Origin of the sequence: Duganella sp. Dugasp56 (assembly GCF_047304105.1) — a bacterium.
Classification (GTDB): domain Bacteria; phylum Pseudomonadota; class Gammaproteobacteria; order Burkholderiales; family Burkholderiaceae_D; genus Rugamonas; species Rugamonas hordei.
The window spans coordinates 1-86,662 of the sequence record NZ_JBGLYQ010000034.1; the positions used below are offsets into that span (position 1 = coordinate 1).

At 66.2% G+C, this 86,662-nt stretch carries 68 protein-coding genes; 35 read left to right on the forward strand and 33 right to left on the reverse strand.

Annotated elements, in window-relative coordinates; genetic code table 11:
* The 3 genes from ACCD07_RS22270 to ACCD07_RS22280 form a co-directional block, all read right to left on the reverse strand.
* On the reverse strand, nucleotides 1–827 hold an 827-nt coding region (locus ACCD07_RS22270; protein ID WP_413448594.1), incomplete at its 3' end, for a protoglobin domain-containing protein.
* A gap of 29 nt (nucleotides 828–856) precedes the next feature.
* Nucleotides 857–1,705: a universal stress protein gene (locus ACCD07_RS22275; RefSeq protein WP_413448595.1), complete on the reverse strand. Its 849-nt coding sequence runs from the start codon at nucleotides 1,703–1,705 to the stop codon at nucleotides 857–859.
* A 29-nt stretch (nucleotides 1,706–1,734) separates the two neighbouring features.
* Complete coding sequence (locus ACCD07_RS22280) at nucleotides 1,735–2,577, reverse strand: universal stress protein (RefSeq protein ID WP_413448596.1); 843 nt, start codon at nucleotides 2,575–2,577, stop codon at nucleotides 1,735–1,737.
* A gap of 201 nt (nucleotides 2,578–2,778) precedes the next feature.
* Here ACCD07_RS22280 and ACCD07_RS22285 point away from each other — a divergent pair, with 201 nt between their 5' ends.
* Nucleotides 2,779–4,698, forward strand: a complete 1,920-nt coding sequence (locus tag ACCD07_RS22285; RefSeq protein ID WP_413448597.1) for a diguanylate cyclase domain-containing protein — start codon at nucleotides 2,779–2,781, stop codon at nucleotides 4,696–4,698.
* 25 nt (nucleotides 4,699–4,723) lie between these two features.
* On the opposite strand, the gene ACCD07_RS22290 is transcribed toward ACCD07_RS22285, so the two are convergent.
* Nucleotides 4,724–5,932: an acetate/propionate family kinase gene (locus ACCD07_RS22290; protein ID WP_413448598.1), complete on the reverse strand. Its 1,209-nt coding sequence runs from the start codon at nucleotides 5,930–5,932 to the stop codon at nucleotides 4,724–4,726.
* Nucleotides 5,929–7,332, reverse strand: a complete 1,404-nt coding sequence (locus ACCD07_RS22295; protein WP_413448599.1) for a bifunctional enoyl-CoA hydratase/phosphate acetyltransferase — start codon at nucleotides 7,330–7,332, stop codon at nucleotides 5,929–5,931. Before ACCD07_RS22295 ends, ACCD07_RS22290 begins: the two co-directional genes overlap by 4 nt.
* Before the next feature lie 158 nt (nucleotides 7,333–7,490).
* On the opposite strand from ACCD07_RS22295, the gene ACCD07_RS22300 reads away from it, so the two are divergent.
* The 8 genes from ACCD07_RS22300 to ACCD07_RS22335 all read left to right on the forward strand — a co-directional run bounded on the left by ACCD07_RS22300 (nucleotide 7,491) and on the right by ACCD07_RS22335 (nucleotide 17,897).
* Nucleotides 7,491–7,892 carry a bacteriohemerythrin gene (locus ACCD07_RS22300; protein WP_176651539.1) on the forward strand — a complete coding sequence of 134 codons (402 nt, stop codon included), beginning with the start codon at nucleotides 7,491–7,493 and terminating at the stop codon, nucleotides 7,890–7,892.
* 23 nt (nucleotides 7,893–7,915) lie between these two features.
* Nucleotides 7,916–8,743 carry a universal stress protein gene (locus ACCD07_RS22305; protein ID WP_413448600.1) on the forward strand — a complete coding sequence of 276 codons (828 nt, stop codon included), beginning with the start codon at nucleotides 7,916–7,918 and terminating at the stop codon, nucleotides 8,741–8,743.
* A 245-nt stretch (nucleotides 8,744–8,988) separates the two neighbouring features.
* Entirely contained in the window at nucleotides 8,989–11,487 is a 2,499-nt protein-coding gene (locus ACCD07_RS22310; RefSeq protein WP_413448601.1) for a PAS domain S-box protein, read from the forward strand.
* 157 nt (nucleotides 11,488–11,644) lie between these two features.
* Nucleotides 11,645–12,418 carry a hypothetical protein gene (locus ACCD07_RS22315; protein WP_413448602.1) on the forward strand — a complete coding sequence of 258 codons (774 nt, stop codon included), beginning with the start codon at nucleotides 11,645–11,647 and terminating at the stop codon, nucleotides 12,416–12,418.
* 30 nt (nucleotides 12,419–12,448) lie between these two features.
* Entirely contained in the window at nucleotides 12,449–13,111 is a 663-nt protein-coding gene (locus tag ACCD07_RS22320) for a response regulator (RefSeq protein ID WP_176652111.1), read from the forward strand.
* Nucleotides 13,108–14,424, forward strand: a complete 1,317-nt coding sequence (locus tag ACCD07_RS22325; RefSeq protein ID WP_413448603.1) for an ATP-binding protein — start codon at nucleotides 13,108–13,110, stop codon at nucleotides 14,422–14,424. Before ACCD07_RS22320 ends, ACCD07_RS22325 begins: the two co-directional genes overlap by 4 nt.
* 158 nt (nucleotides 14,425–14,582) lie before the next feature.
* Entirely contained in the window at nucleotides 14,583–16,790 is a 2,208-nt protein-coding gene (locus tag ACCD07_RS22330) for a TonB-dependent receptor (protein WP_413448604.1), read from the forward strand.
* A 9-nt stretch (nucleotides 16,791–16,799) separates the two neighbouring features.
* Nucleotides 16,800–17,897: a metallophosphoesterase family protein gene (locus ACCD07_RS22335; protein ID WP_413448605.1), complete on the forward strand. Its 1,098-nt coding sequence runs from the start codon at nucleotides 16,800–16,802 to the stop codon at nucleotides 17,895–17,897.
* A gap of 91 nt (nucleotides 17,898–17,988) precedes the next feature.
* Here ACCD07_RS22335 and ACCD07_RS22340 read toward each other — a convergent pair whose 3' ends face one another.
* Nucleotides 17,989–20,220, reverse strand: coding sequence for an NADP-dependent isocitrate dehydrogenase (locus ACCD07_RS22340; RefSeq protein ID WP_413448606.1), 2,232 nt, complete (start codon nucleotides 20,218–20,220; stop codon nucleotides 17,989–17,991).
* Nucleotides 20,221–20,454: 234 nt separating this feature from the next.
* Between ACCD07_RS22340 and ACCD07_RS22345 the strand changes: the two genes are divergently transcribed.
* Entirely contained in the window at nucleotides 20,455–20,787 is a 333-nt protein-coding gene (locus ACCD07_RS22345) for a hypothetical protein (RefSeq protein ID WP_413448607.1), read from the forward strand.
* Nucleotides 20,788–20,796: 9 nt separating this feature from the next.
* Here ACCD07_RS22345 and ACCD07_RS22350 read toward each other — a convergent pair whose 3' ends face one another.
* Entirely contained in the window at nucleotides 20,797–22,725 is a 1,929-nt protein-coding gene (locus ACCD07_RS22350) for a TonB-dependent receptor domain-containing protein (protein ID WP_176651528.1), read from the reverse strand.
* A 216-nt stretch (nucleotides 22,726–22,941) separates the two neighbouring features.
* On the opposite strand from ACCD07_RS22350, the gene ACCD07_RS22355 reads away from it, so the two are divergent.
* From ACCD07_RS22355 to ACCD07_RS22365, 3 genes are all read left to right on the forward strand, one after another.
* The gene (locus tag ACCD07_RS22355) at nucleotides 22,942–24,477 is read left to right on the forward strand and encodes a PAS domain S-box protein (RefSeq protein WP_413448608.1); all 1,536 of its coding nucleotides are present in this window, start codon (nucleotides 22,942–22,944) and stop codon (nucleotides 24,475–24,477) included.
* A 74-nt stretch (nucleotides 24,478–24,551) separates the two neighbouring features.
* Nucleotides 24,552–25,070 (forward strand): CPBP family intramembrane glutamic endopeptidase, encoded by a 519-nt coding sequence (locus ACCD07_RS22360; RefSeq protein WP_413448609.1) that lies wholly within the window; start codon nucleotides 24,552–24,554, stop codon nucleotides 25,068–25,070.
* A 125-nt stretch (nucleotides 25,071–25,195) separates the two neighbouring features.
* A complete protein-coding gene (locus ACCD07_RS22365; RefSeq protein WP_176651525.1) occupies nucleotides 25,196–27,544 on the forward strand; it encodes a TIM-barrel domain-containing protein in 2,349 nt (782 codons plus the stop codon).
* A 5-nt stretch (nucleotides 27,545–27,549) separates the two neighbouring features.
* Here ACCD07_RS22365 and ACCD07_RS22370 read toward each other — a convergent pair whose 3' ends face one another.
* A complete protein-coding gene (locus ACCD07_RS22370) occupies nucleotides 27,550–28,182 on the reverse strand; it encodes a response regulator (RefSeq protein ID WP_413448610.1) in 633 nt (210 codons plus the stop codon).
* 109 nt (nucleotides 28,183–28,291) lie between these two features.
* On the opposite strand from ACCD07_RS22370, the gene ACCD07_RS22375 reads away from it, so the two are divergent.
* Nucleotides 28,292–28,978, forward strand: coding sequence for a hydrolase (locus tag ACCD07_RS22375; RefSeq protein WP_176651523.1), 687 nt, complete (start codon nucleotides 28,292–28,294; stop codon nucleotides 28,976–28,978).
* Between the two features lie 5 nt (nucleotides 28,979–28,983).
* Here ACCD07_RS22375 and ACCD07_RS22380 read toward each other — a convergent pair whose 3' ends face one another.
* The 4 genes from ACCD07_RS22380 to ACCD07_RS22395 all read right to left on the reverse strand — a co-directional run bounded on the left by ACCD07_RS22380 (nucleotide 28,984) and on the right by ACCD07_RS22395 (nucleotide 32,174).
* Nucleotides 28,984–29,607: a response regulator transcription factor gene (locus ACCD07_RS22380; protein ID WP_176651522.1), complete on the reverse strand. Its 624-nt coding sequence runs from the start codon at nucleotides 29,605–29,607 to the stop codon at nucleotides 28,984–28,986.
* A complete protein-coding gene (locus ACCD07_RS22385; protein ID WP_413448611.1) occupies nucleotides 29,549–30,403 on the reverse strand; it encodes a sensor histidine kinase in 855 nt (284 codons plus the stop codon). Before ACCD07_RS22385 ends, ACCD07_RS22380 begins: the two co-directional genes overlap by 59 nt.
* A 118-nt stretch (nucleotides 30,404–30,521) precedes the next feature.
* On the reverse strand, nucleotides 30,522–31,385 hold the full coding sequence (locus ACCD07_RS22390) for an alpha/beta fold hydrolase (protein WP_218087772.1): 864 nt from the start codon (nucleotides 31,383–31,385) through the stop codon (nucleotides 30,522–30,524).
* Between the two features lie 72 nt (nucleotides 31,386–31,457).
* Nucleotides 31,458–32,174 carry an MBL fold metallo-hydrolase gene (locus ACCD07_RS22395; protein ID WP_413448612.1) on the reverse strand — a complete coding sequence of 239 codons (717 nt, stop codon included), beginning with the start codon at nucleotides 32,172–32,174 and terminating at the stop codon, nucleotides 31,458–31,460.
* 306 nt (nucleotides 32,175–32,480) lie between these two features.
* On the opposite strand from ACCD07_RS22395, the gene ACCD07_RS22400 reads away from it, so the two are divergent.
* The 5 genes from ACCD07_RS22400 to ACCD07_RS22420 all read left to right on the forward strand — a co-directional run bounded on the left by ACCD07_RS22400 (nucleotide 32,481) and on the right by ACCD07_RS22420 (nucleotide 41,412).
* Nucleotides 32,481–32,987, forward strand: coding sequence for a gluconokinase (locus ACCD07_RS22400; RefSeq protein WP_353404653.1), 507 nt, complete (start codon nucleotides 32,481–32,483; stop codon nucleotides 32,985–32,987).
* 120 nt (nucleotides 32,988–33,107) lie between these two features.
* A complete protein-coding gene (locus tag ACCD07_RS22405) occupies nucleotides 33,108–36,095 on the forward strand; it encodes a TonB-dependent receptor domain-containing protein (protein WP_413448613.1) in 2,988 nt (995 codons plus the stop codon).
* Nucleotides 36,096–36,107: 12 nt separating this feature from the next.
* Complete coding sequence (locus tag ACCD07_RS22410; RefSeq protein ID WP_353404651.1) at nucleotides 36,108–37,478, forward strand: gluconate:H+ symporter; 1,371 nt, start codon at nucleotides 36,108–36,110, stop codon at nucleotides 37,476–37,478.
* A gap of 3 nt (nucleotides 37,479–37,481) precedes the next feature.
* Nucleotides 37,482–40,544: a glycosyl hydrolase family 28-related protein gene (locus tag ACCD07_RS22415; RefSeq protein WP_413448614.1), complete on the forward strand. Its 3,063-nt coding sequence runs from the start codon at nucleotides 37,482–37,484 to the stop codon at nucleotides 40,542–40,544.
* On the forward strand, nucleotides 40,534–41,412 hold the full coding sequence (locus ACCD07_RS22420; protein ID WP_413448615.1) for an alpha/beta hydrolase: 879 nt from the start codon (nucleotides 40,534–40,536) through the stop codon (nucleotides 41,410–41,412). The genes ACCD07_RS22415 and ACCD07_RS22420 overlap by 11 nt, the downstream gene beginning before the upstream one ends.
* Here the strand turns inward: ACCD07_RS22420 and ACCD07_RS22425 are convergent, their stop codons facing one another.
* On the reverse strand, nucleotides 41,413–41,589 hold the full coding sequence (locus ACCD07_RS22425) for a DUF3606 domain-containing protein (protein WP_176651518.1): 177 nt from the start codon (nucleotides 41,587–41,589) through the stop codon (nucleotides 41,413–41,415). It lies immediately after the preceding gene.
* A 177-nt stretch (nucleotides 41,590–41,766) separates the two neighbouring features.
* Between ACCD07_RS22425 and ACCD07_RS22430 the strand changes: the two genes are divergently transcribed.
* Nucleotides 41,767–42,009 carry a hypothetical protein gene (locus tag ACCD07_RS22430; protein ID WP_176651517.1) on the forward strand — a complete coding sequence of 81 codons (243 nt, stop codon included), beginning with the start codon at nucleotides 41,767–41,769 and terminating at the stop codon, nucleotides 42,007–42,009.
* Here ACCD07_RS22430 and ACCD07_RS22435 read toward each other — a convergent pair.
* A complete protein-coding gene (locus ACCD07_RS22435) occupies nucleotides 41,999–42,886 on the reverse strand; it encodes an amidohydrolase family protein (RefSeq protein WP_413448616.1) in 888 nt (295 codons plus the stop codon). The genes ACCD07_RS22430 and ACCD07_RS22435 overlap by 11 nt on opposite strands.
* A 10-nt stretch (nucleotides 42,887–42,896) precedes the next feature.
* Nucleotides 42,897–44,129 (reverse strand): MFS transporter, encoded by a 1,233-nt coding sequence (locus ACCD07_RS22440; protein WP_413448617.1) that lies wholly within the window; start codon nucleotides 44,127–44,129, stop codon nucleotides 42,897–42,899.
* Between the two features lie 133 nt (nucleotides 44,130–44,262).
* Between ACCD07_RS22440 and ACCD07_RS22445 the strand changes: the two genes are divergently transcribed.
* Together ACCD07_RS22445 and ACCD07_RS22450 are read left to right on the forward strand one after the other, a co-directional pair.
* Entirely contained in the window at nucleotides 44,263–45,000 is a 738-nt protein-coding gene (locus ACCD07_RS22445) for a GntR family transcriptional regulator (protein WP_353404646.1), read from the forward strand.
* A 201-nt stretch (nucleotides 45,001–45,201) separates the two neighbouring features.
* Nucleotides 45,202–45,903: a Crp/Fnr family transcriptional regulator gene (locus tag ACCD07_RS22450; RefSeq protein WP_353404678.1), complete on the forward strand. Its 702-nt coding sequence runs from the start codon at nucleotides 45,202–45,204 to the stop codon at nucleotides 45,901–45,903.
* Here ACCD07_RS22450 and ACCD07_RS22455 read toward each other — a convergent pair.
* Both ACCD07_RS22455 and ACCD07_RS22460 read right to left on the reverse strand, forming a co-directional pair.
* The gene (locus ACCD07_RS22455; protein ID WP_176651513.1) at nucleotides 45,900–46,097 is read right to left on the reverse strand and encodes a hypothetical protein; all 198 of its coding nucleotides are present in this window, start codon (nucleotides 46,095–46,097) and stop codon (nucleotides 45,900–45,902) included. The two genes, ACCD07_RS22450 and ACCD07_RS22455, sit on opposite strands and share 4 nt — an antisense overlap.
* Before the next feature lie 81 nt (nucleotides 46,098–46,178).
* Entirely contained in the window at nucleotides 46,179–47,129 is a 951-nt protein-coding gene (locus ACCD07_RS22460; RefSeq protein ID WP_413448618.1) for an aliphatic sulfonate ABC transporter substrate-binding protein, read from the reverse strand.
* A 131-nt stretch (nucleotides 47,130–47,260) separates the two neighbouring features.
* Here ACCD07_RS22460 and ACCD07_RS22465 point away from each other — a divergent pair, with 131 nt between their 5' ends.
* The 3 genes from ACCD07_RS22465 (at nucleotide 47,261) to ACCD07_RS22475 (ending at nucleotide 51,869) form a co-directional block, all read left to right on the forward strand.
* On the forward strand, nucleotides 47,261–48,868 hold the full coding sequence (locus tag ACCD07_RS22465) for a rhodanese-like domain-containing protein (RefSeq protein ID WP_413448619.1): 1,608 nt from the start codon (nucleotides 47,261–47,263) through the stop codon (nucleotides 48,866–48,868).
* A 160-nt stretch (nucleotides 48,869–49,028) separates the two neighbouring features.
* Nucleotides 49,029–50,741, forward strand: coding sequence for a methyl-accepting chemotaxis protein (locus ACCD07_RS22470; RefSeq protein ID WP_413448620.1), 1,713 nt, complete (start codon nucleotides 49,029–49,031; stop codon nucleotides 50,739–50,741).
* 105 nt (nucleotides 50,742–50,846) lie between these two features.
* Complete coding sequence (locus tag ACCD07_RS22475) at nucleotides 50,847–51,869, forward strand: aldo/keto reductase (protein ID WP_413448621.1); 1,023 nt, start codon at nucleotides 50,847–50,849, stop codon at nucleotides 51,867–51,869.
* Here ACCD07_RS22475 and ACCD07_RS22480 read toward each other — a convergent pair.
* The 4 genes from ACCD07_RS22480 to ACCD07_RS22495 form a co-directional block, all read right to left on the reverse strand.
* Entirely contained in the window at nucleotides 51,866–53,956 is a 2,091-nt protein-coding gene (locus ACCD07_RS22480) for a TonB-dependent receptor (protein WP_413448622.1), read from the reverse strand. The genes ACCD07_RS22475 and ACCD07_RS22480 overlap by 4 nt on opposite strands.
* On the reverse strand, nucleotides 53,898–54,392 hold the full coding sequence (locus tag ACCD07_RS22485; RefSeq protein ID WP_176651507.1) for a DUF6702 family protein: 495 nt from the start codon (nucleotides 54,390–54,392) through the stop codon (nucleotides 53,898–53,900). The genes ACCD07_RS22480 and ACCD07_RS22485 overlap by 59 nt, the downstream gene beginning before the upstream one ends.
* Nucleotides 54,389–56,770 carry a M1 family metallopeptidase gene (locus tag ACCD07_RS22490; protein ID WP_176651506.1) on the reverse strand — a complete coding sequence of 794 codons (2,382 nt, stop codon included), beginning with the start codon at nucleotides 56,768–56,770 and terminating at the stop codon, nucleotides 54,389–54,391. Before ACCD07_RS22490 ends, ACCD07_RS22485 begins: the two co-directional genes overlap by 4 nt.
* Before the next feature lie 113 nt (nucleotides 56,771–56,883).
* Nucleotides 56,884–58,407, reverse strand: a complete 1,524-nt coding sequence (locus ACCD07_RS22495; protein ID WP_413448623.1) for a carboxylesterase/lipase family protein — start codon at nucleotides 58,405–58,407, stop codon at nucleotides 56,884–56,886.
* A 127-nt stretch (nucleotides 58,408–58,534) separates the two neighbouring features.
* Here ACCD07_RS22495 and ACCD07_RS22500 point away from each other — a divergent pair, with 127 nt between their 5' ends.
* Nucleotides 58,535–59,002 carry a cache domain-containing protein gene (locus ACCD07_RS22500; RefSeq protein ID WP_176651504.1) on the forward strand — a complete coding sequence of 156 codons (468 nt, stop codon included), beginning with the start codon at nucleotides 58,535–58,537 and terminating at the stop codon, nucleotides 59,000–59,002.
* Nucleotides 59,003–59,020: 18 nt separating this feature from the next.
* On the opposite strand, the gene ACCD07_RS22505 is transcribed toward ACCD07_RS22500, so the two are convergent.
* From ACCD07_RS22505 to ACCD07_RS22525, 5 genes are all read right to left on the reverse strand, one after another.
* Nucleotides 59,021–60,712, reverse strand: coding sequence for an alkaline phosphatase family protein (locus tag ACCD07_RS22505; protein WP_413448624.1), 1,692 nt, complete (start codon nucleotides 60,710–60,712; stop codon nucleotides 59,021–59,023).
* Between the two features lie 99 nt (nucleotides 60,713–60,811).
* Nucleotides 60,812–63,184: a hypothetical protein gene (locus tag ACCD07_RS22510; protein WP_413448625.1), complete on the reverse strand. Its 2,373-nt coding sequence runs from the start codon at nucleotides 63,182–63,184 to the stop codon at nucleotides 60,812–60,814.
* 18 nt (nucleotides 63,185–63,202) lie between these two features.
* Nucleotides 63,203–63,952, reverse strand: coding sequence for an ABC transporter permease (locus ACCD07_RS22515; protein ID WP_176651501.1), 750 nt, complete (start codon nucleotides 63,950–63,952; stop codon nucleotides 63,203–63,205).
* Nucleotides 63,953–64,963, reverse strand: coding sequence for an ABC transporter substrate-binding protein (locus ACCD07_RS22520; protein WP_413448626.1), 1,011 nt, complete (start codon nucleotides 64,961–64,963; stop codon nucleotides 63,953–63,955).
* Nucleotides 64,956–65,783 (reverse strand): ABC transporter ATP-binding protein, encoded by an 828-nt coding sequence (locus tag ACCD07_RS22525; protein ID WP_413448627.1) that lies wholly within the window; start codon nucleotides 65,781–65,783, stop codon nucleotides 64,956–64,958. Before ACCD07_RS22525 ends, ACCD07_RS22520 begins: the two co-directional genes overlap by 8 nt.
* A gap of 119 nt (nucleotides 65,784–65,902) precedes the next feature.
* Here ACCD07_RS22525 and ACCD07_RS22530 point away from each other — a divergent pair, with 119 nt between their 5' ends.
* Nucleotides 65,903–66,640 (forward strand): GntR family transcriptional regulator, encoded by a 738-nt coding sequence (locus ACCD07_RS22530; protein WP_413448628.1) that lies wholly within the window; start codon nucleotides 65,903–65,905, stop codon nucleotides 66,638–66,640.
* On the opposite strand, the gene mctP is transcribed toward ACCD07_RS22530, so the two are convergent.
* From mctP to ACCD07_RS22550, 4 genes are all read right to left on the reverse strand, one after another.
* Complete coding sequence (mctP, locus tag ACCD07_RS22535) at nucleotides 66,609–68,111, reverse strand: monocarboxylate uptake permease MctP (RefSeq protein WP_176652104.1); 1,503 nt, start codon at nucleotides 68,109–68,111, stop codon at nucleotides 66,609–66,611. The two genes, ACCD07_RS22530 and mctP, sit on opposite strands and share 32 nt — an antisense overlap.
* Nucleotides 68,111–68,290 carry a DUF3311 domain-containing protein gene (locus ACCD07_RS22540; protein WP_176651497.1) on the reverse strand — a complete coding sequence of 60 codons (180 nt, stop codon included), beginning with the start codon at nucleotides 68,288–68,290 and terminating at the stop codon, nucleotides 68,111–68,113. Before ACCD07_RS22540 ends, mctP begins: the two co-directional genes overlap by 1 nt.
* Before the next feature lie 128 nt (nucleotides 68,291–68,418).
* Nucleotides 68,419–71,985: a pectinesterase family protein gene (locus tag ACCD07_RS22545; protein WP_413448629.1), complete on the reverse strand. Its 3,567-nt coding sequence runs from the start codon at nucleotides 71,983–71,985 to the stop codon at nucleotides 68,419–68,421.
* A gap of 27 nt (nucleotides 71,986–72,012) precedes the next feature.
* A complete protein-coding gene (locus ACCD07_RS22550; protein WP_413448630.1) occupies nucleotides 72,013–72,594 on the reverse strand; it encodes a PEP-CTERM sorting domain-containing protein in 582 nt (193 codons plus the stop codon).
* 332 nt (nucleotides 72,595–72,926) lie between these two features.
* Between ACCD07_RS22550 and ACCD07_RS22555 the strand changes: the two genes are divergently transcribed.
* The 7 genes from ACCD07_RS22555 (at nucleotide 72,927) to ACCD07_RS22585 (ending at nucleotide 83,147) form a co-directional block, all read left to right on the forward strand.
* On the forward strand, nucleotides 72,927–73,631 hold the full coding sequence (locus ACCD07_RS22555) for a substrate-binding periplasmic protein (RefSeq protein WP_413448631.1): 705 nt from the start codon (nucleotides 72,927–72,929) through the stop codon (nucleotides 73,629–73,631).
* Nucleotides 73,632–73,733: 102 nt separating this feature from the next.
* On the forward strand, nucleotides 73,734–75,299 hold the full coding sequence (locus ACCD07_RS22560) for a protease pro-enzyme activation domain-containing protein (RefSeq protein ID WP_413448632.1): 1,566 nt from the start codon (nucleotides 73,734–73,736) through the stop codon (nucleotides 75,297–75,299).
* A 156-nt stretch (nucleotides 75,300–75,455) separates the two neighbouring features.
* Nucleotides 75,456–76,061: an EF-hand domain-containing protein gene (locus ACCD07_RS22565; protein ID WP_413448633.1), complete on the forward strand. Its 606-nt coding sequence runs from the start codon at nucleotides 75,456–75,458 to the stop codon at nucleotides 76,059–76,061.
* A gap of 196 nt (nucleotides 76,062–76,257) precedes the next feature.
* Complete coding sequence (locus ACCD07_RS22570; protein ID WP_413448634.1) at nucleotides 76,258–77,799, forward strand: efflux transporter outer membrane subunit; 1,542 nt, start codon at nucleotides 76,258–76,260, stop codon at nucleotides 77,797–77,799.
* A gap of 52 nt (nucleotides 77,800–77,851) precedes the next feature.
* Entirely contained in the window at nucleotides 77,852–78,991 is a 1,140-nt protein-coding gene (locus ACCD07_RS22575; RefSeq protein WP_176652102.1) for an efflux RND transporter periplasmic adaptor subunit, read from the forward strand.
* A 12-nt stretch (nucleotides 78,992–79,003) separates the two neighbouring features.
* A complete protein-coding gene (locus ACCD07_RS22580; RefSeq protein WP_176651492.1) occupies nucleotides 79,004–82,087 on the forward strand; it encodes an efflux RND transporter permease subunit in 3,084 nt (1,027 codons plus the stop codon).
* A 13-nt stretch (nucleotides 82,088–82,100) separates the two neighbouring features.
* On the forward strand, nucleotides 82,101–83,147 hold the full coding sequence (locus ACCD07_RS22585) for a GGDEF domain-containing protein (RefSeq protein WP_413448635.1): 1,047 nt from the start codon (nucleotides 82,101–82,103) through the stop codon (nucleotides 83,145–83,147).
* Here ACCD07_RS22585 and ACCD07_RS22590 read toward each other — a convergent pair.
* Nucleotides 83,124–84,653 (reverse strand): class I SAM-dependent methyltransferase, encoded by a 1,530-nt coding sequence (locus ACCD07_RS22590; RefSeq protein ID WP_413448636.1) that lies wholly within the window; start codon nucleotides 84,651–84,653, stop codon nucleotides 83,124–83,126. The two genes, ACCD07_RS22585 and ACCD07_RS22590, sit on opposite strands and share 24 nt — an antisense overlap.
* Before the next feature lie 84 nt (nucleotides 84,654–84,737).
* Between ACCD07_RS22590 and ACCD07_RS22595 the strand changes: the two genes are divergently transcribed.
* Nucleotides 84,738–85,103 carry a hypothetical protein gene (locus ACCD07_RS22595; RefSeq protein ID WP_176651489.1) on the forward strand — a complete coding sequence of 122 codons (366 nt, stop codon included), beginning with the start codon at nucleotides 84,738–84,740 and terminating at the stop codon, nucleotides 85,101–85,103.
* Between the two features lie 4 nt (nucleotides 85,104–85,107).
* Here ACCD07_RS22595 and ACCD07_RS22600 read toward each other — a convergent pair whose 3' ends face one another.
* Nucleotides 85,108–85,683, reverse strand: a complete 576-nt coding sequence (locus ACCD07_RS22600) for an NnrU family protein (RefSeq protein ID WP_413448637.1) — start codon at nucleotides 85,681–85,683, stop codon at nucleotides 85,108–85,110.
* Nucleotides 85,684–85,753: 70 nt separating this feature from the next.
* The coding region (locus ACCD07_RS22605) for a MaoC/PaaZ C-terminal domain-containing protein (protein ID WP_413448638.1) at nucleotides 85,754–86,662 on the reverse strand (909 nt) is incomplete at its 5' end.

Here is an 86,662-nt window from a genome sequence, read left to right on the forward strand (position 1 = left end):
GAGATGCCGCGGAACAGATAGTCGGACGCCAGCGTGATGTTGCCGGTATTGGTCCAGTCGGGCGCGGGCGCCGCCGGGGGGGGGGGGGGGGGGGGCCCCCCCCCCGGGGCCCGCCGGGCCCCCCGCGCCGAAGCGCCGACCAGTTCGTCGTAGCGCAGGCCGGCGCCGCCGCGCTGCCCGCCCAGTATGCCGAGCATGGCCTGGTTGACGGTGCGCACCGCGCCGCCGCCGTCGACCACCATCACGCCGGACGGCATGCTGCTGATGATCTGCTCCGAGTAGTTCTTCAGCCCCAGCAGTTTGCGGCGGCCGGCCTGGATATAGGTGTCGAGCGCCAGGCTCATGTCGAAGTTGACCACCTTGAACAGCGCGCCATAGGTGGGCAGGAAGGTGTCGGGGCTGTCGCGCAGCAGCTCGCGCAGCACCGGCGCCAGGTCGGTCAGGTATTTGCGGTAGCCGCCCAGGTACCACACCGGGGCCAGGCCGATGCGCTGGTGCACCAGCCCCACGCGCAGGCGGTTGCGCACGTAGTCGTCGCCGTAGTCGCCGGCGGTCAGCGAGCGGAAGTAGCCGGCCTGGACCCGGCGCAGCCGCGCCAGCGCCGCGCCGTCGCCCAGCAGCGGCCGCAGCACCGGCATGCTCAGCAGATGCGTGTAAAACGCTTCGATGACGGGCTCCAGGCGCGGCTGCAGCAGCGGATGGATGCGGCGCAGCAGCGCCAGGTCGTCGGCGCCCAATTCCAGATACCGCAGGCGCAGCGCGATCTCGCCGGGGGACGGCATCATGTCGCCGGCGCTGCGGTCCAGGTCATCGGTGGTTTCGGTCATGCACGCCTTTCGGGTCGTTGTTCATGAGGTTAATGGGCGATCAGCACCGGCAGCGTCATGTCGCGCAGTACGGTGCGGGTGGCGCCGCCCAGCAGCGTCTCGCGCGCGCGACGATGGCCGTAGCCGCCCATGACCAGCAGGTCGCAGCGCAGTTCGGCGGCCACGCACAGCAGCGCGTCGCCGATATCGGCGGTCGTGAATTCGCGCATCACCTCGGCGCGCACGCCGTGCCGCGCCAGGAACAGGGCCATGTCGGCGCCCGGTTCGGCGCCATGCCGGTCCGCTCGCGCTTCGGCGTTGAGCACCAGCAGTGTCGCCTTTTGCGCCAGTTTCAGCAGCGGCAGCGCGTCGCCGATGGCGCGCGCGGCTTGCCGGCTGCCGTCCCAGGCCAGCAGCGGATGGCGCAGGGGACCTTCGGCATCGCCGTCGTCCGCCGGCCTGCACGGCGCCAGCAGCAGGGGCCGGGCGCAGTTGAGCAGCAGCTCCTGCGGCAGGTCGCGGATGGCGCCGGGCGTGGCCGCCTGCGGGTCGGTCTGGCCGAGCACCAGCAGGTCGTGATAGGGCGCCTGCAGCAGCAGGGCATCCTCCGGGGCGTCATCGGCCAGCCGCGAGGTGGCCGCGTGCAGGCCGGCGCGGCGCGCGATGGTGTCGAACGCGGCCAGGCTGGTCTGCGCCTGGTCGCGCCAGCGCTGCAGCTGTTCGGGCACCAGCGGCCCTTGCCGCAGCGGGTCGCTCAAGGGCGTGAAGCGGGACAGGCCGGTGCAGGCCAGCGCCGTCAGGTGCGCGCCGCAGGCAAGCGCCAGGCGTACCGCCAGCGCCATGCGGGCGGCGGCGGCCGGGGTCTGGTCGGCGTGCACCAGGATCGAACGGTAGGACATGGCGGCACTCCTTGGTGGCGGGCGGCGCGTCAGTGCGACATCAGCACCGGCAGCGTCATCGATTGCAGCAAGCGGCGCGTGACGCCGCCCAGCACCATCTCGCGCCAGCGCTGGTGGCCGTAGGCCCCCGCGACCAGCAGGTCGGCGCCGACGTCGGCCGCCAGCGACAGCAGCGCGTTGCCGACGTCCATGCCGGGCGCCGTGGTCTGTTGCAGCACCTCGACCTTGACGCCGTGGCGCGCCAGGAACAGCGCGATGTCGGCGCCCGGCTGTTCGCCGTGCACGCCGTACTGGCGCTCGGCATTGAACAGCGCCAGCGTGGTGCGCGCGCTCTTGCGCAACAGCGGCAGCGCGTCGGTGACGGCGCGGGTGGCCGCGCGGCTGCCGTCCCAGGCCACCAGCGCGTGGCGGTCCAGGTGCGGGAAGGTGCCGGCGTACGGCACCATCAGCACCGGCCGGCCGCCGTACAGCGCCACGTACTCGGGCAGCTTGCGCAGCATGGCCAGGCCTTCGGTGGCGGGATCGGTCTGGCTGAGCACCACCAGGTCGGCGTAGCGCGCCTGCAGCACCAGGCCGACTTCGGGTTCGTCGTCGCTGTAGCGGCGCTCGTAGCTGACGCCGGCGGCGCGCGCCTGCGCCTCGAAGCGCTCGAGCGCCTGTTCGCCGCGGCGCGTGATCTCGTCCAGTTCCTCCTGCGGCAGCGGCCCGGCGAACGTCGCGCCGCTGTTGCGGTAATACTCCATGGTCAGGCCGGTCAGCGCCGCGCCGATCAGGTGCGCGTCCTGGCTGGCGGCCAGCTGGGCGGCCAGTGCGATGCGCGTTGCGGCGTGGGATGACTGGTCGACATGGACCAGGATGGTTTTGTATGACATGGCAGACTCCTTCAAATGGCGGCAGGGCCACGGGATGCGGGAATCTTCAGGCTATCAAAGCCTATCTTCAAATTTTATGATCTGGATCAAACTTCGCCGGATCGGCCGCCATTCCACCATTATTTGATCTGGCGCATTTTTTTTCGCGGTCCCGCTGCCTACGCTTGAGGTAGAGCCCGGACAGGCCAAATGGGAGAAAAAATGCTTACCCGCTGCAATAGCCTGAGCGTGTATTTCGCGCTGCTGCTGCTGCTGCTGCTGCTACCCGGCCTGCTGATCGGCGGCGTGGTGCTGCTGTTGCTGAACCAGCGCGGGGAAACCCAGCTCGAAGGCAGCAGCCTGCTGGCGGCCAGGGGGCTGTCGCGTGAACTGGACCAGTCGATGGCGCGCATGCGCTCGACCGCGGCGGTGCTGGCGGCCGCGCTGCCGGCCAGCGGTGAGCCCGACGGCGCGGGCCGGCGCCGGCTGCTGGCCGCGCTGCCCGCCGGGGCGGCGGCGACGCTGCTTGACGCCGGCGGCGCGCCGCAGTTCACCACGGCGGCGGCCGATGCCGGGCTGTCGCCGGCCGCGCTGGCGCCGTTGCTGCGCCAGCTGGGCCCCGGCGCCGCGCCGGCCAGCGCCTGCGTGCCGGCGGCCGTGCCGCAGGTGGCGGTCGCGGTGGCGCTGACGACGACCGGCGGCGGTCCGGCCGGCGTGCTGGTGTACCAGGAGGCGGCGGCGCCGCTGTTTGCCGCCGCCGTGCGCGACCAGCTGGCCGACGGCTGGATCGGCGCCTGGATCGCGCCCGGCGGCGTGCTGGTGGGACGCTCGACGGCCGCCGCGCGCTATGTCGGCCACCCCGCCATCGCCGACCTGCTCACCGCCATGCAGACCAGCGCCGAAGGCATGTTCGTCAGCGCGACGCTGGAGGGAACGCCGTCGTTCGTCGGCTACAGCCGTTCGGCCGTCAGCGGCTGCACGGTGGCCGTGTTCATTCCACGCGATCTGCTGCGCCAGAAAGTGGGCGAGCGCCTGCGCCTGATCGGCGGCCAGATCGCCGCCGCCATGTTGCTGGCCTGCCTGCTGGCGTGGGCGCTGCTGCATCGCGCGCTGGCGTCGCTGCGCAGCCTGCGCCGGGCCACCGCGCTGGCGGCGGCGGGCGCGCCGGGCGCCCGCGCCACGCCGGAGGGACCGGCGGAGATCCGGCTGCTGGCGCGCCAGTTCAACCGGCTGCAGCAGGCGCGCGAACGGGCCGACGCCAGGGTGGCGCTGGCGGCCAGCGTGTTCGGCGCCATCGCCGACGGCATCCTCATCGTCGGCCCCGACCACGCCATCATCGAGGTCAACCGGGCGTTCGAGACCATGAGCGGCTATACGCGGGAGCAGCTGATCGGCCAGAATCCGCGGCTGCTCAAGTCCGGCAAGCACGATGCCGCGTTCTACCAGGGCATCTGGCGCAGCCTGGACGCGCGCGGCCACTGGCACGGCCAGATCTGGGACCGGCGCCGCGACGGCAGCCTGTTCGCCGCGCAGTTGTCGCTCAGCGCGGTGACCGGCGCGGACGGCACGCTGCTCCACTACATCGCCTTCTTCAGCGACATCACCGAGCAGCGGCTGCGCCAGGACCAGGTCGAGCAGCTGGCCTACCTGGATCCGCTGACCCATTTGCCGAACCGGCGCCTGCTGCGCGACCGCCTGACCCAGGGGCTGGCCGTCGCCGCGCGCAGCGGTCATCTGCTGGCGGTCTGCTCGATCGACCTCGACGGTTTCAAGGCCGTCAACGACAGTTGCGGCCATGAGGCCGGCGACGCCGTGCTGGTCGCGGTGGCGGCCCGGCTGCTGCAGGCGGTGCGCGCCAACGACACGGTGGCGCGGCTGGGTGGCGACGAGTTCGTGCTGGTGCTGGCCGAGCTGGGCGCCGAGCACGAGGCGGTGGCCGTGGTCGAGCGCGCGCTGGACTCGGTGCGCGCGCCGATCCGGCTGGCCAGCGGCCGTCACGTGGGGGTGTCGGCCAGCATCGGCCTGGCCTTCTTCCCGCGCGACGGCGCCACCCCCGAGCAATTGCTGGGGCTTAGCGACGACGCCATGTATGCGGCCAAGCACGCCGGCCGCGACTGCTACCGCGAGGCCGGCGTCGGCTAGGCCGCCGGCGTGCGCCGTGCGCGCTTCAAGGACCGCCCTCCACCAGCGCGGCCGCGTCGGCCGCAGCGACGCGGCCTTCGTCGGTGGGCACCACCCACACCTCGACCGCGCTGCCGGCCGCATGGATGGGCAAGGCGGCGCGGCCGTCGGCCGCCAGGTTGCGGGCCGGATCGAGCACCACGCCCAGGTGGCGCAAACGGGCGCAGGCGTCCCGGCGCAGGGCGGCGTCGTGCTCGCCGATGCCGCCGGTGAAGGCCAGCAGGTCGAGGCCTTCCAGCGACGCCGTCAGCGCGCCGCAGGCCTGCACCAGCCGGTGTTCGAACAGCGCGATGGCCTGGCGCGCGGCCGCCGTGCCGCTGGCGCGCAGCGTGCGCATGTCGGCCGACAGGCCGGACACGCCCAGCAGACCGGACTCGCGGTACAGCAGGTTCTCGATGCGTTGCGGCTTCCAGCCCTGGCGCAGCAGGTACAGCAGCACGCCGGGATCGACGGCGCCGCTGCGGGTGCCCATCATCAGGCCGTCCAGCGCGGAAAAGCCCATGCTGGTGGCGATGCTGCGGCCGGCGCGCATCGCGCACACGCTGGCGCCGTTGCCCAGGTGCGCCATCAGCACGCGTCCGGCGGCGCGCCGCGTCAGCGTCGCCAGGCGGGCGGCCAGGTAGCGGTAGGACAGGCCGTGAAAGCCGTAGCGGCGGATGCCCTCGGCGCGCAGCGCCTGCGGCAGCGCGAACAGCTGTTCCTCGGCCGGCAGGCTGGCGTGGAAGCCGGTGTCGAAGCAGCCGATCTGCGGCACGTCGGGATAGGCGCGGCGGCAGGCCCGCACCGCCGCCAGGTTGTGCGGCTGGTGCAGCGGCGCCAGCGGCGCCAGCGTGTCGAGGTAGGCCAGCGCGTCGTCGTCGAGGCGGATCGAGGCGGCATGGCGCTCGCCACCGTGCACGATGCGGTGCGCCACCGCCGCCAGCCGCACCGGCCCGGCGTGCTCGTCGAGCAGCGTGCGCAGCCGCCGCAGCGCCCGTTCGAACGGGTCGCCGTCGCCGGACGCCAGCGGCGCCGGCTGCGCGTCCGAGGCCGGCGCGTGCAGGCTGACCTGCGGCTGGCCGCCGGGCTCCAGGCCTTCCGCCACGCCGCTCAGGATGGCCGCCTGGGTGTGCCCGCCACGGCAAGGGTAGAGCGCGAACTTGAGCGAAGAGGAGCCGGCGTTGACCGCCAGCACCACGCGGCGGTAGTCGCTCATGGCCGCTGCTGCCGGTAACTGTGCGCCAGCAGCAGCGCCAGCGCGGCCGAGGCGGTGCGGGCGGCGGCGCCGTCGGCGCGGCTGGTCAGGGCGATCGGCACGCGCGCCCCCAGCACCACGCCGCAGACGGCGGCGCCGGCCAGGTATTCGAGCTGCTTGGCCAGCAGGTTGCCGGCCTCCAGGTCGGGCGCGATCAGGATGTCGGCGTGGCCGGCCACCGTCGAGACGATGCCCTTGGCGCGCGCGGCCGACGGCGAGATGGCGTTGTCGAAGGCCAGCGGGCCGTCGAGCAGCGCGCCGTGGATCTGGCCGCGCTCGGCCATCTTGCACAGGGCGGCCGCGTCCAATGTCGACGGCATCTTCGGCGTCACCGTCTCGACCGCCGACAGGATGGCGACCCGCGGCTCGGCGATGCCCAGCACGTGCGCCAGGTCGACGGCGTTCTGCACGATGTCGACCTTGTCGAGCAGCGTAGGCTGGATGTTCAGCGCGCCGTCGGAAATGAGCAGCACCTTGTCGTACAGCGGCACTTCGGTATGGAACACATGGGTCAGCCGGCGCGCGGTGCGCAGCGCCGGCTCGGCCAGCACGGCGGCGATCAGCTCGTCGGTATGCAGGCTGCCCTTCATCATCATGTCGACCTCGCCGGCGGCGGCCATCGCGGCCCCGCGCGCGGCCGCCGCGTGGCTGTGCGGAACGTCGACCAGCGTGACGCCTTCCAGCGAACGGCCGGCGGCCTCGGCCACTGAGCGCAGCCGCTCCCGCGGCCCGATCAGCAGCGGCACGATCAGGCCGTGCTGCGCCGCGTCCAGCGCGCCGCACAGCGATGGGCCGTCGCACGGGTGGACCACGGCGCAGCGCAGCGGCGCCAGCGGGGCGGCCCTGGCCAGCAGGCCGGCGTAGTGGGTGTGCGCCTGCGACAGGTTCAGCTGGGGCAGCTGGGCGCGCGGCCGGCGCACCTTCTCGCCGGGGGCGATGACGGTGGCCACGCCGGTCAGCACCACCGCGCCGGTCTGGTTCTTGATTTCGCAATCGAGCAGCACATGCTTGTTGACGTCATCCTTGGCCGTCACCGTGGCGGTGATGCGCAGCTCGTCGCCGATGCGCACCGGCTTCAGGAACTGCAGCGTCTGCGCCAGGTAAATCGTGCCGGGGCCGGGCAGGGCCGTGCCCAGCAGGCGCGAGATCAGCGCCGCACCCCACATGCCGTGCGCGATGACGCCATGGAACAGCGTGTGATCGGCATATTCCGGATCGACGTGGGCGGGGTTGACGTCGCCCGAGACCGCGGCGAAGGCGAGGATGTCTTCCTTGGTCAGGCGGCGGCTCAGGCGGGCGTTCTGGCCGACGCTTAACTCGTCGTAGGTGATGTTTTGTATGGTGTCGTCGGATTCATTCATGGGATGCCCGCAAAGGTGCGCTGCCGGAACGGAAGGCTTGCGAGGCAGTGTAGTGAGCGGGATAGCCGAAGTATTTGATCTGGATCAAATACAGCCGGAACCCCGGCCAACCATAATCGTTGCATCGACCACCAAGGATCGCGATTGCGGAGGACATCATGGAAACGACAGGCTGGAGCGCCGACATGGCGCTGGGGATCCCGCTGTTCGACGAGGCGCACCAGGCCCTGGCCGAGCAGGTCAAGCAGCTGCTGGACGGGCCGGACGAGCAATTCGAGGCCGGCATGGCGCGGCTGACCGACGCGCTGGAGGAGGATTTCCGGCTGGAGGAGTCGCTGATGGAGGCGATCGATTATCCGGCGATCTGCTCGCACCGCGAACAGCACGCCCGGGTGCTGGCCACGCTGCACGGGCTGGAGCCGGGCGACATCGCCGCCGGACGCAAGGCCGCCGGCCTGATCCTGCCGTGGTTCGAACTGCACCTGGCCACCGCCGATACCGCGCTGGCCATCGCGCTGCAGGCGATGGGGCAGGCCGCGCCGGCGGGCGCCGCGTCGTAGCGATCACACACCGAGGAGCAAATATGTCATACAAGACGATATTGGTGCACGCCGGAGCGTCGGCGCGCGCCGGCCACATAGCCGCTTGCGCCAGCCGCATCGCCATCGCCGAACAGGCCCATCTGGTCGGCCTGGCCAGCACGGGCATCAACCCGCTGATGTATGAGTGCAATGCGGCGGCGGCCGGCATCCCGCTGCTGCCGCAAGACTTGAGCGGGCTGATCGAGCCGGCCCGGCAGGCGCTGGACCAGTTCACCGCCACGGCCACCGGGCTGGGCGTGGCGTCGTCTGAAGTGCGCCTGAGCGACGACAGCATGATCGACAGCCTGGTACTGCAGTCGCGCTATTGCGACCTGGTCGTCGTCGGCCAGGCCGGCCACGGCCACCCTGCGGACGACAGTTTGCCGCAGGAGCTGATCCTGCATTGCCCGCGGCCGGTGCTGGTGATCCCCCGCGAGGGCAGCGTCGAGCGCCTCGGCGAGCGGCCGCTGCTGGCCTGGGACGGCGGCATGGCGGCCAGCCGCGCCATCGCCGCCGCGCTGCCGCTGCTGCGGAAGGCGGCGCTGGTGACGCTGGCGGTGTTCAATCCGCAACAGGTGTACGGCGCGCACGGCCAGCAGCCCGGGGCCGACCTGGGCGCTTATCTGGCGCGTCACGGCGTCAAGCTCGACGTGGTGGTGCGCCAGGCCGACGACGTCGGCGAGGGCCTGCTGTCGCTGGCGGCCGAGGTCGATGCCGACCTGCTGGTGATGGGCTGCTACGGACACACGCGCTTCCGCGAACTGCTGCTGGGCGGCGCCACGCGCAGCATACTGAACCGCATGACGCTGCCGGTGCTGATGACGCGCTGACTGTCGGCGGCAAACCACTTCACGACTCGGAGCCCACACTGTGCTATTGTGGGCACAAGTTACAGGTTTTATCTCCATACTTCGCGACGTCCCATCATTCAGCCCGCATGCGCACTGCGGGTTGCCTCGGCCTCCACCGCCTAGCTGTTGCTCATAACGCACTTCTTTCACGACCTCCGCCCCGCGCCGCCATGCGCAACGGATGCTCGTGCCAATTCCATTATGTGACACCGGGGAGAAATATCTTGATCGTCGACCGCTCGCTGTACGATGGGCAACTGCTATTGAAGGCGGGGGCGCTGCAGGACGCCATTTTCAACAGCGCCAATTTCTCCAGCATCGCCACCGACGCCCAGGGCGTGATCCAGATTTTCAATGTCGGCGCCGAGCGCATGCTGGGCTACAAGGCCGCCGACGTGATGGACAAGATCACCCCGGCCGACATTTCCGATCCGCGCGAGCTGATCGCGCGCGCCGCCGCGCTCAGCCTGGAACTGGGCACACGGATCACACCGGGCTTCGAGGCGCTGGTGTTCAAGGCCTCGCGCGGCATCGAGGATATCTACGAACTGACCTATATCCGCCAGGACGGCAGCCGCTTCCCGGCCATGGTGTCGGTGACGGCGCTGCGCGACGACCAGGAAACCATCATCGGCTATCTGCTGATCGGCACCGACAACACCGCGCGCAAGCGCGCCGAGGAGGCGTTGCAGAAGGCCGGCGCGCTGCAAAACGCGATCTTCAACAGCGCCAACTTCTCCAGCATCGCCACCGATGCGCAGGGCGTGATCCAGATTTTCAACGTCGGCGCCGAGCGCATGCTGGGCTACAAGGCCGCCGACGTGATGAACAAGATCACCCCGGCCGATATTTCCGATCCGCTGGAGGTGATCGCGCGCGCCCATACGCTGAGCATCGAGCTGGGCACGCCGATCACGCCGGGCTTCGAGGCGCTGGTGTTCAAGGCCTCGCGCGGCATCGAGGACATCTACGAGCTGACCTATATCCGCCAGGATGGCAGCCGCTTCCCCGCCATGGTGTCGGTGACGGCGCTGCGCGACGACCAGGGCGACATTATCGGCTACCTGCTGATCGGCACCGACAACACCGTGCGCAAGCAGGTCGAAGCCGAGCAGGCGCTGCTCGACCAGCGGCTGCGCGACCAGCAGTTCTACACCCGCTCGCTGATCGAGTCGAACATCGACGCGCTGATGGCGACCGACCCGCGCGGCATCATCACCGACGTCAACCAGCAGATGGAGTCGCTGACCGGCTGCACCCGCGATGAACTGATCGGCGCGCCGTTCAAGAACTACTTCACCGATCCGGCACTGGCCCAGGCGGGCATCTCGCGCGTGCTGCGCGAGGGCAAGCTGACCAATTACGAGCTGACGGCGCTGTCGCGCGAAGGCTTGGAAACGGTGGTGTCGTTCAACGCCTCCACCTTCCACGACCGCGACCGCAAGCTGCAGGGCGTGTTCGCGGCGGCGCGCGACGTCACCGACCGCAAGCATTTCGAGCACAAGCTGCAGGAAAACAATGTCGAACTGGCAAGCGCGAAGGCGGCGGCGGAAAAAGCCAACCTGGCCAAGTCCGAGTTCCTGTCGAGCATGAGCCATGAATTGCGCACGCCGCTCAACGCCGTGCTCGGCTTCGCGCAGCTGATGGCCTCCGATACGCCGCCGCCGTCCATCGAGCAGAAAATCTCGATCGACCAGATATTGCAGGCCGGCTGGTATTTGCTGCGCCTGATTAATGAAATCCTCGACCTGGCGATGATCGAATCGGGCAAGGTCGGCCTGTCCAAGGAGGCGATGTCGCTGACCGAGGTGCTGCTCGACTGCAAGGCCATGATGGCGCCGCAGGCCGAGCAGCGTGGCATCGAGCTGCGCTTCCCTAGCTTCGAGAGCCTGTTCTTCGTGCACGCGGACCGGACCCGGGTCAAGCAGGTGATCGTCAACCTGCTGTCGAACGCCATCAAATACAACCGCGCCGGCGGCACCGTGACGGTGGGCTGCGAGCACGACGCCGACGGCCACATCCGCGTCAGCGTGACGGATACCGGCGCCGGCCTGCAGCCGGACAAGCTGGCACACCTGTTCCAGCCGTTTAACCGGCTTGGCCAGGAAGCCGGCGCCGAGGAGGGCACCGGCATAGGCCTGGTGGTGACCAAGAAGCTGATCGAGCTGATGGGCGGCACCATCGGCGTCGACAGCACCGTCGGCGTGGGCAGCGAATTCTGGTTCGACCTGCTGGCGTCGGAGCTGCCCGGACTGGAAGCGGAAATCCCGGGCGTCGCGCCGGCCCACGGCGACGGCCTGGCCACCGAGACGGAAAGCGACCGCCCCCGCACGCTGCTGTACGTGGAGGACAACCCGGCCAACCTGGCGCTGGTGGAGCAGTTGATCGCGCGGCGCGACGATCTGCTGCTGCTGACCGCGGTGACGGGACATCTCGGCATCTTGCTGGCCAAGCAAAACCGGCCGGACGTGATCCTGATGGATATCAACCTGCCGGGCCTGAGCGGCTACGGCGCGCTGCAGATGCTGCGCGACGATCCGGCCACCTCGCACATCCCGGTGATCGCCTTGTCGGCCAACGCCATGCCGCGCGACATAGAAAAAGGCATCGACGCCGGCTTCTTCAATTACCTGACCAAGCCCATCATGGTGCGCGAGTTCATGGATGCGCTGGACGTGGCGCTGCAGCACGCCGCCCGGCTGAGCGTTGTCCAGCCAGGATGAAGTCGACGAAGGCGCGCAGCGGCGCCGGCAGGTGGCGCTGCATGCAATGTAGTGCGGCCGATAGCGTTGTAATTTTTTAACGTTGTCTCGTTGTTAACTCAGCTTTAACTGTCGCCGCGGTGTAATGGCGCCTTTGCACCGACCCCGGAGCCACCGCATGCATCCCGTTCCTGACAGCCCCAGCCGGCAACTGCTCAACAAGGTGCCGCGCGTAAGCCTGGCTTTCTGGCTGATCCAGATCCTGTCGACCACGGTGGGCGAGACCGGCGCCGACTATCTGGCCGTGCCCGCGGGGCTGGGCACGGCGCCTGCCGCCGCGCTGATGATTGCGCTGCTGGCGGCGGCATTGCTGTATCAATTGCGCCAGCCGCGCTACGTGCCGTGGGCGTACTGGCTGACCGTGGTCCTGCTCAGCGTGGTCGGCACGCAGATCACCGATGCGCTCACCGATGGCCTCGGCGTCAGCCTGTACGCCAGCACGGCGGGCTTCAGCATCATGCTCGGCGTCGTGTTCAACCTGTGGCATGGCAGCGAGCACACGCTGGCGATCCAGACCATCGTCACGCGGCGCCGGGAATTGTTTTACTGGGCCGCGATCCTGTTGACCTTTGCGCTCGGCACGGCCGCCGGCAATCTGGCGACCCAGGCGCTGGGCCTGGACTTCCGCCTGGGCGTGGTGACCTTCGGCGCGCTGATCCTGGTCATTTTTGGGGCGGGCAAGCAGGGCATCCATCCATTGCTGACGTTCTGGCTGGCGTATATCCTCACCCGTCCGCTCGGGGCATCGCTGGGCGACTTGCTGTCGCAGTCGCCCGATTACGGCGGCGTGGGCTGGGGCACGGTGAACACCAGCATGGCGTTCCTGGCGATCATCGCAACGCTGGTGGCCACTTCAGGAAATCGATCCGCCGCATCGCACAAGGTAAGATGACGGTATTTTCGATGGCATGGGAGTGGCGTGGTGCGTTTGCTGCTGGTGGAAGACGATCCGATGATCGGTGAGAGCATCGAGGACGGCCTGCGTGGCGAAAGCTACGCCGTGGACTGGGTGCGCGACGGCCGCGATGCGGAGCTGGCGCTGGCCGGCATGGCCTACGACCTGATGCTGCTCGACCTGGGCTTGCCGGGCAAGCGGGGCATGGACGTGCTGCGCGCCGCCCGTGCGCGCGGCGCCGACTTGCCGGTGCTGATCATCACCGCGCGCGACGGCACGCCGGCCCGCGTCGAGGGACTGGACGCCGGCGCCGACGACTACCTGGTCAAGCCCTTCGACCTGGACGAGCTGCTGGCGCGCGTCCGCGCGCTGCTGCGCCGGCGCGTCAGCCGCACCCGTTCCGTCGTCGAGCACGGCGCGCTGACGCTGAACCTGGCCAGCCATGAGGCGACCTTCGAAGGCCAGCAGGTCAAGCTGTCGGCGCGCGAGTTTTCCGTGCTGCGCGCCTTGCTGGACAATCCCGGCAGCGTGGTCTCCAAGGCCCAGCTGGAGGACAAGCTGTACGGCTGGAACGCCGAGGTGGAAAGCAACACCGTCGATGTCTACGTTCATCACCTGCGCAAGAAGTTCGGCGCGGACTTCATCAAGAACGTCCGCGGCGTCGGCTACAAGATCCCGGCGACGCCGTGACGACCATCCGCCGCCAGTTGCTGATAGGCCTGCTGGGCGCCACGCTGCTGTGCGTGGCGGGCGCCGGCGCGTCGCTGTACCGCTCGCTGCTGCAGGAAACCAACGAGCTGGCCGACCTGCAGCTGCGCCAGCTGGCTACCGCCCTGCCGCACGAGTTCGCGCCGGATACCGGCCTGCCGGCGCCGGAAGATCCTGAAGAAGAGTTTGTGCTGCAAGGCTGGGACCGGGACGGCAGGCTGCTGCACGTATCGCCGGGCACGCGGCAGCTGCCGCGCTATGCGATCCAGGGCTTTTCGGCTGCCACGGTGGATGGCCAGCGCTGGCGCCTGTACGGCGACAGCCGGCACGACCGCTACGTGCAGGTGGCGCAGCCGATGGCGGCGCGCGACCGGCTGGCGGCGCACATGGCCTTGCGCGCCGGCGCGCCGCTGCTGGCGTTTGCGCTGGTCCTCGCGCTGCTGATCGTGGCGGTGGTGGGGCGGGCGCTGAAGCCGATGCACCGGCTGGCGCACGCGGTGGCGGTGCGTTCCCCGGCCACGCTGACGCCGCTGATGGTGGACGACATGCCGCCCGAGCTGCGTCCGGTGGTGCTGGCGCTGAATGGCTTGATGCACAAGTTCGACCAGGCGCTGACGGCGCAGCGCACCTTTGTCGCCGATGCGGCGCACGAACTGCGTTCGCCGCTGACGGCGCTCAAGCTGCAGCTGCAACTGGCGGAGCGTGCCGACAGCGACGAGGCGCGCGACGCGGCGCTGGCCAGGCTGCACGAGCGGCTGGACCGCGGCACCCATCTGGTGCGCCAGCTGCTGAGCCTTGCCCGCCACGAGACGGCGCTGGCGGCGACCCAATTGCTGCCGGTCGACCTGGGACGATTGCTGGAAGCGGCGGTGGCCGATCATTCCGCGCTGGCCGACAGCCGCGGCATCGACCTGGGCGTGGAGGCGCCGGCGCAGGTGCTGATCGAGGCCGATGCCGACGGCCTGCGGGTGCTGCTGAATAACCTGGTCGACAACGCGCTGCGCTATACCCAGCAGGGCGGCCGGGTGGACCTGCAGGCGGCGCATGAAGACGGCTTGCCGCTGCTGCGGGTGCGCGACAACGGTCCCGGCGTGCCGGAGCAATATCGCGCGCGGCTGTTCGACCGCTTCTTCCGCCCGGACGGCCAGGACGCCTGGGGCTGCGGCCTTGGCCTGTCCATCGTGCGCAACATCGCCGACCACCACAAGGCCGAGATCCGGCTGGCCGACAGTTCAGCCGGACGCGGCCTCAGCGTGACGGTGCTGTTCCCGCGACAGGCTTTAATTCAGCGTTAACAATCGCTCTGCTAGGCTGGCCGCCACCGCGTTTTTGGTTGCTGAAAATCGAGGGAAGCCTGTTGTATCAAGGTGTATATTGTTTAAACGATTCATCAGCTTGTCATATTCACTTTTTAGACTTGCCGGTTTTTACCCCACCAAAACTGGAAAGTCACATGAAGAACAACAAGCAGCAGCTGGTCCTCTCCGCGATGTCCGCGCACGTGTTGATGGCGCTGGCCTTGATGTCCGGCGACGCCGGCGCGCAAAACTCCACCGATATCGTGCCCGAATCGAATACCGCGCTGGACGCGGAGGCGATCAAAAGCCGCGTGGTGGTTACCGGTTCGAATATCGCCAACCGCGCGCCGGTGCAGGCCTCGCTGCAGGCCACGCAACCGCAGTCGGTCATCACCGCGACCTTCATCGAGCAGGCGGTGACGCCGCTGGCCGACTTCAACGCGGTCGCGCGCATCGCGCCGAGCATCGGTTCCGGGATTTCCGCCAACGGTCCCGGCCTGGGCGAATCCAAGGTCACGCTGCGCGGCTTCCAGGACGGCGAATACAACATCACCTACGACGGCATTCCGTTCGGCGACACCAACAATCCCACCCACCACTCGACCTCCTACTTCCCGGCCCGCATCATCGGCGGCATGGTGATCGAGCGCGGCCCGGGCAATGCCAGCAACCTGGGGCAGGCCACCTTCGGCGGCTCGATCAACCTGTACTCCAAGGAGCTGGCGCAGGACTTCCGCTTCAGCCCTTACGCCACCTACGGCTCGTGGAATACCAAGATCCTGGGCGCGGAAGTCGACAGCGGCGCGCTGGCCGGCTTCCACGATGCGCGCATGATGTTCAACGCCTCGCGCCTGACCAGCGACGGCTACCAGACCTACAGCGGCGTCACCGAGGACAATTACCAGTTCAAGTTCCAGGTGCCGCTGGCGGCGGACACCACGCTGACGCTGTTCTCGACCTATAACAAGATCCACAGCTACGTGCCGGACAAGGGCGGCGTGACGCTGAGCCAGGTGGCGCAGTTCGGCAAGAACTATTCGCTGAATAACGATCCGGCCAGCCAGAACTACTACGCCTACAACTACAACGACAAGCGTACCGACTTTGAATACATCCGCCTGCAGTCCAAGCTGGGCGGCGGCTGGGCGCTGGACAACACGCTCTACACCTACGCCTACGACAACAACACCTTCTCCGGCCAGGACGCCAGCGGCGCCACGGCCAACGGCACCAAGGCCGCCGCCGCCGGCAACAAGGACGTCCCCGGCTACAACAAGCTCAATTCCTACCGCGTCAACGGCGACATCGTCAAGCTCACCAACCGCCTGCAGGCCGGCCTGCTGCGCGCCGGCCTGTGGCTGGAAACCTCCAACACCAACCGCCATATCTATGACCTGGACTGGACGCTGAACGCGCCCAACCCCAAGGAGGCGAGCGCGCCGAAGAACGTTTCGTACGAACAGAAGTCGTCGTGGACGCAGTACCAGCCGTTCGTCGAGTTTGAATGGGCGGTGGCGCCCGCGTGGACCGTCACGCCCGGCGTCAAGTACGTCAACTTCAAGCGCTCGCTGGACGCCGCCGTCAACCAGGGCACGCGCATCGCGACCAACGCCGACCAGACCTACAACACCACGCTGCCTTTCCTGACCGCGAACTACGCCATCAACGGCAACTGGTCCGCGTACGCCCAGACCGCGCGCGGCTTCCTGGTGCCGGACCTGTCGATGTTCTATGTGAATAACCCGAACCTGAGCACGCCCAAGCCGCAGACCTCGACCAACTACCAGCTGGGCACCGTGCACCAGTCGCAGAACCTGACGCTGGACGCCGACATCTACTACATCGACTTCAACAACAAGATCGCCTCCACCGGCACCGGCAATGACCTGGTCTATTACAACCAGGGCGGCGTGGTGTACAAGGGAATCGAAGCGTCGGCCACCTGGTACCTGGGCCACGGCTACTCGCTGCACGCCAACGGCTCGCTCAACAAGGCCGAGGCCAAGGACACCGGCCTGCAGATTTCCAAGGTGCCGAAGTCGACTTCCGCCCTCGGCCTGCTGTACAAGGATCACGGCCTGTATGGCTCGCTGATCGCCAAGAACGTCGGCAGCCAGTACGCCAAGGACGGCGAGCCGGCCGCCTACCAGCTCGGCGCCTACACGGTGGCCGACTTCACGCTGGGCTACCGCTGGCGCCTGAACGGCCCGGTCAAGGCGGTCAAGGCGCAGGTCGGCGTCAACAACCTGTTCGACAAGCAGGATGCGACCTCGATCTCGCCGAACAGCAAGGGCGTGGCCTTCGACCAGTACACCTTTGTGCCGGAGCGCAGCTGGACGCTGTCGCTGAGCGCCGATTTCTAAGGCGCCGGCATGAGACTTCGTGCTTCGCTGTACCGCCTGCCCGCAGGCGCCGCGCTGCTGATGGCGCTGGGCCTGGCGCAGGCGGCCAGGCCTGCCGATCCGGTCGTGATGTCGTTCGCCACGGTGGGCGACTCGCGCGCCGATCCGGACAGCGCCGCAACCCGCCAGGACAAGGTCTACCTGCAGAACACCCGGGCCCTGGCGCGCATCCTGCGCGAGATCCAGGCCGCCCGGCCCAAGGCGCTGTTCTTCAACGGCGACATGATCATGGGTTACACCGACGACAAGCCGACCTTGTACCGCCAGTACGCCTACTGGCGGGGCATGGTGGCCGGCCTGATGGAGGCCGGTACCTACGTGGTGCCGGTCAGCGGCAACCACGAGATGCAGCACAAGGGCAAGGATGCCGGCGGCAAGACCGTCAAGATCGCCCGTCCCGGGAACGAGCAGCTGTGGCGCGAGAACATGGGCGACCTGATACTCGATACCGCGCGCTGGAAGGAAGTCACCGGCATCGAGGCCACGGCCTTCGATCCGGCCAACGCGCCCGCCGTCGGCGGCCCGGACCAGATCCAGAGCAGCCAGTCGCAGCTCAGCTACTCCTTCGACGCGGGCGGCAGCCACTTCGCCGTCATCAACACCGACCCGGTCGGCAACGACGGCCACGGCCCGGCCAACTGGCTGGCGGAGGACTTCCGCCAGGCCAGGGCGCGCGGCGCCAAGCGCTTCTTCGCCTTCGGCCACAAGCCGGCCTACACCTACTTCTTCAAGGACGGCATGGAACCGGACGGCATGGATATCTACCCCGACAACGCCAAGGCGTTCTGGGATGTGATGGAGCAGTTCGGCGCGACGTATTTCTGCGGCCACCAGCACATCTTCAACGCGCAGCAGCCGGCCAGGGCCAGCGGCGGCAGCGCATGGCAGGTGATGGTCGGCTCGGGCGGTTCGCCGTTCAGCGCCAAGCCGGGCGACGGCGTCCCACGCGACCGGATGTACGCCTGGGCCGTGGCGCGCATCCACGCCAGCGGCAAGGTGCACGTCGACGTCTACGGCTTCGACGAACACTATGGCAAGACCGCGCGCCTGAAGTCGCTGGATTTGTGAACCGTCAGCGGCCGCCGGCGAAAACGCCTGGTGAAAAAAAGGGGCGGCCATGTGGCCGCCCCTGCGCTGACGAGAACGTCAGGCGTCTGCGTTAGATGGTGTCCAGCGCCGCGTTGAAGCTGCTGCTCGGACGCATGACCGCCGCGGTTTTCGCCGGATCAGGATAGTAGTAGCCGCCGATGTCCATCGGCTTGCCCTGTACATCCTTCAGCTCGCCGATGATCTTGCCTTCGTTCTCGGCCAGCGCCTTGGCCAGCGGCGCGAAGTGCGCCTTCAGCTCGGCGTCGTCGTTTTGCGCGGCCAGCGCCTGCGCCCAGTACAGCGACAGGTAGAAGTGGCTGCCACGGTTGTCCAGCTCGCCCGTGCGCGGCGATGGCGACTGGTTGTTGTCCAGCAGCTTGCCGGTGGCTTCGTCCAGCGTCTTGGCCAGGATCTTGGCCTTGGCGTTGCCGGTCTTGATGCCCATGTCTTCCAGCGACACGGCCAAGGCCAGGAACTCGCCCAGCGAATCCCAGCGCAGGTGGTTTTCTTCCACCAGCTGCTTGACGTGCTTAGGTGCCGAACCGCCGGCGCCGGTCTCGTACATGCCGCCGCCGGCCATCAGCGGCACGATCGACAGCATCTTGGCGCTGGTGCCCAGCTCCAGGATCGGGAACAGGTCGGTCAGGTAGTCGCGCAGGATGTTGCCGGTCACCGAGATGGTGTCCAGGCCGCGGAAGGCGCGTTCCAGCGTGTAGCGCATGGCGCGGGTCTGCGACATGATCTGGATGTCCAGGCCCTTGGTGTCGTGGTCCTTCAGGTAGACCTGGACCTTCTTGATCACTTCGTTCTCGTGCGGACGATAGCTGTCCAGCCAGAACACGGCAGGCATGCCGGAGTTGCGGGCGCGGGTGACGGCCAGCTTGACCCAGTCGCGGATAGGCGCGTCCTTGACCTGGCACATGCGCCAGATATCGCCTTCTTCAACCGTCTGCGTCAGCAGCACTTCGCCGGTGGCCAGGTCGGTGATGTTGGCGATGCCGCCTTCGGACACTTCGAAGGTCTTGTCGTGCGAGCCGTATTCCTCGGCTTGCTGGGCCATCAGGCCGACGTTGGGCACGGTGCCCATGGTCTTCGGATCGAAGTTGCCATGCCATTTGCAGAAGCCGATCATCTCCTGGTAAATGCGGGCAAAGGTCGATTCAGGCATGACCGCCTTGACGTCCTTCGGACGGCCGTCGGCGCCCCACATCTTGCCGCCGATGCGGATCATGGCCGGCATCGACGCGTCGACGATGATGTCGTTCGGCGAGTGGAAGTTGGTGATGCCCTTGGCCGAGTCGACCATGGCCAATTCCGGACGGTTGGCGTGGCAGGCGTGCAGGTCCTTCAGGATTTCTTCCTTCTGCGACGCCGGCAGCTTTTCGATCTTCTCGTACAGGTTGGCCATGCCGTTGTTGACGTTGACGCCCAGTTCATCGAACAGCGCGGCGTGCTTGGCGAACGCTTCCTTGTAGAAGATGCGCACGCAGTGGCCGAACACGATAGGGTGGGACACCTTCATCATGGTCGCCTTGACGTGCAGCGAGAACATCACGCCGGTCTTGAACGCGTCGTCGATTTCCTTCTCGTAGAACTCCAGCAGCGCTTTCTTGCTCATGAACATGCTGTCGATGATCTCGCCGGCCTGCAGCGAAACCTTCGGCTTCAGCACGATGGTCTTGCCGGACGTGGTCAGCAGTTCCATCTTGACGTCGCGGGCCTGGGTCAAGGTCAGCGATTTTTCGCCGTGGTAGAAGTCGCCATGGTGCATGTGCGAGACGTGGGTGCGCGAAGCCTGGCTCCATTCGCCCATCGAGTGCGGGTTCTTGCGGGCGAACTCTTTGACCGCCTTCGGCGCGCGGCGGTCGGAGTTACCTTCGCGCAGCACCGGATTGACCGAGCTGCCGATGCACTTGCCGTAGCGGGCTTTGAGCGCCTTGTCGGCGTCGGTCTTGGCATCTTCCGGATAGTCCGGCAGCTTGTAGCCGCGGCTTTGCAGCTCGCGCACGCAGGCCACCAGCTGGGAAACGGAGGCGCTGATGTTCGGCAGCTTGATGATGTTGGTGTCCGCCAGCTGGGTCAGTGCGCCCAGTTCGGCCAGGGTGTTCGGTACTTTTTGTTCGTCGGTCAGGAATTCCGGGAACTCGGCCAGCACGCGGGCCGCCACGGAAATATCGCTGGCAACCACGTCGACGCCTGCCGGCGCGGTGAACTTTTTGATAATTGGTAGCAGGGAATAAGTCGCCAGCAGGGGCGCCTCATCAGTCAGTGTGTAGATGATTTTTGATTTCTGTATTGCCATGCTGATTCCCTCTTATGCGGTCGTTGCCTGATGGTTAACTGGTGTGTGTCGGCGTTGCCGCCTTCTTTGCCCAAGTGCATATTTTAGACTGTTCCGCCTAATTGTGGTGGAATCCGCTACACCTAGGGCCGTTTGCACCGCTTTGGCGCACGGCGCAGGCGCTGTCACACGCTTGTAATTTCTTGGTGGCAATATAGTTGCATCGATGTCAAAGAGTTTTACAGGGGAAAGAGTATGCAGACCGCAGAAGTGGTGTTTTCGCGTCGTGACGGCGTGTTGCACATGACGCTCAGCGCCGGCGGCAACGTGCTTGCCGAGAGTTCAAGCCAGGAATCCATCGCGCGCGAACTGCAAATCCGCGGCTTGCGCCTGCTGATCATAGACGGCCTGTTCACGACCGAACTGCCGACCAGGGAAAAGACCCTGGCCCAGGCCATGGACGTGGAGTTCCCGGAAAAGATGGCGGCGCTCAAGCTGATCGCCGCCTGCGCGGCGTGGGGCGAGGTGGTGGCGTTCCCGTTCCCCGAGCGCCGCTCGCGGCCGCGCACGCCGGTCCCGGAGCAATAGCGGCGGCGCTCAGAAGCGCTTGCTCAGCTTGAGCAGCACGGTACGCTCGAAGACGCTGCGGTTGACGTCGCCATATTCCACATGGCTGGGATGCAGCAGGTCCTGGCCGATCAGCGCGACGTCGATGTCGGCGCGCGGACGCCACAGCAGCTGCATGTTCAGCTCGGTATAGGCGGGCACCGACGGTTTCGGCAGGCTGCTGTTGTGGCGCAGGTGCAGGTCCAGCGTCAGGCGCTCGCTCAGGTCGAGCGACGACCCCAGCAGCCAATGGCGGGCCGGATCGGTGGTGGCCAGGCCATCGTTGCCGCTGGCGTCCTTGCTGCCGGGCAGCAGGCTGGTGTGCACACGCTGCAGCACCAGGCCGGCGTTGGCGCGCCAGGTGGGCAGCGGTTGCCAGACGCCCCAGGCTTCCACGCCGCTGACGGTGCCCCGGCCCATGTTGCTGAACCGCGCCGCCGCGCCGCTGCCGGCCGGCTGCGGCTCCATCGTGCGCAGGCGCGTGTAGTCGGTGTGGTAAGCGGTCACCGAGTACGACCATTCGGGGCGCGGCTGCGCCCGGTAGCCCAGTTCGGCCGTCCTGGCCACTTCCGACTGGAAGGCGGGGCCGCCGCCGAGGATGAAGAAGGGCTTGCCGGCGACGATCAGCGGCGTGCTCGGTATGTACAGGTCGCGGTCGAAGCGCGACGGCGCGCGCACGCTGCGCGTCAGGCCGCTCCACAGCAGGCTGTCCGGCGCCGGAGTCCAGGCCAGCCGCAGGCTGGGCAGGTAGTCGCCGCCGCTGTAGCTGTCATGCTCGTACTTGACGCCGCCGGTCAGCTTGAGCCCGGGCGCCAGCGTGACTTCATCCTGGACGAACACATTGCCCCAGTGCAGATTGAGGTTGCCCGGCAGGAAGCCGTACTTGAAGTTGACCACCGTGTCCCACGCATAGCGGTAGCCGCCGCCCCACACCAGCATGTGGCTGTCGCCGATGCGGGTGCCGTGCTGCAGCTCCAGGTCCACCGTGTCGAGGTGATCCTCGTAGGCGTTCGGCTGGTTGCGTTCGGTATGGTCGAGGGTCAGCGTCAGGCGCAGGTTGGCGTCGCCGTCGAGCTTGCGGGTGACGCTGCCCTGCAGGTTGGCGCCGGCGATCCGTATGTTCGGCGTGCCGAGCTGGCCCAGCTGGCCGTGGTAGACGTCGCCCGAGGCGGTCGCGCCGGTGTCGCCGCGCTGCCAGTCGGCGCGGAAGCCGGCCTGCGCGCGATGCCAGCCGGTGACGGTGTTGACGCCCTTGGCGTTGTAGGTGTCGTCGGCCTGCATGCTCTTGCCGTAGACGCGGTAGTGGCCGTCATCGCCCAGTGCGCCGCCGTAGCGCAGCGCGCCGTCGCGCTGGTGCTCGCCGGCGGCGGCGCTGGCCAGTCCGCCGGTGGTGTCGCGCGCGCCGCGGGTGATGATGTTGATGACGCCGTTGACGGCGTTGGCGCCCCAGATGGTGGCGCCCGGTCCGCTGATGACCTCGATGCGTTCGATGTCTTCCATCACCACGTCCTGGGCGTCCCAGAACACGCCGGAGAACAGCGGGCTGTAGATGCTGCGGCCGTCGATCAGCACCAGCAGCTTGTTCTCGAGCACATTGTTGAAGCCGCGCGCCGTGATCGCATAGTTGCGGGCGTCGGTTTTGGCCACTTGCAGGTTGGGCGCCAGGCGCAGCGCTTCGGGTATCGAGCGCACGCCGCTGCGGCGGATGTCGGCGGCGCTGATCACGTACACCGAGGCCGGGGTGTCGCCGAGCCGCTCGGCCTGGCGCGATACCGACGTGATGATCACGTTGCCCAGTTGCTCCAGCGACAGGTTGGCCAGTTCGGCCACCGTCGGCATGGCATCCCCCGGGGCGGCGGTGGCCGGGCTCACGGCCACCGCGGTCATCGCAAATACCAGACCGATGCAGTTATCGCGCATACTTTTCCTTGGTAGCAACCCTGAAAAAATTATACTGTCAGGCATCGCGGGGACTGCATAGTTGTGTAGCATAAACAACGGTAATGAAAAGTATTTGGACGTTCGGCGCGCTTTGTCCAGGACGAACGATTGAGGCCGCGCTTTTCCGGGCCGTGATGGCTTCTCACGTAGAATCTATCGCAGAGAACACCGCTTTACCCGGGATTAAGGATCGTCATGCAGCAAAACAGCTTGTCCGTTGTGGATGTGGAAGCCGAGCGTTTTCGCCACTTCATCGTCAGCGTCACCGATTACGCCATCTACACGCTGTCGCCGGAAGGCATCGTCGTCACCTGGAACGCCGGCGCGCAGCGCTTCAAGGGCTACCATCCCGAGGAAATCATCGGCCGCCACTTTTCCGTGTTTTACACCGACGAGGAGCAGGCACGTGGCCGCCCCGCGCGGGCGCTCGAACTGGCGCGCACGTCGGGCAAGTTCGAGGACGAAGGCTGGCGCGTGCGCAAGGACGGCACGCGGTTCTGGGCCAGCGTGGTGCTCGATCCGATCCGGGACGACGCGGGCGAACTGCTCGGCTTTACCAAGATCACGCGCGACATCACCGAGCGGCGCAACGCCGCCGAGGAGCTGGAGCGCGCGCGCGAGGTGCTGTTTCAATCCCAGAAACTGGAGGCGGTCGGCAAGCTCACCGGCGGCATCGCGCACGATTTCAACAATCTGCTCAATGTCGTCATGAACGGCCTCGATCTGCTGCGGGTGGCGCCCGATCCGGCGATCCGCGCCAAGACGCTGGACACGATGGAGCGGGCGGCGCAGCGCGGCGCCTCGCTGATACAGCAGCTGCTGACGTTCGCGCGGCAGCAGCCGCTGCTGCAGGAGACGCATGACATCGGCCGCATCATCCGCTCGTTCGAGGCTGTGCTGCGGCGCGCTGTGCCGAGCGGCATGCGGCTGCAACTGCAACTGCAGCCGGAAGTACTGCCGGCCATGATCGACGTCACCCAGTTCGAAGCGGCGTTGCTGAACCTGGTGGTCAACGCGCGCGACGCCATGCCCGACGGCGGCGTGGTGCAGGTCGACGCGGCGGCCGTGCAGCTGGAGGCCGGCGAGGTCGAGCAGCTGCCGGCGGGAGCCTACGTGCGGGTCGTGGTCAGGGATACCGGCGAAGGCATGTCGCCCGAAACGCAGCTGCGCGCGGTCGAGCCGTTCTTCACCACCAAGGAGGTGGGCAAGGGCACCGGGCTGGGGCTGAGCCAGGTATATGGACTGGCGCAGCAAAGCCAGGGCGGCCTGAAGATCGATTCACGCGTGGGCGAAGGCACGGCCATCGAGCTGTACTTCCCGGCCGTCGAACTGCCGGTGGACAGGCTCGCGGCCAGCCACGAGTTTGCAGCGGAAAAGGTGCTGCTGGTGGACGATCAGCCGGATGTGCTGGAGACGGCGATCGGCCTGTTCAGCCATCTGGGCTACGACGTGTTGTCGGCCAACGATGGGCCCCAGGCGCTGGAGACGCTGCGCCGCCATTCCGATATCGCCATCCTGTTCAGCGACGTGGTGATGCCCGGCATGAGCGGCGTCGACCTGGCGCACATCGTGCGCCAGGAATTCCCCGCCATCCGGGTGATCCTGGCGTCGGGTTATAACCAGTCCGCGCTGGAGGGCGGCAAAGCGTCCGCCGATAACTTCGACCTGATCGCCAAGCCTTACCGGCTTAGCGACCTCATCAAGACACTCGGCGCGGCGCAGCCCGGCTAAAGGGCTTTTTTCGATGGACTGGTGCCGAACCATGGGTATATGGTTTATATTTCGGCATGCATCCATATTTCCTCATGGCTATTACACCGGTGGCGCTCATCGGCTTCACCGCGCTGGGCGCGCGCCGCATGCACTTGCGGGCGGACGCCGACCTCGGCCTGCAGCCGCCCGCGGCCCGGCCCGCGCTGTTGTGGCTGCTCGGTTTTGCCGCGCTGAGCGTGCTGGTGGAATATGCCGGCCCGCTGCTGGGCGTGCCCGACGAAACGGGCGCCTGGCGCGGCAAATACGACGGCGCCGCGCTGCTGGCGCGCATCGCCTTCATCGCGGCGATCTATCCCGTCGCCGAGGAATTGTTTTTCCGCGGGCTGGTGTTTGGCCGGGTCCGGCGCGCCAGGGGACCGTCTGCGGCGATCGCGGTGTCGGCGCTGGTGTTCGCTCTGCTCCATTTACAGTACGACTGGCGCGGCATGCTGCTCATCGGCATCGACGCGCTGTTCTACGGCGTCTGCCGCTGGCGCACCGGCTCGCTCTATCCGACGATGCTGATGCACATCGCCGGCAACAGCTTCGCCGTCTGGCAGCGCTTGCAGTAGGACCTGTACAGAAACATGTCTGGCCTTGGTGATTTTCACAATTGCCGGCCCGGCGGCAAGACAGCACAATGCATGCTCGACAAAATGCGGCCGCGGCGCGGTCGCGTCATTCCAAGAGAGACATCATGAGACTGCTTCATTCCACGCCTCGCCAGGCGTTGACGCTGGCCCTGGCTTCAGCCCTGCCTGCCATCGCCGCCCCGCTTGCCACGCTCGACCGCAACGGCGCCTACGTATCCATCGAAGCCTACGGCCCCAACGTCATCCACGTGACCATCGCGGCCGACAAGGCCGAGGTATTGAAAGGGCCGGGCTTCGGCATCCTCCCCAAGAATAGCGACAACGGCGCCTTCCGCCACAGCGCGGCCGCCGGCGGCGACACCTTCACCTCGGCCGGCATGACGCTGCGCGTCAATCCGGCGCCGCCGCCGCGCGTGCCCAGCCAGGGCGAAAAGTATTTCGCGTCGTCGCTGGCGCCGGTCGGCCTGCAGGTCAGCAATGCCAAGGGCGAGCAAGTGCTCAGCATGACCGGCTGGGAAATGTCGCCGCACACCGTCAACACCGAGAAAACCTATCAGGTGGGCGCATCGTTCGCCGCGCCGCGCGACGAGCACTACTACGGCATGGGCCAGAACCAGGAATCGCTGGGACCGCTGGACCTGCGCGGCCGCGTGCTCGATTGCCAGCACTGGTACGACGCGCCGGCGGGGGAGGCCGTCTGCGTGCCGTTCATGGTATCGTCCAAGGGCTACGGCATCGTCTGGGACAATCCGTCCGCCACCCGCTTCGTCGCCGGCGTCAACGGCCGCACCGGCTTCCAGTCCAACGTGGGCGAACGGGTCAGCTTCTTCGTGATCACCGGCGCCACGCCGGAGGAACTGTATGCCGGCTACGCGCGGCTGACCGGCAAGACGCCGATCCCGCCCAAGGCCGCGTTCGGCCTGATCCAGTCGAAGGCGCGCTACGACAGCCAGCAGGAAGTGCTGCGCGTGGCCAATACCTATCGCCAGAAAAAATATCCGCTCGACGTCATGGTGGTGGACTGGTTCTACTGGACCCGCATGGGCCAGATGGACATCGACCCGGCGCAGTTCCCCGATCCGGTGGCGATGAACAAGCAGCTGCACGACATGGGCATGCAATCGATCATCTCGATCTGGCCGCGCTATGAAACCTCCGGCCGCTACTTCAACGAACTCGACAGCAAGGGTTATCTGCTGAAGGACACGCAGGGCAAGAGCGTCGACGGCCTGCCGTTCCGCTCCGACCGCACCGGCGGCCTGATCGACGCCACCAATCCTGCCGCCCGCCAGTGGTTCTGGGAAAAGGCGCGCGACAACATCCTGTCCAAGGGCTTCGATTACCCATGGCTGGACGAGACCGAGCCGGACCTGGTGCCGGACGGCGCCTTCTACGCGATCGGCTCCGGCGACCGCTACCACAACCTGTTCCCGCTGATGCACGTCGAAGGCATGGCCGACAACATGCGCGCGTGGAAGCCGAACAAGCGCGTGCTGATCCTGTCGCGCGCCGCCTACCTGGGCTCGCAGCGCACCGGCGCATTGTTCTGGTCGTCGGACGTCGATCCGAGCTGGGAAGCGCTGGCGCGCCAGATCCCTACCGGCCTCAACATGACCGCCTCCGGCATCGCCTACTGGGGCAACGACATCGGCGGCTGGCACGGCCTGCCGTCGACGACCGAAGCCACCAAGGCGCCGTTGCTTGATCCGTCCGACGCGCGCGACGTGGTCGGCCAGTTCCACGACTATCCGGAGCTGCTGACCCGCTGGTTCCAGTACGGCACCTTCCTGCCGACCTTGCGCCTGCACGGCGAGCGCAAGCAAACCGACATCTGGTCGGTGGGCAAGCAGGCCGAGGCCGTCATGGCGCGCTACGATACCTTGCGCTACCAGCTGATCCCGTACATCTACAGCCAGGCCAAGGCCACCTACGACACCGGCGCGCCGTTCATGCGTCCGCTGTGGATGGACTTCCCGAACGACGCCAACGTCGCCAACATCGGCACCCAGTACATGTTCGGGCCCGCCTTCCTGGTGGCGCCGGTGACGGAGCAGGGCCAGACCGAGAAGGACGTCTACCTGCCGGCCGGCAGCGACTGGTACAACTACTGGACCAACGAAAAGGTCAGCGGCGGACGCTGGATCAAGGTGGCCGCGCCGATCGAGCAGATTCCGGTGTTCGTCAAGGCCGGCTCCATCGTGCCGGTCGGCGCCGACATCCAGTCGACCGCCAGCAAGCAGGCGATCGCGCAGATCAAGGTCTATCCGGGCAAGGATGGCCAGTTCCGCCTGTACGACGACGACGGCGTCAGCTACGACTACGAACACGGCAAGTCCAGCGTGACGCTGCTGAAGTGGGACGACGCCGCAGGCAAGCTGAGCGCCAGCGGCGGCGACGCCGCGCTGGTCAAGGCGGCGCCGGGACTGGTAAAACTTGCCGCGCCGGCGAAGTAGGGGATTCAGACCTCGAGCATGCCGCGCTTGATGGCGATGGTGACCGCATGCGTGCGGTCACGCGCGCCCAGCTTGGCCAGCACCGCGCTGACGTGGGCCTTGACGGTTTCTTCCTTGATCGCCAGCCGCGCGGCGGCCTCCTTGTTGGAGTGGCCCGACGCCACCAGGCGCAGCACGGCCAGCTCGCGCGCCGACAGCGTTTCCGAGCCGAACCAGGCATCGAGCTCGCGCGCGACCTCGTCCGGGATGTATTTCTGGCCGGCGTGCACGGCGCGGATCGCCTCCACCAGGCTGACGCGCAGCTCGCCCTTGAGCAGGTAGCCCATCGCGCCGGCCTCCAGCGCGCGGGCGATATGGGCGTCGCCGCTGAAGGTGGTCAGCATGATGACGCGCGCCGCGCCGTCTGCCGCGCGGATCGCGGCCAGCGCGTCGAAGCCGTTCAGCAGCGGCATTTGCAGATCCATCAAGGTCACGTCCGGACGGTGGCGCGCGTACAGCTCCAGCGCCTCGCGGCCGTCGGCGGCCTGGGCCACCACTTCGATGCCGGCGCTCGCGCCCAGCAAGCCGGCTATGCCTTCGCGCAGCAGGGCATGGTCGTCGGCGATCAGGACGCGGATGGGGAGGGATTCGGTGGGCACGGGACGTACTATAGCAAGCCGGCTATATATTTAGATAGTGGTTTTCATCGCGGGCAGGGCCTACCATGGATGCAGCAGTCCTCACCCTTAACCAAGAATGGAAGCCATCATGATGAACCCGAAATTAGAAGTATTGACGCCCACCAATTGCCAGCTGATCTTCATCGACCAGCAGCCGCAAATGGCGTTCGGCGTGCAATCGATGGACCGCCAGGCGTTGAAAAACAATACCGTGGCGCTGGCCAAGGCCGCCAAGGTGTTCAATATCCCGACCACCATCACCACCGTCGAGACGGAAGCGTTCTCCGGCCACACCTATCCGGAACTGCTGGACGTATTCCCTGGCAAGCCCATCCTGGAACGCTCGTCGATGAACTCGTGGGACGATCAGAAAGTGCGCGACGCGCTGGCCGCCAACGGCAAGAAGAAAGTCATCGTCTCCGGCCTGTGGACCGAAGTCTGCAACAACAGCTTCGCACTGTGCGCGATGCTCGAAGGCGGCTATGAAATCTACATGGTGGCCGACGCTTCCGGCGGCACCTCGAAGGAAGCCCACGACTACGCGATGCAGCGCATGATCCAGGCCGGCGTGGTGCCGGTGACTTGGCAGCAGGTGATGCTGGAATGGCAGCGCGACTGGGCCCACCGCGACAGCTATGATGCCGTGATGGCCATCGTGCGCGAGCACTCCGGCGCCTACGGCATGGGTGTCGATTATGCGTACACGATGGTGCACAAGGCGCCGCAGCGCATCACCGGCAGCCACGAGACGCTGGCGCCCGTGCCCGCCAAGTAAGCTCGCTAGAACACGCCAAGCAAACCGCGCCTGGCCGCCACCGTGGCGGCCTCGGTGCGGCTTGCCACGTTGAGCTTGGCCAAAATATTATTGACGTGGAATTTCACCGTACCCACCTCGATGTCGGCGCTGCGGGCGATCATCTTGTTGCTCTTGCCGGTGGCCATGTGGGCCAGGATCTCCAGCTCGCGCCTGGACAGGCGGCTGGTTTCGCGCCGTTGCGCCAGCTTGGCGGCCACGTCCGGCGGCAGGAAGGTGCGGCCGCCCGCCACGGTGCGTATGCAGGCCGACAACTGCGCGAAGCCGCTGTCCTTGAGCAGGTAGGCGCGGGCGCCGGCGCGCAGGCCGCGATGCACATCCTCGTCGCCCTGGTAGGTGGTGAGGATGATGATGTTGGCGTCGGCGTCGATCTGGCGCATCCGCTCTATGGCCTCGACGCCGTTCATTTCCGGCATGCCCAGGTCCATGACGACCACTTGCGGCCGCTGCTGTTCGAACAGCGCCACGGCCTGCACGCCGTTGGCGGCACGGCCGACCAGCCGGCATTCCGGCATGGTGTTGATGAGCGTCTCAAGGCCGGCAAGTATCAGCGGATGATCGTCGGCGATCAGGATGGAGATGGTGTCCATGGTGGAGTTCCTTGTGGTGGGGCGGCAGGCTGACATGGAAGGCGGTGCCGTGCGGCTGGCGCGAAGCGCTCCAGATACGGCCGCCGTGCGCGCCGACGATGGCGCGGCAGATGCCCAGGCCGATGCCGATGCCGCCGGGCTTGGTGGAAAACATCGGCTCGAATACCCGCCCGGCGATATGGGCGGGGATGCCGGCGCCGTTGTCCTCGACGCTGATGCGCACGGTGCCCGAGTCGTCGGCCAGCGCGGTGCGCACCAGCAGCAGGCGCGCGCGCTCGACGCCGCTCATGGCGTGGATCGCGTTGAGGATCAGGTTCATCATCACCTGCTGCAGCTGCACGCGGTCGGCATGCAGCTGCAAGGCGTGGCCATGGCCGAGGCCGAACTGCGTGCGGACCTCGACGCGGTGCTTGTGCAGCTCGCCGCGCAGCAGCCGCAGCACTTCAAGCACGGCCTCGTCCAGCGCGAACAGCGAGGGGGATGCGGGAGCGTTGGCGGCCATGCCGCGTATGCTGCGCAGCACGCCGCCGGCGGCGGCGCCGGCGTGCATCACCATCTTGAAGGCGTCGCAGGCGCTTTCCGTCCGCTGTTGTTCCAGGTGGTGCAGGCCGGCTTCGGCGTTCAGCATCATGGCGGCCAGCGGCTGGCTGACCTCGTGCGCCAGCGAGGCGGCAAATTCGCCCATCGCGGTGATGCGCGCCAGCCGCGCCAGTTCCTGCTCGGCCATCCGCAGCCTGTGTTCCAGTTGCGCGTTGCGCCGCGCCAGGACATCGATGAGCGGTAATTCGGAGGACATGTCGCTTCTTGGTGTAGAGAGGATGCAGCTATTATGCTGCGCCGCGACACCCGCGCGCTTATACGAAAGGGGCCGGACGGCTCTGGCTTAGCGGCCGGTTCCGGCACCCCCGAAAGAGTTACGCCTTCAGGAAAGCCAGCAGGTCGGCGTTCAGCTTGTCCTTGTGGGTGGTCGGCAGGCCGTGCGGCGCGCCTTCATACACCAGCAGCGTGGCGTTCTTGACCAGCTTGGCCGAGGCGCGGGCCGACGCGTCGATCGGCACGATCTGGTCGTCGTCGCCGTGCACGATCAGGGTCGGCACGTCGATCTTTTTCAGGTCTTCGGTGAAGTCGGTTTCCGAGAACTGCTTGATGCAGTCGTAGGCGTTCTTGATGCCGCACTGCATGCCCTGGGCCCAGAACGTGTCGCGCACGCCTTGCGATTCCTTGGCGCCCGGGCGGTTGTAGCCGTAAAACGGCGTGGTCAGGTCCTTGAAGAATTGCGAGCGGTCGGCCAGCACGGCGGAGCGGATGCCGTCAAACACCGACATCGGCAGCCCGTTCGGGTTGGATGCGGACTTGACCATCTGCGGCGGCACGGCGCCGACCAGCACCGCCTTGGCCACGCGCGAGGTGCCGTGGCGGCCGATGTAGCGCGCCACCTCGCCGCCGCCGGTCGAATGGCCGACCAGCGTGGCGCCTTGCAGGTCCAGCGCTTCGATCAGCGTGGCCAGGTCGTCGGCGTAGGTGTCCATGTCGTTGCCGTTCCATGGCTGGCTCGACAGGCCGTGGCCGCGGCGGTCGTGGGCGATGACGCGGTAGCCCTGGCTGGCCAGGAACATCATCTGGTCTTCCCAGGCGTCGCCCTGCAGCGGCCAGCCGTGGCTGAACACGACCGGGGCGCCGCTGCCCCAGTCCTTGAAGTGGATGCGGGTGCCGTCGCTGGTGATGACGCTGTCGATCGACAGTTGCGGTTTGCTTTGGTTGAGGCTGGTATCCGGCATGGCGGTGCTCCTTGCGTTGGTTGGGAGAGACCAGTGTAGGCAGCGGCGCAATCGTGCGCTCCTGCCAAAAGATCAGGGCGGGCTAAAGGGAGAGGGCGCGCCGTCGTAGTTTAGCGGCAGCCACTGGTAGCCGGCGCCCGCGTGACCAATGTGGCCGAGTCCGGGGAAGGCGATGTGCGCCGCGCCGACCAGCATGTGCTTGCCGGCCGCCATCTCCAGCAATTGCCGGCGGGTGGCGCTTGCGTCGGCTTCGCTGCTGTCGTATTTGACGGTGGCCTGCGGATGCGGCAGCTGGATCGCCGACACGTGGACGATGTCGCCCCAGACCAGCAACTGTTGTCCGCGGCTGCTCACCAGGTACATTGCGTGGCCCGGCGTGTGGCCCGGACCGGCCAGCACTTCGTCGACCTGCTCGGGCCGGTAGCCTGCCGCGCGCAGGTGGTCCACCAGCTTGCCGCAGCAATCGCCATACAGCTGGCCGGCGCCGGCATCGATCAGGATCAGCTTGCTGCCGGTGTTGACCAGGAAGGCATTGATCGAGCCTTGCACCGGCTGGCGCAGTTCGGCCTGGTCCAGGTCCGAGGCGATTTGCGCCGGCGCGATATGGGTCATCACGCTGTCGATGGGGAAGGCGTGCGTGCCGTCGGACAGCGCGGTGATTTCAAAGTCGCCCAGCATCATGCGGTAAAAGCCGGGCGCCTGCGTGCGCACCTGCGGCGCGGCGGCGTGCGCCAGTGTCGATGCGGCCAGCAGCAGGATGGCCGGCAGGCGGGACAGAAGTGAGGTCATGGCAGTGCTCCGGTAGCGATTGCCGATGCTATCGCAGTGGCGGCCCCGCAACACCTGTCTTTAGTCCAGTCGGCCCCATGCTGCGCCGCCATAGCCCGCCGCCAGCCGGATATGGATCTGGTGGCCGGCCTTCTTATGCTGCATCGCAGTATCAATACTTCTTTACAAATTTTCCCATTAGTCTAAAGTCACTAAAAATGATAACGCTATCTTTGCGTTGTGACCATCGCGTAGAAGTCGGGCGCGATTTATTTAAAACAATAATGTTAGCGCTAACTTAACGTTGGCCATGCCTTGGAGAGCTGGATGGAAAGTACCCGCTGGGTAGTGATGGGTGTCAGTGGCTGCGGCAAGAGCACCGTAGGGCAGGCGCTGGCCGGCGCACTTGGCGTACCCTATATCGAGGGCGACCAGTTCCACCCGCCGGCCAACGTGGCCAAGATGTCCGCCGGCGTCGCCCTGGACGATGCCGACCGCCACGATTGGCTGCAGGCCCTGGCCGGGCAGATCCACAGCGCGCGGCTGCTGAACACCGGCCTGGTGCTGGGCTGCTCGGCGCTGAAGCGCAAATACCGCGACCAGCTGCGCGCGGCCGACCCGGCGCTGCGCTTCGCCCACCTGAGCGGCGCGCGCGAACTGATCGCCGACCGCATGCAGGCGCGTGTCGGTCATTACATGCCGCTGTCGCTGCTGGACAGCCAGTTGCATGTCCTGGAACCGCTGCAGCAGGACGAGGCCGGCATCACGCTGGACATCGCCGATGCGCCGGAAACGCTGGTGCGTCATATCCTCGCCGGCAAGATCGGTAGTTGAAAGTGCCCGAATACCGTCTGGCTTGACGGGGCCGGGCAGCGTTGCAAGCAGTGCGTAGCGGAGCCGTCAGAAATTCCGCACGTTGACCCTTACCTCATAAAAATATAGCAGGAGACTACAATGCGTACACGTAACACAATCATGAGCCTGGCCGTGGCCAGCGCTTGCTGCTGGATCGCCATGCCGGCCCACGCGCAGCAAGCCGCTGCCGCTGCCCCTGCCGCCCCGGGCGACCAGACCCCGCCCAACGCGGACGCCAATGCCGCCCCAGATGCCAACGCCGCGCCGGTGCAGACCGTGGTGACTGTATCCGGCTCCCGCATCGCCTCGCGCGGCTTCACCCAGCCGACGCCGACCACCGTGCTGAACGCCGACGACCTGGCCAAGAACGCCCAGCCCAACATCTTCAACACCATCGCCGAGCTGCCGGCGCTGCAGGGCAGCACCGGCCGCACCACCAGCACCAACAGCACCTCCAGCGGCATCCAGGGCTTGAGCTCGCTGAGCCTGCGCGGCCTGGGCCCGATCCGCACGCTGACCCTGCTGGACGGCCAGCGTGTGGTGGGCGCCAACGTCACCGGCGTGACCGACGTCAGCCAGTTCCCGCAACTGCTGGTCAAGCGCGTCGACGTGGTCACCGGCGGTGCCTCGGCGTCCTACGGTTCGGACGCGATCGGCGGCGTGGTCAACTTCGTCACCGACAAGAAATTCGAAGGCTTCAAGGCCAACGTCGAAGGCGGCCAGACCACCTACCACGACGACCGCAACGGCACCGTGCAGGCGGCCTGGGGCAAGGCCTTCATGGACGACCGCCTGCACGTCGCAGTCAGCGGCGAGTTCGGCCGCGAGAAGGGCATCGATTCGCCGGGCTTCGGCGAAGTCGGCCCGAACGGCGGCACCTGGTACAAGAACACCGCCTACCAGATCCGTCCGCTGGCCCAGACCAACGACGGCAAGCCGCAATACACCGTCATCGATCACGCCCAGCAATACCAGTACGCCAAGTACGGCCTGATCACCAACGGCCCGCTGCAGGGCACGGCCTTCGGTCCCGGCGGCGTGCCGTACCAGTTCAACTACGGTGGCGGCGGCAAGCCGACCGGCACCGGCGCGGTGACCGGCTGCGTCAACCCGTTCTGCGTCGGTGGCGACCTGAGCGGCAGCGTCGGCGCCGGCACCAACCTGGCGATGGACCTGAAGCGCCAGGTGGCGTACACCCGCGTCGGCTTCGACATCAATCCCGACCACGAGATCTACCTGACCACCAACTTCGGCAAGGTCGAATCGGTGTTCTCGCCGAACCCGGGCGCGGCCAAGAACGCCAACCTGACGATACAGTGCGACAACCCCTTCCTGCCGGCGTCCATCGTGGCCGCCTGCGCCGCCAACAAGATCACCAGCTTTCAGTACGGCACGGCCAACGCCGAATTCCCGCGCAACATCAACGTCCACCCGACCCGCCAGATGGAACGCGTGGTGGTGGGCGCCGACGGCCGCTTCCAGCTGGCCGGTAAGGAATGGTCGTATGACGCCTACGCCGAATATGGCCAGAACAAGACCGACATCATCGTCCACGACATCTCGCTCAATGCGCGCTACAACGCCGCCATCGACGCGGTGCGCGGCCCGAACGGCACCATCGTCTGCCGCAACCCGGTGGCGGCCGCTTCCGGTTGCGTACCGCTGAACATCATCGGCGACGTGCCGGCCGATCCGGCGGCAATGGCCTACATCGAACCGGCCAACGGTCCGCAGCAGCACACCAAGCAAACGCAGCAGGTCGCCAGCTTCAACCTGCACGGCGAACCGTTTGAATCGTGGGCCGGCCCGATCGCCGTGGCGACCGGCGCCGAGTACCGCCGCGAACACTACAGCGTGACCGGCGACCCATACGGCAACGGCGTCTCCGCCGACAGCCCGAACACGGCGGCCTATCCGGCCGACCCGCTGCTGAACACGGCGGTCGGCAACAACTGGTACGCCGGCAACTACCACAATGCCTCGGGCACCTACGACGTCAAGGAAGCTTACGTCGAGCTGAACGTTCCGATGCTGAAGTCCGCCACCTTCGGCGAGGCCAACCTGAACGTGGCCGACCGCCGCACCAAGTACAGCACCTCCGGCAGCGTGGAAAGCTGGAAGATCGGCGGCAGCTGGAAGACCCCGGTCGACGGCCTGAGCTTCCGTGCCGTGACCTCGAAAGACGTGCGCGCACCGAACTTGAGCGAACTGTATGCGGCCGCCGTGGTGGTCAACAACGTGGTCAGCTACCAGGGCAACACCATCACGGTCCAGCAGCGCACGGTCGGCAACACCAACCTGCGCCCCGAGATCGCCCGCAACACCGTGTTCGGCGCGGTGCTGAACCAGCCGAAGTGGCTGCCCGGCTTCAGCGCCTCGGTCGACTACTTCGACATCAAGGTCAACGGCGTGATCTCGACCTTGTCGGCGCAGCAGGAAGTCGACCTGTGCGTGGCAGGCAACAAGGAAATCTGCTCGGCGATGGTGCTCAACAGTGCCAGCACCACCAACAACTACGTGACGGTGCAGGCGTTCAACCTGGCGTCGCTGCGCAACAAGGGCTACGACATCGAGGCGGCCTACCGCATGAACCTGAAGGACTTCGGCTTGCCTGGCCGCCTGACCTTCCGCGCGCTGGCCACCCGCACCATCAGCTTCCTGACCGATCCCGGCGTGGTGGGCACGATCCCGTCCGAAGGCGCCGGCAACAACCTGGGCGGCACGCCTAAGTGGAAGGGCCTGGCCTCGCAAGCGTGGGACACCGACAAGTACGGGCTGATGCTGACCGAACGCTGGATCAGCAAAGGCGTCTACAGCAACGAGTTCATCGAGTGCCAGACCAACTGCCCGGTCTCGACCACGATCCACCCGACCATCTTCAACAACCAGATGAAGGGCGCCTTCTACGTCGACCTCGGCGGCACCTACAAGGTCAATGCGAAGACCACCGCCTACTTCAAGATCGACAACATCGGCAACGTCGATCCGGCCGCGGCGCCCCAGGCCAACCTGAGCTTCGCCATCAACCCGACGCTGTACGACGTGCTCGGCCGCGTGTACCGCGCCGGCGTGCGTTACAGCTTCTAAGCCGTCCGGGTGATGACTACTATGATTAGTCCGTTGGCGTCGTTCTTCGGAATGACGCCCGCCGCGTGGAGCATGCTGGCCGTGGCCTTGTCGGTCGGACTGCTGACCTTGATGATCGCCTGGGGCAAGGTACAGCCGCTGCTGGCGTTCGTGGTGGCGGCGCTGGTCGCGGCGCTGCTGCTGGGCATGCCGCTGGACGCCATTCCCAAGTCCATCGACAAGGGCATAGGCGATCTGCTCGGTTCGCTGATCGTGATCGTCTGCCTGGGCGCCGTGTTCGGCAAGCTGATCGCCGACAGCGGCGCGGCCCAGCGCATCGCCAGCTATCTGATCGGCGTGTTCGGCTCGGCCCGCATGCCGGTGGCGCTGACCTTGACCGGCTTCGTGGCCGGCATACCGCTGTACTACAACGTCGGCTTCGTGCTGCTGGTGCCGCTGGTGTTCTCGCTGGTGTACCAGAGCGGACGGCCGGCGGTGGCGCTGGCCATTCCGCTGCTGGCCGGGCTGTCGATCGCCCACGGCTTCCTGCCGCCGCACCCGTCGCCGACGGCGCTGGTGGCGCAGTTCCATGCCGACATGGGACGCACGCTGTTCTACGGCCTGATCGTCGCCGTGCCGACCCTGATCATCGCCGGGCCGGTGTTCGCGATGAGCCTGAAACGCATCCATAGCGAGCCGGCGCCGCTGTTCCGCACCGGCCTGCGCGACGAGGCCGAACTGCCGGGCGTGTTCAACAGCTTCGCCACCGCGCTGCTGCCGGTGTGGCTGCTGGCCGCCGCCACCGCGCTGACGCTGGTGCCGGTGGACAGCCCGCTGCTGAAGTCGCTGATCGCCTTCCTGGCCAATCCGATGATCGTCATGCTGATCGCGCTGGCCGCCGCCGTGGTCACGCTGGGGCTGGCGCGCGGCCAGAGTTTGCCCAAGCTGATGGCCGGCGCCCAGGATGCGCTGCGCGACATCGCGCCCATCCTGCTGGTGATCGCCGGCGCCGGCGCGCTGAAGCAGGTGCTGGTCGATTCCGGCGTCAGCACCGAACTGGGCAAGCAGCTCGGCAGCCTGCCGGTGCCGCCGCTGGTGCTGGGCTGGCTGGTGGCGACGCTGATCCGCGTGTGTCTGGGCTCGGCCACCGTGGCCGGCCTGACGGCGGCCGGCATCGTCGCGCCGGTGGTGCAGTCGTCCGGCATCGATCCGAGTTTGATGGTGCTGGCGATCGGCGCCGGCAGCTTGATGTGCAGCCACGTGAACGATTCCGGCTTCTGGATGTTCAAGGAATACTTCGGCCTGTCGCTGAAGGATACCTTCCGCTCGTGGACTTTGATGGAGACGCTGGTCGGCGTCTTCGGACTGATTTTCGTGTTGCTCCTCTCCGCCTTGATTGGATAACAAATGATGAAACTCCCAATGACCCGCGCTCTCGTTGCCGCGGTCGCCGTTCTGTGCGCGCCGCTTGCTGTGCAAGCCGCGTCGATCTCCGCCTACCAGACCATGCCGGACGACCCGCGCGCCGTGAAAGTACAGGCCAAGGGCGACGGCGTGGCCGACGACACCGACGCCATCCAGCAGGCCGTCACCAGCGCCGCCAACAAAGGCGAGGGCGGCGTGGTGTTCCTGCCATCGGGCCGGTACCGCATTTCTCGCTCAATTTTGGTACCGCTATCAGTGCGCCTGTACGGCGTCGGCCCGACGCGGCCGGTGTTCGTGCTCGGCGCGCGCACGCCGGGTTTCCAGAAGGGCGTCGGCAACATGATCGTGTTCACCGGCGGCGACCAGTACACGGTGGGCAAGGTGCCGGTACCGGTGGCCAGCGCCGTGCCGTTCAGCGACAAGGTACGCGACGCCAACTCGTCGACGTTTTATTCGGCGCTGAGCAACGTCGATTTCGAGATCGGCGACGGCAATCCGGCTGCTGCGGCGGTGCGCCTGCGCACGGCGCAGCACTCCTACCTGAGCCATATCGACTTCCATATCGGCTCCGGCCTGGCCGGCATCTACCAGGTCGGCAACGAGAGCTTCGACCTGAAATTCTACGGCGGCCGTTACGGCATCCTGTCCGAGAAGACGTCGCCGGCATGGCAGTACACGCTGATGGACTCGACCTTCGAAGGCCAGCGCGACGCCGCCATCCGCGAGCATGAGGCGGGACTCACGCTGATCAACACCAGCATCCGCAACACGCCGGTCGGCATCGAGATCGACCGCGGCTACGGTGACTGGTTGTGGGGCAAGGACGTGCGCTTCGAGAATGTGTCGAAGGCGGCGGTGGTCATCAGCAACGAGGGCAACGTCTACACGCAGGTCGGCTTCGACCACGCCGTGGCCCGCAACACGCCGGTGTTCGCGCGCTTCCGCGACAGCGGCAAGACCATCGCCGGCACAGGTTCTACCTACGCGGTCAGGGAATTCAGCTACGGCCTGGTGCTGCCCGGCCTGGGCAGCACCGGGCAGTTCGCCACCATCATCAAGATGGAACCGTTGAAAGCCTTGCCGGCCGCGCCGCGCCAGGTCATGCGCACGCTGCCGCCAAGTACCGAATGGGTCAACGTGCACAGCTTCGGCGCCGTCGGCGACGGCGTGGCCGACGACACGGCGGCGATCCAGAAGGCCATCGACAGCAAGCGCGTGGTGTATCTGCCGCTGGGCTTCTACGTCGTCAACGACACCATCCGCATGAAGCCGGACACGGTGCTCATCGGCCTGCATCCGGGCCTGACGCAGCTGGTGCTGCCGAACGGCTCGCCGCTGTACGCCGGCGTCGATGGCCCGAAAGCGCTGCTGGAAAGCGCCAAGGGCGGCGACGCCATCGTCACCGGCTTCGGCCTGGCCACCGGCGAAGTCAATCCGCGCGCGACGGCGCTGCTGTGGAAGGCTGGCGCCGATTCGCTGGTCGACGACATCCGCATCCAGGGCGGCCACGGCACGCGCCTGTATGACGGCACGCGCCGCGACCCTTACCAGAAGCGGGCCGACTTCGATCCGACCGCACACTGGGACCGCCAGTACCCGAGCATCTGGGTGACCGACGGCGGCGGCGGCACCTTCGTCGCCTGCTGGACGCCGAGCACCTTCGCGCAGGCGGGCTTCTACGTGTCGAACACCAAGACGCCGGGCAAGGTGTACGAACTGTCGGCCGAACACCACATCCGCGCCGAGATCGTGCTGGACGGCGTGGAGAACTGGGAATTCCTGGCGCCGCAAACCGAGGAGGAAGTGCGCGACGGCATGGACTCGGTGTCGCTGGAGATCCGCAATTCGAAGAATCTGCTGTTCGCCAACTACCATGCCTACCGCGTCACGCGTTCGATCAAGCCTGCGCCGTCGGCGGTCAAGCTGAGTAATTCCAGCGGCATCCGCTTCCGCAATGTGCACGTCAACGGCGAGAGCGGCTACGCCACCTGCGACGACAACGGCTGCGACACCTATCTGCGCGTCACCAAGTACCCGTATGAGAACGCCCTGCAGGACGTCACGCACAAGCTGGAAGTGCGCGAACGCGAGTTCGCTTCGCTGGATATCGGCGCCTCCGGTCCCGCTGCCGCAGCCGCGCCAGCCCTGGCCGGAGCAGGCGTCGGCGCCGGCGTCAAGGTCGACAAGCTCGAAGGCGATTTCTATTCGATCGCCGGTGCGGCGGTCGACGCCAAGGGCAAGCTCTATTTCGTGGACCGCCGCTTCCAGCGCATCTACAGCTGGTCCAAGGCCGACGGCATGATGGTGGTGCGCGACGCGCCGCTGGATGCGATCAACCTGGCCTTCGACAAGAGCGGCGCGCTGATGGTGCTGTCCTCGCACGGTTCCGAAGGCACGGTCTACTCGTTCCACCCGGACCAGCCGGCCGGCCCGCTGACGCTGATCAAGCCGACGCCGGTCACCGCCCACGCTGGCGCACGCACCGTGGTACCGGTCAACTTCTGGCAGAACGGCGAGTTCCGCGACCAGTTGAACCCTGACACCTACGAGTTCACCACGCTGGCCGAGATGTTCGCCCGCGATGTGGCGTTGCCGAAGAAGCGCGAGTACGTGTCGCCGGACGGCAGCCTGGTGATGCCGGCCTACCGCGTGTTCCAGCAAGGCCCGGCCAATCACCTCGGCTACCGCTTCTCCGACACGCTCGACACGCATGGCCTGGTGGCGGCCGGCGCCAACGGCCGCGTGGTGTTCACCAACGGCTCCGAGAACCGCACCTTCAGCGGCGTGATCGGGCAGGGCGGCGGCATCGGCGACTTGAAACAGGTCGCCAACCGGGGCGGCGAAAGCGTGGCCGTGGACAAGGCCGGCAACGTCTACGTGGCCAACGGCCAGGTATTCGTCTACGCGCCGGACGGCAAGGAGATCGGCCGCATCGATGTGCCAGAACGTCCGCTGCAATTGATCTTCGGCGGCGACGGCGATGGTACGCTGTTCATCCTGACTCACCATACCCTTTACGCCGCGGGAGGCTTCAATGGGCATTAACAAATTCGGCTTGGCGCTCTTGCTGTTGTGCGCGCAGGCGGGCGCGCAGCAGGCCGTTCAACTGTGGCCCAACGGCGCGCCGGGCTCGGAGAAGCGCCACAACGAGCCGGAGACGGTGCAGAACACCTACGTCAGCAATATCCACGATCCGTCGCTGACCGTGGTCAAGGCCGATCCGCGCCACGCCAACGGCGCCGCCGTGATCGTGGTGCCGGGCGGCGGCCATCGCATGCTGGTGTGGAACAACGAGGGGCTGGTGGCGGCCAAGTCGCTGAACCGTTCCGGCGTCACCGCCTTCGTGCTGAAGTACCGGCTGGCGCGCGACCAGGGTTCGAGCTACAGCATCGAGAACGATGCGGCGGCCGACCTGCGGCGCGCGGTGCGCTGGGTGAGGGCGCATGCGGCGGAGTACAAGATCGATCCGAACCGGCTCGGCATCATGGGCTTCTCGGCCGGTGGCGAGCTGGTGTCGCTGGTGGCCGACAATCCGGCGCCGGCAGGAACGGCGGACGCCATCGACAAACTGAGCGCGCGGCCTGACTTCCAGGTGCTGGTCTATCCCGGTCCGCTGGGGGTGCCGGCCAAGGCCGTGCAGAACGCGCCGCCGGCCTTCATCGTCGCGGGATCGGTGGACAAGTGCTGCGCGCCGCCGGCCATAGCCCTGTATCAGCAGCTGGTGGCGGCGGGCGTGTCGGCCGAGCTGCATATGTATGCGGAGACCGACCACGCCTTCAACATGGGTCAGCGTTCGGAGCGGCTGTCCGACGTGCACTGGCCGGATCGCCTGGCCGACTGGCTGGCCGACGGCGGCTGGCTGATACCGCACAGCGGCCAGGCGCCGCAGGGCGTGCCGTCGCCGGCGCAGTAATTACTGTTCGAAGCGTTTGCGGATTTCGCCGACGTTGCGGCCCACCTCGCGCACCACTTCGATCAGCTTGGACGGCGGCACGTCGAACTCGCGCGCCCAGAAGCGGACTTCCGGCGCATGCTGCGGATTGATGGTGCGGAGGCTGCGGTAATCTGAGGTCTTGGTCTGGACTTGCATGATGGTATTTAAAAAAGAGTGCTTTAGTGCCATCATGTTGCCAGCTTGCGCCACGGCGCACCGTGCACTGGCGCACATGGGAGCAGCTTTCTTTCCCAGAGTGCTACAACGCACGGTGCAGGCTGCTATACAATCGCAGTATGGTGTCTTACCATATCCACTGGCCCGGAGGCTGCGATGTCCACCACCCATACTTTCCGCCCTGATTACGTCGGCGCCGAAGTCGTCGAAGCCGGCATTGAAGTTGCCGACCGTAAAGGTGCCGACAGCGCCGCAGCCTACCTCAGCCATCGCGGCGTGCCCGAGGAAGTGATCCAGCGCGTGGTGGCCGAGCCGGAGCACCGGCGCAATCCCGGCCGCCTGCGCAGCCGCGACGAACGGCTGGTCGAGGAAGCGTCCCGCTTCAAATTCAAGGTGTAAATTCGAATAGTTGCGCCGGCGTATCCCACAGTACGCGCCGGCGCTCCTGCTCGTCCGGCAGCCACTGTGCCAGCAGCTGCCGTTGCCCGGCGTAGCTGGCGGTCTTCTCGAACAGCGTGTGGGGCCAGTCGCTGCCCCACATCATCCGCTCCAGGCCCAGGTGCTCGCGCAGCAGCGGCATGGCCTGCAGCGCCACTACCTCGCCCCGGCCGTTGGCGCCATTGCGATATGCGCCCGAGAGCTTGACCCACAGCCGCCTGGATGCGCCCTGTGCCAGCAGGTAGCGGAATCCCGGATCGTCGATGCCGAGCGCCGGATCGGGACGGCCGAAATGATCGACGACGACATTGAGTCCGGCGTCGAGCAAGGGCGCGATCAGCGGCGGCAGTTCGCGGGCGGTCTGATGCACCTCGACCTGCATGCCGCGCTGCTGCAGGCGTTGCAGCAGGCTGCGCCACGCGGGCGCGGCAAAGTCCGGCGCGGCCAAACCCACCTGATTCAAGCGTATGCCCATCACGCCGGCCTGATGCAGCGCGTCGAGCTCCTCGTCGGCGATGGAGGGCTTGACGACGGCGATGCCGCGCAGGCGCCGCGGATAGCGCCGCAATACGTCGACCAGATAGCTGTTGTCGGTGCCGAGAAAGCTGGGCTGGACGATGACGCCGTGGGTGACGGCGTTGGCGTCCTGCAGCGCGAGGAATTGTTCCGGCGGCGCGTCGTAGCCGGAGGGCGCGCGGCGCTTGTCGGGCATCGGCAGGTTGTGCAGGAAGACATGCGCGTGGCAGTCGATGGCGTACATGGTGGTCGGTCTCTTGAAAATGGAGCAGGCGCTGAGTGTAGCCAGGAAGGCGGCTGATTGAAACTGGCGGCGGTTCATGCGGGCCTCCTCACGCTGGAATGGCGTCGAGCTTGCGGCCGCGGGTTTCCGGCAGCATCAGCACCGTCAGCACCACCAGGCCGTAGGCGATGGCGGCGTCGATGCCGATCGCCTCGCCCAGCGGCATGGATTTGCTCATGTAGCCCACCAGCACCGGGAAACCGGCCGAGGCGATACGCCCGAAGTTATAGCAGAATCCCACGCCGGCGCCGCGGATATGGGCGGGATACAGTTCGTTGAACAGCGCGCCCAGGCTGGCCGGTATGCCGGCCGCGAAGAAGCCCAGCGGGAAGCCAAGCACCAGCATCTCAATATTCGTCAACGGTATCATCAAGTAGATCAGCACCGTCACCGTCGAGCAGAGGGCGAACAGGGCGACGTTGCGGCGCCGGCCTATGCGGTCCAGCAGTTGGGCGCTGGTGATGCAGCCGAACCAGAAGGCGATGATGATGACCGCGAGATAGCCGCCGGTGCTCAGCACGGATAGATGTCGTTCGGTCTTCAGATAAGTGGGCAGCCAGGTCATCAGCGCGTAGTAGCCGCCGTGCGCGCCCATGCCCAGCAGGCTGCCCAGCAACGTCGTTTTCAGCAGGGCGGGGGAGAAGATGCCCACCAGCGGCACGCTGTCGGCGCTTGCCGGCGGGGCGGCGCGGCGTTCCGGTTCGGGTATCGAGCGGCGCACATAGACCACCAGCAGCGCCGGCAGCAGGCCGATGACGAACATCACGCGCCAGGCCATGTCCGGCGCCAGCCACGAGAACAGCACCGTATAAAGAATGACCGCGCCGCCCCAGCCGACCGCCCATGCGCTCTGCACGGTCCCCATGGCCTTGCCGCGGTGTTCGTTGCGCATGGTTTCGGCCATCAGCACCGCGCCTGCCGCCCATTCGCCGCCGAAGCCGAAGCCTTGCAGCGCCTTGAGCACCAGCAGTTGCGGGAAGGTCTGCGCGAACGAGCAGAGAAAGGTGAACACGGAGAACCACAGGATGGTCAGTTGCAGCGTGCGCACGCGGCCGATGCGGTCGGACACCGCGCCGCAGAACCAGCCACCCAACGCCGACGACACCAGCGTGACGCCGCTGATCAAGCCGGCCTGGGTTTTGTCGAGCCCGAACGCCGCGATCAGGGCGGGAATGGCGAGTGTAAACATCTGCACGTCCAGGGCATCCAGCCCCCAGCCGCTGAAACATGCCCAGAACGTCTTGCGTTCGAGTTTGGACACCTGGCGATACCAGCTAAACATGTGCGTCTCCTTGTTTTATTCATTTAAACATATATATGTTTAAATGAATCTTAGGCCCCGGATTAAAACCTGTCAACAAGAATCGATATGCTAAAGTATGGATATCCATATCTATAGTCATACAGAGCAATCCATGAATGCCATCAAACTGGAATACGACGACCGCCTGCCCCTGTACCAGCGGCTGCGCGACGACATGGTGGCGAGGATCACGCGCCGCGAATGGCAGGTCGGCGTGGCGATACCCACCGAGACCGAGCTGACCAGGATGTACGGCGTGGCGATCGGCACTGTGCGCAAGGCGGTGGAAACGCTGGTGGCCGACGGCCTGCTGGAGCGTAATCAGGGGCGGGGGACCTTCGTGCGCAGGCCGACGTTCGACGCCTCGCTGTTCCGCTTCTTCCGTCATCAGATCAACGGCGATCCGCGGCAGGTACCGCAGGGACGCGTGCTGAAACGAGGCCTGGCGCCGCCGCCGGCCGCCGTTGCCGCCGCGCTGGGACTGCCCAAGACGGCGCAGGCGATACGCCTGGATCGCTTGCGGCTGGTGGATGGCAAGACTGTGTTGATCGAGGAGATCTGGCTGCCGCGCGCGCCTTTCGCGCCGCTGCTGAAAATCGAGCCGGAGCAGTTCGGCGATCTGCTGTACCCGATGTACGAGGAGCGCTGCGGCGTGGTGATCGCGTCGGCCCAGGAAACGCTGACCGTCGATGCGGCCGATGCCCGCGACGCGGCGGCGCTGTCGCTCAAGGCCGGCCAGCCGGTGGTGGTGATCGAGCGGCTGGCGTTCGGCTACGACCGCCAGCCGCTGGAGTGGCGCCGCTCGCGCGGCCCGGCCGAGGGCTTCCGCTACCAGATCGAGATCCGCTGACGCCGGCGCGTCATTCTCGTAGGACTGGGACCACATAGTGTTATGTTACTAACCTACATATGCCGCATACGGCGTCCTAGGGTACAGCGCACATAGCGGGCATATAGTGTGTTCATCAGGTCGGTAACGATCTGCAACCTATAGAGGCTCGCCATGTACCAAGCAACCCGTACTTCCGTATCCAGTAACGCCGTACCCAATATGCAGGCGGAGATCTGCGTCAACCCGGCCGTCAGCCTGATCGGCGCCCAGCAGAACGAGCTGCTGCGTGCCCTGTCGCGCGAGGAGTTGATCAGCCTGTTCGAGCACCTGGAACTGGTGCCGTTGGCCGCCGGCAAGCACCTGTTCGACTTCGGTGAAAAGATGGATTACGCGTACTTTCCCACCAACGCCATCGTCTCGCTGCAGTTTGTGACGGAAGACGGCGGCGCCAGCGAGATCGCCGTGGTCGGCCGCGAAGGCGTGGTCGGCGTATCGATGTATGAAACCGAACGGGCCAACTGCTCGGCGGTGGTGCAAAGCGCCGGCTACGGCTACCGCATCAAGGGGGCGGTGCTGCGCACGGCATTCTTCGGCGGCGGCGCGCTGGCCCAGCAACTGATGCGCCATACCAGCGCGCTGTTTGCGCAGCTGGCGCAAACCGTCGCCGGCGTGCGTCACGGCAGCATCGAACAGCGCCTGTGCCGCTGGCTGCTGGAACGCCTGGACCGCTCGCAGTCGAACGAATTGAAAGTAACCCAGGAAATGATCGCCAACATGCTCGGCGTGCGCCGCGAAAGCATCACCTGCTGCGCCGGCAAGCTGCAGGAAGAGGGCCTGATCGAATATCGCCGCGGTACCGTCATCGTGCTCGATCGCGGCGCCATGGAGCAGCGCGCCGGTGGCTGCTATGTCGCCGCCTAATGCAGATACCTGGGTGCCTGCTGGAGCTCATCCAGTTTGCGCTGCACCAGTTTGTACCAGGCGACCGCCCACCTGTTCGCCATCATCGATTCCTCGACCGTAGCGGCAGACATGCTGCGACTGACGGCCGCCATTTGCCGATGCAGGGCATAGGCTGCGGCGGGCGGTTTGCGGCGGAGGCGTGAGATATCCATGACCTCATTCTGACTTCCATACCCCTTGCCGGCTGTACGCTAGCCCACGTTTATCGCATACCTGCTCATCCGTACTGAAAACTATCTGCGCCACAGCGGCACCGCCGTGGCGTCCAGCTTGCGCGGCAGCAGACCTTCGCCAAAGAAGGCGTCGGCGATGCGCTGTTGTTCTCCCAGCGCTTCCTTCAACACCGGACGCACATCGTAGCTGCGGCGGCTGTTGGCCAGTTCCACCGTTTTCGCATCCAGCCCCCAGACCGGCGCCAGCAGCTCGGCCGCTTCCTTGGGCGATTGCTTTACCCACGTTCCGGTCTTGCGCAAGGCGTCGAAGACGACGGCCAGCACGTCGGGATGCGCCAAGGCGTAGCTGGTCGAGGCCAGGTAGTAGCGCTGGTAGTCTGCGACGTTGCGGCCATCGGCCAGGATGCGCACCGGCGACTGGCGCTGCACGCCGGCCAGATACGGGTCCCATGTCACCCAGGCGGCGACGCTGCCGCGTTCGAAGGCGGCGCGGCCGTCGGCCGGCGTCAGGTAGGCCGGCTCGATGTCCTTGAAATGCAATCCCGCTTTTTCCAGCGCCGCGATCAGCAGGTAGTGGCTGCCCGCTGCCTTGGTCAGCGCGATCTTCTTGCCTTTGAGGTCGGCCACGCTGTTGAACGGCGCATCGGCGCGCACCACGATCGCCTGCGCCGACGGCGATGGCGACTCCTGCGCGAAATAGGTCAGCTGCGCGCCGGCCGCCTGGGCGAACACCGGCACCGTGTCCGCCACGTCGGCGCTCAGGTCGACGCCTCCGACATTGAGCGCTTCCAGCAGCGGCAGGCCGCTGGAGAATTCGTGCCAACTCACCTTGACGCCCAGCGGCGCCAGGTCCTGTTCCAGCTGGCCGCGCACTTTCAGCACGGTCAGCAGCGTCGAGGACTTCTGGTAGCCGATGCGCAGCGTGCCCGCGGGCTTTTGCGCCCGCGCGGGCAGGGCGGCCAGCGGCAGCAGGGCAAGCAAAGAGAGAATGGTGCGGCGTTGCGTGGTCATGAACGGCTTTCCTGGTTTGGGTATCGTATGATTGTAGGATTGCCCCGCGCGCAGGCGAACGAATGGTTTCGTATTTGAATATGCGGATTAATTAGTGTGGCCGCTTCGCCGGCCGGTTTAACATCGAACCCATGACCAAGAATTCAGATTTCCCTCTCCGCACGACGCAGCAAGTACGCGAGCAACTGCTTGCCGGACGCGAAATCGCGCTGCTTGATGTGCGCGAGGAAGACCCGCACGCCCAGGCCCATCCGCTGTTCGCCGCCAATTTTCCTGTGGGCCGCATCGAGCTGGACGCCTACACCAAACTGCCGCGCCGTGACGTGCCTGTCGTGCTGCTGGATGGCGGCGAAGGGCTGGCCGCGGTGGCGGCGGACCGCTTGCGCCGGCTGGGCTATACCGATGTGTCGTTGCTGGCCGGCGGCGTGGCCGGCTGGCACAACGGTGGCGGCGAATTGTTCCGCGACGTGAATGTGCCCAGCAAGGCATTCGGCGAGCTGGTGGAGGCCGAACGGCACACGCCGTCGTTGGCCGCGCAGGAAGTGCAGGCCTTGATCGACGGTGGCGAGAATATCGTCATTCTCGACGCCCGCCGCTATGACGAGTACCGGACCATGAGCATCCCCGGCAGCATCAGCGTGCCGGGCGCCGAACTGGCCTTGCGCGTGCGCGAGCTGGCGCCCGATCCGGCCACCCGCATCATCGTCAACTGCGCCGGCCGCACCCGCAGCATCATCGGCACGCAGTCGCTGATCAATGCGGGCGTGCCGAATCCGGTGGCGGCGCTGCGCAACGGCACGATAGGCTGGACGCTGGCGCGGCAACGGCTTGAGCACGGCCAGTCGCGCAGTTATCCGGCCGTGTCCGAGGCCGCGCGCGCGGCGGCGGCCCGGTCGGCCAGGGCGCTGGCCGACCGCACCGGTGTGCTGCGTCTCGCGTCCGGGCAGCTGCCGGCGCTGTTTGCCGATACCGCCCGCACCAACTACTACTTCGATATCCGCAGTCCCGAGGAATTTCGCCACGGCCGCCTGGCGCATTTCCGCTCAGCCCCCGGCGGCCAGCTGGTGCAGGAAACCGAGCAGTTCGCGCCGGTGCGCGGCGCGCGCATCGTGCTGGCCGACAGCGACGGCGTGCGCGCCAACCTGACCGCGCACTGGCTGCGCCAGATGAACCATGAGGTGTATGTGGTCGATGGCTTGCGGGCCGGCGACTTCAATCTGACAACCGCGTGGACCGCCGAGCTGCCGCCGCAGCCTGTGGTGGAGCAGGTCGACGCTGCAACATTGTCGAAATGGCTAGACGAAGCGTTGGACGATACCGTGGTGCTGGACTTTCAGTCCGGCGCCGGTTATCAGAAACGCCACATCCCCGGCGCCTGGTTCGCGCTGCGCTCCGACCTGGCTGCGGCGCTGCACAAGCTGCCTGCCGGCGCGCGGCGCTACGTGCTTGCCAGCGGCAGCGGCCGGTTGGCGTGCCACGCGGCGGCCGACTTGCGCGCATTGACGGACCTGGCGGTGCTGGTGCTGGCCGGCGGAACCGATGCCTGGGCCGGCGCCGGCCTGCCACTGGCGTCCGGCACGACGAGGCTGGCCTCGCCGCTGATCGACCGCTACCGCCGTCCCTACGAAGGCACCGACAACCTCGCCGAGACGATGCAGGCCTACCTCGACTGGGAGTTCGGGCTGGTCGCGCAACTGGCGCGCGACGGCACGCACGGCTTCCGCGTGTATGCGGCTTAAGTCTGAGGCCTGAGTCGGATGCTTTATGCATGCGTTGCATTTTGGGTGCAATGCAGCGTAAATCTGTTCATAGTTATCTAGCGGTAACACTGTTCCGTTATACTGCGTTCAGGCTGCACAGATGGCCAGTTCCTCCATCACTTTCATGAGAAAAGTCACCATGACTATTACAAAGCGCTTGATTTTGACACTGTCGTTGGCGTTGCTAGCGCTGATATTCGTTGGCATTACCGGACTGACCCAGTTGTCGCGCGCGCAGCAGCGCCTGGATATGGTCCAGACCCGCTTGATCCCCAGCATCGCCGGCTTGAACCTGGCCAAGGGCTCGCTGGCCGACAGCCGCCTGGCCGGCTATCGCCTGTCGGTGTTCTCCAACCTGGCCGACAAGACCGCGCTGGACAAGGCATATAACGATGCCCACGCCAAGTTCGACGAGATTCTCAATAATTATGAAAAAAATAACATCTTCGACGAGACCGACCGCAAGATGCTGGACGCGGACCGCGCCAACATGGCCGCCTACCGCCAGGCGCTGATTCCATTCGTGGCCGGCGCCCATGCCGGCGACATGGACGCCGTGCGCGCCACGCTGCAGGCCGGCACGCCGCTGGCGGCGTCCGCCGCCGCCGTCAAGAAGGGCTTCGACGACCATATCGAATACAACAACAAGCTGATCGCCAATGTGCGCGACGAGAGTATCGCGGCCTACAACTTCGCCTTCCGCCTGATGGTGAGCGTGATCGTCCTGGGCCTGCTGGTCACCGGCGCGCTGGCCTGGCAGCTGTATGTCATCATCAAGGGCAGCCTGGCATCGATCCGCGACACGCTGGAAGACGTGAGCCAGTCGCTCGACCTGACCCGCCAGATCAAGATCGAACGCATGGACGAAGTCGGCCACACGGCGGTCGCCTTCAACAAGCTGCTGGAGCAGATCGCCGGCGTCATCGACACCGTGCGCGCCTCGACCACCGCCGTCGGCTCGGCTTCGCAGCAGATCGCGGCCGGCACCGGCGACCTGTCGCAGCGCACCTCGTCGCAGGCCGCGGCGCTGGAACAGACCGCCGCCAGCATGGAACAACTGACTTCGACCGTCGGCCAGAACGCCGACAACGCCCGCCAGGCCAACCAGCTGGCGCGTTCGGCGTCGGACGTGGCGGCGCAGGGCGGCACCGTGGTGGACCAGGTGGTGATCACCATGGGTTCGATCAATGAATCGTCGCGCAAGATCGTCGACATTATCTCGGTCATCGACGGCATCGCCTTCCAGACCAACATCCTGGCGCTGAACGCCGCCGTGGAAGCGGCGCGTGCCGGCGAACAGGGTCGCGGCTTCGCCGTGGTGGCGACCGAGGTGCGCAACCTTGCACAACGCTCGGCTGCGGCGGCCAAGGAAATCAAGGCGCTGATCGACGACTCGGTGGAGAAGGTCGGTTCCGGCACCAAGCTGGTGGAGCAGGCCGGTACCACGATGCAGGAAGTGGTCGCCAGCATCAAGCAGGTGACCGACATCGTCGGCGAGATCAGCGCGGCCACGCAGGAACAGAACGACGGCATCGCCCAGGTGCACTCGGCGGTGACGCAGATGGACGAAACCACGCAGCAGAACTCGGCGCTGGTGGAAGAAACCGCCGCCGCCGCGCAAGCCCTGCGCGACCAGGCCGATACGCTGGAACGCGCGGTCAGCGCGTTCAAGATCAACGCCTCGCATGCCGCCTACGTTGCGCCCGCGCCTGCACGTCCGGTGCGCACCGCCACCGTTGCCACGCTGCCCAAGCCGCGCGTCAAGCCGGCCGCCAAGCCGGCTCCCGCAGCGACGCAGAAACTCAAGTCCAGCGCCGCCGCCACCTCCAGCGGCGAGTGGGAAGAGTTCTGATCCGGGGATAGGAGCCAGACTGCGCGGCGGGATTTTCCAGCCCGCGCTACAATCCAGAACCAACGCGCCACCCCTGCCGTGGCGCGTTTCTTTTGGAGGGTGGTGATGGAGCATAATCGTCTCGGAAAATCCGGTCTGCGCGTGCCGGAACTTAGTTTTGGCACCGGCACTTTTGGAGGCGGCAACGACTTCTTCAAAGCCTGGGGCAGCACGGACGCTGGCGGCGCCTCCCGCCTGATCGACGTCTGCCTTGAACACGGCGTGTCGATGTTCGATACCGCCGACGTCTATTCGGACGGTCTGGCGGAGAAGATCCTGGGCCAGGCCATCAAGGGCAAGCGCAACCGCTTGCTGATCTCCACCAAAGTCACCTTCCCCACCGGACAAGGCGCCAACGATTTCGGCTCCTCGCGCCAGCATTTGATCGACGCGGTCGACCAGTGCCTGCAGCGGCTGGAAGTCGATCACATCGACCTGCTGCAATTGCACGGACAGGACAACAATACGCCGGTCGAGGAAACGCTGGCCACGCTCGACCAACTGGTCCGCGACGGCAAGGTGCGCTACATCGGCGGTTCCAATTTCTCCGGCTGGCACATGATGAAGTCTCTGGCCGTGTCGGACCGCTACGGCTATCCGCGCCACGTCGCGCATCAAATCTACTACTCGCTGCTGAACCGCGACTACGAGTGGGAGCTGATGCCGCTGGCGGCCGACCAAGGCGTGGGCGCGATGGTCTGGAGTCCGCTGGGCTGGGGCAAGCTGACCGGCAAGATCCGTCGCGGCCAGCCGGCCAAGCCCGGCACCCGCGCGCACGACATCGCCGGCACCGGCCCGCATTTCGAGGAGGAGCGGCTGTTCAAAATCGTCGACGCGCTGGATGTGGTGGCGGAGCAGACCGGCAAGACGATACCGCAGGTGGCGCTGAACTGGCTGCTGGGGAAGAAGACCATTTCCAGCGTGATCATCGGTGCGCGCGACGAGCGGCAGCTGATCGATAACATCGGCGCCACCGGCTGGCGCCTGACGGCCGAGCAGAACGCGCTGCTGGAAGCGGCCAGCGACGTATCACCGGCTTACCCGGTGTGGCACCAGCGCGGTTTCCCGATGCTGAACGAGCCGCGTTAAAAGTTCTTGATCAGGATCGCGCGCAGCGAGCGCGATTCGATGGGGTGGAAGTGGATGTCGTCGACCGGCGCCGCTTCGCCCTTCAGCTGCGACGCATAGTAGTAGTCGATGGCGGAGTCGCGGCGATTGGTCAGGTTGAAGGCTTCCAACTCCAGCGTCAATCCCTTTTTGATCTTCCAGCCCAGGCGGCCGTTCAGCGTCAGGCTTTGCTTCGAGCGCACGCTGTTGTCCTCGATGAGCGGACGCGGGCCGAAGAAGCGCAGCTTCAACGAGCCAGAATAGGGGCCGCCATCATCGACCGTGACCGCCAGCTGGCCGGTACCTTCGATGGCGCCGGGGATGTAGCTCCCTTCCGGCAGATCGCCGCGCGAGCGTGCGCGCGCATAGGCCAGGTCCAGGTCGATGGACAGCCATTTCAACGGCTTGTAATAGTTCGAGAATTCCACCCCGTAGCGGCGGCTCGGCGGTCCCGCTTCGGTGGTGCCGGCATCGCCGGCATAGGTCAGCTCCGAATCGAAATCCAGGCGGTACACCGACAACGAGGTTTGCAGGCCCGGCAGCCATGTGCTGCGCGCGCCCAGCTCCATGCCGCGCGAACGCACCAGCGGCGAGACCTTGCCGGTGGCGTCACCGGTCTTCGGATCGACGCGGATGGTGACGCCGCGCGCGTCGTTGCTGTGGAAGCCGTTGCCGATGTTGGCATACAGTTCGGCCGTCTGCCACGGTCCGTAGATCAGGCTCAGGCTGGGGCTGACCAGGTGGTCGCTGGCCTTGCCGGTGTTGGCGGCGAGGTCGCTGCGCACGTCGAAGCGGTAGCTGTCGACGCGGGCGCCGGCCACGGTGCGGAAGGCGTTGTTCCAGCGCGTGCTGTTCTCGACATACAAGCCGGCGCTGGATTCGACGATGTGGTCTTCGCGGGTGACCGACAGCGTCTTGCGCGCTTGTGTGCTGAGCAGGCCGTTGAAGATGTTATCGTTTTGCAGCTGCAGGCCGATGGTGGTCTCGCTGTTGCCGGTGTCCGTGTGATGGTGCCAGCTGTGGCTCGCATTCAGTCCGCTGGTGACGCGCTTGTCCGGCTGCGCGAACTGGTCGCCGTGCACCGGGTCGTCCATGAAGTAGGTGAAGTTGGAATACAGGTCCAGCTGGTTGGCGATGACGTAGGCGTTGACCCTGGACGCGCTGTCGTCGGTGGTGCGGCGCCAGGCGCCGGACAGGCTGTAGCGATGCGATTTGCCGCCGTCGGTCGGGTCGATGGCGTCGTTGCGGCCTATCTGGCCGTCCTGCGCGGCGCGCAGCGGGATCTGGTCGGTCGAGTTCCAGTCGGCGCGGTAGGTCATCAGGCTGACGTTGAAGCCGTTGTTGGCGTAGCCTTCGCTGTAGCGCAGCACGGCGTTCAGCTTCTGATAGTCGTCCGGATGCGTGAACGGGCCGTCGTTGTGCAGCGCTTCGACCGCGTACAGCAGGCTGCCGTTGCCGGCTTCGATGGAATCGGCCAGCAGCGCGCGGCCGTAGCTGTGCTGGCCGGCGGACACCGTCGCCACGCCTTGCAGCAGGCGGTTCGCATACACCACGGACGCCGTGCCGGCCGAGGCGAAATCGCCTTCCTCGGCGGAGTAGGGGCCTTTCTTGTAGTCGAGCCGCACCGCCAGTTCCGGGATCAGGAAGTTCAGGTCGGTCCAGCCCTGGCCGTGCGCGTGGCTGCGCTGGTTGACGGGCATGTCGTCGACGGTGGTGCGCAGGTCGGTGCCGTGGTCCAGGTTGAAACCGCGCAGGTAGAACTGGTTGGCCTTGCCTTCGCCGCTGTGCTGGCTGACGATCAGGCCGGGCGCCGCTTCGAGGATTTCGCCGGGACGGTAGACGGTGCGCGCGGCCAGCTCCTGCTGAGACACGCTGCCGGCGCTGGCCGCGTCGGCCACGCCCAGCTGGCTGGCGCGCGAACCGTCGACGATCACCCTTTGCAGGATATCGTCGGCATGCGCGTCGGCATGCGCCACGCCTATCGCCAGCAACGCCAGCGGCAGCAGCCTTTTAACGGGTGGTTTGATCGATGCTGCCTTGATCGAAGATGAGAGTCTGGATAGGGCCATCGGCTTGCAGGTTGACTGTGTTCTTTTGCGATGGCTGGAAGTCTATCAGCAAGGCGTTGTGGATGCGAGCGGCCGGCGCCAGCTTTACGCCCTTGATTTCCTGGAAGATGACGACGCTGTCGGCATCGGCCTTCATGCCTACCCATTGCAGCGGCAGGCGCTTGTGGTCCGGGCCTTCGATGTAAAACTGTTTTTCAACGTAGCGGCGCAGCGGCTGTTCGCTGTCCGGCTGGCCCAGGTCGAAGCTGCGGCCGTAGAGATTGGTCAGCAGCGTGGCGAGATCGTGCGCGGTGTAGGTGTGCACGATCTCGGTGCTGCCGGTGCGCTCGTTGTAGCTGATGTCGGCTATGCCCATGTGAAAATTATGGGCGCTTGCCGCCGTGCCGGCCAAGGCCAGCACGGTTGCTGCAATAAGTCGCATGGAACGAAACATCATTCAGCCGCCGGTTCCTTCGAACCCTTGTCGGCGCCCTTGGAGTCCTTGCCCTTCAGCGGCGTGTTGAAGTCGCGCATCAGGTTGTTGCGATCGCGTTCGGTCTTGAACAGCTCGACGCGCGACTGCGTTACCTTGCGTGGCCAGGCGTTGTTGCTGGTGTCGATGTCGGCGGTCTCCCAGTACGGGTCCTGCACCAGGCCCACCATCGGCTCGTCGGTGACGATCAGCTTGGTGATCTTCTTCGGCGAGTAGCGCCATACTTCGGCCGGCACGCGTTCGATGTACTTCTTGCCGCTCTTCAGTTCAATCTCCAGCACCAGCGGCATCACCATGCCGCCCAGGTTGGAGAAGTCCACCAGGTACAGGTGCTTGCCCTGATCCAGCAGCTTCTTCTCCCAAGGCTCCAGCTTCTCGATCGCCTCGGCGTAGGTGTTGCGGTCCTTGTTGGTGACGGTGAACTCGTCGTGCTCGTTGTAGAAGTCCTTCAGTTCAGGGTGCGCGTCCAGGCGTTTAGGCAGGGACTTGTTGCGCTGCTCGGACAGCGAAATCGGCTGCGCGTCCTTCTGCGCTTTCTTCCAGGCCTTTTCCTTTTCCGGATCCTTGGTATTCACGCCGTATTCGCTGATGCCGTCGATGCTGATGTCGACCGCGTCGGTGGTGTAGAACCAGCCGCGCCAGAACCAGTCAAGGTCGGTGCCGGAAGCGTCTTCCATGGTGCGGAAGAAGTCGGCCGGGGTGGGGCGCTTGAATTTCCAGCGGCGCGCGTATTCCTTGAAGGCGTAGTCGAACAGGTCGCGGCCCAGGATGGTTTCACGCAGGATGTTCAAGCCGGTGGCCGGCTTGGCATAGGCGTTGTTGCCGAACTGGAGCAGCGACTCCGAGTTGGTCATGATCGGCACCTGGTTCTGGCTGCGCATGTAGTCGACGATGTTGCGCGGCTCGCCGCGGCGCGACGGGTAGCCGTCTTCCCATGCCTGCTCGGCCAGGTACTGCACGAAGGTGTTCAGGCCTTCATCCATCCAGGTCCACTGGCGCTCGTCCGAGTTGATGATCATCGGGTAGTAGTTGTGGCCCACCTCGTGGATGATCACGCCGATCAGGCCGTACTTGGTCTGCTGCGACCAGGTCACGGCGCCGGTCTTCTTGTCCTTGGCCGGACGCGGACCGTTGAACGAGATCATCGGGTATTCCATGCCGCCGACCGGGCCGTTGACCGAGATCGCGGTCGGGTACGGGAAGTCGAAGCTGTACTTGTTGTACTGGTCGATGGTGTGGATGATGGCCTGGGTGCTGTACTTGCCCCACAGCGGATTGCCTTCCTTCGGATAGTAGGACATCGCCATCACGTTGGTGGCGTCCTTCTTGAAGCCCTGCGCATCCCAGATGAACTTGCGGCTGGAGGCCCAGGCGAAGTCGCGCACGTTGGAGGCCTTGAAATGCCAGGTCTTGGCGGCGGTGCTGACCGATTTCTCGGCCTTCTCGGCTTCTTCCTGCGTGACGATGACGACTGGCGCGGTGGCGGTGCGGGCCTTGGCCAGGCGGTCGCGCTGGGTCGCGGTCAATACGTCGTTGGCGTTCTGCAGTTCGCCGGTGGCGCCGACGACGTGGTCGGCCGGGACGGTCAGCTGCACGTCGTAGTCGCCGAATTCCAGCGTGAATTCGCCGGAGCCGAGGAACTGCTTGTGCTGCCAGCCCATCACGTCGTAGTAGGCCGCCATGCGCGGGTACCACTGGGCGATCTCGAACAGGTCGTTCTTGTCTTCTTCGAAGTGCTCGTAGCCGGAACGGCCGCCCAGCACCAGTTGTTCGTTGATGTTGTAGGACCAGTCGATATTGAAGGCGTAGCTCTGGCCAGGCTTCAACGGCGTCGGCAGGTCGATGCGCATCATCGTGCGGTTGATGGTGTACTTCAGCGGCTGGCCGCCGGCGGTGACGTTCTTGATATTGAAGCCGCCGTCGAATTCACGGCCGGCCAGGATGCCGCGCATGCCTTCGAACTTGTAGCCGTCTTCCGGATTGCGCGGCTTGGCCCACGCTTCGCGCGAGGGCTGGGTCAGCATCATGCGCGCGTCGGAATCCTTCTTGTAGATGTTCTGGTCCAGCTGCACCCACAGGTAGCTCAGCGTATCGGGCGAGTTGTTGTGGTAGTGGATCTCCTCGCTGCCGCTGATGGCGCGCTTGGCCTCGTCCAGCGTGGCGCGGATCTTGTAGTCCGCGCGTTGCTGCCAGTAGGCGGCGCCAGGGGCGCCGGAAGCGGTGCGGTAGGAGTTCGCGGTCGGCAGGATCTCGTCCAGTTGACGGAACTTGTCGTCGAAAGGTTCCGCCGCAAAAGCGGACACCGTGAAGCAAACAGCCAGAAAGCCTATAGTCTTGCGCATAGTTTGTATTCCTGATCTTTACCCGAAGAAAAGAAATAGTGTATAGCAAGTTTTCAAAGAATAACCGGCTGATACAATAAAATACAAACTAAGTCACAGTTAATATAGTTGATTTACTTGATTTGCAACTGACGCTCCTGGAACTCGAAATGGGCGTCGTCGGTGGCGATCATGGAGGCACTCTGAGCGTCCAGCTTCATCAGCGGGGAACCCTTGCCACTGTTGGCTTGCGGCCAAACCGGCAGGCCGGTGCCGTTGGGATTTCCGGTCTTGATGAAGTTGGCGACGTAGTTCATCAGCTGCCACGAAAGCAGATAATCCTTGGCAGTCCATGAATACACTTTATTACCAGGCAGGTTACCCAGCGCGTATTCGATTTCCACCGAGTGGCCGGCGCCGGTCTCGCCCGGACGCGGATGCGAGTAATAGTAGCGGTAGACCGGCTTGCCGCCGGTGCGGGCATGGGTGTCCAGCCACTTCCAGGTGCCGTAGGCGATGAAGCGGTCGCCGGCCAGGTCGGTGGCGGCCTGCATCACGTCGCCGCTGTAGGCTTGCCGGGCGGCGGCCGCGCGCTCGCCGTATAGTTGTTTCAGCGCGCTGTCGAAGTTTTCGGCGGTGGCCTCCTTGTCGCCCAGGATCTGCCTGTAATGGCCTTCCTGCGAATTCCAGCCGGCCAGCAGCGGCACCTTGGCCTGCTCGCCCGCCGCGTACATGGCGGCTGGTTGACGCGGCAGCACGTAGCCGTCCTGGATCGCGCTGAACCACGGAGTGCCGGGCTGCTTCAGGGTTTCCAGCAACTGCTGCGCGGGCAGGGCGCGCAGCGCGGCCAGCGTCGGCGCGCCGATTTTCTCGGCGAACGCCGCGCCGTTCTTTTCCGCCTCGGCCAATGGCGGCGGGGCGTTCAGGCCGAGCAGCGAGCCGCTCTCGCCGATGGCGCCGGCGATCAGCCCCTTGGACAGCGGCGTAATCATCTGCGCGCTAACCGACCACGAGCCGGCCGATTCGCCGGCGATGGTCACCCGCGCGGGATCGCCGCCGAAGGCCGCGATATTCTTGCGCACCCATTGCAGCGCGGCCGCCTGGTCCATCAGGCCGTAGTTGCCGGACGCCTTGTTGGGCGATTCGGCGCTCAACTCGGGATGGGCCAGGAAGCCGAAGACATTCAGGCGATAATTGACGGTCAGCGTGACGATGCCTTGTTTGGCCATGGTTTCGCCATCGTAGCGCGGCTCGGAACCGTCGCCGGCAGCGAAGCCGCCGCCGTAGAAGTAGACCAGCACCGGCAGTTTGGCCTTGGGCGACTTGGCCGGTGTCCAGACGTTCAGGTACAGGCAGTCCTCGCTGACGCCGCTGGAGCGGAACACCATGTCGCCGAACAGCGGCAGCTGCATCGCGCGCGGGCCGAAGTGATCGGCCTTGCGCACGCCTTTCCACTTTTGCGCCGGCTGCGGCGCCTTCCAGCGCAGGTCGCCGACCGGCGGCGCCGCAAACGGGATGCCCTTGTACGATGTGACGCCCGACGCTTCAAGCGTGCCCTCGACCACGCCGGTGGCGGTGGCGGCGCGCGGCGCGGAGGCGGCCTGGGAATTGAAAGTGATGGCACTGGCGGCGATCAACAGCAAACCGAATTTGTTCATATCGTCTACGAAAAGTGGAATGGTAGCGGTAACTATAGCTGGAAGCGAGACGATTGGCGACATTTTGTTGTGCAAAACGTGCAGCAGGTCTACATTCGTACTTACCCAAACTAAAACGGAGATGAATATGACCGGTATTTTTAAACGACTGCTGTCGCTGACGATCGCATTGGGTTTGCTGGCCGCCGCGCCGGCCACCTTCGCGCAGGGGAAGGGCAACGCCGACGACGCCACCGCGCTGGTGAAGAAGGCGGTGGCGTTTTACAAGAAGAACGGGAGGGAGAAGGCGCTGGCGGAGTTCAGCGATCCGAAAGGGCAGTTTATCGACCGCGACCTGTATATTTTCGTGATCGATCAAAAGGCCAAGATGCTGGCGCATGGCACCCTGCCCAAGATCATCGGCAAGGACGTCATCGAGATGAAGGACGCCGACGGCAATTTCCTGTTCAAGAACATGCTTGAACTGGTCAATTCCAAGGGCAGCGGCTGGGTCCATTACAAATGGCCGAATCCGATCACCAAGAACATCGAAGCCAAGTCCACCTATCTGGAAAAGGTCGACGACCTGGTGATCGGCTGCGGCATCTACAAATAAGCCGGCCCGGTTTTACTTTTAACGCAGCGTTTCCGTCAGTACGCGGCCTTCCGCGCCTGACGGCGGACGCACGTGCAGCAGGTTCGCCAGCGTCGGCGCGATGTCGACCACTTCGGCGTACTGGCCGTAGTAGCCAGGCTTGATCCAGCGCTTGCCCATGATCAGCAGCGGCACGTTGGTGTCGTAGGCGTACGGCGAACCGTGCGAGGTGCCGCTGATGCCGGTGCCGAAGTACCAGTACGGCTTGGTGACCACCATCAGGTCGCCGGAGGCTTCGCGGTTCCATGCGCGGCGCATCAGGGTGGCGATGCGCGTGGTGTTGGCGGCGCCGCTTTCAAGCTGCGTGCGGGTGTACGCTTCGACGATGCCGTTCTGCTTCAGCAGGAAGCGGGCGGCGGCGTTTTCCACTTCTTCGCGTTTCAAACCGCTCTTGTCGATCTGCTCGTAGTCGAGGTGGATGTTGGGCAGCGACCATGCGCTCAGCAGCTTGGCGCCGCCGAACTTGTCCGACAGGTGCTTGCCCAGCGCCGTCATCATCTTGTCGCCGTCGATGCGCTGGGCGTCGATGTGCTGCGTCTGCGAGAACTCCGGCGTGTTCGGGAAGCCATGGTCGGCGGTCAGCACCACCACCACGTTGTCCATGCCGATCCGCTTGTCCAGGTAGTTGAAGAAGTCGGCCAGCATGCGGTCCAGCCGCTGCAGGTGGTCGTGCGACAGCTTGCTTTCCGGGCCGAACGCGTGGTTGACATAGTCATGCGCCGACAGGCTCACGCCCAGCAGGTCCGGCACGCCGGCGGGATTGCGGCCGAGGTTTTCGCCTTCGACGGCGGCGCGCGCGAAGTCGATGGTCAGCTGGTCGAGGAAGGGGCCGGTCTTCAGGTTGTTGTAATAGCCGGCGTCGATCTCGCCGCTTTCGCTGTAGTAGGTGTACGGCAGGCGGTTGTGCGTACCGGGTTTCGGCGCATTCAGGTCTTCGCTGGCGTCGCCGGCGTAGGCGGCTTCGGGCAGCAGCGCGGTCCACGACTTGCCGTAGTAGCGGTCCTGCGGCTTGCCCGCCTGGTACTGCTTGACCCAGTCCGGATGCTGCTTCATGTAGAAGGTGCTGCTGGCGAAGTCGCCGGTCTTGTCCATGTACATATAGGCGGTGCCGGTTTTACCGGCCAGCAGGATCGCGCCGCGATCCTTGCCGGAGACCGCCACCACCTTGCTGCGGTTGCCGGTGGCATAGCGCAGCTGGTCGCCCAGCGTGTCGACCTTCAGGCGGTTCGGCGAGGTGCCGTCGCTGGACTTGGTCTCTTCGCCGATATAGGTGTAGTTGGTATCTTCGGTGCAGTAGACCGATTTCTTGGTGACCGGGTCGATCCAGTTGTTGCCGATGATGCCGTGCACATAGGGATAGGCGCCGGTCAGCACGGCGCTATGGCCGATCGCGGTGACGGTGATGCCGTGTGCCTGGTGCGCGTTGCTGAACGATGCGCCCTGGTCCAGCAGGCGGCGGAAGCCGCCCTGGCCGAACTGGTCGCGATAGCGCTGCAGCTGCTCGTTCGGCAGGCCGTCCACCACCATCACCAGCACCAGCTTTGGCTGCGCGGGGGCGGCCGCGGTCGCGGAGGGGGCTGCCGCTTGGGCCCAGTCGGCGGCCAGGCAGAAGGTTAAGCAGGTGGCCAGGATCCGCAGGGCGGGCAGGCATGCCGGTACATTCTTTGTCATAGTTGCTCGTGTCAGGTTGGAGGAGGCCCGCGCGTGATGCGGGCAGCGTCCATGATACCCGAGCTGTGTGACGATGCGATGACAGAAAATCGCCGGCGGTTAGTCCGGCGTCAGGAACAGCGCCGAGGTCCAGACCCGCGACTGGTCGCGCTGCCGCGCCGTGATGAACAGCGGATGCTCGCGCCCCGGTTCCAGCTCCAGTTCGCCCAGCGCGATGCTGCCAGCCACCTCGCGCGGCAGCGCGCCTGCGCTGATGCGTTCAACCGCCACGCTCAATTCCGCTCCCGGCAGCTTTTGCTCCACGCCGCCGGCAGCCAGCAGTTCTTCTCCTGCCAGCGACAGCACGGCCTGCGGCGCATGGACATAGGCCTGCGGCTGCAGCGGATCGCCGACCTTGATATAACTGTCGATGCGCGAGTGCACCTCGATGCGGGCGCCGGCCAGCGTCGACAGATCCAGTTCGATGCTGTCGGTATCGCCGCTGGTGCTGGTGCGGAAGGCGATGGTGGTGGCGTCCTGGCGCCAGACGGTTTGCTCGGGATGATCGAGGCCGTAGGCGCTGAAGTCGCGCACCACGGCGCCGGTCACGCGGATGGTGCCGCTCCAGTAGGCGCCGCGATAGCGCTCGTGCACCCGCGCGCCGCCGAGGCGCAGGCGGATGCGGCCGTCGGCCAGCCCCGCCTCACGGTGCAGGTCGCGCTGCCAGACCACGCGCGCGCCGTCGTACAGCGTGACCGATTCCCAGCCCTGGTCGCCCAGCAGGCGATAGTCGAGTTGCGCGCCGGCGCCGGCGCTCAGCACTTCGCCCATCCAGTGTTGTCCCAGTTTCAGGCTGGCGTAGCTGCGCTCCCCGGTGGTGGCGAAAGTGCGGCGCGCGCGCAGGGCGACGGCCACGCCTTCGCGGTCGAAGCGTTCGGCGATGACGCCGGTCAGGCCGCCGCGCGAGCCGAAGACGGCGGTGGCCGGCACGCCGCCGCCGCAACGGCCCTGGTGCTCGTCGCTGTTGGCGGCGGCGCCCATGCGGTAGCCTTTCCGCAGCGCCTCGGCGTACACCCAATGGAACTGGCCCCAGGCCGACGCCACTTCGATCAGCCTCTCCAGCTGCGGGTGGTGCCAGTCCAGGTTGCAGCGGCGGCCGCCGATGTGCGGCATCATCAGATGGCCTTCGGGATCGTCCGCATAGGCCGCATACAGTTCGTCGACCGGCCAGGCGCCGGGCTTCAGCGTGCCGGCGGTGAACTCGTTCCACTCGAAGGAGCGCACCAGCCGGCCCTTGTCGTCGAAGGGGAAGCGCGGCTTGCCGTCGCGCAGGAAGACGATGTTGCGGTCGCCGCCGGCGCTGGAGTTGCCGCACCATTCGGTGCCTGGATAGCAGACGAAGCGCCCAGGCTCGTTCAGTGCGTGGATCAGTTCCACGGCCTTGTTCCAGCGCTGCTCGGTGATGTTGAAATCGTTGGCGGTGTAGCCCAGCACATCGAGGCCGGCGACGTCGCGGCCGTAGCTCAGGTTGTAGCTGGTGTCGTTGGTGCCGACCGTGTCGTCCGAATGCACATGCAGGTCGGCGTACAGCGCGCGCAGGGCACCGCTGCTGTTTTCCACGTTGACGTAGGCGCTGGCCTCGGCCAGGCGCGGATCGTCGACGCCGGCCGCGATGCGCCATTCGCCGTTGCGCGCCAGGCGCAGGCCTTCGGCGCGCACCACAGCCCATCCGGATTCGGCCAGCGTATAGGCTTGTTCCCGCACTTCGCCTTCCGGGCCATGCAGCCGCAGCGTGCCGGCCAGCGGCAGGTTGCGGCAGGTGTTGCCCCAGGCGTCGTCGGCGCGGACGATGATGTCGAACGCTTCCTCGTTGCCGACCAGGCGCGGCGCCACGATCTGCAGGCTGGCCGGCGCGCCGGGCACGATGTCGATCAGGCTGTCGCCCGGCACCTCGGCAAACTTGGAGCTGCCCAGCGGATCGATGAACATGCGGAAGCGGAAGCCCTGTTCGACAAAGCTCTGCACCCGCGTGCCGCCGCCGCCCTGGCGCCGGTCGCCCAGGCGGATCACGATGCGATCGCCCGGGTTCAGGTAGCCGTCGACGATGTCGATGATGACGGCTTTCTGGAACGGCCGTTCGTGGCCTTTCTGGTCGAAGCGCACTTTCAGCTGCTGCACCGTGGCCGCGCTCTGGCCGGGCACCAGTTCGCCGGCGTGGTATTCGGCCGAGACGTAGTTGGCGCCGGCCGGATCGCTGGTCTGGAACAGCGCCCAGTCGGAATAGAACTTGAAGGCCAGCTTGAGCCAGGCGCCGTCCGCCAGGCCCGAGCCGCCCACCGTGTAGACCAGCTGCAGCTCGGCCCATTCTCCGGCCACCAGTTCGCTGCGCGGGCAGGACAGGCTGCCGAGGAAGGGCAGGTTCTTGTTGCGTTCATACAGGCCGATGGGCGCGATGTAGTCGCCGGCTTCGGTTTTCGGATCAAATTGCGGCATGTCGTTTTCCTTGTCTGTTTATGCGGTGCGCCAGTTTTCGTAGTGGCGTTCGATGCGGCGGAACACCAGGCTTTCCATCAGCCAGGCGATCAGGCCGATGATGGCGATGCCCAGCAGGACCTGGCTGCTGTTGCCGACCTGGCCGCCCATCGACACCATCCAGCCGATGCCCTTGCTGGCGCCGACCATCTCGGCGGCGACCAGCGCGCGCCAGGCCTGGCTGAAGCCGATGCGCAGCGCCGCCGTCAGCACCGGCAGCGACGCCGGCAGGTACACGTGCAGCAGCAGCTGCGCCGGCTTGGCGCCCAGCGCGCGGGCGGCGCGCACCTCGCCGCGGCCGATGGCCTGCACGCCTTGCTGGATGGTGACGGCCATGGGAAACGCCGCCGCCACCAGGATCACCACCATGATGGAGACGTAGCCCAGGCCGAAGATGATCATCGTCAGCGGCGCCCAGGCCACCGGCGGTATCGCCATGAACAGGCTGTTAAGCGGCGAGATGAAGGCGCGGAAGCGCGGCGACACGCCGCCTGTCACGCCCAGCAGCAGGGCCGCGGCGATGGCTGCGCCGAAGCCGCCCAGCTCCTCCAGCACGCTGGCCAGCAAGTGCGGCCCGAGACTGCCGTCGCGGACCCAGCGCGTCGCCTCGGCCAGCACTTCCCACGGCTGCGGCAGGACGTAGCTGGGGAAGCGGCTGGCGGCCAGGCCCCACGCCAGCAGCAGGAACGGCAGCGAGGCCCAGCTCCATGAAGGTTTCGGCCAGCGCATTTACGGCGCCGCCTTTGGTTGTGTTTTCAATTGCGTTTTCTGCTGCCACGACAGGTCCAGCAGCTGCTCGACCTTCAGCGCCTTGGGTATGAAGCCGAGCGCCAGCGAATAGTCCATCAGCCGCTGGATGAACTGCTGGTCCGACGTTTCCAGTTTGGCCGACCAGCCCAGGCGCTTGCGCGCTTCCTTGACCACCGCTTCCGGCGCCACGGTCTTGCCGTCGACGGTCTGGATCGGCGCGATCTTGAAGGTGTCGATGATGATGCGGTTGGCCGCATCGGGCTGTTCGTTGAGGAAGGCGATGGCCTTGTTATGGGCGCGCAGCAGCTTGACCACGTCGTCGGGCCGCTCGTGCAGGGTCTTGGGCACGGCCATGATCACGTACCACGGATAGTTGGGCAGCGCCTTGTTCACGTCCAGCACCAGCCGGCTGCCGCCGCGCAGCAGCGCCTCGCTGACGAACGGCTCCCACGAGAACGCTGCGTCGGCCACGTGGCGGTCCAGCGCCGCGTTCATGTTCGCCGGCGGCATGGCGACGATAGACAGGTCATGCTCGGGGTCGAGCTTGGCGTAGTCCTTCAGCACATAGCCGCGCAGCAGCACGTCCATGCCGCTGCCCTTGGCCACGCCGGCCAGCTTCTTGCCGCGCAGGTCGGCCACCGTATTTATGCCGGCCTCGTTCGATGCGATCACGGCGGCCTGGCCGGAATTGACCTTTGCCAGTATCTTGCCTTCCAGCCCGCGCGAGAACCATTGATACACCGGCGGCGCGCCTACATAGGCGACATCGATTTCGCCCGCCGCCACCGCCTGCTGCAGCAGCGGTCCGTCGCCGAAGGATTTGAGTTCGACCTTCAGGCCCTCGGCCGCGAACAGGCCTTGCTGCTCGGCGACCGCCGCCGGCGCGTTGGCCATGGCGTAGACCCAGCCTATCCTCAGCGGCTGGCTGGCCGCCTGGGCAAACATGGACAGGGTGCCCAACAGCAGGGCGGCGAGGATGTTGTTACGCATGGGTGGTGCTCCTGGTCGGGGTGATCTGGTCCAGCAAGTCGTTGCGGTAGTCGAGGAAGCGCGGCAGGCGGCGCGTGTGCTGCAGGCTGCGCGGACGGGGCAGGTCGATGTCGACGATGGCGCGTATGCCTTCCGGCGCCGTGCCCAGCACCACCACGCGGTCGGCCAGGAAGATCGCCTCGTCGATATCGTGGGTGATGAAGACGGTGGTCTGGCCCAGCGCGGCCCACAGGCGCAGCGTCTCCTCGTTCATGGTGTTGCGGCTGATGGCGTCGAGCGCGGCGAAGGGCTCGTCCATCAGCAGCACGCGCGGTTCCAGCGCCAAGGTGCGCGCCAGCGACACGCGCTGCTGCATGCCGCCCGACAGCTGATGCGGCAGCTTGGCGCCGGCATCGGCCAGGCCGACCAGCTCAAGGTAAGACTGCGCACGTTCGATCTGCTCCGCGGCCGACAGCTGCCGCGCCATGCGCAGGCCGAAGCGCACGTTGTCCAGGGCGCTGAGCCACGGGAACAGGTTGGGCGACTGGAACACATAGCCCAGTTCCTGCATCTCCGGATTGACCGCGCGGCCGTTGATGCGCACGGCGCCGCTATCCGGTTGCTGGAAGCCGGACAACAGGTTCAGCAAGGTCGATTTGCCGCAGCCGGATGGGCCGAGGATGGCGATGAATTCGCCGGGACGGACCTGCAGCGACAGGTCGCGGAACACTTGCTGGCCGCCCGGCCAGGCGAACGACACGCCGTCCAGCGACAGCGCGGCGGCGGGCGCAAAGGCAGATGAAATGGCGGCCGGTATCGCGGGAATTTTGTTGTTGGTCATGGCTGGAAATCCAAGCATTTTTTTGGTATGGCTGTGATAATACGTTTTAATACAAGTTGTAAGAACTGACATTTCCGCATTTGCATATCTGTTCCCTGATTGCCGCTTCCCGACCCGCCATGCACCTGATAAGAGAAAACATCGCCTCGCTGTACGAACAAATCGCCTCGCTGCTGCGCGAGGAAATCCAACAGGGCCGCTTCGAACCTACCGGCAAACTGCCGTCGGAGGCGGCGCTGTGCCTGCGCTTCGGCGTCAGCCGCGTGACGGTGCGGCTGGCGCTGGCCAGGCTGGAGCAGGAAGGGACGGTGGCGCGCAAGCAGGGCAAGGGCACCTACGCGGCGGGCAAGCAGCTGCGGCATGGCCTCGACCAGCTGCGCAGTTTTCACGAGTCCTTGCTGCAGCAGGGTTTGCAGGCCGGGATGCGGCTGCTGTCGCGCGAGATCGTCGATGCGCCGGGAGGCGCCTTGAGCGTGATGGGGGACGAGGATGGACGCTGCTTGCGGCTGCTGCGCCTGCATTTATTGGATGGCGCGCCGCTGGCGGTGGGCCGCAGCTATCTGCCGCTGTTGATGGACGCCGCGGATCGTGAACGCATGGAGCGCACGCCCTCGTATGCGATCTTGCAGGAGTTGACCGGCCAGGCGGTGGCGCGCGCCGACCTGGCGATCAAGGTGGGACAGGCCGACGCCGAACTGGCGCCGGCGCTGGAAGTGGTGGAGGGCGCGCCGCTGCTGGTGATGGAGCGCAGCTCCTACTTCGCAGACGGCGCGTGCTGCGACCGGTCGCAGTTCTACATACGGCCGGAACGCTACGAGTTCGTCATCAAGACTTCGTTTGCGCAGGCTGGCGGCTAGCGCCGGCGCCGCCCGCGACCAGCTGCACGATGACGGCGACGACGATGTTCAGGATCAGCGCCAGCAAGCCGGTGTAGGCGGTGTAGTTGTCGCCGCCGATCACCAGCGTGTGAATAGGCTTGATGCCGTCGCTGAACGCCAGCCAGCTGCCGGCGCCGATGCCGACCGCCCAGCCGGACAGCAGCGCGCGCGAACCGAACCAGCCGAAGAACAGGCCGAACACCACCGACGGGAAGGTCTGCAGTATCCACACGCCGCCCAGCAGCTGCAGGTCGAGCGCGAATTTGGTCGGCAGGAACAGGATGAACACCAGCGCGCCCACCTTGACCACCAGCGACACCAGCTTGGCCACGCGGGCCTCGCCGGCCGGCGTGACGGCAGGATTGACGTAGGGCTTCCAGAAGTTGCGGGTGAACAGATTGGCCGCGCCGATCGACATCACGGCCGCCGGCACCAGCGCGCCGATGGCGATGGCGGCGAACGCGAAGCCGCTGAACCAACTCGGGAACAAGGCGTTGAACAGCGCCGGCACCACGTCGTTGTTGTTCTTGACGGTGATCTTGGCGGCGTAGGCCATGAAGCCCAGCAGCGCGATCAGGCCGAGCAGGATGGTGTAGGCCGGCAGGAACACGGCGTTCTTGCGGATGGTGTCCGCGCTCTTGGCGGCGAAGATGCCGGTCAGCGTGTGCGGATACATGAAGGCGGCCATCGCCGAGCCCAGCGCCAGCGTGGCGAACGGCAGTATTTGCGCCGACTTCAGGGTCAGGCCGGTGTTGCCGCCCTTGGCCGCGAACGCTTCGGCGGCGGAGGAGAACACCACGCCGTAGCCGCCCAGCTTCATCGGCACCAGCACCACCGCGACCAGCACGACGATGTAGATCATCAGGTCCTTGACGAAGGCGATCAGCGCCGGCGCGCGCAGGCCGGCCGAGTAGGTGTACAGGGCCAGGATGACGAAGGCGGCGGCCAGCGGCAGTTCGCCGGTCAGGCCCAGCGCCTTGATCACCACTTCCATGCCGACCAGCTGCAGCGCGATGTAGGGCATGGTGGCGACCACGCCGGTCAAGGCGATCGCGAACTCCAGAGGGCGCGACAGGTAGCGGCCATACACCACGTCGGCCGCCGTCACGTGGCCGGCTTTTTGCGCCGCGTGCCACAGCTTGGGCATGATCAGGAAGACGATCGGATACACCAGGATGGTGTACGGCAGCGCGAAGAAGCCGTAGGCGCCGACCGCGTACACCAGCGCCGGCACGGCGATCACGGTGTAGGCGGTGTAGAAGTCGCCGCCGACCAGGAACCAGGTGATCCAGGTGCCGAAGTTGCGGCCGCCCAGGCCCCATTCATCGAGGTGGGCGCCCTTGTTTTCCTTGCCGCTCTGCCAGCGCGAGGCGAGGAAGCCCATCACCGTCACCAGCGCGAAGAAGAAGATGAAGACGCTCAGCGCCGTCCAGTTGATTTGGCCGTCCATCATTCCTCTCCCTTTTTCAGGCCGTCCTGGTAGACGATCCAGATGATAAGCGCCGTCAGCGGCACCCACGCGAATTGATACCAGTAGAAGAAGGGGAAGCCGAACAGCGATGGGAGTTCGTGGTTGTAGAACGGGAGCCACAGGAGGCCGATAAACGGCAGGGCGAGCAGATAGCGCATGAGGATCTCCATGATCAGGATTGTTATGCGTAGAGACGCCATCGGTCTTTTATACCGATGGTCGTCAATCGTGGGCGACAATCTATCATATTGAAAGAAAGCCTGCAGCGCCTCCCTCTAAATGATGGCTAGGGCTGCGGATTCCAGCCGGCGCCGCTGCCATAGGCGCTGAACACCTTGGCGCGGTCGGCGAAGCCCGCCGCCACGTCGCTGGCGCTGAGCTGGAAGCCGCCGACTCGTGCCGCCAGGTTGATCGGCGTGCCGTTCAGCGTGGTGCTGCCGTACTCGCGCCAGCCGCTGGCCGCTGTGGGCACCACGGGATTCGGCGCCGGCTGGCCGTTCACGCCCGCGCCGGCCCAGCCCACCGTGGCCACATGCGCATCCATCCTGGTATTGATGAAGGCGATGTTGTCCCACGTCGTCGTGCCGCCCGGGCTGCGCGCCAGATAGGTGGCGCCGGCCGGCACGTCGCCGTGCAGCGGTCCGGGACCGGCGCCGTGCGTCAGGCTGCTGTTGAGGAAGACGTAGCCCTTGTCGGTGGCGTTGGCCACGCGCGCCTGCAGCACGTAGCCGCCGCTGGTGGCGCTGGTGGTGTCGCCGACGGAGCGGATTTCGCTTTCCTCGAACAGCGCGGCGCGGCTGCTGCCCCAGATGAAGTCCACGTTGCCGGCCACCAGCGAGCGATAGAACCACGAGTAGCCCTTCAGGTTCAGCGTGTCCTGCTCGCTGAAGAAGTTGGCGTTCTTCGCCACCAGGCGGCCGGTGTCGCTGTTGAAGTAGATGGTTTCCGCCTGCGCCGAGATGGCGCTCGAGCGCAGCGTGGTGTTCTTCAGCGTCAGCGTGTCGATGGTCAGCATGTCGGCCGATTCGACCATCATCACCGCGCGGCCGCCGGACGGCGTGGCGCTGTCGCCATTGGCCTGGCTGGCGCCGGAGCCGGTGTTCAGGGTATCGTAGTTGGCGTACTGGATGACGGCGCCGTCGCGGCTTTCGCCCACCAGCGTCACGTTGTTCTTGCCGCGCAGGTAGAGCAGCTCGTTGTAGACGCCGTTGCGGACGTTGATGGTCAGCGGATCGCTGGCGCCCAGTTCCTTCATCGCGTAGTTGAGCGCCGCTTGCACGGTGTTGAAGTCCGCGTCGTCGCCGGCGCCCACGGTCAGGCTGGCGGCGGCGCCGGCCGGGCCCGCGGCGCGGGTGGTGAACGACCAGTCGCCCAGCTTGCCGATGCCGGTGAACGGTATGCCGCCCAGCGTGGCGCCGTTGAACACGCCGTTGGCGACTGCCACGTAGTACTCGGTGCCGTAAGCCAGCTTGTTGCTGTGCGGTTTGATCGTCACCGTGTTGCCGCTGACGGCGACCGGCGTGGTGTTGACCTTGCGGATGGTGGCCTGGCCGGCATAGCCCAGGATGTCGGTCTCGCCGGACAGGCGGATCACGTCCACCAGCGCGTCGTCGGTCTTGCGGAAGATGCGGATGCTGCCGCTGGTTCCCAGCGTCGGCGGCGTATCGAAGGTCAGCTTGAGCGAGGCGTCGACATTGGCGCTGCCGGCATGCGCGGCGGGCATGACCGCGCCGGTCAGCGGATAGGCTTGCGCCGGCTGCACGAACTGCGGGCTGATGGTGGCGGCGATGGTGCGCTGCAGGGTCGGATCGGAATCGCTGGCGATGGTGACGGTGGCGTTGCCGGCGCCGACCGCCGTCACGCTCAGCACCGTGCCGTTGATGGCCACTGCGGCCACGGCCGGGTTGCTGGAGCTGGCGGCGAAGGTATCGAGCGTGCCGTTCGGCTTGACCGCCGTGACGTTGACGGCGAGCGGCGCATCGCCCACTTCCGCCGAGTAGCTCAGCGTCGACGGATTGAGCGTCAGCTGCGAAGGCTTGAGCGCCGGATCGCCGATGCGCACGTCGTCGATCTGGAACGATTTGTTGGCCGTGTACAGGCCGACCAGGCCGCGATCGGCAAAGGAGGCATCGGTGACGGTGCCCAGCGCTTCGCCGTCAAGATAGACGGTCAGCGAAGTGCCGATCATTTCGAAGCGCACGGTGTAGAACTGCGCGTCCATCTGGATCGGCTTCTTCACCTGCTTGGGCCGCGACAGCGTGCCGGCCAGCATCCTGGCGATTTCCACCTGGGTGCTGGCGGTGCTGCTCTGCACATTGAGGCCGCCGCCGTACCAGTTGGCGGCGTCCTTGTAGCGGGTGACCAGGTACAGCAGCTTGTTGCCGGTGGTGCCGTTGGTCATCGGCTTGATGCGCGCCTCGACGTAGTAGTCGCCGGATGGCACCGCGCTCATGGCCGCGGGCTTCAGCAGCGCCAGCACGCCGCCGGTGCTGGCCGCCGTGTACTGCATCACCATGTTGGCGGCGCCTATGCTTTCAGCCTTGACGCTGAAGCTGCCGTTGGCGCCGGCCACGGGCAGCAGGTTCCAATTGGACGAGCTGCCGTTCTGGAAGTCGTCGCAGAAGTACAGGCCCGAAGGCGGGCAGGCCAGCGTGACGGTGACGTCGGGCGTGACGTTGCCGCTGCCGGTGATCGACGTAACCAGTTTGCCGCCGCCGGCCTGCGCCAGCGCGTTGGCCTTGACCAGCGCCTGCGGCCGCGCGGAGTACGCATACGGCACCGTGTAGGCGACGCTGTTCGGCACCGAGCATCCGGCCAGCGCGGCGCCGTTCAACACCGAGCCGCTATCCCTGAAGGCGCCGGGCACGGTGCCGCCGATCGGCTCGACCACGTCGTCGCAGCGAGACACTCCGGCGATCTCGAACACGTTGTTGTTGGACAGGATCTGCGCGGCCTGGCCGACGCCGATGCTGTATTCGTAAGGGTAGGCCGGGTGCGATTTGCTGCCGACGAAGTAGTTGTTGTACACGTGGACCTGGCCGTAGCGCACGCGCGGCGCGCGGCTGACGATATCGCGGAACACGTTGTTGCTGAAGGTGACGTGCAGCTTGCCGCCGTCGGCGACGGCGGTGTCGCTGGAGCCGATCAGGTTGTTCTTGCGGTGCTGGCCGAAGACGTTGTACGACACCGTCACGTAGTCCGAGGCGTTGGTGACGTCGAGCGCGCCGTCGTGGCATTGCTTGACCTGGCCATTCTCGACCGGCAGCAGGTCGTCGGTCATGGCGCCGTCGGTGAAGGTGTTGTGGTCGATCCAGACGTGGTCCGAGCCGCTGACGCCGATGCCGTCGTAGGCCGAGTTCCAGTTGCCCAGCGCGCCGTCGGTCGGATCCCAGATCGGCCCGACGTCGCAGGGATTGACGATCTTCAGGTTGCGGATGATGACCTGCGAGACGTTGGACAGGATGATATGGCCGTTGACGATGCCGGAATTGGCGCCATCGCCGATCAGCGTGGTGTTGCTGGGCAGGCGTATCAGGCCGCGGATGGCCTGGTCGCCGGTGTTCGCGTACGGCACGCCTTCGCTCATGTCGATGGTGCCGGCGAGCTTGATGATCTTGGCGTTGCTGCCGCCATGCTTGATCGCCGCCAGCAGCTGCACGCGGTTGGTCGCCGTGTAGATGTTGGACGACAGCGCGGCCGAACCGCCGGTGGTGCCGCCGGCCTGGCCGGCAAAGCCGTCGGCCGGCGCCGTTTGCAGCGCGACGTCGGCCGCCGTGGCCACGGCGACGCCGCCGGCCAGCAGGGAAAACAAAAGGGACAGGCGTAGCGCCGCCCTGAAACCTGTGCGTTTCATAAGGTGCTCCTTGAGTGTGAGGGCGGACTAGTTCTGTTTGCGGCGCAGGCGGCCCAGCAGGCCCAGGCCCGCCAGCAGCATCCACGCGGCGGCCGGCTCGGGCACCGGCGCGGTCGGCGACTGCAGCGTGATCGCCGTTTCCAGCGGACTGTAGTCGCCGTTCCAGTTCACGGCGCTCAGGTCGATGGCGATGGTGTGGTTGTTCACCAGGGTCAGCACCGGCGTGCCGGTGGTGACGCCGGCATCGGTCACGCCGAAGCCGGTGATGGGGGCGGCCAGCGTGGCGCCGAAATCGAAGCTGGCGCTGTAGCTGCCGGCGGCCAGCGGACCGTTGTTATAGATGGTCAGGTGGCCGTTGGGCGCGAAGTCGAACACCAGCGCGTAGTCGGCGCTGATGAATTCGGCATTGGACAAATAGGGATCGAGGCCGCTGACGTTGCTGCCGGCGTCGGCCGCGAAGCCGTGGTCGGCGCCCAGCATGCCCGCGGCGTCGCCGTTGTAGGCGGCGGTGATGACGGCGTTGTGCAGCGGATCGGCGGTCGCTTGCGCGCCGCCGGCGGCGAGCGCAAGACATGCGGCCGCCATGGCTTTGAGTACGGGATTGTGCATTTGTGTCTCCAGATATTGAGTTCAACAACGCCGGTCTGCGCCGGGTGCCGGTCGGCACACCTCGCGTATGCCGCGCCACCGCGAGGAGGGCGCCGGGAGGGCCGAGCTCGCAGTTGGTCAAAAATCTGTGTGATACAGCAAGCAGCTTCAAGTGCTTGGGTGGTCGGCCAATTCTAATGTGGTCTGACCAATTTTGCAAGGCGGACTGGCCGGTAAGTTGAAGATGTGTTGCTTCTTCGATAGTGGTTGACCGATAACATAATGCTTTGTAGGATGAATCAAATGCTACTTCCTGGCTCAGGTGCGAGATGCGGAATGTGATGGCGCTTGCAATGATGTTGCTGTCCTGCGCCCGTGTCGCGGCTGGAGAAGTGACGTTGTACCTGATGGAGGTGCCGCCGCTGACCTTCAACGAGCCCGGCCGCAAAGGCATCGCCGGCGACCTGACGCTGGAGGCGATCAAGCGCGCCGGCTACACCGCCCGCATCGTCGTGGTGCCGAACAACCGCGCGATGGCGATGGTGCAAAGCGCGGAGGCGCGCGACACCCTGATCATTCCGCTGGCGCGGCAAAAGGAGCGCGAGCCGCATTACAACTGGATCGCGCCGGTCGCCAAGGTCAACCGCGCGTTCTTTTCGCTGGACCGGAAGGTCGGTTCGTTTGACGAGGCGCGCGCCGGCTTCCGCCTGGTCGGCGTGGCGCGCGGCACGGCCGGCGTGAACATCCTGCGCGAGCAGGGCTTCGCCGAGAGCCAGATCTACGAAATCAACGACACCAGCGCCGGCGCGCGCATGCTGGCGCTGCGCCGCTTCGATGCCTGGTACGGCCCCACGCGCCAGTTCCACGAATGGATGCGCGGGCTCGATCCGGCGCCCCAGGTGCAGGTCAGCGCCGTGCTGGGCACGACCGTCAACTACCTGGCCTGCTCCAAGACGTGCGATCCGGTGCTGAGCGCGCGGCTGGCCGGCGCGCTCGACAAGATGAACCGCGACGGCAGCGCCAAGGCCATCGAGGCGCGCTACGGCCGCGGCGATTAATCCCCGGTTTCAAAGCGCACGCACTCTGTGCTGCATCAATCGTGCGGTGCCCGGCGACAGTATCGTTTGAGATCCCCCCCAACACCTCAGAGGAGAATTCAGATGGCAACTACTTCCCACCCGAATATCATTCCCGGCAGCGGTCAATTGGCGCTGCAAGGCGCTGTCGCGCTGGGTCCGGTGGCGGACGAGCAGACACTGGAAATCACGGTCCGGCTGCGCGCCAGCCCGGTGCTGGCGCCGCTGGACCTGCAGCCGGCCACGGCCGACACCTCGCCCGGCGGCCGCCGGTACCTGAGCCGCGAACAGTTCGCCCAGGCGCATGGCGCCAGCGACGACGACATCGCCAAGGTGGAAGACTTCGCCCGGCAGCGCGGCATGGCGGTCATCAGCAGCAGCCCGGCCCAGCGCCGCGTGGTGCTGGCCGGTACGGCGGCGCAGATGAGCGCCGCGTTCGGCGTGCAGCTGCAAGAGTATGAATACCCGGACGGCAGCTATCGCGGCCGGGTCGGCGAACTGAGCGTGCCCGATGAGCTGGCCGGCGTGGTCGAAGGCGTGTTCGGGCTGGACGACCGGCCGGTGGCCACGCCCAAGTTCCAGCGCCTGCAGCTGGACACCTTCGCCTCGATGGCGGCGGCCAATATCTCCTTCACGCCGCCGCAGCTGGCGCAGATGTACAACTTTCCGCAGGGGCTGGACGGCAGCGGCCAGTGCATCGGCATTATCGAGCTGGGCGGCGGCAGCCGGCCGCGCGACCTGCGCATCTACTTCGGCGAACTGGGGCTGCCGGTGCCGCGCGTCAAGTCGATCTCGATCGACCACGCCAAGAACCGGCCGACCACGGCCAACAGCGCCGACGGCGAAGTGATGCTCGATATCGAGGTGGCGGGCGCGGTCGCGCCGGGCGCGCTGATCGCCGTGTATTACGCGCCGAACACCGAGCGCGGCTTCCTCGACGCCATCACCGCCGCCGTGCACGACGACGTCAACCGGCCGTCGGTGATCTCGATCAGCTGGGGCGCGCCGGAATCGGCCTGGACCGGGCAGGCGATGATGGCCTACGAGCAGGTCTTCGCCGATGCCGCCGCGATGGGCGTGACCATCCTGTGCGCGGCGGGCGACAACGGCTCGACCGACGGCGTGGCCGACGGCGCCCAGCACGTCGACTTCCCGGCGTCGGCGCCGCACGCGCTGGCCTGCGGCGGCACGCGGGTGACGATGCAGGATGGCGGCGCGCCGGCCGAGTCGGTGTGGAACAACGGTCCGAACAGCGCCACCGGCGGCGGCTTCAGCAGCTTCTTCGCCCGTCCGGATTACCAGGCCGGTGTCGGCAACGGCCAGGCGGCGCGCGGCGTGCCCGACGTGGCCGGCGACGCCGATCCGGCCAGCGGCTACCGGGTGAGGGTGGACGGCCAGACGCTGGTGATCGGCGGCACCAGTGCCGTGGCGCCGCTGTGGGCCGGGCTGCTGGCGCTGATCAACCAGAAAATCGGCCATCCGGTCGGCTTCCTCAACCCGCTGCTGTACGGTTCGCTGCAAGGCAAGGGCGTGACCCGCGACATCGTCGTTGGCAATAATGGAGCGCAACAGGCCGCCCCGGGATGGGACGCGTGCACCGGTTGGGGCTGTCCCGATGGGGAAAAACTATTGCAGGCACTGAGCAATTAATTTTGCCGATCAGGAGGTGTCCAGGCGGCAGTTTTGCATGGGAAAAAGACACTTTTTGCGTCTGGACGCCGCTAAAAATGGTGATTGTTGCCAAAACGCTGATAGAATAGTGAGGTGAGGAATTTATTTGCGGTCGAGCCGTTATAGGAGCCGATTATGATTATGGTGAACAACATTGGTGGTGCTACCCTGTCTGCAGCAGCTGTTGCGGAGAAGGCACTCGAGCCGAAGAAAATCGCCACTCCCGCCCCCGAGACCAACGCGGACATGAGCGCGTCGGTGGCGGCTTATCTGTCGCTGCCCGGCTTCAATGCGCCGCTGCAGACCGACCCGAACACGACCGTCAACGCGGCCGACAAGGCCAGCGCCGTGATCAAGGCGGTGGCGGAATCGGACGACGACAGCCTGAAACTGGCGCTCAAGCAATTCGACGAAGGCTTGAAAAAACTGGTGCAGCGTCCCGAAACCCAATTCTTCCAGGCCAAGTTCGGCACCGACAACGGCACCCACGAAGACCTGGTAGCGCCGGACCCGCTGCCGGGCGTGGACGAGAACGGCTTGCTGGGCAGCGGCAAGGTCGACATGTCGGCCGACACCAACCGCGATGGCAAGATCAGCCCGGAAGAGCTGCGCCGCTACCAGATGCCGATCACCTACCGCAGCAGCCAGCACGCCGCCGATGCGGTGGCGGACGGCCCATCGGCCTTCTCGCTGACCGAAGCCAACCGCGCCTACGGCGTGGTGGCCACCGCCGACGCCTGATCCTTGCATCCTGCAATAAAAAGGGCTTTGCCAGCGGCAAAGCCCTTTTTTTATGCCTGAGGCGGAGCAGCGGCCTCGGCTATCCCGTTCGCGATACAAAAAACACACTAACTCTGCAAAAAGTGCGAATATGTCGGGCAAAAGTGCGTTTCAGTTAACTTTTGGCGTGGCATGCATCTTTTAGCGGGAGTTTTTAGTGAGAAACCAGAAATTCAAGCATTTGCAGTGGCGCGCGTCGCGCGCCGGCATGGCGGCCCTGGCCGCCGCCGCCCTGGGCGGTTGCGCGCTCGGCCCCGATTTCAAAACACCCTCCGCTCCGGCCAACGCCGGCGACAGCTATACCCCGACGCCGCTGGCGGCGACGACGGCGGCGTCCAGCGGCCCCGGCGGCGCGGCGCAGCAGTTCGCGCCGGGGCAGGATATCCCGGCCCAGTGGTGGACCGTGTTCCGCTCGCCGGCGCTGGACCAGCTGATACGCGGCGCGCTGGAACAGAATCCGACCATGGCGGCGGCCGAAGCCTCGCTGCGCCAGACCCAGGAACTGTACAACGCCCAGGCCGGCAACCTGGTCTATCCGTCGGTGAACGGCCAGCTGGGCGTGTCGCGGCAGAAGGTTTCCGCGGCCACCGCCGGCAACGGCGCGGGCGTGTTCAACCTGTATAACGCCTCGGTCAACGTGGCCTACACGCCGGACGTGTTCGGCGCCACCCGCCGCACGCTGGAAGGGGCGAGGGCGCAGGTCGACTACCAGCGCTTCCAGGTCGAGGCGACCTATCTCGCGCTGAGCGCCAACGTGGTCACCACGGCGATCCGCGAAGCGTCGCTGCGGGCGCAGCTGAAGGCCACGCGCGAAGTGCTGGACGCGCTCACCAAGCAGATGGGCGTCATCGAGAAGCAGTTCGAGTTCGGCGCCATCCCGCGCAATACCCTGCTGACCCAGCGCAACCAGGTGGCGCAGATCGCCGCCACCCTGCCGCCGCTGGAAAAGGCGCTGGCGCAAAGCCGCCATCAGCTGTCCGTGCTGGCGGGCAAGCTGCCGAGCGAGGCCGGCATGCCGGAGTTCTCGCTGGAGTCGCTGACCTTGCCGGAATCGCTGCCGGTGTCGCTGCCGTCGGCGCTGGTGCGCCAGCGACCCGACATCCGCGCCAGCGAGGAGCAGCTGCATGCGGCCAGCGCGCAAATCGGCGTGGCGACGGCGGCCCAGTATCCGCAATTCACGCTGAGCGGCAGCTACGGCTCGTCGGCGCAGACCTTCGGCAAGCTGTTCGATTCGCAGACCACCGCCTGGAACCTGGCGGGCGGGCTGGTGGCGCCCATCTTCAACGGCGGCGCGCTGAGCGCGCAGCGGCGCGCGGCGGAAGCGGCCTACGACGCGGCGGCGGCGCAATACCGCGCCACCGTGCTGGCGGCCTTCCAGAACGTGGCCGACAGCCTGCGCGCGCTCGACTCCGACGCGGCGTCGCTGAAGGCGCAGGCCGAGGCGGAATCGCTGGCGGCCGAATCGCTGGCGCTGGCCACCGAGCAGTACAAGCTGGGCGGCATCAGCTACCTGCTGCTGCTCGACGCCCAGCGCGTCTACCAGCAGTCCCACGTCAGCCTGGTGCAGGCGCAGGCGGCGCGCTATGCCGACACGGCGGCGCTGTTCCAGGCGCTGGGTGGCGGCTGGTGGAACCGTTCCGGCGGCGTGCCGGCGGCGACCGCCGTATCGGCCGCGGCGCCTTACGGCAAGACCAAGTAAGCAATATCGAACAACATCCATAGCAGGAGATAGATTCATGGCCAAGCGACTCATGACCAAGCGTATATTCATCATGATAGGGTGCGTCATTTTGCTGATCGCCGTGCTGGCGTTCGGGAAGTATCTGCAGATTAAGAAGCTGATCGCCAGCTCGCCCAAGCCGGGCGCGCAGGTGGTCACCGCGATGAAGGCGGAGATCTCCGAATGGCAGCCGCAGCTGACCTCCGTCGGCACGCTGGTGCCGGTGCGCGGCGTCGACGTGACCACCGAGATCGCCGGCCTGGTACGCAAGGTTAATTTCAAGTCGGGCGATGAAGTCAAGTCCGGCCAGGTGCTGTTCGAGATGAACGCCGATTCCGACGTGGCCCAGCTGCGCGCGCTGCAGGCCGCCGCCGACCTGTCGGCCTCGGTGCTCAAGCGCGACAAGCTGCAGTTCGCCGCGCAGGCCATCAGCCAGGCGCAGCTCGACAACGACGACGCCGACCTGAAGAGCCGCAAGGCGCTGGTGGCGCAGCAGCAGGCGCTGGTCGACAAGAAGACCATCCGCGCGCCGTTCGCCGGCAAGCTGGGCATCACCGCCGTCAATCCCGGCCAGTACCTGAACCCGGGCGACAAGCTGGTGACCCTGCAAACCATCGATACCGTGTATGTCGATTTCTACGTGCCGCAGAAGCAGCTGGCCGGCCTGTCCATCGGCCAGAAGCTGAACCTGACCAACGATGCCTATCCCAGCCTGGGTTTCCCCGCCAAGGTGACCTCGATCAGCCCGAAAGTGGACCCGGCCACCCGCAACGTGCAGGTCGAGGCGACCGTGCCGAACGCCAAGCGCCAGCTGTTGCCGGGCATGTTCGCCAATGTCAGCCTGGACCTGGGCGACAAGAAGAAATACCTGACCCTGCCGCAGACGGCCATCACCTACAACCCGTACGGCTCGACCGTGTTCGTGCTGGCGCCGGGAACGGGCAAGGACGCGCCCAAGGATGACAAGGGCAACGCCCAGCTGGTGGCGCAGCAGGTGTTCGTCACCACCGGCCCGACCCGCGGCGACCAGGTGGCCATCCTGACCGGCCTGAAGGAGGGCCAGACGGTGGTCACCAGCGGCCAGCTGAAACTGAAGAACGGCACCCCGGCCGTCATCGACAACAAGGTGCAGCCGTCCAACAGCCCGAATCCGACGCCGCAAGAACACTAAGGAGGGCGCGCCATGAACTTTACCGACATCTTCATCAAGCGCCCGGTGCTGGCCAGCGTGGTCAGCCTGCTGATCGTGGTGCTGGGCCTGCGCTCGCTGTTCAGCCTGCCGATCAACCAGTATCCGAAGACGCAGAACGCGGTGGTCACCATCTCCACCACCTACTACGGCGCCGATGCCGCCACCGTGGCCGGCTTCATCACGCAGCCGCTGGAATCGGCGGTGGCGCAGGCGCAGGGCATCGACTACCTGTCGTCGTCGTCCAACAGCGGCGTGTCCGTGATCACCGCCACGCTGCGGCTGAACTACGATTCCAACCGCGCGCTGACCGAGATCACCACCCAGGTCAACTCGGTGCGCAACCAGCTGCCGCAACAGGCGCAGCAGCCGGTGCTGACGGTGCAGACCGGCCAGACCACCGACGCCATGTACATGGGCTTCTACAGCGACACGCTGCCGACCAACAACGTCACCGACTTCCTGGCACGCGTGGTCAAGCCCAAGCTCGATTCGATCCAGGGCGTGCAGACAGCCGAACTGCTGGGCGCGCGCCAGTTCGCGCTGCGCGCCTGGCTGGACGCGAACAAGATGGCGGCCCACGGCGTCACCGCGACCGAAGTCAGCGCCGCGCTGGCGCAGAACAACTACCTGGCCGGCCTGGGCGCCACCAAGGGCCAGATGGTGACCGTGCCGCTGACCGCCGGCACCGACCTGCACACGGTGGAGGAGTTCAAGGCGCTGGCCATCAAGCAGGCCGGCGGCGCCATCGTCCACCTGGAGGACATCGCCACCGTCACGCTGGGCTCGGAAAACTATGACTTCAACGTCGCCTTCAGCGGCGTGCGCTCGGTGTTCATCGGCATCAAGGTGGCGCCGGAGGCCAACATCCTCGACGTCGCCAAGCGCGTGCGCGAGGCCTTCCCGCCGATCAAGGAACAGTTGCCGAACGGCCTGACCGGCGAAATCGTCTACGACTCGACGGACTTCATCAACACCTCGATCGACGAAGTGGTCAAGACGCTGATCGAGGCGCTGATCATCGTCACCATCGTCATCTACCTGTTCCTGGGCAGCTTCCGCGCGGTGATCGTGCCGGTGATCGCGATGCCGCTGTCGCTGATCGGTACCTTCTTCGTGATGCTGATGCTGGGCTATTCGATCAACCTGCTGACCTTGCTGGCCATCGTGCTGGCGATCGGCCTGGTGGTGGACGACGCCATCATCGTGGTGGAAAACGTCGACCGCCACATGAAGGCCGGCATGAAGCCCTACGACGCGGCCATCGTCGCGGCGCGCGAACTGGGCAGCCCGATCCTGGCGATGACGGTGGTGCTGATCGCCGTCTACGTGCCGATCGGCTTCCAGGGCGGCCTGACCGGCGCGCTGTTCACCGAATTCGCGTTCACGCTGGCCGGCGCGGTGGCGGTGTCGGGCATCGTCGCGCTGACCCTGTCGCCGATGATGTGCGGCCACTTCTTCGACGCCAAGCAGGACGAGGGGCGTTTCGTCAAGGCCATCGACAAGGTGTTCGACAAGGTGCACAACGGCTACCTGCGGCTGCTGCACAGCCTGCTCAACACCTGGCCGGTGCTGATCATCTTGGGCGTGATCCTCAGCCTGCTGCTGGGCCTGATGTTCAAGATGTCGCAGGCCGAGCTGGCGCCGGAAGAGGACCAGGGCATCGTGCTGTCGCAGGTGGTCGGCGCGCCGACCGCCACCTCGGACCAGATGCAGGCCTACGCCAAGCAGATCTTCGACATCGCCCACTCGCTGCCGGAATACGAGCAGATGTTCCAGATCACCGGCGTGCCGACCACCAATGCCGGCATCGGCGGCGTGCTGTTCAAGTCGTGGGACAAGCGTTCGCGCTCGGCGCACGAGATCCAGACCGAGCTGCAGGCCAAGTGGAACAACGTGGCCGGCGGCCGCGTGGCGGCGTTCCAGTTCCCGGCGCTGCCGGGCAGCTCCGGCTTGCCGGTGCAGTTCGTCATCACCACCACCGAGCCGTTCGAGAACCTGAACACGGTGGCGCAGGCGGTGCTGGACAAGGCGCGCAAGGACAACAAGTTCTACTTCGCCGACGTCGACCTGAAGATCGACACGCCGCAGGCGCGCGTCGAGGTGGACCGCGACAAGCTGGCCACGCTGGGCCTGACGCAGCAGGACTTCGGCAACGCCATGGGCGCGGCGCTGGGCGGCGGCTACGTCAACTACTTCTCGATCTCCGGCCGTTCGTACAAGGTGATCCCGCAGGTGCAGCAGGTCGACCGCCTCAACCCGGCCGACGTGCTGGACTTCCAGATCAAGACGCCGAGCGGCGCCATGATCCCGGCCAGCACCGTGGCCAGCATCAGCTACAGCGTGCAGCCGGAATCGGTGACCCGCTTCCAGCAGCTCAATTCGGCCACCATCGCCGGCGTGACGGGCGCCTCGCAGGGCGAGATCCTCGAATACCTGCGCAACACGCTCAAGGAAGTGGCGCCGTCGGGCTACACGGTGGACTACTCGGGCAGCTCGCGCCAGTTCGTCAGCGAGTCGGGCGGCTTCGTGCTGACGATGGCGTTCGCGGTGGTGATCGTGTTCCTGGCGCTGGCGGCGCAGTTCGAGAGCTTCCGCGATCCGATCGTGATCCTGTTCTCGGTGCCGATGGCGCTGTTCGGCGCGATGACCTTCATCTTCCTCGGTTTCGCCTCGATCAACATCTACACCCAGGTCGGGCTGGTGACGCTGATGGGGCTCATTTCCAAACATGGTATCCTGATCGTGGAAGTGGCCAACCACCTGCGTTTGGCCGGCAAGAACAAGCGCGAAGCGATCGAGGAAGCCGCCGCCACCCGGCTGCGGCCCATCCTGATGACGACGGCGGCCATGGTATTCGGCGTGGTGCCGCTGGTGATCGCCTCGGGCGCGGGGGCGGCCGGACGCCATGCGATGGGGCTGGTGATCTTCACCGGGCTGTCGATCGGCACGCTGTTCACGCTGTTCGTGGTGCCTGCCATGTATATGTTCCTGGCGGGCGAGCACAAGGCTGAAACGCATGCCACGGCTGAATCGGCAACGGGCCCGGCTGACCAACCCGCAGGCCAGGCGACATAACACCATAAGAAATATGCCCGAAGAAGTGCAGGGAAAGCGGCAGGGAAAGCGCAAGCGCAGCCTGGAGGAAGTGATACTCCTGCTGCTGTGCGCGCTGAGCATTCCCAGCATCCTGCCGTTCGGGATCTACCGCCTGCTGCAGCACAGCTGGATGTCGGCGGCGGTGGACATGACGCTGGTGCTGGGCATGGTGGCGGTGATGCTGCATGTGTGGCGCACCGGCCGCCACCGCCTCGCCAGCCTTGGGGTGACGATCTTCTACTCGGCCGGCATGCTGGCCACCGTGTACCTGCGCGGCGTATCGCTGGTGTACTGGGTGTATCCGACCATGATCGCCGCCTTTTTCGTGCTGCGGCCGCGCGCCGCGCTGACCATCAACAGCGTCTCGCTGGCAGGACTGGTGGCGATCCTGCTGCCCCAGCTGGAGCTGCTCAACCTGCTGACGATCGTGGTGACCATCGTGCTGGTCAATCTGTTCGCCTATATTTTCGCCGACCGCACCGGCCTGCAGAACCGCGCGCTGCACACGGCGGTGGAGCTGGACTTCCTGACCGGCGTGGGCAACCGCCGCGCGCTGGACCGCAAGCTGGCCGCGCATGCCGAGGAACGCCGCCCGCACCTGGAATCGAGCCTGCTGCTGCTGGACCTGGACCACTTCAAGCAGGTCAACGATCTGTTCGGCCATGCGGCCGGCGACGAAGCGCTGAAGCGCCTGTGCGAGGTGATGCGGCAGCATACGCGGGCGTCGGACCGGATCTTCCGCTACGGCGGCGAGGAGTTCGCCATCATCGCCAGCGGCGCCGGCCTGAGCGCCGCCGCCAGGCTGGCCGAAGGCCTGCGCGGTGCGGTGGCCGGCGCTCCCCTGGTGCCGGGCCATCCGGTCACGGTGTCGATCGGCGTCACCTACATGGACAAGAGCACCGGCCCGGCGGACTGGCTGATGCGGGCCGATAAGATGCTGTACGCGGCCAAGCAGGGCGGCCGCAACGCCGTGCGCGTGGCTGATTCAGCCAATTCAGCCGATTCGGCCGTCCCGTCAGAGCACACCCAGGGCGCGTAGCGGCGCCAAGTGCTTGTCGTGGAACTCGGCGGCCTGCCGGTTCAGCTCGGCCACGTTGGCGTCGTCGCCCTCCAGGGTCTTGCCGTCCTTGACGATGGACTGCCCCTGCGACTTGAGCACATGCCAGGCATATTCCACCCATTCCCCGGGCCGTGTTTTTCCTTGCGCCTGCGCGGCGATGAACAGTTGCTGGAAACGGTGTACGGGAATTCCGCCGCCGAGGGCAGGGCTGGCCAGGAAGGGAATCTCGGCGGTATAGTGCGCGCGCTGGATCAGCGCCCGGTTCAGCTTCTCGGTCTCGGGCCGGCGTGCCGCGGCTTCCTGCTCGTCGAGCGCCGCGCCCAGGACGTTTTTCTCGACCAGCAGCATGCAGGCCTGGTGTAGCTGCGGCAGCGTGATGCTCCGCAAAGCCTGCTGCATCTGGCCTATGGTGCGCGCCTGATGGTCGCTCATCAGGTCCAGTATCGGATTGTAGATCTCCGCGCTCAGCGCGCCCTCGCCAACCGAGCCGGCGATGGTGAGCGTGACGTCGTCGCGCGCCATGCACATGATCATCCGCTGGGCGCGCAATTGTTCGGCGTATTCCAGCGGCTGCAGCTGGCGCCTGCCTTTGATCCAGTAGTCGCGCCGGAACTGCTGGTTGATCATGAAATCGAAAACGCTTTCGCGGAATACCGGGTCCGGTATTTCATCGAGCAAGGCCCGTTGTTCCGAGGTCAGGTTCAGCTCCGGCACCAGCTCGGGGTAGCTGGCGGAGCAGGCGTAATCGAGCTTGGCGTCGACCAGCCAGCCGGCCATGTCGGCGAAGGACATCGGCAGCCAGTCGCGGTTGAAGTATTCGTGCGCCAGGTACTGGCGATTCTGGCCGCCGAGTTTCTTCATTCGCTCCGCCACGCCGGGATTGGCGCGGGCATACAGCGGGTTGGCCGCCATCAGCTTGTCGGCGAATGCCAGCGCGCCGTCGACCTTGGCGACGATGCCGGCGCCGGGCGCGGTCATCACGCTGGCGTGCTGCGTCATCAGGTCGCGCATCGGGACCATCGCCGCCCAGCCGGGCTGGGTGTTATAGCTGATGTACAGCAGCCCGCCGACCTTCAGCTTGCGCCGCACGAAGTCGACGATGACGGCGCGGTTGTCGTCCGAGATCCAGCTCCATATGCCGTGCAGGCCGATGTAGTCGAAATCCGGCAAGTCGCTGCGGTTGCAGAATTCCACGAAGGACTGGTCGTACAGCGCGGGGCCGTCGGCCAGGTGCTCCGCCAGTTGTCGGGCAAATCCCGCCTGGCCGGGATTGAAGTCGGTGCCGTACCACCTGGTGGCCGAGGCGGCCGCATGGATATTGGTGCTGATGCCCTGGCCGTAGCCCAGCTCGCAGGCGGTACCGCTTTCGGGCAGGGCGATGCGCGCGTGCAGCAGCGCCAGGTTCGCCCGCAACGGGTTCAGCGCGTGATAATACCCGTAGGTGTAGCCGATGTCGGCGATATAGCCATTGCTCCAATTTGTCATTTACCACCTCGTCGATTAACTGCACAAATTCTAGTGCAGTTTTGATATGATGGGCGCAAGGATGCGAACGAAACGGGGGATGGCATGAGATACATCATCGCGGCAGCGGTGCTGGCGGCAAGCGCGCGCGGCGCCGCAGCCTTGCCGTCCCCTCCGCCTTCTCCACCACCGGCCAGTCCGCCGGTGCTGACCGATGAGATCATCAAGAAGGCGGTGCGGGAGACCATCGCGGAAAATCCGCAGCCGCTCGTCAACCGCAACGCCGGGGCGTTTTCCGCCGGCACCGCGCACGACAAGATGAGCGCAGCATTCGAGCAGGCCAAGGTGCCCGACTGCCTGCACGGCGACGCGCTGAAACATCAGCCGGCGCAGATCGGTCCGATCGCCGTGGTTGGGCCGTATTCGCTGCCGTGGGTGATCGCGGCGGCGCTGCGCGGCAAGTGCAACTGAATCTCTAGAACGGGTTGACGCCGATCAGCAGCAGGTGCAGCCAGTGCGCGAACAGCACCGACACCGCAAACCCCACCACCACGGTAATCGTCGTACCGATGGCGGTACCCGCAGGGTAGGTGGTGCCGGCGGCCCGGTCGCGCCTGCGGGCCGTGCGGAACAGCAGCACCGACCATAGCAGGAAGCTGCCGAACAGGATGATGTCGTGCAGCGTGCCGTTGGCCAGCAGGTGCGCCAGCGCCCAGGTCTTGACGGCCAGCGTCATCGGATGATGGATCTTGGCCTTGATGCTGTTGCGCGGCACGTAGGCCGCCGCCAGCAGGATGAAGGCGATGACCATCAGCGGAGCGGCGACGTGGGCCATCGCCTTCGGCGGCGACCAGACCACCACCGGTTGCTGGCGCGCGATGCTGTAGCCCCAGACGATCAGGCCGAAGCCGGCCAGCGACACCACCGAGTACAAGCCCTTCCACGCGTTCGCGCCGAGCTTCGCGCGCATGGCCGTGCGCCAGTCGTCGGCGAAGATGCGCACCGAGTGCAGTCCGAGAAAAATTACCAAGCCGAGTATCAGTATCGCCATCGCGCATCCCTGTGCTGGTTAAATGTGATGACGATACACTGCTGTGCGGCCGCACGCAACGCCGCGGTGCCTAGCGCAGACGACCCGCCAGATGTACGACGGTGCCGCCATCGCCATCGCCATCGCCGGCCAGCCGCAGCGCGCGCCAGCCGTCGGCGTCCGCCTCGCTTGCCAGCTGCACCGACAACGGCGGGCAGGGCAGCGGCACCGGCCGCAGGAAGCGCACGTCGAGCTCGCGGAAGCCGCCGCTCCCCAGCGCTTCAATACTGCGTGCCAGGCTGCCGAAGCCTTGCAACACCTTGCCGCCAAAGACAGAGCGCCGCGCCAGCGGACCGCACCAGTGGATGGGATTGAAATCGCCGGTCAGCAGCGCGAAGCGCAGGCCGTCGCTGGCGTCGGCCCGCCACTGGCCGGCGGTATGCCAGGCCGGATCGGGCGGGCGCGGCGCCGCGGTTTTCGGCGGACGCTTGCCTGGCAACAGAAAACTCATATGCAGGCGCGTCTCGACCAGCCTGGCCTGGCCGGGGACGCCGGTGATGATGGCGACCACCACGCGCACGCGCCCGGCCGCCGGTTCCATGGATTCGATGGAGACGCTCAAGGTCAGCGCCGTATCGCGCGGCAGCGGGCCGTGGACGGTCATCGAGACGCCCTGGTTGATCACGCGGGTGAGCCGGTAGGGCAGTTGCATCAGCAGTTCGCCGACCAGCGGCAGGCTCCATTGCGACACCATATGCGGCGGCAACTGGCCTTCATAACTGCCGGCGGCACCGCACCAGCGGATGTACTGTTCGACCAGCCGTGCAGGCGGCGCCGCGATGGTGCGCTGGATCGTCATGCCGACCGGCGCTTGCGCCGAGGGGGGGGGGGGGGGCGCGGGGGGGGGGGGGGGGGGGGGGGGGGGGGCGCGGGGGGGGGGGGGGGGGGGGGTGTGGGGCGCGGGGGGGGGGGGGGGGGCGGGGGCGGGGGCCGGGGCGGG

Excerpts from the sequence above, each read along its gene's own strand:
- ACCD07_RS22510 (WP_413448625.1), bottom strand. The coding sequence starts at position 63,184 with ATGCCGCAATTTGATCCGAAAACCGAAGCCGGCGACTACATCGCGCCC.
- ACCD07_RS22555 (WP_413448631.1), top strand. The coding sequence starts at position 72,927 with ATGATGTTGCTGTCCTGCGCCCGTGTCGCGGCTGGAGAAGTGACGTTG.
- mctP (WP_176652104.1), bottom strand. The coding sequence starts at position 68,111 with ATGGACGGCCAAATCAACTGGACGGCGCTGAGCGTCTTCATCTTCTTC.
- ACCD07_RS22590 (WP_413448636.1), bottom strand. The coding sequence starts at position 84,653 with ATGACAAATTGGAGCAATGGCTATATCGCCGACATCGGCTACACCTAC.
- ACCD07_RS22400 (WP_353404653.1), top strand. The coding sequence starts at position 32,481 with ATGGAAAGTACCCGCTGGGTAGTGATGGGTGTCAGTGGCTGCGGCAAG.
- ACCD07_RS22520 (WP_413448626.1), bottom strand. The coding sequence starts at position 64,963 with ATGCGTAACAACATCCTCGCCGCCCTGCTGTTGGGCACCCTGTCCATG.
- ACCD07_RS22275 (WP_413448595.1), bottom strand. The coding sequence starts at position 1,705 with ATGTCCTACCGTTCGATCCTGGTGCACGCCGACCAGACCCCGGCCGCC.
- ACCD07_RS22485 (WP_176651507.1), bottom strand. The coding sequence starts at position 54,392 with ATGATGTTTCGTTCCATGCGACTTATTGCAGCAACCGTGCTGGCCTTG.
- ACCD07_RS22600 (WP_413448637.1), bottom strand. The coding sequence starts at position 85,683 with ATGGCGATACTGATACTCGGCTTGGTAATTTTTCTCGGACTGCACTCG.
- ACCD07_RS22435 (WP_413448616.1), bottom strand. The coding sequence starts at position 42,886 with ATGAACCGCCGCCAGTTTCAATCAGCCGCCTTCCTGGCTACACTCAGC.
- ACCD07_RS22545 (WP_413448629.1), bottom strand. The coding sequence starts at position 71,985 with ATGAAACGCACAGGTTTCAGGGCGGCGCTACGCCTGTCCCTTTTGTTT.
- ACCD07_RS22285 (WP_413448597.1), top strand. The coding sequence starts at position 2,779 with ATGCTTACCCGCTGCAATAGCCTGAGCGTGTATTTCGCGCTGCTGCTG.
- ACCD07_RS22550 (WP_413448630.1), bottom strand. The coding sequence starts at position 72,594 with ATGCACAATCCCGTACTCAAAGCCATGGCGGCCGCATGTCTTGCGCTC.
- ACCD07_RS22580 (WP_176651492.1), top strand. The coding sequence starts at position 79,004 with ATGAACTTTACCGACATCTTCATCAAGCGCCCGGTGCTGGCCAGCGTG.
- ACCD07_RS22355 (WP_413448608.1), top strand. The coding sequence starts at position 22,942 with ATGCAGCAAAACAGCTTGTCCGTTGTGGATGTGGAAGCCGAGCGTTTT.
- ACCD07_RS22540 (WP_176651497.1), bottom strand. The coding sequence starts at position 68,290 with ATGCGCTATCTGCTCGCCCTGCCGTTTATCGGCCTCCTGTGGCTCCCG.
- ACCD07_RS22335 (WP_413448605.1), top strand. The coding sequence starts at position 16,800 with ATGAGACTTCGTGCTTCGCTGTACCGCCTGCCCGCAGGCGCCGCGCTG.
- ACCD07_RS22490 (WP_176651506.1), bottom strand. The coding sequence starts at position 56,770 with ATGCGCAAGACTATAGGCTTTCTGGCTGTTTGCTTCACGGTGTCCGCT.
- ACCD07_RS22315 (WP_413448602.1), top strand. The coding sequence starts at position 11,645 with ATGCATCCCGTTCCTGACAGCCCCAGCCGGCAACTGCTCAACAAGGTG.
- ACCD07_RS22445 (WP_353404646.1), top strand. The coding sequence starts at position 44,263 with ATGAATGCCATCAAACTGGAATACGACGACCGCCTGCCCCTGTACCAG.
- ACCD07_RS22460 (WP_413448618.1), bottom strand. The coding sequence starts at position 47,129 with ATGACCACGCAACGCCGCACCATTCTCTCTTTGCTTGCCCTGCTGCCG.
- ACCD07_RS22290 (WP_413448598.1), bottom strand. The coding sequence starts at position 5,932 with ATGAGCGACTACCGCCGCGTGGTGCTGGCGGTCAACGCCGGCTCCTCT.
- ACCD07_RS22305 (WP_413448600.1), top strand. The coding sequence starts at position 7,916 with ATGTCATACAAGACGATATTGGTGCACGCCGGAGCGTCGGCGCGCGCC.
- ACCD07_RS22450 (WP_353404678.1), top strand. The coding sequence starts at position 45,202 with ATGCAGGCGGAGATCTGCGTCAACCCGGCCGTCAGCCTGATCGGCGCC.
- ACCD07_RS22515 (WP_176651501.1), bottom strand. The coding sequence starts at position 63,952 with ATGCGCTGGCCGAAACCTTCATGGAGCTGGGCCTCGCTGCCGTTCCTG.
- ACCD07_RS22440 (WP_413448617.1), bottom strand. The coding sequence starts at position 44,129 with ATGTTTAGCTGGTATCGCCAGGTGTCCAAACTCGAACGCAAGACGTTC.
- ACCD07_RS22560 (WP_413448632.1), top strand. The coding sequence starts at position 73,734 with ATGGCAACTACTTCCCACCCGAATATCATTCCCGGCAGCGGTCAATTG.
- ACCD07_RS22465 (WP_413448619.1), top strand. The coding sequence starts at position 47,261 with ATGACCAAGAATTCAGATTTCCCTCTCCGCACGACGCAGCAAGTACGC.
- ACCD07_RS22505 (WP_413448624.1), bottom strand. The coding sequence starts at position 60,712 with ATGACAAAGAATGTACCGGCATGCCTGCCCGCCCTGCGGATCCTGGCC.
- ACCD07_RS22395 (WP_413448612.1), bottom strand. The coding sequence starts at position 32,174 with ATGACCTCACTTCTGTCCCGCCTGCCGGCCATCCTGCTGCTGGCCGCA.
- ACCD07_RS22365 (WP_176651525.1), top strand. The coding sequence starts at position 25,196 with ATGAGACTGCTTCATTCCACGCCTCGCCAGGCGTTGACGCTGGCCCTG.
- ACCD07_RS22495 (WP_413448623.1), bottom strand. The coding sequence starts at position 58,407 with ATGAACAAATTCGGTTTGCTGTTGATCGCCGCCAGTGCCATCACTTTC.
- ACCD07_RS22500 (WP_176651504.1), top strand. The coding sequence starts at position 58,535 with ATGACCGGTATTTTTAAACGACTGCTGTCGCTGACGATCGCATTGGGT.
- ACCD07_RS22475 (WP_413448621.1), top strand. The coding sequence starts at position 50,847 with ATGGAGCATAATCGTCTCGGAAAATCCGGTCTGCGCGTGCCGGAACTT.
- ACCD07_RS22280 (WP_413448596.1), bottom strand. The coding sequence starts at position 2,577 with ATGTCATACAAAACCATCCTGGTCCATGTCGACCAGTCATCCCACGCC.
- ACCD07_RS22345 (WP_413448607.1), top strand. The coding sequence starts at position 20,455 with ATGCAGACCGCAGAAGTGGTGTTTTCGCGTCGTGACGGCGTGTTGCAC.
- ACCD07_RS22295 (WP_413448599.1), bottom strand. The coding sequence starts at position 7,332 with ATGAATGAATCCGACGACACCATACAAAACATCACCTACGACGAGTTA.
- ACCD07_RS22430 (WP_176651517.1), top strand. The coding sequence starts at position 41,767 with ATGTCCACCACCCATACTTTCCGCCCTGATTACGTCGGCGCCGAAGTC.
- ACCD07_RS22375 (WP_176651523.1), top strand. The coding sequence starts at position 28,292 with ATGATGAACCCGAAATTAGAAGTATTGACGCCCACCAATTGCCAGCTG.
- ACCD07_RS22330 (WP_413448604.1), top strand. The coding sequence starts at position 14,583 with ATGAAGAACAACAAGCAGCAGCTGGTCCTCTCCGCGATGTCCGCGCAC.
- ACCD07_RS22415 (WP_413448614.1), top strand. The coding sequence starts at position 37,482 with ATGATGAAACTCCCAATGACCCGCGCTCTCGTTGCCGCGGTCGCCGTT.
- ACCD07_RS22340 (WP_413448606.1), bottom strand. The coding sequence starts at position 20,220 with ATGGCAATACAGAAATCAAAAATCATCTACACACTGACTGATGAGGCG.
- ACCD07_RS22425 (WP_176651518.1), bottom strand. The coding sequence starts at position 41,589 with ATGCAAGTCCAGACCAAGACCTCAGATTACCGCAGCCTCCGCACCATC.
- ACCD07_RS22455 (WP_176651513.1), bottom strand. The coding sequence starts at position 46,097 with ATGGATATCTCACGCCTCCGCCGCAAACCGCCCGCCGCAGCCTATGCC.
- ACCD07_RS22420 (WP_413448615.1), top strand. The coding sequence starts at position 40,534 with ATGGGCATTAACAAATTCGGCTTGGCGCTCTTGCTGTTGTGCGCGCAG.
- ACCD07_RS22410 (WP_353404651.1), top strand. The coding sequence starts at position 36,108 with ATGACTACTATGATTAGTCCGTTGGCGTCGTTCTTCGGAATGACGCCC.
- ACCD07_RS22300 (WP_176651539.1), top strand. The coding sequence starts at position 7,491 with ATGGAAACGACAGGCTGGAGCGCCGACATGGCGCTGGGGATCCCGCTG.
- ACCD07_RS22565 (WP_413448633.1), top strand. The coding sequence starts at position 75,456 with ATGATTATGGTGAACAACATTGGTGGTGCTACCCTGTCTGCAGCAGCT.
- ACCD07_RS22350 (WP_176651528.1), bottom strand. The coding sequence starts at position 22,725 with ATGCGCGATAACTGCATCGGTCTGGTATTTGCGATGACCGCGGTGGCC.
- ACCD07_RS22470 (WP_413448620.1), top strand. The coding sequence starts at position 49,029 with ATGACTATTACAAAGCGCTTGATTTTGACACTGTCGTTGGCGTTGCTA.
- ACCD07_RS22575 (WP_176652102.1), top strand. The coding sequence starts at position 77,852 with ATGACCAAGCGTATATTCATCATGATAGGGTGCGTCATTTTGCTGATC.
- ACCD07_RS22595 (WP_176651489.1), top strand. The coding sequence starts at position 84,738 with ATGAGATACATCATCGCGGCAGCGGTGCTGGCGGCAAGCGCGCGCGGC.
- ACCD07_RS22405 (WP_413448613.1), top strand. The coding sequence starts at position 33,108 with ATGCGTACACGTAACACAATCATGAGCCTGGCCGTGGCCAGCGCTTGC.
- ACCD07_RS22380 (WP_176651522.1), bottom strand. The coding sequence starts at position 29,607 with ATGGACACCATCTCCATCCTGATCGCCGACGATCATCCGCTGATACTT.
- ACCD07_RS22525 (WP_413448627.1), bottom strand. The coding sequence starts at position 65,783 with ATGACCAACAACAAAATTCCCGCGATACCGGCCGCCATTTCATCTGCC.
- ACCD07_RS22480 (WP_413448622.1), bottom strand. The coding sequence starts at position 53,956 with ATGGCCCTATCCAGACTCTCATCTTCGATCAAGGCAGCATCGATCAAA.
- ACCD07_RS22530 (WP_413448628.1), top strand. The coding sequence starts at position 65,903 with ATGCACCTGATAAGAGAAAACATCGCCTCGCTGTACGAACAAATCGCC.
- ACCD07_RS22360 (WP_413448609.1), top strand. The coding sequence starts at position 24,552 with ATGGCTATTACACCGGTGGCGCTCATCGGCTTCACCGCGCTGGGCGCG.
- ACCD07_RS22585 (WP_413448635.1), top strand. The coding sequence starts at position 82,101 with ATGCCCGAAGAAGTGCAGGGAAAGCGGCAGGGAAAGCGCAAGCGCAGC.
- ACCD07_RS22385 (WP_413448611.1), bottom strand. The coding sequence starts at position 30,403 with ATGTCCTCCGAATTACCGCTCATCGATGTCCTGGCGCGGCGCAACGCG.
- ACCD07_RS22390 (WP_218087772.1), bottom strand. The coding sequence starts at position 31,385 with ATGCCGGATACCAGCCTCAACCAAAGCAAACCGCAACTGTCGATCGAC.